80 protein-coding genes and 7 pseudogenes (1 of these 87 cut by a window edge) are annotated in these 102,501 nt (G+C 55.9%); 55 read left to right on the forward strand and 32 right to left on the reverse strand.

The genetic code is table 11. The features are described 5' to 3' along the window. From AU511_RS01030 to AU511_RS01050, 5 genes are all read left to right on the forward strand, one after another. On the forward strand, window positions 1-938 hold the 3' portion of the coding sequence (locus tag AU511_RS01030) for a hemin-degrading factor (protein ID WP_094108488.1). The gene continues 94 nt to the left of window position 1, outside the view; 938 of the gene's 1,032 nt are visible here — the last part of the coding sequence; the start codon falls outside the window, past its left edge; the stop codon is at window positions 936-938. Then, on the forward strand, window positions 935-1,765 hold the full coding sequence (locus tag AU511_RS01035) for a heme/hemin ABC transporter substrate-binding protein (protein WP_094108489.1): 831 nt from the start codon (window positions 935-937) through the stop codon (window positions 1,763-1,765). The genes AU511_RS01030 and AU511_RS01035 overlap by 4 nt, the downstream gene beginning before the upstream one ends. Window positions 1,766-1,779: 14 nt before the next feature. Next, window positions 1,780-2,751: a FecCD family ABC transporter permease gene (locus AU511_RS01040; protein WP_100059627.1), complete on the forward strand. Its 972-nt coding sequence runs from the start codon at window positions 1,780-1,782 to the stop codon at window positions 2,749-2,751. A 1-nt stretch (window position 2,752) separates the two neighbouring features. Continuing rightward, entirely contained in the window at window positions 2,753-3,535 is a 783-nt protein-coding gene (locus AU511_RS01045; protein ID WP_094108490.1) for a heme ABC transporter ATP-binding protein, read from the forward strand. A 246-nt stretch (window positions 3,536-3,781) separates the two neighbouring features. After that, complete coding sequence (locus AU511_RS01050) at window positions 3,782-6,127, forward strand: TonB-dependent receptor domain-containing protein (RefSeq protein ID WP_240503736.1); 2,346 nt, start codon at window positions 3,782-3,784, stop codon at window positions 6,125-6,127. A 229-nt stretch (window positions 6,128-6,356) separates the two neighbouring features. Here the strand turns inward: AU511_RS01050 and AU511_RS01055 are convergent. Further along, window positions 6,357-7,816 (reverse strand): annotated as a pseudogene (locus tag AU511_RS01055) (AMP nucleosidase). 286 nt (window positions 7,817-8,102) lie between these two features. Here AU511_RS01055 and AU511_RS01060 point away from each other — a divergent pair. Continuing rightward, on the forward strand, window positions 8,103-9,671 hold the full coding sequence (locus AU511_RS01060; RefSeq protein WP_094108492.1) for a sensor domain-containing diguanylate cyclase: 1,569 nt from the start codon (window positions 8,103-8,105) through the stop codon (window positions 9,669-9,671). 346 nt (window positions 9,672-10,017) lie between these two features. Next, window positions 10,018-11,615, forward strand: a pseudogene (locus AU511_RS01065) (methyl-accepting chemotaxis protein). Window positions 11,616-11,725: 110 nt separating this feature from the next. Here AU511_RS01065 and AU511_RS01070 read toward each other — a convergent pair. Next, window positions 11,726-12,664, reverse strand: coding sequence for a DMT family transporter (locus AU511_RS01070; protein WP_094108493.1), 939 nt, complete (start codon window positions 12,662-12,664; stop codon window positions 11,726-11,728). 269 nt (window positions 12,665-12,933) lie between these two features. Between AU511_RS01070 and AU511_RS01075 the strand changes: the two genes are divergently transcribed. After that, the gene (locus AU511_RS01075; protein ID WP_094108494.1) at window positions 12,934-13,434 is read left to right on the forward strand and encodes an Lrp/AsnC family transcriptional regulator; all 501 of its coding nucleotides are present in this window, start codon (window positions 12,934-12,936) and stop codon (window positions 13,432-13,434) included. Between the two features lie 59 nt (window positions 13,435-13,493). Here AU511_RS01075 and AU511_RS01080 read toward each other — a convergent pair whose 3' ends face one another. Continuing rightward, the gene (locus AU511_RS01080; protein WP_094101172.1) at window positions 13,494-14,273 is read right to left on the reverse strand and encodes an acetoin reductase; all 780 of its coding nucleotides are present in this window, start codon (window positions 14,271-14,273) and stop codon (window positions 13,494-13,496) included. Between the two features lie 724 nt (window positions 14,274-14,997). On the opposite strand from AU511_RS01080, the gene AU511_RS01085 reads away from it, so the two are divergent. From AU511_RS01085 to AU511_RS01095, 3 genes are all read left to right on the forward strand, one after another. Further along, entirely contained in the window at window positions 14,998-15,615 is a 618-nt protein-coding gene (locus AU511_RS01085; protein ID WP_094101171.1) for a TetR/AcrR family transcriptional regulator, read from the forward strand. A gap of 1,368 nt (window positions 15,616-16,983) precedes the next feature. Beyond that, window positions 16,984-17,574: a helix-turn-helix domain-containing protein gene (locus AU511_RS01090; protein WP_139823910.1), complete on the forward strand. Its 591-nt coding sequence runs from the start codon at window positions 16,984-16,986 to the stop codon at window positions 17,572-17,574. 829 nt (window positions 17,575-18,403) lie between these two features. Further along, the gene (locus AU511_RS01095; RefSeq protein ID WP_420843431.1) at window positions 18,404-19,174 is read left to right on the forward strand and encodes an ABC transporter substrate-binding protein; all 771 of its coding nucleotides are present in this window, start codon (window positions 18,404-18,406) and stop codon (window positions 19,172-19,174) included. A 66-nt stretch (window positions 19,175-19,240) separates the two neighbouring features. Here the strand turns inward: AU511_RS01095 and AU511_RS01100 are convergent, their stop codons facing one another. Continuing rightward, window positions 19,241-20,398: a methionine aminotransferase gene (locus tag AU511_RS01100; RefSeq protein WP_094108496.1), complete on the reverse strand. Its 1,158-nt coding sequence runs from the start codon at window positions 20,396-20,398 to the stop codon at window positions 19,241-19,243. A 127-nt stretch (window positions 20,399-20,525) separates the two neighbouring features. Between AU511_RS01100 and AU511_RS01105 the strand changes: the two genes are divergently transcribed. Beyond that, complete coding sequence (locus AU511_RS01105) at window positions 20,526-21,452, forward strand: LysR substrate-binding domain-containing protein (protein WP_094101167.1); 927 nt, start codon at window positions 20,526-20,528, stop codon at window positions 21,450-21,452. On the opposite strand, the gene AU511_RS01110 is transcribed toward AU511_RS01105, so the two are convergent. Next, window positions 21,449-23,401 carry a sigma-54-dependent Fis family transcriptional regulator gene (locus AU511_RS01110; RefSeq protein ID WP_094108497.1) on the reverse strand — a complete coding sequence of 651 codons (1,953 nt, stop codon included), beginning with the start codon at window positions 23,399-23,401 and terminating at the stop codon, window positions 21,449-21,451. The two genes, AU511_RS01105 and AU511_RS01110, sit on opposite strands and share 4 nt — an antisense overlap. Window positions 23,402-23,680: 279 nt before the next feature. On the opposite strand from AU511_RS01110, the gene ssuD reads away from it, so the two are divergent. The 9 genes and pseudogenes from ssuD (at window position 23,681) to AU511_RS01155 (ending at window position 34,340) form a co-directional block, all read left to right on the forward strand. Continuing rightward, window positions 23,681-24,853, forward strand: a complete 1,173-nt coding sequence (gene ssuD / locus AU511_RS01115) for an FMNH2-dependent alkanesulfonate monooxygenase (protein WP_094101165.1) — start codon at window positions 23,681-23,683, stop codon at window positions 24,851-24,853. A 15-nt stretch (window positions 24,854-24,868) separates the two neighbouring features. After that, window positions 24,869-25,972, forward strand: a complete 1,104-nt coding sequence (sfnG, locus tag AU511_RS01120; RefSeq protein WP_094101164.1) for a dimethylsulfone monooxygenase SfnG — start codon at window positions 24,869-24,871, stop codon at window positions 25,970-25,972. Beyond that, window positions 25,965-27,375, forward strand: a pseudogene (locus tag AU511_RS01125) (FAD/NAD(P)-binding protein). The gene sfnG and the pseudogene AU511_RS01125 overlap by 8 nt, the downstream one beginning before the upstream one ends. Window positions 27,376-27,461: 86 nt before the next feature. Continuing rightward, window positions 27,462-28,868, forward strand: a complete 1,407-nt coding sequence (locus AU511_RS01130; RefSeq protein ID WP_094108498.1) for an LLM class flavin-dependent oxidoreductase — start codon at window positions 27,462-27,464, stop codon at window positions 28,866-28,868. Continuing rightward, window positions 28,865-29,884: a methionine ABC transporter ATP-binding protein gene (locus AU511_RS01135; protein ID WP_094108499.1), complete on the forward strand. Its 1,020-nt coding sequence runs from the start codon at window positions 28,865-28,867 to the stop codon at window positions 29,882-29,884. Before AU511_RS01130 ends, AU511_RS01135 begins: the two co-directional genes overlap by 4 nt. Further along, window positions 29,881-30,594: a methionine ABC transporter permease gene (locus AU511_RS01140; protein ID WP_094108500.1), complete on the forward strand. Its 714-nt coding sequence runs from the start codon at window positions 29,881-29,883 to the stop codon at window positions 30,592-30,594. Before AU511_RS01135 ends, AU511_RS01140 begins: the two co-directional genes overlap by 4 nt. After that, window positions 30,591-31,466, forward strand: a complete 876-nt coding sequence (locus AU511_RS01145; protein WP_094101159.1) for a MetQ/NlpA family ABC transporter substrate-binding protein — start codon at window positions 30,591-30,593, stop codon at window positions 31,464-31,466. Before AU511_RS01140 ends, AU511_RS01145 begins: the two co-directional genes overlap by 4 nt. A 191-nt stretch (window positions 31,467-31,657) precedes the next feature. Then, window positions 31,658-33,136: an MFS transporter gene (locus tag AU511_RS01150; RefSeq protein ID WP_094108501.1), complete on the forward strand. Its 1,479-nt coding sequence runs from the start codon at window positions 31,658-31,660 to the stop codon at window positions 33,134-33,136. After that, entirely contained in the window at window positions 33,111-34,340 is a 1,230-nt protein-coding gene (locus AU511_RS01155; protein WP_094108502.1) for an acyl-CoA dehydrogenase family protein, read from the forward strand. Before AU511_RS01150 ends, AU511_RS01155 begins: the two co-directional genes overlap by 26 nt. Window positions 34,341-34,400: 60 nt before the next feature. Here AU511_RS01155 and AU511_RS01160 read toward each other — a convergent pair whose 3' ends face one another. Continuing rightward, window positions 34,401-35,348 (reverse strand): aliphatic sulfonate ABC transporter substrate-binding protein, encoded by a 948-nt coding sequence (locus AU511_RS01160; protein WP_094108503.1) that lies wholly within the window; start codon window positions 35,346-35,348, stop codon window positions 34,401-34,403. Window positions 35,349-35,549: 201 nt separating this feature from the next. On the opposite strand from AU511_RS01160, the gene AU511_RS01165 reads away from it, so the two are divergent. Further along, the gene (locus tag AU511_RS01165; protein WP_094101155.1) at window positions 35,550-36,278 is read left to right on the forward strand and encodes an IclR family transcriptional regulator; all 729 of its coding nucleotides are present in this window, start codon (window positions 35,550-35,552) and stop codon (window positions 36,276-36,278) included. Window positions 36,279-36,563: 285 nt separating this feature from the next. Here AU511_RS01165 and AU511_RS17365 read toward each other — a convergent pair whose 3' ends face one another. The 13 genes and pseudogenes from AU511_RS17365 to AU511_RS01225 form a co-directional block, all read right to left on the reverse strand. Then, window positions 36,564-36,725, reverse strand: a complete 162-nt coding sequence (locus AU511_RS17365) for a hypothetical protein (RefSeq protein WP_167371981.1) — start codon at window positions 36,723-36,725, stop codon at window positions 36,564-36,566. 132 nt (window positions 36,726-36,857) lie between these two features. Then, a complete protein-coding gene (locus AU511_RS01170) occupies window positions 36,858-37,538 on the reverse strand; it encodes a DUF3313 domain-containing protein (protein ID WP_094108504.1) in 681 nt (226 codons plus the stop codon). 477 nt (window positions 37,539-38,015) lie between these two features. Continuing rightward, window positions 38,016-38,804, reverse strand: coding sequence for a siderophore-interacting protein (locus tag AU511_RS01175; RefSeq protein ID WP_167371982.1), 789 nt, complete (start codon window positions 38,802-38,804; stop codon window positions 38,016-38,018). 90 nt (window positions 38,805-38,894) lie between these two features. Continuing rightward, window positions 38,895-40,298 (reverse strand): efflux transporter outer membrane subunit, encoded by a 1,404-nt coding sequence (locus AU511_RS01180; RefSeq protein ID WP_094108506.1) that lies wholly within the window; start codon window positions 40,296-40,298, stop codon window positions 38,895-38,897. 3 nt (window positions 40,299-40,301) lie between these two features. Then, a pseudogene (locus AU511_RS01185) lies at window positions 40,302-43,408 on the reverse strand (efflux RND transporter permease subunit). After that, window positions 43,408-44,529 carry an efflux RND transporter periplasmic adaptor subunit gene (locus AU511_RS01190; RefSeq protein ID WP_094108507.1) on the reverse strand — a complete coding sequence of 374 codons (1,122 nt, stop codon included), beginning with the start codon at window positions 44,527-44,529 and terminating at the stop codon, window positions 43,408-43,410. The pseudogene AU511_RS01185 and the gene AU511_RS01190 overlap by 1 nt, the downstream one beginning before the upstream one ends. 98 nt (window positions 44,530-44,627) lie before the next feature. Further along, the gene (locus AU511_RS01195; protein ID WP_094108508.1) at window positions 44,628-45,278 is read right to left on the reverse strand and encodes an O-methyltransferase; all 651 of its coding nucleotides are present in this window, start codon (window positions 45,276-45,278) and stop codon (window positions 44,628-44,630) included. 47 nt (window positions 45,279-45,325) lie between these two features. Continuing rightward, on the reverse strand, window positions 45,326-45,859 hold the full coding sequence (locus AU511_RS01200) for a PadR family transcriptional regulator (protein ID WP_094101149.1): 534 nt from the start codon (window positions 45,857-45,859) through the stop codon (window positions 45,326-45,328). Window positions 45,860-46,097: 238 nt separating this feature from the next. Then, complete coding sequence (gene idi / locus AU511_RS01205) at window positions 46,098-46,661, reverse strand: isopentenyl-diphosphate Delta-isomerase (protein WP_094108509.1); 564 nt, start codon at window positions 46,659-46,661, stop codon at window positions 46,098-46,100. A gap of 57 nt (window positions 46,662-46,718) precedes the next feature. After that, entirely contained in the window at window positions 46,719-47,150 is a 432-nt protein-coding gene (locus AU511_RS01210) for a pyridoxamine 5'-phosphate oxidase family protein (protein ID WP_094108510.1), read from the reverse strand. 56 nt (window positions 47,151-47,206) lie between these two features. Then, window positions 47,207-47,923: a DUF554 domain-containing protein gene (locus AU511_RS01215; protein ID WP_094108511.1), complete on the reverse strand. Its 717-nt coding sequence runs from the start codon at window positions 47,921-47,923 to the stop codon at window positions 47,207-47,209. 43 nt (window positions 47,924-47,966) lie between these two features. Next, the gene (locus AU511_RS01220; protein ID WP_094108512.1) at window positions 47,967-48,551 is read right to left on the reverse strand and encodes a UbiX family flavin prenyltransferase; all 585 of its coding nucleotides are present in this window, start codon (window positions 48,549-48,551) and stop codon (window positions 47,967-47,969) included. Between the two features lie 9 nt (window positions 48,552-48,560). Further along, window positions 48,561-50,057, reverse strand: coding sequence for a UbiD family decarboxylase (locus AU511_RS01225; protein WP_094101144.1), 1,497 nt, complete (start codon window positions 50,055-50,057; stop codon window positions 48,561-48,563). A 358-nt stretch (window positions 50,058-50,415) separates the two neighbouring features. On the opposite strand from AU511_RS01225, the gene AU511_RS01230 reads away from it, so the two are divergent. Further along, window positions 50,416-51,387 carry a LysR family transcriptional regulator gene (locus AU511_RS01230; protein WP_094108513.1) on the forward strand — a complete coding sequence of 324 codons (972 nt, stop codon included), beginning with the start codon at window positions 50,416-50,418 and terminating at the stop codon, window positions 51,385-51,387. Here AU511_RS01230 and yghX read toward each other — a convergent pair. Then, entirely contained in the window at window positions 51,375-52,262 is an 888-nt protein-coding gene (gene yghX / locus AU511_RS01235; RefSeq protein ID WP_094101142.1) for a YghX family hydrolase, read from the reverse strand. The genes AU511_RS01230 and yghX overlap by 13 nt on opposite strands. 322 nt (window positions 52,263-52,584) lie before the next feature. On the opposite strand from yghX, the gene AU511_RS01240 reads away from it, so the two are divergent. Then, window positions 52,585-53,400, forward strand: a complete 816-nt coding sequence (locus AU511_RS01240) for a Cof-type HAD-IIB family hydrolase (protein ID WP_094108514.1) — start codon at window positions 52,585-52,587, stop codon at window positions 53,398-53,400. A 23-nt stretch (window positions 53,401-53,423) separates the two neighbouring features. Here the strand turns inward: AU511_RS01240 and umuC are convergent, their stop codons facing one another. Together umuC and umuD are read right to left on the reverse strand one after the other, a co-directional pair. Then, window positions 53,424-54,692 (reverse strand): translesion error-prone DNA polymerase V subunit UmuC, encoded by a 1,269-nt coding sequence (umuC, locus tag AU511_RS01245; RefSeq protein WP_094108515.1) that lies wholly within the window; start codon window positions 54,690-54,692, stop codon window positions 53,424-53,426. A 2-nt stretch (window positions 54,693-54,694) separates the two neighbouring features. Then, entirely contained in the window at window positions 54,695-55,123 is a 429-nt protein-coding gene (umuD, locus tag AU511_RS01250; RefSeq protein ID WP_094101177.1) for a translesion error-prone DNA polymerase V autoproteolytic subunit, read from the reverse strand. An 873-nt stretch (window positions 55,124-55,996) separates the two neighbouring features. Here umuD and AU511_RS01255 point away from each other — a divergent pair. Continuing rightward, window positions 55,997-56,434, forward strand: a complete 438-nt coding sequence (locus AU511_RS01255) for a hypothetical protein (protein WP_094101138.1) — start codon at window positions 55,997-55,999, stop codon at window positions 56,432-56,434. A gap of 109 nt (window positions 56,435-56,543) precedes the next feature. Here AU511_RS01255 and AU511_RS01260 read toward each other — a convergent pair whose 3' ends face one another. Next, window positions 56,544-56,930, reverse strand: a complete 387-nt coding sequence (locus tag AU511_RS01260; RefSeq protein ID WP_094108516.1) for a winged helix-turn-helix transcriptional regulator — start codon at window positions 56,928-56,930, stop codon at window positions 56,544-56,546. Between the two features lie 158 nt (window positions 56,931-57,088). Here AU511_RS01260 and AU511_RS01265 point away from each other — a divergent pair, with 158 nt between their 5' ends. The 3 genes from AU511_RS01265 to AU511_RS17580 all read left to right on the forward strand — a co-directional run bounded on the left by AU511_RS01265 (window position 57,089) and on the right by AU511_RS17580 (window position 60,175). Further along, on the forward strand, window positions 57,089-57,946 hold the full coding sequence (locus tag AU511_RS01265; protein ID WP_094101136.1) for an SDR family oxidoreductase: 858 nt from the start codon (window positions 57,089-57,091) through the stop codon (window positions 57,944-57,946). Between the two features lie 1,228 nt (window positions 57,947-59,174). Then, a complete protein-coding gene (locus AU511_RS01270) occupies window positions 59,175-59,849 on the forward strand; it encodes an alcohol dehydrogenase catalytic domain-containing protein (protein WP_240503733.1) in 675 nt (224 codons plus the stop codon). A gap of 29 nt (window positions 59,850-59,878) precedes the next feature. Then, window positions 59,879-60,175, forward strand: coding sequence for an MDR/zinc-dependent alcohol dehydrogenase-like family protein (locus AU511_RS17580; RefSeq protein ID WP_240503734.1), 297 nt, complete (start codon window positions 59,879-59,881; stop codon window positions 60,173-60,175). 197 nt (window positions 60,176-60,372) lie between these two features. Here AU511_RS17580 and AU511_RS01275 read toward each other — a convergent pair whose 3' ends face one another. Continuing rightward, window positions 60,373-60,735, reverse strand: a complete 363-nt coding sequence (locus AU511_RS01275; RefSeq protein ID WP_094108517.1) for a VOC family protein — start codon at window positions 60,733-60,735, stop codon at window positions 60,373-60,375. 60 nt (window positions 60,736-60,795) lie between these two features. Here AU511_RS01275 and AU511_RS01280 point away from each other — a divergent pair, with 60 nt between their 5' ends. Both AU511_RS01280 and AU511_RS01285 read left to right on the forward strand, forming a co-directional pair. Then, complete coding sequence (locus AU511_RS01280; RefSeq protein ID WP_094108518.1) at window positions 60,796-61,509, forward strand: helix-turn-helix transcriptional regulator; 714 nt, start codon at window positions 60,796-60,798, stop codon at window positions 61,507-61,509. Between the two features lie 194 nt (window positions 61,510-61,703). Then, entirely contained in the window at window positions 61,704-62,336 is a 633-nt protein-coding gene (locus tag AU511_RS01285; RefSeq protein ID WP_094108519.1) for a Vat family streptogramin A O-acetyltransferase, read from the forward strand. Window positions 62,337-62,908: 572 nt separating this feature from the next. Here AU511_RS01285 and AU511_RS17370 read toward each other — a convergent pair. Further along, window positions 62,909-63,082 (reverse strand): hypothetical protein, encoded by a 174-nt coding sequence (locus tag AU511_RS17370; protein WP_162896351.1) that lies wholly within the window; start codon window positions 63,080-63,082, stop codon window positions 62,909-62,911. 347 nt (window positions 63,083-63,429) lie between these two features. Here AU511_RS17370 and AU511_RS01290 point away from each other — a divergent pair, with 347 nt between their 5' ends. The 17 genes and pseudogenes from AU511_RS01290 (at window position 63,430) to hisP (ending at window position 81,039) form a co-directional block, all read left to right on the forward strand. Continuing rightward, on the forward strand, window positions 63,430-64,398 hold the full coding sequence (locus tag AU511_RS01290) for a hypothetical protein (RefSeq protein ID WP_094108520.1): 969 nt from the start codon (window positions 63,430-63,432) through the stop codon (window positions 64,396-64,398). Between the two features lie 9 nt (window positions 64,399-64,407). Then, window positions 64,408-65,121 (forward strand): ABC transporter ATP-binding protein, encoded by a 714-nt coding sequence (locus AU511_RS01295; RefSeq protein WP_094108521.1) that lies wholly within the window; start codon window positions 64,408-64,410, stop codon window positions 65,119-65,121. Further along, window positions 65,108-66,358, forward strand: a complete 1,251-nt coding sequence (locus AU511_RS01300) for an ABC transporter permease (RefSeq protein WP_094108522.1) — start codon at window positions 65,108-65,110, stop codon at window positions 66,356-66,358. The genes AU511_RS01295 and AU511_RS01300 overlap by 14 nt, the downstream gene beginning before the upstream one ends. After that, on the forward strand, window positions 66,351-67,835 hold the full coding sequence (locus AU511_RS01305) for a TolC family protein (protein WP_094108523.1): 1,485 nt from the start codon (window positions 66,351-66,353) through the stop codon (window positions 67,833-67,835). Before AU511_RS01300 ends, AU511_RS01305 begins: the two co-directional genes overlap by 8 nt. After that, complete coding sequence (locus AU511_RS01310; protein WP_100053538.1) at window positions 67,828-69,108, forward strand: efflux RND transporter periplasmic adaptor subunit; 1,281 nt, start codon at window positions 67,828-67,830, stop codon at window positions 69,106-69,108. Before AU511_RS01305 ends, AU511_RS01310 begins: the two co-directional genes overlap by 8 nt. Beyond that, a pseudogene (locus AU511_RS01315) lies at window positions 69,090-69,323 on the forward strand (MOFRL family protein); the annotation flags it as partial. The gene AU511_RS01310 and the pseudogene AU511_RS01315, both read left to right, overlap by 19 nt. A 532-nt stretch (window positions 69,324-69,855) precedes the next feature. Then, the gene (cybB, locus tag AU511_RS01320) at window positions 69,856-70,410 is read left to right on the forward strand and encodes a cytochrome b561 (RefSeq protein ID WP_094101491.1); all 555 of its coding nucleotides are present in this window, start codon (window positions 69,856-69,858) and stop codon (window positions 70,408-70,410) included. Between the two features lie 104 nt (window positions 70,411-70,514). Next, window positions 70,515-71,455, forward strand: a pseudogene (gene cbpA, locus AU511_RS01325) (curved DNA-binding protein). Between the two features lie 4 nt (window positions 71,456-71,459). Then, window positions 71,460-71,765, forward strand: coding sequence for a chaperone modulator CbpM (locus AU511_RS01330; protein ID WP_094101492.1), 306 nt, complete (start codon window positions 71,460-71,462; stop codon window positions 71,763-71,765). 750 nt (window positions 71,766-72,515) lie between these two features. Then, complete coding sequence (locus AU511_RS01335) at window positions 72,516-73,730, forward strand: bifunctional succinylornithine transaminase/acetylornithine transaminase (RefSeq protein WP_094108524.1); 1,215 nt, start codon at window positions 72,516-72,518, stop codon at window positions 73,728-73,730. Window positions 73,731-73,769: 39 nt separating this feature from the next. Then, complete coding sequence (astA, locus tag AU511_RS01340; RefSeq protein WP_094108541.1) at window positions 73,770-74,801, forward strand: arginine N-succinyltransferase; 1,032 nt, start codon at window positions 73,770-73,772, stop codon at window positions 74,799-74,801. Beyond that, window positions 74,801-76,285: a succinylglutamate-semialdehyde dehydrogenase gene (gene astD, locus AU511_RS01345; protein ID WP_094108525.1), complete on the forward strand. Its 1,485-nt coding sequence runs from the start codon at window positions 74,801-74,803 to the stop codon at window positions 76,283-76,285. Before astA ends, astD begins: the two co-directional genes overlap by 1 nt. A gap of 74 nt (window positions 76,286-76,359) precedes the next feature. After that, a complete protein-coding gene (gene astB / locus AU511_RS01350) occupies window positions 76,360-77,700 on the forward strand; it encodes an N-succinylarginine dihydrolase (RefSeq protein WP_094108526.1) in 1,341 nt (446 codons plus the stop codon). A 12-nt stretch (window positions 77,701-77,712) separates the two neighbouring features. Continuing rightward, window positions 77,713-78,717, forward strand: coding sequence for a succinylglutamate desuccinylase (gene astE, locus AU511_RS01355; protein WP_094108527.1), 1,005 nt, complete (start codon window positions 77,713-77,715; stop codon window positions 78,715-78,717). A gap of 126 nt (window positions 78,718-78,843) precedes the next feature. After that, window positions 78,844-79,530: a histidine ABC transporter permease HisQ gene (gene hisQ / locus AU511_RS01360; RefSeq protein WP_094101497.1), complete on the forward strand. Its 687-nt coding sequence runs from the start codon at window positions 78,844-78,846 to the stop codon at window positions 79,528-79,530. Beyond that, a complete protein-coding gene (locus AU511_RS01365; protein ID WP_094108528.1) occupies window positions 79,527-80,231 on the forward strand; it encodes an ABC transporter permease in 705 nt (234 codons plus the stop codon). The genes hisQ and AU511_RS01365 overlap by 4 nt, the downstream gene beginning before the upstream one ends. Before the next feature lie 31 nt (window positions 80,232-80,262). Continuing rightward, on the forward strand, window positions 80,263-81,039 hold the full coding sequence (gene hisP, locus AU511_RS01370; protein WP_094108529.1) for a histidine ABC transporter ATP-binding protein HisP: 777 nt from the start codon (window positions 80,263-80,265) through the stop codon (window positions 81,037-81,039). Window positions 81,040-81,133: 94 nt separating this feature from the next. On the opposite strand, the gene AU511_RS01375 is transcribed toward hisP, so the two are convergent. The 5 genes and pseudogenes from AU511_RS01375 to AU511_RS01395 all read right to left on the reverse strand — a co-directional run bounded on the left by AU511_RS01375 (window position 81,134) and on the right by AU511_RS01395 (window position 88,147). Further along, complete coding sequence (locus AU511_RS01375; RefSeq protein WP_094108530.1) at window positions 81,134-83,155, reverse strand: CocE/NonD family hydrolase; 2,022 nt, start codon at window positions 83,153-83,155, stop codon at window positions 81,134-81,136. Next, window positions 83,155-84,776 (reverse strand): annotated as a pseudogene (locus tag AU511_RS01380) (ABC transporter ATP-binding protein). The gene AU511_RS01375 and the pseudogene AU511_RS01380 overlap by 1 nt, the downstream one beginning before the upstream one ends. After that, window positions 84,773-85,603, reverse strand: coding sequence for an ABC transporter permease (locus AU511_RS01385; RefSeq protein WP_094101502.1), 831 nt, complete (start codon window positions 85,601-85,603; stop codon window positions 84,773-84,775). Before AU511_RS01385 ends, AU511_RS01380 begins: the two are co-directional and overlap by 4 nt. A 7-nt stretch (window positions 85,604-85,610) precedes the next feature. Further along, on the reverse strand, window positions 85,611-86,558 hold the full coding sequence (locus AU511_RS01390; RefSeq protein WP_094108531.1) for an ABC transporter permease: 948 nt from the start codon (window positions 86,556-86,558) through the stop codon (window positions 85,611-85,613). Continuing rightward, window positions 86,558-88,147 carry an ABC transporter substrate-binding protein gene (locus AU511_RS01395; RefSeq protein ID WP_094101504.1) on the reverse strand — a complete coding sequence of 530 codons (1,590 nt, stop codon included), beginning with the start codon at window positions 88,145-88,147 and terminating at the stop codon, window positions 86,558-86,560. The genes AU511_RS01390 and AU511_RS01395 overlap by 1 nt, the downstream gene beginning before the upstream one ends. A gap of 1,228 nt (window positions 88,148-89,375) precedes the next feature. Between AU511_RS01395 and AU511_RS01400 the strand changes: the two genes are divergently transcribed. The 3 genes from AU511_RS01400 to AU511_RS17855 are packed head-to-tail and all read left to right on the forward strand — an operon-like array spanning window position 89,376 to window position 92,318. Beyond that, window positions 89,376-91,790 carry a heavy metal translocating P-type ATPase gene (locus AU511_RS01400; RefSeq protein WP_094108532.1) on the forward strand — a complete coding sequence of 805 codons (2,415 nt, stop codon included), beginning with the start codon at window positions 89,376-89,378 and terminating at the stop codon, window positions 91,788-91,790. 2 nt (window positions 91,791-91,792) lie between these two features. After that, window positions 91,793-92,005 carry a heavy-metal-associated domain-containing protein gene (locus AU511_RS01405; RefSeq protein WP_094101506.1) on the forward strand — a complete coding sequence of 71 codons (213 nt, stop codon included), beginning with the start codon at window positions 91,793-91,795 and terminating at the stop codon, window positions 92,003-92,005. Next, window positions 91,992-92,318, forward strand: a complete 327-nt coding sequence (locus tag AU511_RS17855; RefSeq protein ID WP_094101507.1) for a metal-sensitive transcriptional regulator — start codon at window positions 91,992-91,994, stop codon at window positions 92,316-92,318. The genes AU511_RS01405 and AU511_RS17855 overlap by 14 nt, the downstream gene beginning before the upstream one ends. A gap of 172 nt (window positions 92,319-92,490) precedes the next feature. On the opposite strand, the gene AU511_RS01415 is transcribed toward AU511_RS17855, so the two are convergent. Next, entirely contained in the window at window positions 92,491-93,714 is a 1,224-nt protein-coding gene (locus AU511_RS01415; protein ID WP_094108533.1) for an EAL and HDOD domain-containing protein, read from the reverse strand. Window positions 93,715-94,314: 600 nt separating this feature from the next. On the opposite strand from AU511_RS01415, the gene AU511_RS01420 reads away from it, so the two are divergent. After that, window positions 94,315-95,274 carry a chemotaxis protein gene (locus tag AU511_RS01420; protein ID WP_094101509.1) on the forward strand — a complete coding sequence of 320 codons (960 nt, stop codon included), beginning with the start codon at window positions 94,315-94,317 and terminating at the stop codon, window positions 95,272-95,274. 157 nt (window positions 95,275-95,431) lie between these two features. Here the strand turns inward: AU511_RS01420 and AU511_RS01425 are convergent, their stop codons facing one another. After that, a complete protein-coding gene (locus AU511_RS01425) occupies window positions 95,432-96,829 on the reverse strand; it encodes an MFS transporter (protein ID WP_167371983.1) in 1,398 nt (465 codons plus the stop codon). 1,298 nt (window positions 96,830-98,127) lie between these two features. Here AU511_RS01425 and lysM point away from each other — a divergent pair. From lysM to AU511_RS01450, 4 genes are all read left to right on the forward strand, one after another. Further along, window positions 98,128-98,577 carry a peptidoglycan-binding protein LysM gene (gene lysM, locus AU511_RS01430; protein ID WP_094108535.1) on the forward strand — a complete coding sequence of 150 codons (450 nt, stop codon included), beginning with the start codon at window positions 98,128-98,130 and terminating at the stop codon, window positions 98,575-98,577. A 44-nt stretch (window positions 98,578-98,621) separates the two neighbouring features. Then, window positions 98,622-99,017, forward strand: a complete 396-nt coding sequence (locus tag AU511_RS01435) for a YidB family protein (RefSeq protein ID WP_094101513.1) — start codon at window positions 98,622-98,624, stop codon at window positions 99,015-99,017. Between the two features lie 711 nt (window positions 99,018-99,728). Continuing rightward, window positions 99,729-101,375, forward strand: coding sequence for an AAA family ATPase (locus AU511_RS01445; RefSeq protein WP_094108536.1), 1,647 nt, complete (start codon window positions 99,729-99,731; stop codon window positions 101,373-101,375). Then, window positions 101,375-102,253 (forward strand): HNH endonuclease, encoded by an 879-nt coding sequence (locus AU511_RS01450; RefSeq protein WP_094108537.1) that lies wholly within the window; start codon window positions 101,375-101,377, stop codon window positions 102,251-102,253. Before AU511_RS01445 ends, AU511_RS01450 begins: the two co-directional genes overlap by 1 nt. The last annotated feature ends 248 nt before the right edge of the window (window positions 102,254-102,501 follow it).

Here is a 102,501-nt window from a genome sequence, read left to right on the forward strand (position 1 = left end):
CGGAGCTTTCTTACCTGCGTGTGGGTCACGAGGCGCGTCGACTGACTGACGATCCGCGTCAGATTTTGGCAGCACTTGAAAGCGTGGGGGAGACAAAATCCATCACGCGGAACGAATATGCTGTGCATGAGCAGGTCGGGTTCTATCACAATCAACGTATTGGCGGACACGCGGGAGTGGTGCTGAATCCACGTGGCCTGGACTTGCGCGTGTTCCCCGAGCAGTGGGCTAGCGTATTTTTCTTTATCGAACAGACCGTGCGTGGAGAGCGTCAGAGTATCCAATTCTATGACCGTCAGGGCGACGCGGTGCTGAAGGTCTACGGCACGGAGCACACCGACTGGACGGCATGGCAGGCAGTCGTCGAGCGTTTCACCGCCGCTGAAAATGTCCCGTTGGCACTCACACCTTATGCCGCCCCAGCATCCGACGTCGTGGTCGACGCCGCGCAGCTGGAACAAGCGTGGCGTGAGATGCAAGATGTGCATGAATTTTTCCCCCTGTTGAAACGGCACAATCTGACGCGGCAGCAGGCGTTCCGCCACGTGAGTGACGATTTGGCCTGCCTGGTGGACAACCAGGCCCTGGCCACGCTGCTGAATGCGGCTCATCACGACGGCAACGAAATCATGATCTTTGTCGGCAACCGGGGCTGCGTTCAGATCTTTACCGGCGTGATTGAGAAAGTGGTGCCGATGGACCACTGGCTGAATGTGTTCAACCAGACGTTCACGTTGCATCTCCAGGCCAATACCATTGCGGAAAGCTGGGTCACGCGTAAGCCTACGCGTGACGGTATCGTCACCAGTCTGGAACTGTTCGCCGCCGACGGTACGCAGATTGCGCAGCTGTTTGGTCAGCGTACGGAAGGGCAGCCGGAGCAGGCGCAGTGGCGTCAGCAGGTGTCATCGCTGGTGACGCCGGGAGCCGTCGCATGAAGAAAATCCTTCTGACGCTGACGCTGACGCTGGCGCTATGCCTGCCGTTCTCGCTACTGGCGGCGACGCGACTGGTGACGATTGGCGGCGACGTCACGCAAATCGTTTTCGCTCTGCACGCGGGCGGCGATGTGATCGCCCGCGACAGCACCAGCTTGCATCCGAAAGAAGCGTTGGCGTTGCCGGATGTCGGCTACATGCGACAGCTGAATGCGGAAGGCGTATTGGCGATGACGCCGACACTGGTGCTGGCCAGCGCGCTTTCCCAGCCTTCCGCCGCGATGGAGCAGATCGCGAAAAGCGGCGTAAAGGTCGTGACCGTGCCCGCCGGACAAGACGTGGCGAGCATCGCCGCCAAGATCTCGGTTATCGCCCAAGCGTTAGGGAAGGTGAAAGAAGGGCAAGCATTGGTGCAGCGGGTGAATCAGCAGCTCGCCGAGCTGCCGACGAACCCCCTGCCCGTCAAGGTCCTGTTCATTCTAAGCCATAGCGGCATGTCGGCGATGGGGGCTGGACAGAACACAGCGGCGGACGCCGCGATCCGCGCGGCAGGGTTGCAAAATGCCATGCAGGGATTCAACCGTTATCAGCCGTTATCCCAGGAAGGGGTGGTCGCTAGCCAGCCGGACTGGGTGGTCATCAGCAGTCAGGGGGTGAAAACCCTTGGCGGCGAAGCCCATATCTGGCAGTTGCCCGGTCTGGCGCTGACGCCGGCAGGCCAACACAAACGCCTGCTGGTGGTCGACGACATGGCGATGCTGGGCTTCGATCTGGATACGCCGGCGGCGCTGTTGCGTCTGCGTAACGCGGTGGAAGCGCAGCAGTGAGATGCAATCCATCAATGACGCTGCTCGTTATGGCGGCGTCCGCGGGGCTGCTAACGATTATCGCGGCGAACATCGGCGCTATGCCGATCACGCTGTCGGAACTGATGACATCATCGTCGGAGAGCTTACTGTGGCAGGTCTGGCTGAACATCCGTCTGCCGCGCGTGCTGTTGGCCGTGCTGGTCGGTGTCGCGCTGGCGCTTTCCGGCGCGGCGATGCAGGGGCTGTTTCGCAACCCGCTGGCGGATCCGGGACTGCTCGGCGTCAGCAGCGGCGCGGCGCTGGGCGTCGGTCTGTCCGTGGTCGTTCCGGTCGCGCTGCCGGCGGTCATTGCGTTGTACTGGCCGATGTTGGCGGCCTTCATCGGCGGCGTCGCGATCATGCTGTTGCTATTTTCGCTCAGTATCTCCGCCACCAGCCCGTTATCCCGCCTGCTGCTGGCGGGGATCGCCATCAACGCGCTGTGCGGCGCGGCGACTGGCGTGCTGTCGTGGATCAGCAACGATCAGCAACTGCGTCAGCTGTCGTTGTGGGGCATGGGGAGTCTGGGGCAGGCCCAGTGGTCGTCGGTGGCGGGCGTCGCCTCGTTGGTGTTGCCCTGCGCGTGGTGGCTGCAGCGTCTGGCGCGACAGCTTAACCTGCTCCAATTGGGCGACGAAGAGGCACACTATCTGGGCGTGGATGTTCGCCGGACGCGGCGCCAGGTGGTGATCCTTAGCGCCGTGCTGGTCGCGGCCGCCGTGGCGGTCAGCGGCATCATTGGTTTTGTCGGTCTGGTGATGCCCCATCTCATTAGGATCACGCTCGGGGCCGATCACCGCTGGTTGCTGCCCGGGTCGGCGCTGGGCGGCGCGCTCCTGCTGCTGCTAGCCGATACGCTGGCGCGGACGATGGTGGCCCCGGCGGAAATGCCGGTGGGGCTGTTAACCAGTTTGGTGGGCGGCCCGTGGTTTTTATGGCTGATTTTGAGACACAAAGAGGGCTGAGATGAGTGAACCGCGCTTGACCGCTCATAACCTCAGCTACCGCTTGGAAGGGCGGCAGCTACTGTCCGACGTGTCGCTGACGTTAACCCCTGGCGAACTGACGACGGTCATCGGTCCTAACGGCGCGGGCAAGTCGACGTTGCTACGCTTGTTGACGGGATTTTTCTCCCCCGAGCAGGGTGAGTGCAGACTCAACGGCCGCCCGCTGGCGGAATGGACGCCGAATGAGCTGGCCCGTCAGCGCGCGGTGATGCGTCAGGACAGCGTGCTGCAAGCCCAGTTTCGGGTGGAGGAGGTCGTCGCGATGGGGCGCTCGCCCTGGCCGTCAGACGCGAATGACCGTGTATTGGATGAGATTCTGGCGTTGACCGACTGCGAGACGCTGCGTGGCCGGCTGTATCCGCAGCTGTCCGGCGGCGAGCAGCAGAGGGTGCGGCTGGCTCGGTCGCTGGCGCAACTATGGCGGCCCGACGGCATTGCCGGATGGTTGTTTCTGGATGAGCCGACCTCGGCGCTGGACTTGTTTCACCAACAGCAGCTGCTTCGGCTGCTGAAAACGCTGACCTCGACGGGACAGCTGGCGGTGTGCTGCGTATTGCACGATCTGAATCTGGCCTCGTTATGGTCGGACAAGATCGTACTGCTGCACGACGGCAGGATCGTCGCGGAAGGCGTGCCGGAGGGCGTTATCACCCAGCCGGCGATTGAACGTTGGTATCAAGCCGACGTCGTTGTCAGTCCTCACCGTGAAACCGCAACGCCGCAGGTGTCGCTGCGGCGTTAAATCGGGGAAGGAATAGCGTTTGATGATGTTTAGATGCGATGTCGGTCAAGGCAGAAACGCTGAGCTGACCGCGTCGTAATAACTACAAAAATAATCAGTAAATACTGCAAAGCAATGACTGAGCAAGAATATAACAATTTCAACATTTGAGGTTTCGGTATGTTCTTGCATACAAAAGAAAAACATCTCTCAGGTCTCATCAGGATTATCCTGACGGGCGTATTGACCAGCACAGCGTGCAACGCGATGGCCGCGCTATCCGATAGCGATAAAGAAACGCAGGCAGCCAAGAAAGAGCAGACCACATCTGCCCCCCAGGCTGCGACGGCTATCGCCGCTAAGCAGGAGGACGACAATCCGGGCGAGCAGATGACGGTGATTTCGGCACCCATCGATACTAAAGCGGGAAGTCGCGTCACGTTGGACGCCAGTGAACTGCAAAAAAACGGCGGGAACGATTTCGGCACCATCATGCGCTATCAGCCGCTGGTCAGCGCCACCAGCGCCAGCTCGGGGTCGGGTAACGGCAAGAGCGGGTTCGACCGCTCCGGCTATACCGGTTATAACATTCGCGGCCTCGAAAGCAACCGCGTCGCCATCGACGTAGACGGTATCCCGTTGCCCAACGCGACCGCGCGCAGCTATGCCGGACGCGCCGGGTTAAATACGTTCGGGATCGGCCGTGACTACATCGATCCGTACATGTACGGTCTGGTGACCATCGATCAAGGGGCGACGAGCGTAGAGCGCGCCAACAACGCCATCGGCGGCGCGGTCTCCTTCCGACCCAAATCGCCGGACCAGTACCTGTCGCCGTCAAAACATACGTATTTCGGCTACCAGAGCGACTATGACTCGTCCAACCGCAGCTGGCACAACGGCATCACGGCGGCGGGCGGCGATGAGACGCTGCGCGGTATCGTCGTAATCAGCCGTCGCGACGGTCAGGAAACCCAGAACAACAGCGGCGTGTTGTCCGCATATCCGATGAACTGGCACTCCACGTCCGTGATGACCTCTGGGATCTGGCAGGCGGACGATCAGAACCGTTTCACCGGTACGCTGGAGTACTACACCAAGACGTCCCATTCGAATTATGATTCGTGGGACACCTCGGGGAATTCGATTATAGGCAACGCTCAGCAGGACAGCGATACCCGCCGTTGGAGCAGTAGCCTGCGTCATAACTGGACGGCGTCCTCGGTGGATTCATGGATAGACGCTATTGATTCGCGGATCTATTACCAGAACACCAAAACCCAGGACGAAACCTACATGCCGCTGACCGCCAGCAGTATGTATACGGTCAATTCGGACTACAACGTCGATACCTACGGCGCTGAAACCACCATGATGAAAACATGGGGCATGCATCAGTTCAGCTGGGGCTTCAACGTCCAGCAGTCCGATACCCAACGTCCGTTTAGCCAGGATCCGGCACAAACCACCTACTACGCCATCATGCAGCCGGAAGCCGACAGCCGCACGGATACGCTCGGCGGCTTCGTCCAGGATCGCATGGAGATGGATGTCGCCGGCAAAACGCTGTCGATCACGCCCGGAGTGCGCGTCGCGTACCAGCGGACCAAACCGCAGAATTTAAGCAGTCTGACCGCCAACAGCACAGCCATCACGACGGAAGATGTCGAGACGCTCTACGGCACCAACAGCGACACTCAGGTCTTGCCGTCGTTGAGCCTTGAGTATGCGCTGACGCCGCGTCTGACCAGCTATATTCAGTACAAGCGCGGCGCACAGTTCCCGGATGCCAGCCAGCTGTACGGTTCGTGGGGGCTGGGGTCGTCCTATGCGGGCGCGTCGCAATATGCGCTGATCGGCAACAACGAGCTGGATACGGAGACCAGCAACAACTTTGAACTGGGGTTAAAAGGGGAGATGACCGAAGGGGTGACCTTCCGCTCAGCGCTGTTCTACAACACGTATAAGAACTTTATCGCCTATACGCGTTATACCCGAGCGAATAACCCTGACAAGTTCTCCAATGTGCCGTCGAACATCAACATTGCTTACCAATCAGAAAACCGCGACAAAGCCTTTATCTACGGCGCGGAGTTCAGCGGTAAGGTGCAGTGGGGAACCTGGTTCGACGCGCTTCAGGGACTGAGCACCACGCTGGGGGTCGGTTATAGCGAAGGGCAGTCCAAGTCCAGCTATTCCGGCGACAAATATGTCGACCTTGATAGCGTCGCGCCGTTGAAAGCGGTCGTGGGATTGGGCTGGGATGCGCCGGATAACCTCTATGGCGCGGCGTTGACGGCGACGTTCCAGAAGGGCAAACAGGCGACGGCGACCAACCGTGAAACCTACACCAACACCGGCACGGCGATCACCGACTCCACCGCCGAGTATATGCGTGTCCCCGGCTATGGCTTGGTGGATCTGACCGCTTACTGGCGTGTGACGCCGACCGTTAAACTCAGCGGCGGCGTTTATAACCTGACCGACCGCAAATACTGGGATTATCTGAGCAGCCGCCAACTGACCAGCACTAATAACCAGGACGCGTATGACCAGCAGCTTGCGGTCATGCCGGGCAGAACCTTCCAACTGGGCATCAACGTGGACTTCTAAACCGTATTGAGCGGCAGGGTTTCCTGTCAGCGGATATAGACCGAAATGCGGTACTGACCCCGGCGAAAGCCGGGGTTTTTCTTTTATGCGATAACCGGGTGCGATCCGAGGCGAGAGTCAATGACATCGGCAGGAGGCGGGAGAAAAAAGCGTGTTCTTCAGGAGAGGTCCACAAGGAGCCGCCAGCGGCTCCTTGTGGGTTTTGATGGGGCAGGCACCGCCGCGCGGATTAGCGAAACGGCGGTTCGTCGAACGTGCGCAGTTTGCGGGAATGCAGTTGGTCGACTTCCGATCGCAGCAGATCGACGGCGCAGATGCCAATTTGCAGGTGCTCGGAAATCGCGCCTTCATAAAAGCGGTTGGCTTGACCGGGCAGTTTGATCTCGCCGTGCAGCGGCTTGTCGGATACGCAGAGCAGGGTGCCGTAAGGCACGCGGAAGCGATACCCCTGTGCGGCGATGGTCGCGCTTTCCATATCTACCGCGACGGCACGACTCAGGTTGAAGCGGCGGGCCGATACGGAGTAGCGCAGTTCCCAGTTACGGTCGTCCGTCGTGACGACGGTTCCGGTACGCAGGCGTTGTTTCACCTTCTCGCCGGGCATACCGCTGACGGTCTTGGTGGCGTCATACAGCGCCCGTTGCACTTCGGCGATGCTGGGGATCGGAATGTCCGGCGGCAGCACGGAGTCCAGCACATGGTCGTCGCGCAAATATGCGTGAGCCAGCACGTAATCGCCGATGGATTGGCTTTCGCGCAGACCGCCGCAGTGGCCGATCATCAGCCAGGCATGCGGACGTAACACGGCCAGATGATCGCAGATGGTTTTCGCGTTGGACGGTCCGACGCCGATATTCACCAGCGTAATCCCGCGTCCCTGGCGAGATAGCAGATGATAGGCGGGCATCTGGTGATTCTTCCAGGCCAGGTCGGTACCCGCCTGCTCGGGATTGCGTGTTTCCGCCGTGGTGTAGCTGCCGCCGGCGCAGGACAGCGCGTAGTAAGGGCTGTTTTCATCCGCAATTTGTTCGCAGGACCAGCGTACGAACTCATCCACATAGCGGGTGTAATTGGTGAACAAGACGAAAGGCTGGAAGTGCTCGACCGGCGTGCCAGTGTAGTGCCGGAGGCGCGCCAGCGAAAAGTCGGTTCTCAGCGCATCGAAGTGAGAAAGAGGAAAGTTTTCCTTGGACTGATGAAACAGGCCGTCTGCCGTTTCATCGCCGATCTGCGCTAGTTCGGTGGTGGGAAAATAGTGCGCCAGCCCGGCGCTCATGGAGCGGTTTAGCCCCAGGTTCGCGCCGTCGATAACATACGGATAGGGGATTTCCTGCTGCGAAGGCACGACGTCGATCACCGCGTCATAATCGTTTTCCAGAATTTCCAGCTGTTCGGACAGATAGCCGCGCAGGAGGGCTGGGCGGGTGATGGTGGTGCTGTAGCAGCCGCCGTGGGTCAGTCGACCATAGGCACGGGTTTTGTTCTCAGAGGCGCGCGCCCATCCCAGCTGACGCGCAGCTCGGGATAAACAAAAAGACCTTTGGCGCGCGCCGAGGCGTCCGGCAGCGTACCTTCATCGATAAAAGCGCTAATGGCGGCGCGCAGCGAGGCGACCGCTTCGTTATACAGGGTTTCCAGTTTGTCGAGCGCTTCGGTGGCCGTGAGGCCGGCAGCGGATGCTTTACTCATCTTTTCTCCTTGGTTTGCCGGGCGCAACGGCGTTCGGCGAAGTGCGGTGCTGTCAGCGTAACGGCAGGTCACGCGGCGCTATGTCATAAACTATGCTAATCCTGATGTAATGAGTCTACACGAGGATGAGCGTCTCTTGTATGCGCACCCGACTTAAGGCTTTGATTTACGACCCTCACCGCGGAATAGCGAGCCATCGTCGTGAGTTGGTACACAATAACGGTGCGATTTAGTAGGATGTGCCCGCATGAGCGCCCTGAGGCGATTCATGGTTTCAGGAAAACGTATGCCTTATAAATCTTTTGTTTCGTTCACACCCCGCGGATTGCGTCGTCTCTTAGGGAAAAACAATCCTTCTGCGCCGGGAAAAACCATGATTGGTTTCCTGGCGGTGAGTTTCATTGTGTTAGCCACGACTAACGGGTGGAACTTCTGGCAATCCTATCATCGGCAGGTTTCGGAAGTTGAGCAGGATGTCATCAACCTTTCGGTGATCTTGTCGCGTCAGGCTGAAGATACTTTCTTGCCGATAGAGCTGGCCATCATCGACACCATGCGTGAGATTCACGGTGATATTAATTCGCTGAATTCTGACAAGATCGCCTCCGTGCTCGAGTCTCACCGTGTATTGCTCCCGCAAATTATCGGCCTTTATATCTTCGACGAGAAAGGCAACCTGATTGCCTCAACCGGGCAGGGCTCCCGCTTTGTCTACAATGTGTCCAAGCGCAGCTACTTCATCTGGAACAAGAACAGTACCAGCGAGGAGCTGTTCATCGGTCAGCCGCGTGTCAGCGTGATCTCGGGGAGATCTGTCATTCCTGTATCCAAGCGACTCAACGGTAAAAACGGCGAGTTTAAAGGCATTTTCCTGGCCTCGGTCGACCCTGGTTATTTCGGGCGCTTCTATAGCTATTTCAGTCTGAATTATGACTCGATTCTGTCTTTGCTGAATATTGACGGCTCCCCACTGTACGTTTATCCGGATGAACAGAAAATGCTGGTCGAGAATTACTCACCGGGCGTGTTGGCGGAGAAGGCGTTGCAAAGCAAATCCGTTGGCGTGGGCACCTGGCATATGCCGTTTGACGGCCAGATGCGCGTCGTGGGGTACGTCAAACTCAAACGATATCCCCTCATCGCGGCGGCCAGCGTGAATAAAAGTGAGCTGCAGCGGCGCTGGATAGCGGACAATATCGCCGCGATCGCCGTCAACTTTTTAATCCTGGTTTCTCTGGTGCTATTGGGCACCATTGTCCTTAAACAGATCCGCATCACGGTGCGTAATAAAGAGATGCTCACCATGATGCATCAGGAAGTAGAAGACCAGAATCAGGTGCTACAGGAGTTGGCGCTGGTCGACCCACTGACCCAGTTGGCGAACCGTCGACGGTTTGATCTCTACCTGGAACAATGTTTGACCACGGCGGACGCTGAGGGCGGCGACGTAGCGCTCGCCATGATCGATGTCGACTTTTTCAAACGTTATAACGATACCTATGGCCACATAGAAGGCGACCGCTGCCTGGCTGAAATTGGCCTCATTCTTCGTTCGCTTCCGCTGCCGCCCGGCGCACAGCCCGCCCGATACGGTGGAGAAGAGTTTTCGATTATTTTGCCGGGAATTTCCGGCAGGGAGGCAGAGAGGGTGGGCAACGAGATGGTTGAGGCGATGAGAATGTGTGCAATCAAGCATTGCGGCTCTCAGCTGCCGCAAAAGATTGTCACGGTCAGTGTCGGCGTTTATTCCTACACGTCTAAACATCCTTGCGATGCACAGCGTCTTAAGGAAGGTGCGGATCAGGCCCTGTATCTGGCAAAGAAAAAAGGGCGAGATCAATGTATTCGACTTTAGCGTTACCCGACGCGGGGGATCTCTTTCGCGTGAAATGTAGACTATCGAATAACCTTGACTGAAAAAATCATTCTTGTTGGACGTTCAGTGACTGGGTTCAATCTGGTGCGGCACATATTTTGTCGCACTTTTTAATTGTTTCCTTAAATTTTCCTGATTCGATGATATCACTGCGCACCATAGGGTTTAGTGGTTCATTATCCCGATAATAGAGCAATGATTGGATTTATAATCTGTGGATTTGTGTTTTTGCGTGATAAGTATTTTTGTTTTAAGGGGTTGTTAAAGATTCAAATAACCTAGTCGATAGGGCCTAAGAATACTGAGAATAACCAAGGAAATTTAAATGTACGAACGAATTAAGATTCGGAACGGTCTTTATGCCGTTATCGCTATATTTTTTTTATTACTAACCACGCTATGTGTATTTAGTCTCTATTCTTCTATCCAGAGCAACAGTTCAATTCAAAAGGTGGATACCATTCAGGGCGACCAGGTTATCCCGCTGGCTTCTACCTACACGGATCTACTGAGCGCTCGCCTCCTGTCAATGAATGTTGCCCTCTCTCTTGATAAAAAAGAGAATGCAGATGTCGTGGCGACCTATTTAAAAAAACTCAGTGTATATGTCGACAAAGCCAAACTGACAATGACCGAACTGCGTAAAACCCGGGCGCTGACGCCAGAGGGGCGCAGACTGCGCGCGGACCTGGATACGGCATTCGATGACTACATCACTACCGCTATCGACCCGCTAGTGACTGCGTTGAATCAGGCAACGTCACTCTGTTTTACGGCCAGATTGAACCGCTGGCAGCCCAGAAAGGCGAGGTGTTCCGCCAGAAGCTGATGAACTTTATCGATTTCGCACAGAATGTGGGCAACGGGGAAATCAATCACGCGGAAAGCTTCTACAAAACCACCTTAACGATCCTTATCGCCGCATTTGTCGTGGTTCTGCTGCTAAGCATCTGCTCGATTCAGTTTATCCGTACGGTGGTGCTGTCTCCGGTAGAACGGGTTCGCCGCTACTTCGGTATGATGGAAGGCGGTTCTCTGGCGCTGGACATCCCGGCGCAGCACGACACTGAAATGGGTAATTTGCTCCAGTCGCTGAAAGATATGCAGGAAGCCTTCCGTCGGATCGTGGCTGATGTGCGTGACTCTTCGGCGGCCGTGGCCTCCGGCGCACAGCAGATTTCCGCGGCTAACCGCGATTTCTCTTCCCGTACAGAAGAGCAGGCGGCATCGGTTGAAGAGACCGCCGCGAGCATGGAACAGCTAACGTCATCTGTTCATGAAAACTCGGCGAACACGCAACGTGCTATGGCGTTGACCGCTACCGTCGCCGAACTGGCGGAAAAGAATGCCAGCAATTTCGGCAAGCTCATCGCGCGTATCGACGGTATCGCCACCAGCTCGAACAAGATTAACGACATCATCTCTATCATGGACGGAATCTCGTTCCAGACCAACATTCTGGCGTTGAACGCTGCTGTGGAAGCCGCGCGTGCAGGCGAAGCGGGTAAAGGTTTTGCCGTGGTAGCTGCCGAAGTGCGTAGCCTGGCGCAGCGCAGCGCCGGTTCAGCGCGAGAAATTAAAACGCTGATTGAAGAGACCTCCAACGAAGTTTCCCAGGGTTCTAAAGTCGCCTCCGACTCGTCCGCTGATATGAATCTGCTGGTCGGTGAGATTAGGAAGGTTAACGAGTTCATGCAGGAAATTTCCCTGGCGTCTTCCGAACAGGCGAAAGGCATTGAGCAGGTTAACGTGGCCATCACTCAGTTGGAGCAAGTCGCGCAGCAGAATGCGGCGTTGGTAGAAGAGTCCGCCTCCGCCAGTGCATCTCTAAACGATCAGGCGGTCAATCTGGATGAAACCATGGCGTTCTTCAAGCTGGAGCGTACTACGGCCGCGCTGGGTCATCACTCCTTGGATCGTTAAGTTCCGCTACTCGCCCCGGATCGAATGACGTAAAGGGGCGTTTTCGCTAGCGTTATCACCAAGCCCGCCGACACCGTCGGCGGGCTTTCTTGTTTTACAGTTCAATGGATTCAGTGCTCAATAGACCTGGCGGTGGGAAATTTGAGGTGGGGCATGGCGCGCATAGCGGTCAGCGCAACGCCTAGCAAGACAAGCGTGGTCGCTGCCAGATGATAGAGGTACAGCTGTTCCTGAAGGAGTACGGAGGAAAGGATAAACGCGTACACCGGCACCAGATACATGGACGTGCTGGCTCGCGCCGCGCCAAGCAGGCGCACGATGCGCGAATAGACACTGTAGGCGGCGACACCGGCGACCAGCGCCAGAAACAGCACGGCGTATAGCAGATGCGCTGAGAGTTTCGGTGTTGCGTGCGTCATTCGCCATTCCAGCGGCAGAAATGGCAGCAGAATGACTGAACTGCCGATAGCGATAATCCACAACAGCACAAAGGCGGACACGGCAATCGGGCGCTGACGCAGTAGCGCCGTATAACCGGCCCAAGCCGTCGACGCGATAAAAGCAATCATGTCGCCCTGGTTAAACTTCAGCTGTAGCAGGTGAGTGACATCCCCTTCGAAAACCACCACACAAATACCAAGGATGGCGATGCTCGCGCCGACGAAGAAGTTGGCATGCAGCGGAATGCGCCATACGACGCGTTCAATAACCGAAACCATGATCGGAGAGAGCGAAAACAAAAGAGCGATATGGCCCGCGCTGGTGTGATGCGCCGCGGCATATTGCGGCGCGACACTGAGAACGCCGCCCAGTAAGACGAGCAGCGCCACGTCTTTCCCGCGACGGCGGAGCGTCGGCGCGGCCCGGCGCAAGGGGAGCAGAATAAAGGGGAACAGTACGAAGGCCGCGATGAGCCATCTCGCGAAAGCCAGCGTCAGCGGAGGGAGCTCGGGGCTGATCCAGCGCGCGACCACCATATTGCTCGAGAACAGTAGCGGAGCCAACAGGAAGAGTCCTGGAACAAACAACAGCGATATTTTATTTATCATCCTTCCCTCTCATCACCAGCAAGCATCGATCTTGAATAGTCGGGGCGCGATATCCCGTCGTGACGTGAAATTCGCGCCTTAAGGCAACCTTGGGGTTTGCCGCGCGGGCCTGAAGAGAGTCAGCCAGTGGACGAGCCAACTGCTTTTTTCAGTATAGAGGGGCTTTTCGCTGAATTTTTCCTGATTTTTTCTTTATTTATGCACTAATTCGGTAAATATTGATGGCAATAATGAAAATTTCAGCATGACTATGCTGATGTGAGGAATCGATGGCGAACCAAGACAAAACGCTGGATATGACTGATAAGCGAATCTTATCGGCATTGCGACGTAACGGCCGCCTGACGGTGGCGGAATTGGCCGAAGAAGTTGGGCTTTCCTCGTCTCCCTGTTGGACGCGCCTCAAACGTCTGGAGTCGACGAAAGCGATTGAAGGATATGTGGCGGTCATTAATGCTAAGGCGGTAGGGGCCTCGGAGGTCTTTTTTATCGAAATCACGCTGGAGCATCATGATGACCGCATGCTGGAACAGTTCGGCCAGGCGCTGATGGACATGCCCGAAGTGCTGGAAGCGCATTTAGTGACGGGAGATTACGACTATCTGGTGAAAATTGTGGTGGCCGACGCCGAGCACTACGAGCGGTTTTTGCGCCAGAAGCTGTATCGCGTCAAAGGGATCCGCCACACCCGCTCGACGTTTGCACTACGCACGTTGAAAAGAGAGATATCCGTGGATCCTTTGCTACTGCCCTCGTCAACGTCGTCGTAGTCGGAACAGCCGTGAAAGGGCAGCGATATGGCCGCCCATTCCGGGTCGATGAGAACAGATTAGTTGAACAGCAGTCCGCCGTCGATCAGCGGTGCCTGCCCGGTCATGTAGTCGGAGTCAGGGCTTGCGAGGAAGGAAACAAACGCCGCTACATCCTCAGGTGTCTCCGCCCGGCCCAACGCGATGCCGTCGACATATTTCTTGTAGGTTGCGCCAATCGGCGCGCCGGTTTCTTCCGCCATGCGTTTGTCGATTTCGACCCACATATCTGTGCCCACGACGCCGGGGCAATAGGCGTTAACGGTGATGCCGAAGCTGGCTAACTCCTTGGCGGCAGCCTGGGTCAGCGCACGTACGCTGAATTTGGTCGCTGAATAGATGCCGAGCAGGGCGAATCCTTCGTGGCCGGCGATGGAAGAGGCATTGATAATTTTACCCTTCTGCTTACGCGCCTTAAATTTTGTTGCGGCTGCCTGAATTCCCCACAGCGTGCCTTGCACGTTGATCTGGAAAATTTTTTCCACATCTTCTTGGGTGACGCTGAGCAGATTTTTCGTCTGACTGATGCCTGCGTTATTGACGATGATATCGAAGCCGTTCAGCTCTTTCTCTGCGAAATCAACCGCGGCGAACACTTCCTCGCGCACGCTGATATCGGCCTTGAAGGTCGTGGCCTTACGGCCCAATGCGCGGATCTCCTCCGCAACGGATTTGATTTTGTCATCCTTGACATCGACCAAGGCGATATCCGCACCGTCTTTCGCCAAACGCAGCGCAATCCCGCGGCCAATACCTTGTCCGGCGCCGGTAACCAGTGCGACTTTTCCTGATAAAGACATAATCAACTCCTTCAGATGAAATAGTTCGGATGCTGTAAGTTTAGACGCATATCATCACGCTCGTTTTTTTTGTATTTCATTGTTTTTCGATGGTTTTTTTGGGATTCGTCTTTTTGCTGAAATTTCGTGCTGTCATGTGGGCGTCGGGCGTAATAATGCACTGGCATGATTTTATTTCAGGGTGAAATTGAGAATGTTTGAGGGAATTGTTCGCTCTTGGCAATGCGAACAAACAAAAAATGTGACAGGTCTTTCTGAATTTTTTGTTCGCTCACCGTTTGGGGTGCGTGGCCAGCGCTCGCTAGCGAGAGCGGGGAAGCGTGTCGCAAAGTCAGCGCATTACGATGGCTGGTCATCATAAGAAGCATCATGGTTTCGCCATCGCTCCGTAGTTTAAGCCAGGCAGCATATCCAGAAATCCCGACAGCGGGATGTCCGAGTCTCCGACATGATGATTTCAACCCTGCCGCGTCTACGAATTCGCCCCTAAATCTTCATGCTGAGGATCAATTCATGAGCACAGCGTTGAATTATATTCAACCGAGCGGTAACAGCGGGCCACGCCGACTCGATGACGGGATGCAGCCAGCCTTTACAAGGTCGGACCACCGCTGTACATTAATGATAATTAGCAAAAACAGACTGTACGGTTCAGTTTTGCACCGATTTTTTTTCGCTGTCAAGAACATGGCGACATACCAATGTCGTTATTGCAGGTGAGATAATGAAAGTACGGACTCAGGCCCGTCGTGAATCTATCATCAGCGCTGCGGCCCAACTCTTCCAGGAGATGGGCTATGAACGTGCGTCGATGAATGAACTGGCGAAGCGCCTAGGAGGCTCGAAAGCCACTCTCTACAGCTACTTCCCTTCGAAAGAAGCGCTGTTCATCGCGGTGGTGCGTGCTCATGCAACGATGCATCTGTCAGACGCCGTTGCCGAGTTGGCGGAGAGAATTGAAACGAACACCTCTTTTGATGACATTTTGATGCGATTCGGCGAACGCATGCTGGCGGTACTCACTAACGACAGCAGCGCGCTGGCCGTCTATCGCATGGTGGTGGCGGAAGCCGGGCGCTCGAACATCGGTATGTTGTTTTACGAATCCGGTCCCAGCGAGTGTCTGGATGTGCTGTCCACTGTGATGGCGGCTGCAATGGAACAAGGCGAATTGCATCAGGATGATCCCCATCTCCGAGCGCTACAGTTTCTAGCGTTAGTCACGGCTGAAACGGAGATACGCATTTTCCAATGTGACCCTGAACCGTTCAGCACCGAGGAAATTCGCCAACTGACTCGACGGGCGGTCGATATGTTTCTGATGGGGGCCGGTCCGCGCTAGCAGTCTTATTTGCAGATAACTCACTTTACTGCCGAGATTCATCATCACCTTGTTGAATCCCGGCAATTTTTATTGTTGCCTTCACCTACCATATTAATCACGAATGAAATATCTTGACGCTATTTAGTTTTCGATAAAACAGACCTGGCTATAAAGATATAGACCGTCCCGCCGTTATTCTATTTCTGTACCGGAATCGGCGTTAATGTAATCCATGAGTCTAGGCTCATAAACTCTCTCTTTGGCGATGGTATGTTAAGAAATGGTAGGAAGGTTATGGTAATATTATCCGCCGCGGTTTCGATATTGACGGTCATCACTTCGGTACAGGGGGAATCTCCCGATGCTTTAACGCTAACGGCACTAATGGCATTGTCTTTGTTTATATTTCTTCTTGTTGGGGATTAATGTAGAGAAGAGCTGTGCATCTGTTCATGTTATTTCTGTTTATCTAACCTGAGCCGTGCAATGAAATTAAAACAACCTATAGACCCTGAAAGTCGGACGTGAAATGGAGAGATGAACTCCGAAATGGTACTCAAACTATAAAGTATTTTTACCATTATTTTCCGATCCGCAAAATAAAAAAATTCGCATCGACGTGGTCAATGCGATACGGGCTTTTTTACCCTAAAGGAAAAAAGAGGAAAAAACAGAGGGGTTTACTCGGAATGATTAAATTTAAGTCGCGCTCTAGGGTGGTGCTATTGTTATTTTTGAAGAAAACTTAAGAATAAGCGTAAAGATAGACGGAGATTGGGAGTGTTTTACTCATGACTCTCTTATTTTGTTTTCAGGAATGAACTTCATTAATACAGGGTGCATATCTTAATTGTCATAAAATAACTACCGCAATGTTATTATAAATAGGCGCAATATAGAACAAAAGATAAGGCGCGCTAAATAAAAGTGAGGCCATATTTTCTAAATCCATAGAAACTGGATGGTCGTTTACAACTAATTAACAGGAATAGGAAAACGATAATTCGTTATCAGAATTAGTTCTGAATCTGAAAGGAATACCGACTGAAGGCCCTACGCCGGGTCAGCCTGATGTGCGGGGGAGTTACGATGAGGCACACAGACATGCACGCGTATATGAATGGCGCTGTAATCCAGTGTTGGCGGTACTTATGGGGTAATTGGAACGACAGGTTTGGGGTTTGAAATCGGTCTAAAAGAAGGAGGGGTAACATTCTGTATTGTTAAGAAAATTCTTGGTAAGGGGTAATTTCTTAAAAAATTCTGAAATAATGTGACTGATGTTCATTCTTTTTATTCGGTGTTATACTTCTTAAAAATCCTAAACGAGAGATATAAATCTATGGCATCGCCTGTTTTTATGCTAATGGCGATTTATGGCTAGTTGTGACTAAAGTTGGAGGTAATAAAGAAACAATGGATTATGTGTTTTTTCTCGAAGATGAAATAATAACTTATTCGCTTCAAAAAATAATTCGTAGTAAGATTATGACCACCGCCGACATGAGCTATGTCGCTACGGATGTGAGTGATTTGATGCGATATCCCAATAGAGATGTCAGTAAGGTTTTTTTTATCGGAACGTCAAATGAATGTCCGATAACGGCATCTCTTGTCGACGTGATAAAGTTTATCAATAAGGAAAATAGAATTATTCTCTTTAAAAACAACGCATCGTGCTATAACTTAAATTATCAGAAATGCGACTCGGTTATCGGACTGAAAAGTCCCATTGCTGAGATAGTCTCTTCGATAAAGAATGCCACTCAATCACCACTCTATTTTAACACTGAGCCTAAACCAAGGAGACTATCGCCCAGAGAAATGTTTGTTCTTGAGCAACTTGCTACAGGGAAATCGAATAAAGAAGTTTCCACTATGCTGTGCCTGAGTGAGAAAACTATCAGCAGTCATAAGAAAAATATTCTTAGAAAACTTAACGCAAAAAATATTATTGAAGCCGTAAATCGCATATAAACAAATCATCTTCATATCGTATACACACTCAGAACATTATTTCAAAATAGCTGTTTTATTTTTAATTTAAAAAACTTTTCATTATATTAAATGGTTTTCCCCGGTAACACTGGGTGAAATTCTTTTCTATACCCTGAAGGAAAAATTCTATTCACTGAGATAATATTTTGGCATCAACGCTATGAATTCATGCTGTTTTCGAATGCGATGAATATGTTAAAAATAATTAGTCAAAGAGAATACGGCTCGCACACTCCAGGCTTATTGTTACCAATTGTTTCTTTAAGTAAGTGATTGGCGGAGTGTTGTAATAACCCGTGATTGAGGTAAAAATACCGAGCATAGAGGGGGCTATGCTCTATCATGGTCGTCCGAAATTGCATTGCTTGGCAGCCGCATATCAATGCCTGTTCCTCTGTACGCCAAACAGGATGAAGTTTCTCGCCCAGCCCCGATATTTTCCTTTTGCCACTGCCGCCGTGAACTGAGCGATCTCTGCCTCGCCGACCTAACGAGGCTGACCTGAATCGGTATACCTATCCTGAAAGCGGAATGCGGGAAGACGCTGCGAAGTGGTGAGCGGTCTAAACTTTCCACCTGTAAAACAGGTGTGGCCCTCCGCGATAGAAGCGAATTATTTTCCGTAAGGGTGATGCCATTTTCATCCCCCAACATCGTCGACTATTCCGTGATTCGCGGTATGCTGAACACGGCGATGGCGTGCTCACGAATGAGGTACGCCAATGCCACGCACAACAGACAGACTGTAAAATCGTCAGCGCTATCCCCCTTATGAACGATAACAACGGAGACTGTAGCAGTGAAGAAAATGACCTCCCTACTTTTGGCAGGATGCCTGTTCACTCTGGGGTCCGCCTGGGCGGAACAGACCACGGTGCGTTTTGGGTTGGAAGCCTTGTATCCGCCGTTTGAATATAAAACGCCGGAAGGCGAACTGGCCGGTTTTGACGTGGATCTGGGCAATGCGGTCTGCGAAGCCGCCAAAGTTCAATGCACCTGGACCGAAGCCTCTTTCGACAGCCTGATACCGGCGCTGCAAGCGCGCAAATTCGACGTGATCAACTCGGCTATGAATGTGACCGAAAAACGACGTCAGGCGATTGATTTCACTGATGTGATTTATCACATTCCCAGCTTGCTGATCGCCCGTGCGGACAGCGGACTGTTGCCGACGGTCGAGTCGCTGCGCGGAAAACAGGTCGGGGTATTGCAGTCCTCCGTGCAGGAAAGTTATGCCAATGCGCACTGGGCGCCGAAAGGCGTGAACGTGGTCTCTTATCAGGACCAGGATCAGGTTTATCAGGATCTGGAGGCCGGTCGTCTGGATGCCACGCTGGTGATGGCGGCGGCAGGGCAGAGCGGTTTCTTATCACAGCCGATGGGTAAAGGCTTTGCCTTCGTGGGCAGCGCCGTGGAAGACGATAGCATTCTGGGTCGCGGCATCGCCTTCGGCCTGCGTAAAGGCGATGACGCTCTTCGTCAGCGTCTAAATACGGCGATTGCAGAAGTGAAAGCGAAGGGCACCATCAACGAATTGTCTAAAAAATACTTTGGTGGACTGGACGTCACCGCCAAGTAGCAGGCCCCTGAGGATCCGGGCGAGTGCGCCCGGATTCGATGCGTTGCAGACAACGCCTCCCGCGGACTACCGCACCTGACATAACCGCCGCGCGCCTTCGCGCAGCGTTTCATCATCTTTCGAAAAGCTCAATCGAATCAGTCCGGTGTCAGCGCCTTCGCTATAGAATGCCGATAGCGGAATAGTGGCAACCTTATAGTCGCGAATCAGCCTGAGAACGAAATCGTCATCGCTCAAATTGCTGAACCCTCGAAAACGTGCCAGCAGGAAGAAGCTGCCGCGACTCGGCAGCAGTTCGAACGGGGAAGATTGCAGCGCCTCCACCAGCAGGTCTCGCTTATGCTGATAGAATTCGGCCAATCCCAAATAGCTCTGGGGCTCCGCCATCATGGCGGCGAACGCATACTGCATCGGCGTATCCGCCGAAAACACCATAAACTGGTGCACCTTTCGAATTTCATCCATCAGCGCTTTCGGCGCCAGACAGTAACCCACGCGCCAGCCGGTGACGTGATAGGTTTTTCCGAACGATGAGACAATCACGCTGCGTTCCGCCAGTGCCGGATGCCGCGCCATACTGTGATGGATCCCCTTATCGAAGACCATGTGCTCATACACCTCATCAGATAGGATGGCGATAGGGGTGTCGCGGGTCAGCGCGGTTAGTCGTTCAATGTCGTGCTCGTCGAAGACCATCCCGGTGGGGTTATGCGGGCTATTGACGATAATCATTCGGGTGCGGGGATTGATGGCCGCCGCCACTTCGTCCCAGTCGATACGCAGATCGCTCAGAGACAGTTTAATGGGGATCGCCGTGGCGCCCTGCAGCCGTACAATCGGCGCATAGCTGTCAAACGCCGGTTCAAAATAGATTACCTCGTCGCCTGGATGCACCAGCGCGCTGATGGCGGAGTAAAGCCCTTCGCTGGCGCTGGCCATAATCGTAATCTCCGCATCGGCGTCATAATGGGTGCCGTAGAGTCGCTCGGTTTTCTCCGCCAGCGCGTGGCGCAACCCGTCCAGGCCCGTCATGGATGCGTATTGATTATGTCCTTCACGCATGGCTTGGGAAACGGCGTCAATCAACCGAGGCGCGCAGGCGAAGTTGGGCGCGCCCTGCGACAGATTCAGGGCATTATGCTCGGCGCTCAGTTGGCCGATCACGGTGAAAATGGTGGTGCCGACATCCGGCAGCTTGGAACGGGTGACGCATGCGCTCTGCATAGATAGCTCCTGTTTGTCATCGGGAATAGGGTCATTAAGTAATAGAAAACCCTGGGCAACAAGGGAAACTTTGTCATACTAGCCATGCACTCAGAACATGGCTTAACCGGCTGCGACGAGGAATCTTATGGCCCAGAACCGCCCTTCGCTGGACGTACTGCAAACTTTCGCGGTGGTGTCTCAGCATCTCAATTTCACCCGTGCGGCGCAGGCCCTCTGCCTGACGCAGGGCGCAGTCAGCCGCCAGATTCTAGGGCTAGAGCGTCAGCTGGGCTATCCACTGTTTAGACGTCATGCCCGCGGACTGATCCTTACGCCTCAGGGGGAACGCCTGCTGACGCCGGTGCGTGAGGCGTTGGCGACTATTGATCAAGCGTTGGCGCGGGCTGCCGCTCGTCCGGGAACGCTACGTATCAAATGCCCGACCTGCGCGATGCGCTGGGTGCTGCCACGGATCATTCGCCTGCAAAACGACATGCCGGACGTTCATATCGAGCTGACGTCATCGATTTCGCACGGTCTGGATTTTGATCACGAACATTTCGATGCGGCGGTGGTGTTCGGCCGTCCCTCGGGGCGCGGGCTGACGCTGCATCCGCTGTTTGATGAAGTGCTGACGCCGGTGTGCGCGCCCTCACTCCTTCCGGCGGGTCGGGCGATGACGCTGGAGGATCTGCCGCAATACACGCTCCTGCATCCCACGCGTGACCGCCGCGACTGGCTGCTATGGTTGCAGGCTGCGGGGCGCGATGCGTTGCCCTCCCGCAAGGCGCAGCATTTCGATACGCTCGATCTGGCGATGAGCGCCGCGCAGCAGGGGTTTGGTATCGCCATCGGCGATCTCTGCCTGTTGGAAGACGACGTCAGAACCCAACGGATCGTTGCGCCTTTCCCGCTCTGCGTGACGAGCGGTTCCGCTTATTATCTGGTGCACCCGGCGTCTGTAGAGATAACGCCGGCACTCAGCGCGTTGACGACTCGACTGATGGAAGAGGCGACGCTCAGCCGAGCGTATCTATCGACTCTAATGCCAGCGGAAAGCAGCACTTACTAGCGGGCGTTGGCGATCGTCGTCGGCCGGACGTTTCCCGGTAGCCAGACGGCCTCCCGCACGGTAATCGGACGGGGCAGCAGCCCCAGGGCATAAAAACGGTCGGCGATAATCTGTTGCTCGCGGATCACCGCAATATTCATAGAACGCGTTTGATGACTGCGCCGCCGAAGCGCGCGCTCCAGCGAGGCGGGGGACATACCAAGCTCAACGGAAAGCCTCCGGGCCGCCTCGCTGCGCTGGCTGTCGATGTAGTGGCCGGTCTGCGTCAGCAACTCCAGCAACGGCTCCAGCAAATCCTCATGACGAACGACGAAGTCGCGGCGCGCAAGATAAAACTGATGGTTAAGCACGCGTCTGCGCCCATCGGCGATGACCCGCAGAGCGCCGTCGCGCTCGGCATCGCTCAGTAGCGGGTCCCACATCATCCATGCATCTACGGCGTGGTAATCGCTGGGCGTCAGCGGGTATTTGGGCGGGGAATACACCACGCGGACGTCGTTCAGCGTCAGCCCTTGTTCATCCAGCATTTGCACCAGCAAGTAGTGTACGTTCGAGCCTTTATTGACAGAGATCCGCTTGCCGCGCAAATCCGCCAGCGTGTGGATAGCGCTGTCCCAGGCGACCAACATCGCCACGCTCTCCGGCGCGGGCGGCTCGTAGGCGACGTACACCAACGGCGTGCCGGCGGCCTGAGCGAAAATCGGCGGTACTTCCCCGGTGGTGCCGAAGTCGATTTCATCGTTGTGCAGCGCGTGCAGGAGCTGCGGCCCGGCGGGAAACTCGCTCCACAAAACGCTGACGCCCTGACGCGCAAACTGGGTTTCCAGGCTCTGCCGTGCTTTCAAGACGCCAAGAATGCCGAACTTCTGGTAGCCGATGCGCAGTTCCCGCTCCGCACGCCCAGAGGATGACGTGGCGGAGGGCGCGGATGGCACGGGCGTGCTTTTACGTCGGCCTTTGATTAGCCCCTGATTGGCCAGCAGCGTGCGCAGGGTATTTCGGCTGACGCCCAGCAGGGCGGCGGCCTGCGTTTGATTGCCGTTGCTCAGTTCAAAGGCGTTGCGGATGAGGGCATGCTGAAGTCGGTCGTACAACCGCTCCGCCTCGCTTTCCAACTGCTGGCGGATAAAGCGGTCGATCGCGTCGTCGCACGTCGGGACATTCAGTTCCGACAGCGTCAGGTTAAGCCGCAGCTGCGCCGGGCTAATATCGCCGTCCTTACTCAATAGCACGGCGTTATGCAGGGTATTTTCCAGTTCGCGCACGTTGCCGGGCCAACGGTAGGTCATCAGCGTGTCCAGCGCTTCCGGCGACAGCTGCCGGGTGGGGCGGCCCAGACGGCGGGCGTACAGCGACAGGAAATGCTGCGCCAGCACCGGGATATCGCCGGTGCGGTGACGCAGCGGCGGCAGGTCGACGACGGCGACGTTAAGGCGATAGTAAAGATCTTCTCGAAAGCGCCGCTCGCGGATTGCCTGCGCCAAATCAACATGGGTGGCGGCAATCACGCGCACGTTCATCTTCACCGGTTTGCGCGATCCCACACGGGTGATCTCCCGCTCCTGCAACACCCGCAGCAATTTAACCTGCAACGGTAAGCTCAGCTCGCCGATTTCATCCAACAGCAGCGTGCCGCCCTCCGCCGCTTCAAACCAGCCCTGATGGGTTTGGGTGGCGCCGGTGAACGCGCCTTTCTCATGCCCGAACAGCTCCGCCTCAGCCAGGCTTTCCGTCAGCGCGCCGCAGTTGACCGCCAGAAACGGCTGTTGCCACCGGGCGCTGTGATGGTGCAGATAGCGCGCCACCACTTCTTTTCCTGTTCCGGTTTCTCCCACGATCAGTACGGTCGCGTCAGTCGGCGCCAGCTTATCCAGCATGCTTTGGAAGGCGAGAGAGGCAGGGTCGATCAACACGGGCGTATCGGCGGCAAAGGGCTGAGGGTTTTTCATCGATGGCGTTCGCGGCAGTAAACGGGATGGCCTGAGCTTATCTCAGCGACCTAAGCGATACGAGAGGGCCATTTCAGCCCTTTGCTGCAAACGCAGCAGTGGGTGATGCCGATTTGCTGCAAATGCACCTTTTTCACTGCCGATCGACGGTGGTTAATTCACTGATTTTTATAAATAAAAAATCCCGTGCTTCATGGCACGGTTCCTGCTTTGATTTTTATAACCAAACTGAAACATTCTTTGTATAAATAATGAATATAGTTATATAGGAATCGAATAATGGCTGAATCTGATAACGGCAATATCAAGGTTTTCTGGTTCCTGCCCACGCATGGCGATGGGCGTTATCTGGGGACGTCTCACGGCGGCCGTCCCGTGGATCTGGCGTATTTGCAGCAGGTGGCGCTGGCGGCGGATAACCTGGGTTACTACGGCGTCCTCATTCCTACCGGCAAGAGTTGTGAAGACGCCTGGCTAGTGGCCTCGGCGCTAGCGCCCGTCACCCGCACGCTGCGCTATCTGGTCGCCGTGCGTCCAGGTCTGCAACCGCCGACGCTGGCGGCCCGCATGGCGGCCACGCTCGACCGGCTGTCTGCGGGGCGGCTGCTGATCAACGTCGTGACCGGCGGCGATCCGGTGGAAAACAAAGGCGACGGCATTTTTCTGACCCATGCCGAACGGTATGAGGTCACCGAAGAGTTCCTGCAGGTGTATACGCGGCTGTTGAAGGGCGAGAAAGTGGATTTCTCTGGGAAACATATTCGAGTGGAAGGTGCGGAGGTGCTGTTCCCGCCGGTACAGGAAAACGGTCCGCCGCTCTATTTCGGCGGATCTTCGCCGGAGGCCATCGACGTCGCGGCGGAACAGATTGATACCTATCTCACCTGGGGAGAGCCGCTGGCGCAGGTCGAGGAAAAACTGCGGATCGTGCGGGAACGCGCCGAAGCGAATGGACGCACGCTGAACTTCGGCATTCGCCTGCATGTCATCGTCCGCGAAACCGAGGAAGAGGCCTGGGCGGCGGCCGACCGACTGATCGCCCATCTGGACGAGGACACCATCGCGCAGGCGCAGAAAATTTTCGCCCGAATGGATTCGACCGGGCAGGCGCGCATGAGCGCACTGCATCGCGGCTCGCGCGATGATCTGCGGATTGGCCCCAATTTGTGGGCGGGCGTGGGGCTGGTGCGCGGCGGCGCGGGGACGGCGCTGGTGGGCAGTCCGCAGCAGGTGGCGGATCGCCTGCGGGAGTATCAGGCGCTGGGCATCGAAAACTTTATTCTGTCCGGCTACCCCCATCTGGAGGAGGCGCATCGCTTCGCTGAGCTGGTCATGCCGCTGCTGCCGTTGGCGCAGTCGTCCCGCCCGCCGTCTCGCGCCGTCAATACCGGCCCCTTCGGTGAAACCATCGGCGGCGACCGCCGACCGGTCAAACAGGTCAGCGCCAGCTAATCACGGGAGATCGCTATGTCACAGCACGAAACGCGCAGCCCCATCCAGTTCGCCTACTGGGTGCCTAATGTCTCCGGCGGACTGGTCGTCAGCAAAATACCTCAGCGCACGCAGTGGGATCACCTCTACAACCGTAAGTTGGCGCAGATCGCCGAGCGCGCCGGTTTCGACTATGCCTTGACGCAAATCCGTTTCACCGCGGGCTATGGCGCCGACAACCAGCACGAGTCCGTCACCTTTTCTCAGGATCTGCTGGCCGCCACGGAGCGCCTGAAGGTGATCGCCGCGCTGCTGCCTGGGCCGTGGAAACCCGCGCTGGCGGCGAAGCAGGTCGCCACCCTCAGCCAGATTTACGGTCCGCGCATCGCCGTCAACATCGTGAGCGGATGGTTCCGCGGCGAATTCAAAGCCATCGGCGAACCGTGGCTGGATCATGAAGAGCGCTACCTGCGTTCTGAAGAGTTTATCCGTTGCCTGCGGGGCATCTGGACCGAGCCCAGCTTTACCTTCGCGGGCGATTTTTACCGCTTCCGCGATTATGTATTGAAACCCAAACCGCGCGATCCACTGCCGGAAATTTTCCAGGGCGGCAGTTCGCGGGCGGCGCGCGACATGGCGGCGCAGGTGTCGGACTGGTACTTCACCAACGGCAATAGCGTGGAGGGGATCCGGCGGCAGGTGGAGGACATCCAGCAGAAAGCGCAGTCGCATCAACGCCGCGTAAAAATCGGCGTCAACGGCTTCGTAATTGCACGCGATACCGAGGCGGCGGCGCATCAGCAGCTACAGGATATTCTGGATCAGGCCGACCCGGCGGCGGTGAAAGGTTTTCATCATGAAGTGCAGAACGCGGGCAACGCCTCGCCGGAAAAAGAGGGCAACTGGGCGCAATCTACGCTGGACGATTTGGTGCAGTATAACGACGGCTTCAAGACCAACCTGATCGGCACGCCGCAGCAGATCGCGGAGCGCATTATCGACTACAAAAACGCGGGCGTGGATCTGATGCTGCTGGGTTTTTTGCATTTTCAGGAAGAGGTGGACTATTTCGGGCGGGAAATCATACCGCGGGTAAGAAAAATGGAGCAACGAACGGCAAAGGAGCTGAGCGATGACTAAACCCCACATTATCATTATCGGCGGCGGCGTGAGCGGCGCGGCGCTGGCGATCCATCTGGCCCGCATGGCTGTAAGCGCGCTGCGCGTCACAATCGTGGAACCCCGGGAGCGGCTAGGGCTTGGCGTCGCCTATTCCACCCCGGAGCCTGCGCACCGCATCAACGTCCCCGCCGCGCGGATGTCGCTGTTCAGCGAGGACAAAACTCACTTCGAACGCTGGCTGAATCGCCAACCCGAGTTCCGTAAAGACCGTGCGGCGCTGTGGCGTGATGGCAGCGCCTACCCGCAGCGCGGACTCTTCGGCCGCTACATGGAGGGCCTGTTCGCCGACGTCGCCAAATCTGGTCCGGCGCAGCTCCGCCACATCTGGGACCGGGCGATCGGCCTGCAGGATAATATCGTGACGACGGCGAGCGGCCTGGCGTTACGCGCTGATGTCGTGGTGTTGGCCGTCAGCCATCCCCCGCCGGCATTACCCGAGATGCTGCGTCCTTGGCAGACGCATCCGGCGTTGGTTGCCAATCCGTGGTTGCCGGGCGTATTGGACACGGTGGCGTCGACTCAACGCGTGGGCATTATGGGCACGGCGCTGACGATGGCCGACGTCGTCGCCTCGCTGCAAACGCGCGGCCACCGTGGGCCGATCGTCGCCTTTTCCCGGCACGGCCTGTTGTCCCGCAGTAATTTGAGCGTTGAGGCGCCGCCGCCGCCCTGGTCGCTGTCGTCACCCTGGCCGACGACGGCGCGCGGGGGCGCTGGCCCAGGCCCGACGGGAGGTGGCCGCCGCCGCTGAACAGGGCATTCCCTGGCAGGCGGTGATGGACGAGATCCGCGCCAACGGGCAGGTCTTGTGGCAGACGCTGGCGTTAAAGGAGCAGCAGCGTTTCCTGCGCCATCTCCGCAGCTGGTGGGATGTGCATCGTTATCGCACCGCGCCGCAGGTGGCTCAGGTTATCGCGGCGCGGCGCGAATCTGGCGACCTGCGCGTGCTGGCGGCGCGACTGTGTGGCGTGGGGGCCGACGAGACAACACTGACGCTGAGACTCCAGCCGCGTCAGGGGAAGGTTGAAACCACGACGGTCGACAAGCTGATTGTGACCACCGGCCCGGCGCATGCATCGCTCACCGAAAGTCAGCCGTTGCTGCATTCCTTGTCGCAACGCGGCGTGCTGCGGCCCGATCCGCTGGGACTCGGGATTCTGGTCAACGAGCGGTCGGAAACGCTCGACATCCTCGATCAGGCCAATCCTCGCCTGCTGGTCGTCGGACCCGCGGCACGCGGCCGTTTCGGCGAACTGATGGGACTGCCGCAGGTGTCGCAGCACGCGGAAAGCGTGGCGAAACACCTGATGACCTCGGTGATTACCGCGGCCGCCTCGGCGCGATGTCCCGTCTCTACCTGAATTTTCACGACTCACTGACCCAACCAAGAATAAATCGAGACTCCGGCCGAACGCCGTTCGGCTGCGGGAGCTCTATGGAGAGCGCTATGCCATCGCAACGTGAAATCCGCCTTAATGCGTTTGATATGAACTGTGTCGGACATCAGTCCCCGGGCCTGTGGGCGCATCCGCGCGATCGCTCCTGGCAGTATAAGGATTTGGAATACTGGGTCGATTTGGCGCGGCTGCTGGAGCGCGGCAAATTCGACGGTCTGTTTATTGCCGATGTGCTGGGCGTCTATGACGTACTGCATGGCAGTAGCGACGCCGCCATTCGTCAGGCGACCCAGGTGCCGGTGAACGACCCGCTGGCGCTCGTCACGCCGATGGCGTTGGTCACCGAGCATCTGGGATTTGGGCTGACGGCGTCGCTGTCGTTTGAACATCCTTACCCCTTCGCGCGCAGGCTGTCGACGTTGGATCACCTGACCAAAGGCCGCGTCGGCTGGAATATCGTCACCTCTTATCTGGAGAGCGGCGCCCGCAATATCGGGCAGAAGGCGCTGACCGATCATGACGCGCGCTACGACTACGCCGACGAATATCTGGAGGTGGTGTACAAGCTGCTGGAGGGGAGTTGGGAAGAGGGCGCGGTGCTGCGGGATCGCGAGCGGCGGATTTTCAGCGATCCGACCAAAATCCATCCCATCCATCACCACGGCGAGTTCTTCAATGTACCGGGGATTCATCTATGCGAGCCCTCACCTCAGCGGACGCCGGTACTTTATCAGGCGGGCGCATCGAGCCGCGGTAAACAGTTCGCCGCCCATCATGCCGAGTGCGTCTTCGTGGCGTCGCCCTCCAAGGCGCTGCTAAAGAAAACGGTAGCGGATATCCGACGCCGGGCGGCGGAGGCCGGGCGCGATCCGCGCAGCATCCTGATTTTTAACCTGCAAACGGTGATTGTCGGCGAGACCGATCGCGAGGCGCAGGCGAAGTGGCGGGAGTATGCCTCCTGGGTGAGCTACGAAGGGGCGCTGGCGCTCATCTCCGGCTGGACGGGGATCGACTTCGGTCAGTATCCGCCGGATCAGGTGCTGAAACACCTGCACACTAACGCCATCCAGTCGGCGGTGGAAACCTTCTCGACCGCCGATCCGAACCGGCAATGGACGGTGCAGGGGCTGGCGGACTGGGTCGGCATCGGCGGTTTCGGGCCGTTGCTGGTGGGCAGCGCGGAAACCGTCGCCGACGAGCTGCAAAGCTGGGTGGAAGAGACGGACGTCGACGGTTTCAATCTGGCCTATGCTCTGACGCACGAAACGTTCACCGATGTGGTCGAGCAGCTGATCCCCGAACTGCAAAAGCGCGGCGTCTTCAAACGCGACTATGCGGCGGGCACGCTGCGGGAAAAATTATTTCACGCCGGCCCGCGGCTGGCCGCCCCGCACCCGGCGGCGGGTTATCGGGATCTCGCTTCATCCGAAGCGCGCGTACGGGAGCGGGTGTCATGATTGAAATCGAACACCTGTACAAAACCTATTACGACAAGCAGGGCCGTCGGACGGATGTCCTGAAAGACATCTCGTTGCAGGTGCCGTCGAGCACCATCACGGCGGTCGTCGGGCCGAGCGGCGCGGGCAAATCCACGCTGGCGCGCTGCATCAGCCTGTTGGAAAAACCTGACCGCGGCACGCTGCGGGTTAACGGCAAGGATCTCTCGCTGCTGACCGGTGAGATGCTGCGCCGGGAGCGGCGGGCGATTGGCACGGTGTTTCAGTCGTCAGCGCTGCTTCAGCGTAAAACCGCCTGGGAGAACATCGCGTTGCCGCTGGCGTTTCTGGGCGTGGTGAAGCGCGACATACAGAAGCGCGTCGGCACGTTGCTGGACAGCGTGGGGCTGAGCCATAAGGCGGATAGCTACCCGGCTCAGCTCTCCGGCGGCCAGCGACAGCGTATCGGCATCGCACGGGCGCTGGCCTTGAATCCGACGGTGTTGCTGGCGGATGAGGCCACGTCCGGCCTAGACCCCGAGGCGACCGCCGCCGTGCTGCAACTGCTTAAACAGCTGCGGGACGACTTCGGTCTGGCCATCGTGTTGATCACCCATGAGATGGACGTGGTACGCACGGTCGCCGATGCGGTGGCGGAGATCCGCGACGGGGCAATCGTCCAGCAAGGCGATGTCCGGGGCCTGCTGGCGCAGCCGGACTCCTCACTCGGCGAACGACTTTTCCCGGTCACGGCGCAGCCGGGACGCGGCGACCTCTTGCTGCGGGTCAGCTACAGCGCGAGCAGGGCGGTAGCGACGGATTGGATCAGTCGGCTCTCAAGGCAGTTCGCGTTGCAGATCGATGTGCTGGGCGGCCACGTCGAGTGGGTCAACCAGCAGCTGGCGGGACGGCTGGAGATCGCGGTGCGTTTTCACGGCGAGCGGCTTTCTGCGGCCCAGACTATCGGGCTGCTTGACGCGCAGGGCGTCGTCGCGGAAGTCATGGCGATGGCTCCGGCGCTGAGGGAGGCGATATGACGACTGCAACGTCAACGGCGGTAATGAGTCAGGACACGCCCTGGCGCGAGATCCACACGCTGTTGCTGCCGGCTTACGGAGAAACCTGGCTCATGGTCGCCATCGTCATGCTGTTCGTGGTCAGCCTGGGCGGCGTGGTCGGCGTCGTGCTGTTCAATACCTCGCGTCGAGGGCTGTTTCCTCGCCCGGTCGTAAACCGAATGTTGAACTGGCTGGTGAACATGGGGCGTTCCCTGCCGTTTCTGGTGCTGATGGCGGCGATTATCCCGATGACTTTCTGGCTGACCGGCACCACCATCGGCATTCCGGCGGCGGTCGTCCCGATGGTCATCGCGGGCGTTCCGTTCTTCGCCCGGCTGGTGGAAAACGCGTTGCGGGAACTGCCGGAAGACGTGACGGCGGTCGGTCTGGTGTCCGGCGGGTCCGTCGGTCAGATCATCGTCTCGGCGCAGTTAAGCGAAGCGCTGCCGGCAATCGTCTCCGCCATCACGCTCAATCTGATCTCCATGATCGAATACTCGGCCATCGCCGGGACCATCGGCGCGGGCGGCATCGGCTACCTCGCCGTGGTTTACGGCTACCAGCGTTTCGATCATCACATCATGATCGCCACCATCGTGGTGCTGATCGTCACGATACAACTGATTCAATTCGCGGGTGACCGACTGGTCGCGGCATTGCGTCATTCACAGGGAGCCCAGTCAGCATGAGTACACCGCAGTTCGAGATTCGTCAGAAGCGGCGCTGGCCGTGGTGGGTCGGCGGCGTGGTGATTATCGCCGCGGCGGTCAGCGCGTGGTACTGGCAGACGCAGCGTCAGCAGACGGTGACGTTCGGCGCTACGCTGGACATCCATTTTGAACCGGCGATGGCGGGGGAAGAGCGGGTGATTCAGTACGTCGGCGAACACATCGCCCCCGACTACGGCCTGAAGTTGAGGGCCGTAGGCTTGCAGGATCCGGTCCAGGCGGACCGTGCGGTGGCGGACGGTGTCTATGCCGCGACGGTGTATCAGCATCAGTGGTGGTTAAAGCAGGTGGTGGATGCCAACGGCTTCAAGTTGACCCCGACGGTGCCGGTGTTCCAGTGGGCGTTCGGCATCTACTCGGACCGCTACCCCTCGGTCGACGCGCTGCCTGAGCAGGCGAGCATCGTCGTGCCGAACGACGGCGCCAATCAGGGACAGGCGTTGTGGCTGCTGCAACGTATCGGGCTTATCCGCCTGAATCCGGCGGTGGAGCCGCGCACGGCGAAGCTGAAGGATATTCAGGACAATCCCAAACGCCTTGTCTTTAAAGAGCTGGATCTGCTGACCATGCCGCGCGCGCTAAATTCGGTCGATGCCGCCATCGGCTACGTCTCCCAGTTCGATGCCGGCAAGATCCCGCGTGATAAGGGGATTCTCTTCCCGCCGGCCCCGGCCACCTTCGCCTCCCGGCTGGTGATCGGCACGCCCTATCTCAACGACGCGCCTATCGTCAAATTGCAACAGGCGTTTTCCGACCCGCGCTTGCAACGGTGGCTGAAGGAGACTGACGACCCGCTGGTCAAGGGCGTTCTGGTGCCGGTATCGGCCGAATAGTCGCCGCTCTCGTCCGTTTTAAGGTTGTGGTCGGGCCGCTGGAGTGCGGCTCGAGCTTGGTGGTTTATTGTGGTTATCTTATTGTTATTTAATGGATTTTAAAGACATAAATGTTGTTTGTGAACGCTAGATCTTCGACTTATAACCGTAGCTTCACCTGCACATAAAAGAATAGCGAGGATGCCGAAAGTATGAGTACGTTACCGATTGACACCGACATCAAAGGGCCTGCGTCAGGGTCCATTCCCATTGGTTCGGTGAGCGACGTGGCGAGGTTGATCAACACCCGCAGCGAGAAGAACAGCTATGCCAGAATGATCATTTTTCTGGCGCTGGGCGGTGTTTTTCTCGACGCCTACGATCTCACCACGCTGTCTTACGGCATTGATGATGTCGTCAGAGAGTTTCAACTCACGCCGGTGCTGACCGGGCTGGTGACGTCATCCATCATGATTGGCACCATCATCGGCAATCTGATCGGCGGCTGGCTGACGGACAAATATGGCCGCTACTCCGTCTTTATGGCGGATATGCTGTTTTTCGTCGTCTCAGCGATTGCCGCCGGGTTGGCGCCGAACGTATGGGTGCTGATTGGCGCGCGCTTCCTGATGGGGATCGGCGTCGGGATCGACCTGCCGGTGGCGATGTCCTATCTGGCCGAATTCTCCAAGTTCGCCGGCAAGGGCAACAAGGCGGCCCGCTTGGCGGCGTGGTGCCCGATGTGGTACGCGGCGTCGTCGGCCTGCTTCCTGATCATTTTCGGCCTCTACTTCCTGCTGCCTGAACAGCATCTCGACTGGTTGTGGCGCGCCTCGCTGCTGTTCGGCGCGGTGCCGGCCCTGCTGATTATCGCGGTCCGGCGCAAGTTTATGAATGAGTCTCCCCTGTGGGCGGCGAACCAGGGCGATCTCAAAGGCGCGGCGCGGATTTTGCGTGATTCCTACGGTATTGCCGCCCACGAAGCTGTCGATAAGACACCGCGCAAGACGTCTGATCAGCCGAAAGTCAGCTTCCGGGTGCTGTTCCAGAAACCGTACCGTGAACGCACCATCGTGGCGGGAGTGATGAACGTGTGTATCTCCTTCGAATACACCGCCATCGCCTTCTTCCTGCCGTCCATACTGGCGCGATTTCTGGGGGCCGGCGTGTTTGAAACTATCTCGGCCTCGCTGGGGCTAAATGCGTTGTTTGCCTTCACCGGCGGTCTGCTGGGGATGCGGCTGGCCTGGAAATATCCTTCACGTCATGTGGCGATTGCGGGCTTTGCCCTGCAGTTCATCGCGCTTATCGCACTGGCGCTGATTGGCCAGCCCCAGGCGACCATCGGCGTGGTCATCGCCATTCTGATGCTGGGCCTGTGGCTGTTCGCGGAGGGGTTCGGGCCGGGAGCGCAGTTAATGATCTATCCGGCGCTGTCCTACCCGACCTCTATCCGCGCGACCGGCGTCGGTTTTAGCCGCTCGCTATCCGGCATCGGCAGCGCGCTGGCGCTGTTTATTCTGCCGCTGTTGCAGGCGGCCTATGGCACCAACATGTTCTGGATAGTCTCGTTGAGCGCCATTATCCCCATTTTCTTCCTGCTCGCGGTTCGCCACGAACCAACCCGTCAGGACATTGACGATCATCACGATCAAGGAGCACATCATGACCTTACTGTCGACCGGGACTGATTACGACACGCTGGCGGCGCGGTTCCGCCCTATCTTCGCCCGTATCGCCGCTGGCGCCGCAGACCGTGAGCGGCGTAGGGAGCTGCCCCATGAGCCTATCCGCTGGCTAAAGGAAGCGGGATTGGGTGCCGTGCGTATTCCTAAGGAGAAGGGGGGGCAGAGTGCGTCGTTGCCTCAGCTGTTCCGCCTGCTGACGGAGCTGGCGGAGGCGGACTCTAACCTGCCGCAGGCCCTTCGGGCGCATTTCGCCTTCGTGGAAGATCGCCTCAACGCGCCGGACACGCCGGAACGCGACCGCTGGTTCCTGCGTTTTCTGGACGGTGAACTGGTCGGTAGCGGCTGGACCGAGATCGGCAACATCAAACTTGGCGATGTCATCACCCATGTCGAGCCAGCGGCGCAGGGGTGGACGCTGAACGGCGAAAAGTTTTACAGCACCGGCACGCTGTTCGCCGACTGGATTGATGTTTATGCGCGCCGCAGCGATAACGGGCGGGATGTCATTGCTATCGTCAGTACGCATCAGGACGGCGTATTGCGTGAGGACGACTGGGACGGCTTCGGTCAGCGGCTGACCGGCAGCGGCACGACGAGATTCACGCGGGCGCAGGTCGACGCCGAGCACGTGTACGATTTCGCGGACCGCTTCCTATATCAGACGGCGTTTTACCAGCACATGCTGCTAGCGACGCTCGCCGGCATCGGACGCGCGATTGCGCGCGATGCGGCCGAGGGGGTGCGACAGCGTAAGCGTATCTACAGCCACAGTAATGCCGCGCTGCCGAAAGAGGATGTGCAGGTATTGCAGGTCGTCGGTCAGGTATCCAGTTGGGCTTACGCCACGGAAGCGGCGGTGATTGCGGCCACGCATTCGCTGCAACAGGCGTATGAGGTCCATGTTTCGGACGACGACGCCCTCAAGTTGCGCATCAACAGCCTTGCGGAGGTGGAGGCGGCGCAGGCGCAGGTGGTCGCCAGCGAGCTAGTGCCGCGCGCGGCGACCGAGCTGTTCAACGCGCTCGGCGCTTCGGATACGCGCGTGAGCAAGGCGCTGGATCGCCACTGGCGCAACGCGCGCACGCTGGCGTCCCATAATCCGGTGATTTATAAGGCCCGCAATATCGGTGACTGGCTGGTTAACGGCAATGCGCCGACCTTTATCTGGCAGGTCGGCAATGGCGGGCAGGAACAGAAAACCGTTTAATCGTGTGGACATATCAAAAGGCGGGCCTGAGCGCCCGCCTTTTTGGGTCAGTGCGGCTCATCACTGTTTATCCAATGACCAGGTGGCGCGGGTCACGTTGACCTTCGTCGGCAGCAGGCCGATCTGCGTGAATTTGTCCGCCAGCGCCTGTTGCTGGCTGAAAACTTCCGGCGTCATCCGCTCGGCGCCGTAGGGCATTCTTGCCAGCGCTTTGCTCCAGATGGCGCGATCCAGGCCTGTCGACTGAGACAGGATGGCGGCGGCATCGGTCGGGTTAGCGTTGGCCCATTGGCTGAGCGACGCCAGTTCGTCGACGACCTGTTCCGCCGTCTGCGGCCAGGTTTCAGCGAACTTCCGGCTGGCGAGGTAAAAAGTGTAGTGCGGCACCAGCCCCTCTGCATTGCGAATTTGTCTGGCGCCCGCATTGCTCTCCACCTCGGCCAGGAACGGATCCCAGATGACCCAAGCGTCCACCGCACCGCGCTGAAACGCCGCGCGCGCATCGCTCGGCGTCAGATAGACCGGCGTAATATCGCGATAGCTTAAACCGGCATCTTCCAGCGCTTTCACCAGCAGGTAATTGACGTCCGAGCCCTTGTTCAACGCCACGCGCTTCCCTTTGAGCTCCGCCACCGTTTTGATGGGGGAGTCGCCCGGCACGACGATGGCTTCCGTTTTCGGATTGGCGGGCGAATGCGCCAGATAAATCAGATCGGCCTGCGCCGCTTGCGCAAAGGCGGGCGGCGTATCGCCAGTCGCCGCCAGATCGATACTGCCGACGTTCAATCCCTCCAGCATCTGCGGCCCGGCGGGAAACTCGATCCAGCGCACCTGAATGCCCTGCCGTTTAAATTTTTCATTCAGCGTTCCCCGGTATTTCAGCAGGGCGAAAATATTGGCTTTCTGATAACCAATGTTGATGGCTTCAGGTTGGGACGCGGCGACCGCAGAGGCGGACAGCCCCGCCAATAGCAGCGTGAGAGCAGTATGACGTAGGAAAGTTTTCATGGAGGTGTCGTCTCTTAAGGCAAATTAAGCAAAAACCTTATCAGAGAGAATTTATAACCTTAAAATAATGAAATATTTTTTAATATTCCTATTAGTTTTAACCGGTCGTCGTGTGTGCGACATCAATGATCTACGATGTTATCTTTCCAGACTCTATCTTCAAGTGACGGATTGCCGCAGTCGCGGTTTAAGAGGGAAAGGATGATCGACGATAACCGAAAGATCCAGTCTGTTGAGCGAGCAATGGCGTTACTCGAAGCGATTGCCGCGGCAGGGGGGGAATCCCGTCTCGTCGACCTGACGACACAGCTGGGATTGAATAAAAGTACGCTGCACGGCTTGCTAAACACGCTGGCGGCAATGGGCTATGTCACCCGTAACGGCACGCGTTATGCGCTGGGCTTGCGTCTGCGTGAACTGGCGCAGCCGCTGACCGACGAAGATACCGCATTGCGCGCCACATTCGGGCCGGTACTGCGGCGCTTCGCCGAGATCAGCGGCGAAACCTGTTACCTGGCCGTCCCGTGCGGGACCAGCGAGTATCTCTGTATCGATTCCGTCGAATGTGATGGCAGCTTACTGCGGGCGACCTGTCCCTGCGGGAATCGCGAGGATTTGACTACCTCCGCCATTGGTAAAATCCTTCTGGCCAACGATGTCGGATTGATGCGAAGTCTGCGGCGAGCGGGGAAAGTGTCCACGTCGCTGGGCGCGGAGCTGAAGACGATCGCCGCGCAGGGCTTTGCGCTCGATCTGGAACAGGTTGAGCCGGGCCTATGCTGCGTGGCCATACCGCTTTATAAGCAAGGACGCGTTGCCGCGGCCCTGGGGATGAGCGGTCCGGCCTGCCGGTGGTCGGCTTCCGCGCTGCAAGACCTTGTCCATCGCATGCTGCAGGAAAAGTTCGTCAACACGAAAAAATTAGACTAAACACCGTCGAGATAAGCCGCTTTCGCTTCTGGCATTGTCACTCTCTCTTAGAGAGACAATGACCAGAATTTTCTTCATGTTTGAATCCATTTTCCCGCCCATCAGACAACCCCTCCGACACGAATGTGAGAGCAGGGGGCGCTAACATCACTAGGGTCGACAATACCGTACCTTCCGCCGATTGTTCGGCTTAGATAAAAGGGTTCCCTCGGCGTGCGACAGGGTCAGTAAAAACAGCAAAGGTCACGCGGGCAGCCTGCTCAGCGCCGCCCGCGTTTGCCTGCGTTAGCGATAATCACGCCCGCGATGATGATCGCGAGCGTCATAGGAACGAGGGTCGTCATAGTGCGGACGCGCATGATGATCTCGCGAGTGACCGCCGACAACGATACACCCGTTCAGCAGGAGCATCGCGACGAGGCACATGAGGGAGCGTGATATTTTCATCGTTGGACTCCTGTCATTGACGTTATGAGGGGGTGAGCGTCGTGCAGAGGCAGCAGGCGAGCCGCTCGGTTTCGCCTGCTGCAATTACGTGACAGGGCTTTCTCCGCCGGACGGAACGCCGCCATCCGCGTCTTACTCCGTCGGCGCGGATGACTTCAGCATGTCGGCCAGTTCATCAGCCCCTTTATCGATGCCGACTTCCGCCGCGCTGAGAGAACCGATGGTGGCGCCCACGTTCATCGCATTCGGGTACTGCTTGGCGATGTAGGCGTTAAGCAGGCGATTGCTGACGGCATCGTAAATTTCCACCGTATAGTTGACGGACCCGGTGAGCATGCCTTCCTTACCACGAAGGGCTTGCACAATGTTGTAAGGGCCGCCCGCGAGATCGAATTTGGTTACCGTCCCCACCACCTGTGTGGTGGTTTCCGCTCCCGTCAGCGTCAGCTTGATTCTGATGGTCGCGGGCGTCGGCGTTTGGGTTTCGGTGAAACGAGATCTCAGGCTTTCACTGAAGCGATCCTGCATGTATTTCGCCAGTGTCTGGCGATCCGCCTGATCCATCTCGCCAAACTGGTTATCGCTGCCTTGGTAGAGGGTGACGGGGTCGATGATCACGTGCGTATATTTGTTCCAGTCGACCGGGGCTGCGTAACGGAAAGGAATACGGTCGGCTTTATCACCGGTGTTGGGCTGCAACTGAGGGGCGGAGTCGATATCCGCGTAACGAGCCGGTTGGGTGCCGGCGCAACCGGCTAAGGCCATGAAAACGAACAACAGTGCGGGGCGGTATACCTTGGTTAATGTGCTCATTCGTAAAACCTTCTAAAAGATCACCGATGTCGGTCGGAAGCGTCGTGCGAGAGACGCCGTTTTTACGCTAAGTCAGCAGCTTCGAGAGGTCGGGCCGTCGGCAAAAAGACATCCAGTCTGCCTCACTCAAAACAATACTGTACGGTTCAGTTTTGCATCGGGCGGATCATGTTGTCAATAAAATGCACCCATGTGTTCAGTTATGTTTTAGATCGTCTCACCCAACGATCGCAATCGTCGAAGATGTCCGAAATCGGGCGAGGTCAGCGCGGGCGGGGCTTCTGATGGGATCGCTGCTAGACGTGAAAAGTCAGGCGCGCGTGGAAAGGAAAAATCCTAAATGTCTGCTGACCTGACGCCAACGCCGGGAGACGCGAGGGAAAAGGCGTAATGAGGTCAATATGGGCAAGACATCGTGGCGAAGCGCGCCGTATTGCGCGCTTGTAGTCTGTCTATCGATGAAGCATGGACTTGAGGTTACTCGGCCGCCTGCTTCCAGTAGGCCACCGCGCGAACGAAGTCTTCGTTCAGTCCCAGAGCGCCGGTCAGATAGGTTTTAAGCGTGAATATCTTGTGGTTCTCGCCGGTTGCCCAGACGAAATAATCGTCGGTGGGAAAGGTCAGGCGATCCACGGCCGCAACAAATTTCTGGGCATCGTCATTGCCGTCCCGCGCGATCCATTCCAGCGTCATACCGCTTTTAACCGGAATGGTCGGACGTTCGTCCTCGCTTCCGCTTTCGATAACTATTACGCCGCGCGTGGTGTCCGGCAGTTCCTGAAGTCGGCGCAGCAGTGCGGGGATCCCGGTTTCATCACAGATCAACAACTGCCAGGCGTAATCCGCCGGGATCTGCATAGAGCCGCGCGGTCCGCCCATGCCGATGATGTCACCCGATTTGGCCGCGTTGGCCCAGTCGGAGGCGACGCCGTTGGCGTGCAGAAAGAAGTCGATGGTGAGTTCACGCGCCTGGTCATCGAAGTGGTACGGCGTGTAATCACGGTTAGCTGGACGCACATCGCCCCAGATCGGGCCGTCCGGACCATTTTGGGGGAGATGAAGTTCGCCGGTTTCGCGGTCGGGGAAAAACAGCTTCACATGGTCATCGAATCCCGGACTGCGAAAACCGTCGAGATCGTCGCCGGTGAAGACAATACGCTGGAATGGGCCGGGGAGGCGAGAGGTGGTTTTTACCGTTAAGGTACGAAATACCAGCGGCAGACGTATACGGGTGGGCTGCCTGGATTGAGTAGATTCAGTCGTCATGATGTACCCCGTGTTCAAGTCATTAAGAACAGGCCGGACAAGCTGCCCGGCCATGAACGGCTCCGGCGACAACCGCCGCCGCCGTGGGTGTTACTTCTCCGTCGTTGAGCTGACGCCGCCCCCCAGCGATTGCCAGAGGGTAATGCGATTATCAAAGTCGGTCTGACGCAGCGCGATCAGCTCCAGCTGGGATGACCAGAGCGTGCGCTGAGCCGTCAGGACATTGAGGTAATCGCCGACGCCGGATTGATAGCTGCGTTGAGCCAGCGTAAAGCTGCGCTGGGCTGCCGCCACATACTGCTGCTGAGCATCCAGCTGTTCCGCCAGGGTTTGACGGCGCGCCAACGCGTCGGCCACGTCTTTGAATGCGCTTTGAATGGCTTTCTCATACGAGGCGATCAACCCTTTTTTCTCCGCCTCAGCATACCGCAGTTGCGCCAGATTGCTGCCCCCGGTAAACAACGGCAGCGTCACGCTGGGCGCGAACGACCAGATATTGGCGCCGTGGCTGAACAGGTTGGACAGCGAGTTGCTGCCGACGCCCGCGCTGGCGGTCAGTGAGACCGTCGGGAAAAAGTTGGCGCGGGCGGCGCCGATATCCGCGTTGGCGCTCTTCAGGCTGTATTCCGCTTCCTGCACATCCGGGCGGCGCAGCAGGACCTCGGAGGAGACGCCGGCCGGCACCAGCGCGACCGCGCTGTCGCTAAGTTGGTCAAGCGGCGCGGGCTGTAGGTTCTCCGGCACCGTTTCCCCCACCAGCAGGTTCAGCGCGTTGATATCCTGCGCGACCAGCGTCTGGTAGCTGGCGACGCTGGCGCGCGCGGATTGATAGACGGTCATCGCATCGCTGACGTCGGTTGCCGCCGCGACGCCCGCCGCCATGCGGCGTTCCGTGATGTGCAGAGAGTTCCCCGCGCTCTCCATAGTCTCTTTGGCGAGCTGCAGATTGCTTTTGTCCGCCGCCAGCGTGATCCACGCCGTCGTGGTTTCACCGATCAGCGTCAGGCGGGTATTCTGCGCCGTGGCCTCACTGGCCAGCCAGGTTTCCCTGGCCGCCCGGGAGAGGCTGCGGTTACGACCGAACAGATCGATTTCGAAACTGCTGACCGCGCCCTGCGCTTCGCTGCTTCCGCTCACGCCGGCGTCGACTGTTCGACTTCGGGTATGACTCAGTTCTGCGTTCAGCGTCGGGAACAGGCTGGCGCGCTCTTCGCCATAAAGCGCTTTGGCGGCTTCAATATCGGCGATGGCTTTCTGCAGGTCGCGGTTGCTGGCCAGGGCGCGTTCCACCACGGTGTTGAGACGCGTGTCGTTCATGACGTGTTGCCAGTCGGTCAACACCGCGCCGCTCGACGCGGCGTTCTGGTCGCTCTGCGCCGCCGCGCCCGGCCAGGTCGTGGGCACCGGCGCCGCGGGGCGCTGATAGTCCGGGTCCAGAGAAATACAGCCGGTCAGCAGTAGCGACAGCGAGAGAAGCGTGATTCGAGAAAACATGTCTTACTCCTGAACGTCATGGCGACGGGTGAAATAATGTCTCACCAGCACGAAGAACAGCGGCACGAAGAAGATCGCCAGCAGCGTGGCCGTCAGCGTCCCGCCAATAATTCCGGTGCCAATAGCGATACGGCTGTTCGCGCCGGCCCCGGTGGCTATCGCCAGCGGAATAACCCCGGCGACGAACGCCATGGAGGTCATGATAATCGGCCGCAAACGCGTTTTGGCCGCCGACAGTACCGCGGCGCTGAGGGTGCTGCCTTGCCGCACCGCCAGCTCGGCAAACTCCACAATCAAGATGGCGTTCTTCGACGACAGCCCGATGGTGGTCAATAGCGCCACCTGGAAGTAAACGTCGTTGCTTAAGCCGCGCAGCAGGGCGGCCAACGCGGCGCCGCAAATCCCGAGCGGGATGATCAGGATGACGGAGAACGGCACCGACCAGCTTTCATACAGCGCCGCCAGGCACAGGAACACCACCATGATGGAGATGGCATAGAGTCCCAGCGCCTGACCGCTCGCCATTTTTTCTTGCAGGGAGAGTCCGCTCCACGCCCAGGTCGAGCCTGAGGGCAACTGAGAGGCGATGGCTTCGATTTTATTCATCGCATCGCCGGAACTGACGCCGTCGGCGTTTTCCCCGGTGATTTCGAACGAGGCGGAACCGTTATACCGGGTCAGGGTTTCCGGGCCGTAGGTCCAACTCGTCGAGGCGAAGGCGGAAAATGGCGCCATGCTGTCGTCGCTGCCGCGGACATACCACTGATTCAAATCCGACGGCTTGGAGCGGAATGGGCTGTCGGCCTGAATATAGACTTTCTTGACCCGACCCCGGTCGATAAAGTCGTTGACGTAAGTCCCGCCCCACGCGCTGCTCAGCGTGTCCGTCACGTCGCTTAGCGACAAGCCCAGCGCCACGGCTTTGTTGTTGTCGATATCGACCTGAAGCTGCGGCATCTGCGGCAGATCGTTGGCGCGGACCGACTGCAGTTCCGGGCTGGCACCCGCCTGTTTCAGCAGTTGGCTGCGTAGTTCCATCAGTTTTGCGCGTTCCGTGCTGCCGTCGGCCAACAGCTCAAACGTAAAGCCGTTGGTCTGACCCATCCCCTGCACCGACGGCGGCGTGGAGGCGAAGATGCGGGCGTCGCGTTCGGTGGACAGCGCTTTCATCGCCCGGTTGGCGATTGCCTGCGCGGTATTTTTCGAACCGGGGCGTTCGTCCCAGTTTTTCAGCGCGACGAACGCCATCCCGGCGTTTTGCCCGCTACCGCTGAAGTTAAAGCCGGTGATGGTATAGATGACGCTGATGTTGTCCTTTTCCTCTGTGAGGAACCAGTCCGTGATGCGCTTGTTGACGGCGTTGGTCCGGTTCACCGTCGCCCCCGCCGGCAGGGTGTACTGCACCATGATCTCTCCCTGATCCTCGTTCGGCAGGAAGCTGCTGGGCAGCCGCCACAGGAACAGGATCATCAGCGCGACGATGGCGGCGAACGCGATCAACATTACCAGCGGGCGACGCAGTGCGGCGACCACACGATGGCTGTAGCCTTTTTGCGTGCGGGCGTAAAACCGGTTGAAGCCGCCAAAGAAGCCTTTCTTGTGGGGTTTACTGTGTTTCAGCAACAGCCCGCACAGGGCGGGCGTCAGCGTTAGCGCGACCACCACGGACAGCGCCATGGCGGAGATGATGGTGACGGAGAACTGACGGTAGATTACGCCGGTAGAACCGCCGAAGAAGGTCATCGGCAGGAAGACGGCGGAGAGCACCAGTGCGATGGCAACCAGCGCGCCGGAGATCTCGCCCATCGATTTTTCGGTGGCCGCGCGGGCGGGTAGACCCTCGTCGCGCATGATACGTTCGACGTTTTCCACCACCACGATGGCGTCATCCACCAGCAGCCCGATAGCAAGCACCATGGCGAACAGCGTCAGGGTGTTGATCGAGTAGCCGAACAGCGCCAAAACGCCGAAGGTTCCCAGCAGGACGACCGGCACGGCGAGGGCGGGGATCAGCGTTGCCCGTAGATTCTGTAAGAACAGATACATGACGATGATGACCAGCACGATGGCTTCGATCAGCGTTTTGACCACATCCTCGACGGAGATCTTGATGAAGTCGGTGCTGTCTTTCGGATAAGCGACCGCGTAGCCGTCCGGCATGCTGTGGCTGTATTCGTTGATCTTGGCCTTGACCAGCTCCGCGGTATCCAGCGCGTTGGCGCCCGGCGCCAGCATGACCGCAATCCCGGCGGACGGATGCCCGTTGAGGCGTGAGGACGACGTGTAGTCTTCGCTGCCCATTTCGACGCGGGCGACGTCGCCAATATGCACCACGCGCCGGTGGATTCGCTTTTCACGATGATATTGCGGAACTGTTCAGGCGTTTGCAGGCGCGACTGGGCGCGTACCGTCGCCGTCAATTGCTGGTCGGCGGAGGAGGGTTCCGCACCGATTTTCCCGGCGGACAGCTGGATATTCTGCGCCTCTATCGCCGACTCAACGTCGGAAGGCATCAGGCTGTAGGACGCCAGTTTATTGGGGTCCATCCAGATGCGAATGGCGTATTCGGAACCGAACACCCGCAGGCTGCCGACGCCGCTGACACGCGCCAGCGGATCCTGCATGTTGCTGACCAGCCAGTCGGCAATATCCGAACTGGTAGCTTTGTCGGTCTTGTCATACAGCGCCATGATCAGCAGGAAGTTGGACTGGGATTTAGTGACGGTGATCCCGGCGGACTGCACCTCGGAGGGCAGCCTCGACTCTGCCTGCTGCACTTTGTTCTGAACCTGTACCTGCGCGGTATCGGCGTTGGTGCCCTGAGCGAAGGTCACTTGAATGTCGACTTCGCCGTCCGAGCTACTGGTGGAGGTGAAGTACAGCAGGTTATCCAGCCCGGTCAGCTGCTGTTCGATAATTTGGGTGACGCTGTTTTCCAGCGTTTGCGCGGAAGCCCCGGTGTAGGTGGCCTTGATGCGCACGGAAGGCGGCGCGACGTCCGGATACTGCGCGACCGGCAACGTGCGGATCGACATCAGCCCCGCCATCATGATGAGTATCGCGATCACCCAGGCGAATACCGGGCGTCGCACAAAGAAACGGGAGAACATCAGTTAGCGCCTCCCGTCAGCTGAACTTCGACGGGGTTAACGGTATTGCCTACCGCGACCTTGTCGCTGCCTTCGACCAGAAGCCGATCGCCGCTCTGTAAGCCGCTTGCGATCAACCAGTTGCTGCCGGTGGCTTCCGCCGTGACGACGCTGCGGCGTTCCACTTTGTTGTCGCTCGTCACCACCAGTGCGGTGGCGTTGCCTTTCACGTCGCGCGTAATGCCCTGCTGCGGCGCCAGTATCGCGTTCTGCATCACGCCCTCATCGACTTTGGCGCGGACAAACATACCGGGGAGCAACACATGGTCGGGGTTGGGGAACACGGAACGCAGCGTGACGGATCCGGTGGATTCGTTAACGGCGACCTCCGTCAATTCCAAGCGGCCTTTATGCGGATAAACCGTACCGTCTTCCAGCGTCAGCGTGACGTTTAGCGTGTCGCTATTGGTCGCCAGCGCCTGCTTGCGTAAGCGCAGCAGGTCGCCGCTGGAGCGAGTCAGATCGAGATACATGTTGTCCAGCGTGCGGATCGTCGTAAGCGCGGTAGATTGTTGGGCGGTGACCAGCGCCCCCGGCGTCACGCTGGAAATCCCGATGCGCCCGGCGATGGGGGCCGTCACGGTCGTCCATTGCAAATTGATACGGGCGCTTTCCAGCGCGGCGTTTTTCTCCAGCACGCTGGCCTTGTCCTGCTCACAGGTGGAACGCGCATCGTCCGCATCCTGCTGCGACACGCCTTGTTCTTTCACCAGTCCCGCGTAGCGCTTGGCTTTCAGGCAGTCGGACAGCACCAGCGCCTTGGCGCTTTGCAGCGCGGCGGCGGCTTGATCGTAGGTAGCTTTGTAGCTGGAAGGGTCTATCTGATACAGCGGCTGACCGGCTTTCACTTCATCGCCTTCGGTAAACAGGCGCTTCTGAATAATACCGCCGACCTGAGGAATGACGTCAGACGTCAGCGTTGCGGCAGTGCGGCCGGTCAATTCGCTTTCCATCGTAAAGGTCGTGGGTTTTAGCGTCACGACGCCGACCTCGGTCGGCCCGGCGTCTTCCGTCTTCGCGCTTTGCTCGTCGCAACCGCTAAGACCAATCAATGTTAAAAAACATAGCATGCGTAACTGCATAACATTTCCCCGTATTCGGCGAGATAAAGTCGGTGACTGGTTAAGTCGTGACAAGAGAAGCCTTTTTCAGTGTTGGCGCGGTGCCGGCGCCGTGGTCGTCAACGCACTTTCAGCGCCAGCTCCGTGTTGCCCTTGATTGGCAGGCTGACGGAGATAAAACCGTTTTCCGGCGCGCGGATGTAGTCGAGAAAATCCGGCTCGGCGTTGTCGTTAAGCACCATGCCGCCAATTCGCAGCTGCGGCGCGACGAGGGCGATGACGTCGCGCGCCAACGACGTACCGCTTTTAGAAGGCCACCCATCGATCAGCGCGAAATCGACTTCTCCGCCCAAGTCTTGCAGCGTTTCTCTGGCGTCGCCGACGCGGATATCCGCGTAGTCGGCCAGTCCGGCTTCGGTCAGATTCCGTCGGGCGATGGCCGCTTTTTCCGGCACCAGCTCCGAACCGATGACTTTGCCGCCGCCGTTATCTTTGAGCGCCGCCGCGAAGTAGAGCGCGGACATCCCGACGGAGGTGGCGAAGTCGACCACCCGCGTCGCACGTAGAGAGCGGCAGAGGAGATAGATCAACTCGCCTTGTGTGGGATGGATGGAAAACCCACACTCGATGAAATCCGTGGGGTGGTCGGCCAGGGTTTCGGGCGAGGTTCCTTTAGCGGGAAATCGCCGTTCGCGGTTCAGTTTGTCAATGACGGCAAGGATTTTGGTATCACTGATCGTATTGATGGGGTTGGTCGGTTCCGATGTCATACGTATAAGCCTGTATCAGTTATTGAGTGAAAAGCGGCACGGTGACCTCAAAGTGCGTCAATCGCCCGTGCCGCGGCATCAATGGCATCCCTTACGTGTTTAATTTGTTCTGAATTCAGGTTCCCACGATGGAGTTTTTTTCTTATACAAGCCTTCAAATTTTCTATCGCATCATCAATATCCGGAACCCGCCGGGGATTATGAGTTAAAACCAGCGCTTTCAACTTGGCGAGTGTTGTCAGTAAATGATCATTTTGCTTATCAAGATATTTCCTGCCTCGCAGCGTGATAGCGAACTGCTTCTTACCGTTCTCTTCATGCCCTGCCGCCAGCCCTTCGGACTCCAGCGTTGATAACAAGGGATAAATGACCCCCGGACTGGGGATGTAAGCTCCCTGTGAATAGTCCTCTACCGAACGGATAATTTCGTAGCCGTGTGTCGGGTTAATGCGGGTCAAATATAAAATTAGCAGAAACAGTTCATGCCGATTGAAGACCTTCGCGCGTCGCGAAGCGCGCTGTGGAGGTTGGGTGCCGATCTCTTCGGGCTGGGCATCGGCGTGAGACAGTGACTTTTTCATGGTCGTTAGGCGTGAAAATCATTCCGTTTCTGCTGTCTGTCTAAGATATATCTTGGCGAAAATAGCCGTCAACGCGGTCCGTGGCAGAAGGGCGTAATGAAGTGATAGCGGCGCGTCTTTTTCTATTTCAGATTATGACCATACGCCGACAGGGGCTCGGCACTAGCGGGATGTGATGTGCGTTTAACTCGCCGGCGAAGGTCGCTTGAGACCCCGCCTGACCGTCGCCGAGCGAGTTTTAGCGTACGGTCAGCGCGGCGGCAAACGACCTGAGCCGACGTTGTAACGCGGGAATGGCGAGCTGTTGCACCATCCACGGGCTGAATGCCCACGGGGTTTTGGCGGCGGCATCGATGAGGTCGGGAAGATCGACCCAGTGATAGTCGAGCACTTCGTCGTCACGCGGCGACAAGTCGCTGGTGATCACCGCCATAAACACCGGGCAATATTCGTTTTCCACAATGCCGGAGGCGCTGGTGACGCAGTAGCTGAATTCGTCGTCCGCCAGCGTGATCCGATCGACGTCCGCGCCCAGCTCAAAGCGGCAGCGGCGACGGACTGCCTCCTCCATTTTTTCATCCAATTGGGGATGACCGCAGACCGAATTCGTCCAGACGCCCGGCCAGGCTTTCTTGCACAACGCGCGGCGCGTGGTCAGAAACTGGCCTGCGGGTGAGAATAAATAGCTGGAAAAAGCCAAATGCAGGGGCGTTTTATCGGTATGTACCACGCTTTTGTCCATCGTACCGATGGGATTTCTGTCGGCATCCAGCAATACGACGTGTTCCAGTGGGGTAGTCATGGGGGTCCTCAATGCTTATGAATTACCGCGTTCAGCGACCAAACGCCGGCGGTGTCGTTACTCTCGCGACCAATGTTCCTTCGCGCCGAACAGGGTAGCATTGTCGGTAAATTTTATCGTCTGCAGCGTCAGCCGCCACACTTCCGTGAGGGGGTTCAGGCGCGCAATGGGGTGGCGGGCGACGTAAAGGCTGAGCGCCTCCCGGCGTTCGGCCCCGTCCAGCTTACTGACGGTCGCCAAATATTGAATGCCGCGGATGTCGCGAATTTTCTCGGGCTGACCGCTGATGGTGCCGCTGATCCGGCTCCCGGCCGCCATGGCGCCGCCGTGCCGCGTGCTACTGCTGGAAAGAAGGATCAAACCGGCATTGGCGGCGTCGAAGGCATAGAAACAGCTGGCGCTCCACAGTCCGTCTTCGTCCAGCGTGGTCAGCGATAGCACGTGGTGGCTTGCGATAAAGTCGGCGGCGGGAGCCGGTAATGGTTGCATCTTTTGCCTCTTAGTGTGTGGACCCGGTTATCGGCACCGGGTCCGCGTGCCTGACATCAGGCGACGTAGGTTGACCACAAATGGGAGAGCGGCATCACCAGAAACAGCCCCGGCAGCATGTTGGCGACGGGAAATGGCTTGATACCGCAAATTCTTAACCCGGTGGCCAGCATGATCAGCCCGCCCGCGGCGGAGAAATCCGCCATCATGTCGGGGGTCGTCAGCGGCAGGATCATGGCCGCCAGCATCGCCAATCCCAGTTGGATGAGCAGCTGCGGAACGGCGATGGTGATGACAGCATACCCCAACAGCGTCGCGAAGATCGCCGAGGTAAACAGATCCAGCGCCGTTTTGATATACAGGATCGACGGGTCGCCGGTCATGCCCTCGTGCATCGCGCCGAAAATCCCGGTGCCGCTGGCGCAGAACAGGACCAGGATCGCCACGAATTTATCCGTAAACTCGGTATGCGAGACGCCCTCTACCGCCGGGAAGACGCGGTCGATAAGCCCGCGAGTGGTGCCGGCCGCCTTACCGATACCCTTTTCGATGTACAGCAGCTCGCCGAGAATGGCGCCGAGGATCATGGCCAGCACGACGGCCGGCATGAACTTTACCTTGATGATAAGCATGATCCCAAGGCCCATGGAGCAGAGGCCGAACGTCAGGGGCAGTGCGGTTCTGACCCGCACTGGAAGCCGCGTACTTATCAGCGCGCCCAACAGGCCGCCTATCACGATGGCCGCTCCGTTCACATAAGGTCCGATGAGCATTTTATTATCCTTGTTATGGTTTTTTGCGAGTTCCGTAGTTTGCCTACGGTCTGGTGTTGGCTGAGCTTTCCCCCCAGCGGGGCAATGTTTTGACCTCAATCCCCAACAAATCGAGCGCGCGTCCCACGCTGTGGGTGATGATGTCATCCGGCGTCTTGGGGCGCTGATATAGCGCGGGCACGGGTGGGAAGATAATGCCGCCCATTTCCGTCACCTGCTGCATGTTGCGAAGATGTCCCAGGTTCAGGGGCGTTTCTCGCGCCATCAGCACCAGCCGGCGGCGCTCTTTCAGTACGACGTCTGCGGCGCGCGTCAGCAGGTTATCCGTCAGACTGTGGGCAATGGCGGCCAGCGAGCGCATGGAGCAAGGCGCGACCAGCATACCCAGTGTCTTGAAAGATCCGCTGGCTATCGAGGCGCCCAGATTTTGACATTCGTGCACCACGTCCGCCAGCGCGACGACCTCCTCCATCCTGCAGTCGGTTTCCAGGGCGCAGGTTTTCTCTGCGCCAGCGGATACCACCAGATGGACTTCCAGATCGTGCCCTTGCAGTAGTTCGAGGGCTTTGACGCCATACTGAAAGCCCGAGGCGCCGCTAATGCCTACGATAATCCGTCGGGTGGACATGTTTCCCCCTTATTCGAAGTCTGGCAGGAAGCGTTTAACGTCGACCTCTTTGAACGTCGAGCGCTCGAAGTGCGCTTTGAGGGTGAACGGTACGGTACAGTCGAAAATGGTTTTACAGGACATGCCTTCCTGCAAGATCGACGGGCTGTATTCGGGAACCTGCGACGGATCCAGCGGATGGCAGCGTACGCCGGGAATGAAAACGGTGTCGACGTCGCCCTGATAGCGGGTTTGCATCGCCCACATGACATCGTCGCTGTCGAAAATGTCGACGTCTTCGTCGACCAGAATGACATGTTTCAGTTCCGGGAACGCCGAGAAAGCCAGCAGCGCTGCCTGACGTTGACGCCCTTCGTCCACCGGCGCGGATTTCTTGAACTGCATCACGGCCAGCAGCTTGCCGCCGCCCGCAGAGTGGGCGAACACATTGAGCAGTTTGCCCGGCATCGCCCGGTTGACCATATCCAGAATGCTGGCTTCGGTCGGGATGCCCGCCATATTGACGTGCTCCTCGCCGGGACCGATGGTGGTCCGCCAGATCGGGCGATGACGATGGGTAACGGCCTTCACTTTAATCACCGGCAGCGCGGGTTTGGCTCCCCCGGTATAGCCTGGGAATTCCGGCATGGCTTTGCCGGTGTTGGTATTCTGATCTTCACGTACGCGGACATCGGGCAGCAGCTCGCCTTCAATGACGATTTCAGCGTGTCCGATGGCATATTCGTCGATGGTCTTGCATTTTACCAGCTCGACGGCATGGCCGCGCAGCGCGCCGGCGACGCTCAGTTCGTCAAAGCCGAGCGGGGTTGTCGGCGGTTCAAAACAGGCCGCGATCTCGATGGCCGGGTCCACGCCGATGCTGATGGAGATGGGTAACGGTTTTCCCGCCGCCTCCGCTTTCTGGCGGAAAGCGTCGATATGACGGCCCGGCGTCAGCCACATGGACAGCTCGTCGCGGCTCTGTACGCAGAGGCGATGGATCGTGATGTCGGACTCACCGGTATCGGGATCGGAGGCGTAGCACAGGCCCATCGTGATGTAAGGACCGGCATCTTCGGCGGTGTTGGTCGGTGCGGGCAGCAGCGCGCGCAGGTCAAAACCGGCGTCGCTCGCCAGATGCACCACCTCCTGACAAACGGCTTTGTCGGTAGCGGTTTTGACCGGCGGAATAGGATGCTGGACGGAGTCTTTCAGCAGGTGTCCCAGGCGTTCCGGCTCGCAGCCCAAGAAATGGCCGACGCGTTGGCGAGAGCCATTCAGGCCGATGGCGACGCTGATATCGTCGAATCCCTTAACGTTGTTGAAAATCATGACCGGACCGTTTTTGCGTGTCGGGCGCCTGCAGGTGCCGCCCGCGCCGACGTAACGGTAGACGCCGGAGAGTTCCGCCTGGGGATCGACTTCGACATCGGTCGAGACCAACTCGCCCGGCAGCGTGTTTAGCAACGCCAGCGCGGAGCGCAGATCGCACACTTGATTATCCGGTTTATTATTAATGTTAGACATAATGAAGCTCCTTATAGAAAGGTAATCTATTCGCTGAGGAAAAATATATGGCTGCATTACCGTCCCGACAAATACCATTTAAGTCGTAGCGCTCATACCAAAGCGATCTATGTCGCCGTTGTCTTTATTATTTCGTTCAAATAAGTGATCTGATTCAAATGCCTGCGAGATTCTCGGCATGAAAAATAAATCGACTTAATATTTTGCAACATGAGCGCAACAATTATTCGTACTTGACCTCATACGGACGAAATAGGCGTGATAACTGCGACGCGGCGACGCATTCGAACGTTTGCCTGCATGGTAGACTGAATTCGCTGACAGCATTTTTTCATTCTGTCCGTATAAAGAGGCTGGTATGGATCTGAAAAGATTGAAGTATTTTTGTAAGGTGGTAGAAGAGGGCTCCATCAGCCAAGCCGCCCGGCAGCTGAATATGGCGCAGCCGCCGTTGAGCAAGCGCATTCATGAACTCGAAGCGGAATTAAATGTTTCCCTTTTTGTACGGACGGCAAAAAGAATCGAACCCACGGAGGCGGGCTATTATCTTTATAAAAAAGCCTGCGAGATATTTCGTCTGATTAATGACACCTCGCGAGAGACGATCTCAATCGCCAATAAAGAAAATAAAGTATTAAACATTGGGCTGTCGCACCTATTTCAATGTTATTTCAAACCGCTGTTTCTCGAATTACACCGACGTCACCCCGACGTCATATTAAATATTTCCGTTTCGGATTCCAGTCATTTGGAACAGTCGCTTAACGATGGGCTGATCGATATTGCGCTGATTCAGAAGCCTTATCATCGCAAAGGCTTCGACTGTTTGGCATTCAACCCGGTGAGGCTGGTGGCGGTCGTCAACCAGGCGTTGCTGCCGGAAAAACCGGAGGGGCCTTTCCCTTATCTGGATGTGGGACGCTGGCCGCTGCTGTTATTACATCGGGCGCGCGATCCCGGTACCTATGAGAGCCTGCTGGATCATTTTCGCAAAGGCGGCGTCGATCCAGACGTCATCATGCATGTGACTCAGCCCGGCGTCATTATGGATTTGCTGGAGTCCGGCCTGGAGGCCGCGACGCTGCTGCCCTCGTCGGAAGTTGACGGCGACCGGCTGCAGCACTGTCACATCATCGATGTTTTCCCTTCGCCGCAGGTCTTTTTCCCCGCGATGGTCAAGATGTCCGCGACGCCTTATATGCAGGAACAGCTTGAGATTATTCAGGATGGCTATCCGCTTACGCCCAGCGAGCCGCCGGGCGAGGAAATCGGTTGGGAAGGGTGCGCCGACGCCGTATTGCCGACGTCGGCGGAAAATCAGACCAGATAGCGGCGGAACCAAGTGAGGGTTCTCTCCCAGGCCAGGTCGGCCGCCGCCTTGTCGTAACGCGGCGTGGAGTCGTTATGGAAACCATGATTGACGCCAGGGTAGATGTAGCCCTCATAGGTTTTGTTATTTGCCTTGAGCGCCGCTTCATAGGCAGGCCAGCCCGCGTTGATGCGCGTATCCAGCTCGGCATAGTGGATCAGCAGCGGCGCTTTGATACGAGGGACGTCCTCCACTTTCGGCTGACGACCGTAGAAAGGGACGGCCGCGGCCAGCTCCGGATAAGCCACGGCGGCGGCATTGGCCACGCCTCCCCCGTAGCAGAAGCCGGTGATCCCCACCTTGCCGGTCGTGCGCTCGTCCTGTAGCAGGAATTCGACGGCGGCGAAGAAGTCGTTCATCAGCTTGGTCGGGTCGACCTGCTGCTGGAGTTCGCGTCCTTTATCGTCGTTACCGGGATAACCGCCGACGGAGCTGAGTCCGTCCGGAGCCAGCGCGATAAAACCTGCCTTGGCGACGCGCCGTGCCACGTCTTCGATATAAGGATTCAGCCCCCGGTTTTCATGCGCGACCACCACCGCCGGCAGCTTGCCTTTCGCTCCCGCCGGAACCACCAGATAGGCGCGCACGCTGCCGTGGCCATTGGGCGATGGGTAGGTGATGTAGGACGGAACGATCGTCGGGTCGGTGAACTCCACCTGCTGCGCCAGCGCGTAGTTGGGGCTCATCAAACCGAGCAACGCCACCGCTGTCAGACCGCCGACGGCATATTTTGCGGCTTTTTCGAGGAACTGACGCTTGGTGATTTTGCCATGCGCATAATAGTCATAGAGTTCAAGCAACTCCGGGGGGAAATCTTTTGCGGTAAGACGGGCCATACGCTTGCTCCTATTGTCCCTATTTTGATCTTTAATTTAACAGAAGGTTAACCGATGTCGAGCATGCCGACAGCGGTCGATGGGTGGGGGAGACTGGCCTGAGAACCCGCCACCTGCGGGGCTGTCAGCAGCGGCGGAGCGAGGCGGACCCCGGTTAACAAGGTGTAAAGATTTGCAAAGCTTGTTCATCAAACGGTAGCGTGAATTTTGCGCGTCATAGGCCGTCGCGTCCCGTTCCGCCATGTGTCTGGCTGATTGCTTGTAGAGGGCTTTTGTATAGACTAAACCCGCAGTAATACCTTTTTATCCGGGGACGAGATGTATGATCAAAATGATTGCAGTTGATATGGACGGTACGTTTCTTAATCACGACAAGCAGTTCAATCAGGCCCGATTTTTCAAACAGTACGCACAGCTGAAACAGGCAGGTATTCAGTTCGTGGTCGCCAGTGGTAATCAGTACTACCAGCTCCTCTCTTTCTTTCCAGACATGAGTCATGAAATCGCTTTTGTGGCGGAAAACGGCGCCTATGTCGTCACTGCCGGGGAGCCGATCTTTTGCGGCGAGCTTGCTCCTGCGGATGTGCGCAAGGTGATTGAGGTGCTGTCCGCCATCCCCTACATCCAGTTCGTGGTGTGCGGTAAAGACAGCGCCTATGTTTACGCATCGTCCACCGACGACTTCCTTCAGCTGATTGCCAAACACTATTACCGCATCGAGCAGTGCGACGATTTTGACGGGCTGACGGACACGATCTTTAAATTCTCGCTGAGCGTACCCGACGACCAGATACCGGACCTGATGGCGCATATCGGCCATGCGCTCGACGGCATCGTCAAACCGGTGTCCAGCGGATTCGGCTTTGTCGATCTGATCATCCCCGGCGTGCACAAGGCTCACGGGATTGCGCTGCTACAAAAACGGTGGCAGATCGACAACGACGAGGTGGTGGCGATAGGCGACAGCGGCAACGATGAAGAAATGCTCAGGCAGGCGGGCTTCGGCGTGGCAATGGCGAATGCTCAGCCAAAAATCCGTGAAATGGCGAAATATCATACCGAAAGCAACGATCAGGAAGGGGCGCTTAACGTCATCGATCGGGTCTTAACCCGCAGCGCGCCGTTCGATCTACGCTAATCACTTCCTTGTGAAGAGGCCCGTCAGGCGATTTTGGCGACGGGCAGTTCATTCCAGCGCGTTGTATAGGCGGGCGACAGCATCTCTCTTTTCATCTGCCATGTCGGGGAGATGCCCTGACCGGCAAACCAGACTTTGCTCGATCCTTCGTGGTTAATTTTATCAATAACGTTCATCAGCGCCGTGCTGTTGGGCCGGGGCGGATTGTCATCAAAGAGATGCAACTGGGTGCGGTGCAGCGGCGAAAAATCGTTGAGCATGACGCCCGCCTTCATGTAGCGCGGCCCTTCCTTCCAGATTCTTTCCAGACCGCGCACGGCGGCGGCCATGATATCCCGCGTATCTTGCGTGCCCGACAGCAGCTGTTCGCTGGCGCTGTTGGCGTAGTAAATTTCATTATGCGCGTGGGGTGACGAACGGATGAAGATAGCGACCTGACGGCAGAGCTGCTTCTCTGCGCGCAGCTTTTCCGCGGCGCGTTCCGCATAGCGGCAAACGGCCTGATGCATATCCTCCAACCGGGTGATGCGAACGCCGAAAGAGCGGCTGCAGACGATCTGCTCCTTCGTCGGCGCCTCCTCCTCAAATTCGATGCAGGGGTCGCCGCGCAGTTCGCGGACGGTGCGCTCCATCACCACGCTGAAGTGCTTGCGGATAAACGACGTCGGCGCGCGCGCCAGATCGAGCGCGGTGGTGATACCCAGCGTGTGCAGCCTGCGGGTCGTTCTTCTGCCGACGCCCCAGACATCCTCCACGGGGGTGAGCGACATAAGCTTTTGCAGCCGGATCGGGTGGGTGAGCGCCACGATGCCGCCGGTCGCCGGATAGCGCTTGGCGGCGTGGTTGCACAGCTTGGCTAGCGTTTTGGTTTTCGCCATTCCCACGCCGACGGTCAGGCCCGTGGCGGCATAAACCGCTTCTCTGACCTGCCGCCCGAACTGTTCAAACGACAAGGCGACATCAATGCCCGTGATGTCCATCCACGCTTCATCGATGCTGTAGATCTCGACGCGCGGTGCCAGCGCTTCCAGCGTGGCCATGACTCTGGCGCTGAGATCGGCGTAGAGCGCATAGTTTGAGGTGAAGACGGACACCTGCTGTTCCTGTAGCCACTGCCGCATCTTAAAATAGGGCATCGCCATCGGAATCCCCAGCCGCTTGGCTTCCGCGTTACGCGCGATCACGCAGCCGTCGTTATTGGATAGCACCACCACCGGCTTGCCCTTCAGGTCAGGGCGAAACACGGTTTCGCACGAGGCGTAAAACGAATTGACGTCGGCCAGCGCAAACATAATTACCTCTGCAAACTATGAATGATGTGGGCCACTACGCCGAAGATCTCCAGCGCGTTGGGGTCGGGATAGAGCGGGGCGTAGGCCGGGTTCATGGGCAGCAGCGCCAGCCGGGGTTTCAGCGCCAGCGTCTTCACGGTGAACTCACCGTCGATCGCCGCGATGATCACATCCCCATGAGAGGCCTTGATTGACCGGTCGACGACCAGCAGATCGCCGTCATGGATGCCGATATCAACCATAGATTCGCCGCTGGCGCGCACAAAATAGGTTGCGCTGGGGTGTTTGATCAGGAGTTCGTTCAAATCCAGCGATTTTTCGACGTAGTCCTGTGCCGGAGAAGGAAAGCCGGCTGCGCAATGGTCGCTGAATAGGGGAAGAACGATTTTAGGGGAATCCAACCGCGGAAGGAGCAAACGGTATGAACGCATGAAAGCCTCTTTAACTGGTTTTTTATACAGTATAATCACACCTCATACGGCTTGTGTAGATATTCCTTTTTCTTTAATCGACGTCGAGTTGATGCCGTGCTGATTTAAAAAGACTTTTTTATTTCAATGGCGGACGAGGAGTCAGGTATATCATCACCGGCGGTGTATTAACCAACAGGTTATATGATCCTGCTAAGTGGATGGCGAAGCGGAGGCGTTGTTTTATTGTCGCTCTATAAGCGCGATAAATAAGTTTGTTCATTGTTTTTTAATCAAACCGCGGCGACCGCTGGCGATGAAAACAAAACCAATCCGCTTATTCTATTAGCAATAGATTAATGACGATATTGCCGTTTTGGTGTGTTGTCCTTAGCGTGTTAGAGGGGCTGTATCGCGGTTTTTATCGATTTTTGGCGGTGATTTTCACCATTTTTGAATGTTTTCCCTTGGGGTTTTCCGAGGTTTTTCCCGGTCTCATCAATAAAGACATCAAGACCAGATCGTTAATTGATGTGCATCTTTAACATGAGCCTCCTATGTATTATTCCTTGAGACTATGCAGCGTAATTAACTATTACAGTGAGTTGATTGTCTCTTATGTGAATGACTAGGCTGTTAAAAAGGTCTTTTTATTGCTTTTCTCTCCTTAAATAAAAACGGCATCCTGTCTTTCAATCTGGATACAGAGACGTTCGCTTGGTTTAAGGCGCAAGAAATTAAGGGGGCAGCGAATATCATGGGTATTAGATGAGAGAGTGAAATATCGCAGACTTATTATTCGTTTCCCCGCGTTGCGTCATTGAACATCCCACTGATAAATGGAACAATCCCGCGCACCAAGGCAGGCGTACGCCGCTAAATAGAGGAAAAAACATGAGAAAAATACAGTGGATAGCGTTGATTCTGGGATTTTTTATGACGACGGCGGTGAGTGCCGCCACGGAGGCTCCGCGTCCGCCGGTCGGCGATCAAGTGGTGGCTTACAGCGGCCAACAGGGCGTTAAGGTGTGGACGCTGCGCTATGGCGAACGTGCCGCCAATCAGGCGTTGGTGCAGATCGATGGCATCGATCACGACTGGAAAATGCGTATCCAGAAGATGGACGTTGAGAAAACCAGCAAAGATACGCGTTACTCGACGCAGGTCGACGGGAAAAAATTCGTCGCACTGATTATTCGCAGCGGTTATGGGGAACTGTACCTGCCGGGCGAAGCGCAGGAGATTGGGGTCGGCTATGACGAGACGCTGTCACAGTCCGGCAATGCGCAGTACTTCCTGACGGATTATCTGCAGCAGGGCGCGGCGCAGTAATCTCTGAACGGCGCTACCGGCGGACCGGGGGTAGCGCCTTCGCTGTTTTTCCTTCCCTTTACCTTTTTGGCGGCGTCCCCATCTGACGAGAAGCCGTCGCGGTGAAGCGCTACTGCCCGGTCTGCATGATTTTTGGCAAGTTCAGCTCAATCCAATCCGCCAAGTGAATAACGCGCTCGTAGACCTCGCGCCCGAGCGGCGTGAGCGAGTACTCCGTATGCGGCGGAACGACGGGCAGCATGTTACGGTGCACGAATCCATCCTGCTCAAACATCTGCAGCGTCTGAGCCAGCATCTTTTCGCTAATCCCGCTAATTTTCCTGCGCAGCTCGCTGAATCGCAGTGTTTCTTCGTCCAAGGCGATCAGCACCAGAATGCCCCAGCGGCTGGCAATATGTTGCAACACATCCCGCGAAGGGCAGTTGGCGTCCAGCAAGTTTCCGTAGCGAATTTCTTGATGATTGGCGCCGGGGTCAGGGATTCTTTGGGGGTACATCACGTTTCCTGCTAAAAGTTTAAACTTACCAAAGGTAAGTACTTACCAAAAGAGAGTGTGTCCATTATAGTCCTCCTGGTCTACGAAGTGCATGTCAATTCTATGCTGTGTAGGCATGGCGGGAATCCCGCGTGGCTACACCTTAAACGGAGGTCATGATGATTGCAGTCACAGGTGCAACAGGTCAGTTAGGTCGTCTTGTCATTGAAGCCTTGCTGAAAAGAGTTCCGGCGGATCAGATTGTCGCGGCGGTTCGCAACCCATCGAAAGCGCAGGACCTGGCCGATCGCGGCGTGCTTGTGCGCCAGGCGGATTACAATCAGCCGTCCACGCTGGCCACGGCATTTCAGGGCGTGGACAAACTGCTGCTGATCTCCTCCAGTGAAGTGGGCCTGCGTACTGCTCAGCATCGTGCGGTGATTGACGCCGCCAAAGTTGCGGAAGTTGGACTGATTGCCTATACCAGCCTGCTACGTGCGGATACCTCGCCGCTGATGCTGGGTGAAGAGCACCGCCAGACGGAAGCTGTGCTGAAGGCATCCGGCATGCCTTTCGTCTTGCTGCGCAACGGCTGGTATACCGAAAACCATGCCGCCAGCATTGCCCCGGCTTTGGCGCATGACGCCTACATCGGCTCGGCAGGAGAAGGACGCATTGCATCGGCGACGCGTGCGGATTACGCACAGGCGGCGGCGGTCGTGTTGCTGAGCGACGATCAGGCGGGAAAAGTCTATGAACTGGCTGGCGACGACAGCTATACGCTGGCGGAGTTTGCGGCGGAAATTTCAAGTCAGTCTGGAAAAACGATGGGTTATGTCAATCTGCCGGTCGCCGATTTTGCGAACGCGCTTAAGGGCGCAGGCTTACCGGAAGGTTTGGCCGATGTGCTGGCTGACTCCGACGCGGGTGCCGCCAAAGGCGCGCTGTTTGATGACAGCAAAACGCTGAGCCGACTGTTAGGACGCCCGACGACGTCGTACCAAAAAGTGATCGCCGACACGCTGGCGTCGTTGTAATAAAAATGACCCCGCCTTCCCGTGGAGAAGCGCGGGGTCGCATCAATCACTACGGCACTCGCCGCGGCGCATGACCTCACTCAATCTGGGTGTCATTAAATGTGGGTGCCGAGCGCAATACAGCCCGTCAGCATCAACACGGCAGCCGTGCCGCTCAACCAGAAAAGACCTTTCATCGAATCTCCAGTGCGTTTAGTCAACGTGGATGGGAACGAACGCAGCAGCACGTTCGCTTAAAATAGCGAGACACAGCCGGTCAACATCAATACCGACGCGATGCAGCTTAATAGCATGACCCCTTTCATAAACTCTCCTTCATTAAATGAATGCCTTAATGTGAGTGCGCGCATAAATATACCGTACAGTACGGTATATTTATGCGCTGACACAGCGCCACTGTCAAGCCACAGTGAGGAGGCTTTGCCACGTTTCGCTTAAGGTCGGGGGGCGAGTTTGCCGCTTTTCCCTGACGTTCAGGGCGCGGGGAGGGTGAGCCAGAATCGCGGGGGCGATAATATCTGACTGAATAAATTGAATAAAAAATAAAGACTCAGATCGGTATTGCTATGTCGGCGGCTATTGTCCGGTAAAAGGGTGATCTGAGTCATGAAAATCAGGATGGCACAGACGTAATATAAATGTCTATATAGCTATATATATCAAAAGGATAGAAAATGTTCTCGAGCGCCGTATCCTACCCGCAATAGATCCTCGCGTTTCCCTCGGTTCACACCCTTAATCAAGTCGCTATCGACTGTCAATCGGCCAGACCACTAACGACGAGCGCCTCCCCCCAGCGGCCAGACCCCTATTGTGAACAGAAACGAACAGCCTTATGTGTGGTCGCGGAGGCACGGAGAACGCCGCCGCCCGGTTTTGCGGTGCCGCGCAGGATAGGCTAGAGGGCTAACGCAACGTCTGTGGAATTTCGCTGTCTCATAGCCAACTAACGTTATCACTTTGTTCATTGGTGGTGGATATGCATAGGAGCATTACAGATGGGCTGGACGAGGAGGCGAGTCAATGTCGTCCCCCTTTGAACAACGGATATTGCGCAGTAATGTGCACAGCGTTGATGCGCCTGAGTGTGGCCGTCGCCGCAGAAGACGTCGGGGGCGACGCAGTGAGCGGCGCTGGCAATAAATGAAACTGACATCTCATCGTTATTGAATTGGGGAGGGCATTGACCCCTCGGCTACGACAAGACCTTATATCATGGAAAAGAAAGATGACGGATAAACAGCGCGAAGTGCTTCCTGAAACCTACCGGGCATGGACCTGGCATCACGGCACGGATCCCCACGATCTGAAACTTGAACACATTCCCTTGCCGCCGCCGGCCGCCGACCAGGTGTTGGTGCGCAACATCGTGATTGGCCTGAACCCGGTGGACTGGAAGGTGTTGGGGGCGGACAGTCTGCGTTGGCAGCCCGGAAAAGTGCCGGGTGTCGACGGTGCGGGCGTGGTGGTGGCGGTGGGCGAGGACGTCTCCGAGCGTTGGCTGGGCCAGCGTGTCGCCTATCACCAGAATTTGCAGTCTCCCGGCAGCTTTGCCGAGTACGCGCCCGTTGATATGCGCGCACTGCTGCGCCTGCCGAAGCTTTTAGATTTCGCCATTGCGGCCAGCGTGCCATGTCCGGCGCTCACCGCATGGCTGGCGCTGGATAAACTGCCGCCGCAGGCGGGTCAGCGGGTATTGATTAGCGGCGCGGGCGGAGCCGTCGGGCACTATCTGGTGCAGTTGGCCGCCGCCTATGGATTCAACGTGACCGCCATGAGCCATGCCCGCCACTGGGAACGGCTGCGGACGCTGGGCGCGCAGGATTGCGTCGCAAGCGAGCTGGCGGACGATCCCGACTGGACGAGTGAGAATGCGGCTTCTTTGCCATCATCGACAGCGTAAGCGCCGACCATGCCGAGCGCTTGTCCCCGATGCTGCAAGCGAACGGTCATCTGGTCTGCATTCAGGATCGCGTTGCGAACTGGCCATGCGCCCCGTTTGGGCGGGCAATCTCCCTGCATGAGGTGGCGCTGGGCGCGCTGCATCAATTCGGTGACGAAGCGGCCTGGGCGCGGCTGACGGCCGCGGGCGAACTGCTGTTGATCGACCTGGCGGAAGAACGATTGCAGCCGGAAGCCCGAGTGGTCCGCGATTTCTCCGAACTGCCGCTGTTGCTGGACGAACTGCGCCACCGCGCATTTTCCGGCAAGCCGCTGGTGCGGGTATGATCCTGTACTGAGGAAAAGATAGACCTAGTCAGCCATTGTGTTGAGTTCAGTGAACATCGACGGCATGACCGATTCCCCCCCTGAGCGTCAGCAACAGATCGCTGACGCTGAATCTCTCAAATCACGCGCTTTACGTTGTAAGTGGGGTAAAGCGCGCTGTTCGGCGCAAAGGGGGAGATCTGAGCCTCTTCATCTTATCAATCTGGAATACAGACTCTGAGGCGATGCCCGTCGGGGTCAAGTGCCACAAATGTTTTACCGAATACCGCCTGTTTGGGTTCCTGTTCAATTTGAACGCCTAAGGTCATCCATCGCTGGTATAGCTCATCGACCACCTGGATGTTTTCAACCATAAAACTGATTTCCGTTCGGTTACCCTCTCCACATGATGCAAAATCATGCGCGTTTGTTGACCACAATCCCAGGTTAAGGCCATTGTCGAAAGAGAAAGCAGCCCAGGAGGGAAGCACCACGTCTGGCTCTTTATCAAATAATTTTTGATAAAACTTGCTGCTTATCGGCGGGTTAGAAACATAAAGAATAAACAAATTAGGTATCATTGCGAGTACGTCTCCTTAATCTCACAGAGACATCACTATGGCAGGGAGCAATGACAATTTATGTCAGTATCCGGACCCAAGCGCGCCGAGCGCCTATTGAGTCTCTTGCAAATTCTGCATCGACATCGCTATCCAGTCAGTGGCAGCAGACTAGCTGAAGAACTTTCAGTCAGCCTTCGCACACTTTATCGTGATATTGCATCGCTACGTTCGCAGGGAGCCGATATTCAAGGGGAAGCGGGCACAGGATATATCCTCTCTTCGGGTTACCTTTTACCACCCATGATGTTCACGCCTGAGCAACTGGATGCGCTGGCGTTAGGCCTGCGCTGGGTCTCTGTTTATGGTGATGCGGATATTGCAAACGCTGCCTCGGAGGTTGCCGGGAAAGTCATACAAAGCATACCGCCGCAACTGCACGCTATATTCGAAAACTCGACGTTGCTGGTTGGAAAGGCCGAATCCATTAAAAAAGGCCATCAGAATATGATTCCGCTGCGAAGTGCTATCAGGAGAAGATTAAAAGTCCAAGCGCGCTATAAAGACCGTTTGGGTAATGATACTGAAAGAATTCTATGGCCTTTTGCATTGGGTTACTTTTCAGGCGAAGTTATCCTCGCAGCCTGGTGTGAAATGCGTGATGATTTTCGTCATTTCAATGTGGAACAATTACGTTCTTTTAAACTTCTTGATGCGGGTTATCCTTATTCTCGGCAAAAGTTACTCAGCATGTGGCGTATCGCAAAGCGAGATATTCTTGATGAAATGGGCTGAGCTGAGGTGCAACTCCAAACGACAGAACGTTTATCTGACTTAAACAGAAAGTCTATTTTTGATCATGGTAGCCTTTGGGAACTATTTTTAGGGAGAAGATCAGATGTCACTGGGGATGCTGAAAAATCGCATAGAGTGGTCTGATTAGCTGACCTTAATCAGAAGCCAGTTAAACAATTTGAGTCGGAGGGCGAGTGCAAGGACCAGATCCAACAAATAAGCATCCCATGCAGGGATTTCCGCAGGTTTGTTTCATCAAAAATACGGTGACCAATCCAAATATTATTATTGGTGATTTCACCTATTACGATGATCCAGAAGACTCCGAGGATTTTGAACGCAATGTTCTCTACCACTTTCCTTTCATCGGCGACAAGCTGATTATCGGTAAGTTTTGCGCAATCGCAAAAGGCGTTCAATTCATCATGAATGGTGCAAATCACAAATTATCGGGTTTCTCTTCCTTCCCGTTTTATATTTTTGGGAATGGTTGGGAAAAGGCTACGCCACAGCCTGAAGATTTACCGTACAAAGGCGATACGATTATCGGGAACGATGTCTGGATAGGGTACAAAGCGCTTATCATGCCGGGTGTGAAGATTGGCGATGGCGCTATTATTTCCTCTATGGCTGTTGTCACTACAGACGTGCCCGCATATACCATTGTTGGTGGTAATCCTGCAAAAGTGATTAAGAAACGATTTTCAGATGAAATAGTCGCTGAGCTGGAGCAATTAGCGTGGTGGGACTGGTCTGTAGAAAAGATCACTAGGCACCTCACGGCAATAATGTCTAATGACATTAAAGCGCTTCGTACGTCCGAGTAATCTGAGCTGGCATGAGCGAGAGAATAACGTCGGCTCCTTTTGAAGTTCACCATGTGCCCTTTATTTTGGCTGCTATGTGCCAGGAGCGGACATTGCTGACTATGGAGAGCACAATCGACTGAACTGCTCCCTCCTTCGCCACCAGGCATCTCATTCGCTGAAGTGTCACTGACCATACGGCATCTACAAGTCATCACTAATCACTCGAACGATAAGCCCTAATGTACGGTGGTATAGGTAACAAGCCCCTGTAGAGGAACAAAAATACTGGACATAGCGCTTTAAATACAGTACCCGAAGCCTGCCTTTCTTCTCAGATAAGACATCATCCTTTCAACTTAACGTAAGTTATCTTTGCCTTTACATCATTTTTTCTAAAGATTTCGAAACTGATACCGTTAATTATATCTTACGTGTTGGATCTGCTGTGAGTTGGCAAAACTGCCTAAGCACAGTTGGCACTCCATACGCTCAGCTGTGAAGCGACTGGGTAATGCAGGCGGTGTGCCGCAAAGGAGTGACCACCACAAGTCCGTTCTTTAATGACTAAAGAGCTCTTCATTTCAGGAGATTTAAATGAACAAGCAGTTAGCTTCTCTTTCCCTACTGGTTGCAGCAATGCTAGCTTCACTTCCGGCTTTAGCCGCCACAAACTCTATCGTGAAAACAGAGACCGCAAGATAGATCACTGTTCTCTCTGATGGAAGCGGCTTGCCAGCAGCCACTGCATTTGGTCTGGTTTCCATAGATTTTCCGTCGGGTGCTCTTACAAAAACCAAAACCCTAACCAGCATCGCATACACTATCGCGGCATACCCTGCTGCAACGACTGATACTGTTGAGCTGTGCTATTACCGCCCGTATGCAACAACTCCATCACTGTGTAAAGCGGTAACCAGTGGGTCAACGGCGACCACCACAGATTTTAATAGCTTCCCGTTCGGTAACGGAGCTAGATTACGTATTAACCACACCACGACTGGTGCACGAGGTGCATCGCTTAAGCCTTCGCGCCAGGAAAGTGTCACTTATACCTACAGCTATTAATTACTAAACACCCATAACTTCTATCCAGGCTGGAGAGAATCAAACTATGAACGTCAACACCTCAACCAATGTTTATAGCTATGTACAGGATACATCTGGTAACGCGTCTAAAAAGACCAGCTCCCAGCCTGCCACTGGAAGCAGCACCACGACAGCTCAATCAAACTCATCAGCACAGTCTACGATAAGTGGACTGGGACTGATGATGACCCGCCTGTATGGAAACACAAACGCTCTCCCTGTAGTACAAACCCAGTTAACCACTGAAACACAGGACATGGATGCAGTAAACTTCCTGACCCTAGATGATCGCAATGTATTATCAGACCTTTATGCGCAGGCAAAGGATCAGGGAACTGATTTGCTCTATGTTGATGATTTAGCACGTGACTTAGGTAAGTACAGAAAGTTCGGTAGCGTATCCGGTAATTACAATACGGGGAATACATACGATGTGAGCGGGCGTAAGCAAACTATTGATTTCACTGCTAAGGATTCCGAGACTGCCTCCCGTATCCTGAACAGTGGTAATCTTTCCAGCTCCGTTCTTGATCCCGGATTCCTGAAGTTTGAGCTCAACTCCGGCTATTCGTTTGACCATGTCGCAAATTTTGATTATCTGGAATCGGTAGTTAACAATTCTGCGAGTAAGACAACTTCTAATGGACTGGGCCGGACCCCTGATTTCACCACTTATGTTAGTCAGGGACAGAATAACTACGTTGTGAATACCGCCAGCGAAGTGACGTTTAAAACTGATGAACCGGATGTTGTCAGTAAAGATGGCGTTTTTTATGTTACAGAGACCGGTAAAAAGCACGGTTTTCGTCTAGAAGGTAACAATGTTTTGCAGGATGAAGGATTATCCATTAGTGATATTCAGTCTCAGACCGTCACAACGTTGCTGGACTATTATTTAAATGCAAACGAATCTGAGAACGTGAGCACTGATAAACCGACCACATTGTTCGACTATCTGTTCTCATCCAATATAGATAAAAAAATTCAGGAGTAAGAGCTCCTGATGCGTCTTCCTGAGCAACAGCTTCAAGATTTTATTTGTTTGTCGGGCATAACCCAAGTTTATCCTACAGGCACTTCATCACAGGTTGTGCTGCAAAACCTTTCGTTATCCATCCCGGTGGGACAGAGTTGTTCCATTACCGGACCATCAGGGTCCGGAAAAAGCACGCTTTTGAACATTATCGGATTACTGGATAAACCATTATCAGGCAAGGTCCTACTTGCCGGGGAAGACGTCTCCACCGCCTCAGATGATGTGCGGGCAAGAGCTCGTAATCAAATTATTGGTTTTGTTTTTCAGGGGTTCAATCTGTTATCTCGTCTAAACGCACTGGATAATGTCGCATTGCCACTGCTCTACAGAGGACTGCCAAAATCCATTGCCCGAGAGCAGGCTCAGCTACAACTCGATCGGGTGGGACTGGCTGAGAGACTTTATTATCGTCCTGCTGATTTATCGGGTGGGCAGCGCCAGCGTGTTGCTATTGCCCGCGCTCTGGTTGGCGAGCCGGCATTGTTGCTTGCCGATGAACCGACTGGAAATCTCGATCAAGACACAGCCAATGAGATCGTAGCGTTGCTCTTATCCCTGAATGAAACTGCTGGTACAACGCTTGTTATGGTTACGCATGACGAAAAGATGGCAGAACGGATGGAACGTCGTATCAGGATCGGCAATGGTCATATCGTTGAGGACACATATGCCGCACGATAGCACAGACGTGACAACTCCCCGTGATCTTCGTGGACGCTATGGTCCCTCCTGGTCTCACCTTTTTACAGAACCACTCGATAATCTACGTCTCTTAGGACGCCGGGCAGTGCTGGCATTGTCAGGTATTGCTGTTGGATGTATGGCGGTAGTGGCATTGCTGAATATCGGCTACAACGCCAGAGTTCAGGCGATGAGCGTCTTCAAAGGAATGGGCAGTGACTTACTGGTTTGCACTATACAGCCTCCTCCCGGAAGCTATGGTAATCCCCTTCAGATTTTTTCCACAATAGATACGGTTCAGCTACATCAGAACCTGCCAGAAATTTCATCAGCTTCTCCGCTACTTCCTGTAAATATGGACGTTCGTCTGGAGGCTCGCACATTAAATCTCAACGTTCTTGGTACCAATGCTGAACTCCCCGATGTTCTCGGTCTCAGCATCAGTAAAGGTCGGTTCCTGAGCAGATATGATACACACAGTACTTACGCGGTTTTGGGGGCAAAAACACAGGCAGCGTGGAAAAATGTCGGCATCAATGCCGATGTTGGAGACAAGGTTGAAATTGGTAATTATCTTTTTGAAATAATAGGTGTTTTAAATGAAAAAGGTCCTAATGCGCTTATTCCCACGTCTCCGGACGAAGCAATTCTGCTGCCGGTAGAAAGCATGAAGCGTATTGTACCTAATCCACAAATCTCTGCTGTCGTTGCGCGCAATCCTGATAGTCGTACGCTAAATGAAGGGGGCTTACATCTTCAACAATGGCTGAGTGGACAGATTAAAGGATATGACATTAGTGTCCAAATACCTCACCAGTTGATTGACGGGATGGCTCAGCAGTCACGCATGTTTTCCTGGATGCTATCAGGACTTGGCGGTATTGCGTTACTGGTTGGAGGTATCGGCGTAATGAATGTGATGGTGATGAACATATCGGAACGGCGCCGGGAAATAGGTGTCCGCATGGCACTTGGGGCTCGACCTAAGGACATTGCCCGACTTTTCCTGATTGAAGCCATTATTCTGGCGACTCTTGGGGCATTCACCGGTGCTGCACTGGGCTTGGCTGCATCCTGGATATTCGTCCATTACTCAGGCTGGCAAAATTTTACAATGTCCCCAGCCTCTCTTCCACTGGGTATAGGAAGCGCTATAGCTACGGGGCTTTTTTTTGGTCTATCACCGGCGATTGCAGCATCGCGGTTGTCCCCAATAAAGGCCCTTCGCGATGAATAAATGCAGTTTACTGTTGTTAGCCGCTTTGTTTACCCCCTTATTTTCATATGCATGGTCTGACGTTGAATTACATCCTTCTCATGCATCACGACCGGGACAGCCGTCATCAGCTAATCCTATAATTTCCCTGAATACTCAGACGATAGATCTTACCCTTAGCGACGCTATCTATTTGGGCCTACGGGACAACCGGTCAATTCGCAGCATCTATTTTGATCGTATCTCTCAGAAATTTAATCTGCGTGTTGCTGAAGATCGCTTTACACCAAAGTTAGTTCTCAGCGCCAGTTATCAGTCCGACAGGAATCAGGATGATCGTTCTCACCAGGGAAATATGTCGCCTGTAGCGACCTTACTCACCCCATACGGTTCTCGATTCAGCCTAGGGTGGACCGGGAGTCAGACTAGAGCAAGAAATTCGGGACTTTCCAGCAATGATGGCGCGAATATTACTGTTATTCAGCCACTTCTTCGCGGTGCGGGCAGGGACGTTGCCACGGCACCCGTTAGACTTGCTCAGCTTAATGAACAGAGCAACCGGCTCTCGTTAAAACTGACGATCATGCAGACCGTGACAAAAATTATCATGTCCTACCGTGAGCTGCTTCAGTCACAGGAGCAGGTTAATATTGCACGGGACTCCCTTGAACGTTCCAGGCAGTTAGCTGACGTCAATCGGGCAATGATCTCCGCGGGTCGTATGGCAGAGTTCGAAATTGTGCAGACTGAAGCCGATGTAGCCTCTCAAGAGTTGGCTCTGGAGGATGCGCGTAATCAGCAGGAGTCTTCAAGGCTGGCGCTTTTGCAACTTTTGGCTCTGGATCTGAATACCTCAATATTCGCCAGCGATGCCTTACAGGCGCGACGTGTGGACATAAACATCCAGCAAGCGCTGTCAGAAGCTGAGAGATCTCAACCAGAGTGGCTTGCCCAGCTTATTGCGGATGAGCAGGCCGGAATTAACCTTGTCGTAGCACGCAATAACAGGCTTTGGGACGTTTCACTGGTGGGAGGAGCAAGCCAGGTCCGCGACCGTAGCGATAAAAATGGCTCGTCACAAACATGGGACAACTATGTTGGCCTGAAGGTAGAAATACCTGTAGGTGATATGAGAGCACATCAGGAAGAGGTTCAGGCACAGGTAGATCTACGAACTCAGGCGCTTCGCGTACAGGAGGCTCATCAGCAGCTGGAGCGCGAAGTGATCAATGCTGTCAGGAACATTGGTACCCGATGGCGTCAATACGAAATTTCTGTTCGTATCAGCGATCTCTCCCGACGGAAGTTGGACATTGAACGTGAGAAGCTCACTGCTGGTCGTTCCAGCAACTTTCAGGTGCTGCGTTTTGAGAGCGATCTCCGGAATGCTGACAGCGCAAAGCTCAATGCGCTTATCAGCTATCTGAATTCTCAGGCCCTGCTGGATCAGACTCTGGGCACAGCCCTGCAAAGCTGGGACATATCAATCAATGATTAAAAAATTTTTGCAGGCAATCCTCAATATTTTCCACAGGCGTATTCCAGTGACCGTCATGGTTCTGTCTGCCATCCTGGTGACTACATGGTTGTTTATGAGTAAATACAATAATAAACCAACACCAAAACAACAGGCTGAATGGATGTTAGTTCAGCCGCAGGCAATCGAGCAGCAGCTTGGGCTGGTTGGCCGAATCCAGGCCGAAAGACAGATAATACTTTCCGCTCCTTTTGAAGGGCTCATTCGTGATGTTCGGGTACGGGAAGGGGAGTTCATCAAAGCTGGCCGGACATTAGTCCAGCTTGACCCCGGATTGCTTGGAATACAACTGCGGCAGGCAGAAGCTGAACTGATCAAATCTAAGCGGGAGGTGCATCAGTTGGATAAATGGAGCAGCAGTCCTGATGTCTCGCGCGCCAGAAGAGCCGAGCTGTCAGCCCGTTCTGCGTTAACCGCAACGCAGGCAAACCTGCGTGATACCCGGGCTTTGTTCAAAAGAGGAATTGTCCCCCGAATGGAGGTTGATGCGCTCGTCCAGCAGGAACTGACACAGCAGCAGGATCTGCTCAGTGCTCAGGATGACTTACGGGATGTTAAGGCCCGTGGGACGGGGGAGGAACGGAAAATTGCTGAAATGGGATTGCTGAATGCTCAGGTCCGTTATCAGACACTCGAAGAGCAAAGCAAAAAACAAACGATTAATGCACCCTTTGACGGTATTGCTGTTCGTCCTGATGTTACTGAAGGAGGTAAGGCAGTTTTTGCTCAACAGGGCATGCAGGTTAGCCAGGGAACCCCCTTAATAACGGTCATCGGCCTGGACCGCCTTCAGGTTTTGACCCAGGTTAACGAGTCCGATCTCTATCTACTTCGTGAGGGAATGCTAGTAAAAATCACCGGGGATGGGTTTACCGGGCAGATACTTGACGGTCATATTTCTGCTATTTCCGTACAAAGCGACTCGCCAGACGGTGGCGGGACCTCCGCCCGTTACAATGTAGTCGCTTCCATTGATAGCCTTAAGTCACATTCAGCTCAACAAATTCGTCTGGGGATGAGTGCCCGGGTTGCCGTTATCCTCTACAGAAATGAGAAGGCGATTATTGTCCCCCCCGATGCGATTCATGAAGAAGGCGATTCCGCCTGGGTTTGGTACAGGACATCTCCGGATGCTGAAGTTTCTAAGCACATAATTGTGCGGGGCAAGACAGTTACACAGGGGATCGAAATTCATGGAGTTGAGGGGGGCTATGTAATGGTATCAGGGCAGTAGCTGGCGACAGTGATGGTATTGACGGCACCGAAGATGCAGCGGGCACGATGGTCTTTCCGGACACGCTGGCACACGGCAAAATGAGTGGCCTTAATGCGGTTAATTATCTCGATGGACATGACAGTTACAGCTATTTTCACGCGCTTGATGATTTGCTGATAACCGGCCCGACTTTAACCAACGTAAATCACATCCGGGCAATATTGATTGCCTGAGCCTGTTGCTCTCCTGCGGCCCGGGAGAGCAATATTTGTGCTTAGCGTTGTTTAGCCTAAGCCAGTTTGTCACAGTTCTACCGACTTCCCCTGATGCTCTATCCTGGAAAGCTACAGCCTGTCGCGTCCAGTCTACGCGGTTTAAATCCATTCTTCCTATTGAAGCCAGTCAAGCTCCTGGATTTAGTCCGCTCTTCGCTCACAGCGGACTCATCCCCCCGATAGCCCATCGCCAAATCATAAGAACACAATCCCCAAACACGCCTTTGATTAATACTTCCAGTCGTTAACGAAGATTCGCTGATATTAATTTCAGCCTACGCCAACTTTGCCGGTAAGAAGATCAGGGCTGAAATCGAGTCATCCCATCGGCCCGTAAGGGCGCGGTTTCTATGGGGAACATCGGTTTTCTTGTCTCGGTGGAGAGACTGGCGCGAAGCGCTCCACGAGTTAAAATAAATGTAAAAGTTTCGTTCGATTGAGAAAAACATCGGTTATGGTGTGGGTAAATCACCGTCAAAAGGATGTCGTCATGCAGAACCAAGGGCGTTTTTCGAATGTGCAAATAGCATTGCACTGGGCCGTCTTTCTTCTTCTTATTGTTACCTATGCCACCGTCGAGCTGCGGGGACTGGCGCCGAGAGGGACGCTCACGCGCCAGTTGGTGATGGCAACGCACTTCAGCTGCGGCGTCACCGTGCTGGTGCTGATGGTGGCGCGCATTTACTTTCGCATTAAATACGCTTCTCCGCCGATTGTCCCGCCAGCGCCCAAGTGGCAGCACTTTCTGGCGAACCTGACGCACATTCTAATTTACGCGTTGTTTGTCGCATTGCCGGTGCTGGCCGTCAGCTCACGTTATTTGCGTGGACAGGACTGGGCGCTGTTCGGCATCGCTATGCCGGTCGCGGCCACGCCGAATCCCGATCTGGCGGTGTCGTTGATTCAGCTGCACGAAACGTTGGCGCCTCTCGGCTACTGGCTGATCGGGCTGCATGCGGCGGCCGCGTTGTTTCACTACTACTTCATGCGCGACAACACCATGCTGCGTATGATGCCCTCAAAGAAGGATCGTACCTCTGCCTAATCACCTCTCAGGCGGCTGATGTAACGAATGCAGTGAAAACCGTTTATTCAGCCGCCGATAGGACTATCCTCTATTTATGCATGGCAAAATGAGGATGTGGGCCGATGGAATTCAAAGATTATTATGCCTTGCTGGGGGTTGAGCCCTCAGACGATATCAAGGCCATAAAAGCGGCGTATCGGAAACTGGCGCGGAAATATCATCCCGACGTCAGCACCGAGCCGGATGCGGCGGAAAAGTTCAAGAGCGTGGCGGAAGCTACGAAGTCCTTAAAGACAGTGAACGCCGCGCGGAATACGACCAAATCAGATTGCACCGTCACGATCCCCACTTCAACGACTCGCCCTTTTCTCAATCTCGAACCGCCGGCGCAGGCAGCCAGGAATGGCACAACAGCGGCGACTTCTCCGACTTTTTCGAATCTGTTTTCGGTCATCAGGCACAGTCGCGCACCGCCGGTCGGGCGTCTCATGGGCAGCGTGGGCAGGATGTCGAAATGGAGCTGCCGCTCTTCCTGGAAGAAACGCTGAAAGCGCAAAGCCGCACCATCTCCTATCAGCTGCCAGTTCACGATGCGTTTGGTCGCGTGGTGGATGAGGTCACGAAAAAACTGAACGTGAAAATCCCGGCGGGCGTGGGCGACGGCGAGCGGATTCGCCTCAAACATCAGGGGGTGGCGGGGATTAACGGCGGGGCGAACGGCGATCTCTACCTGATCATCCGTCTGGCGCCGCATTCGCTGTTTGATATCGACGGCCAGAATCTGCAAATCGTCGTCCCGCTGGCGCCCTGGGAAGCGGCGTTGGGCGCCAACATCGAAATGCCGACGCTGTCGGGGCGCATTACCCTCACCGTCCCGGCAGGCAGTCAGACCGGCCAGCGCCTGCGTATTAAAGGCAAAGGGCTGGTCAGCAAAAAAGGCGCGGGCGACCTCTATGCCGTGCTGAAAGTTGTGATGCCGCCAAAACCGGATGAATCCACGGCTGCGATTTGGACCTCGTTGGCTGAGAAGGCGGCTTTTAATCCTCGGACAGTATGGGAGTAATGCTATGGATGATATCGACGTCACCTTCACCGTGATCGAGGTGTGCCAGATCGTCGGGCTCTCCAGAGATGAACTCAGCGAAGTGGTTGCGCTGGGCGTCATCGCACCTCAGGAAGAGAGCCACCTGCAGTGGCGCTTTGATGCCTATGCGCTGAGCCAACTACGGCGAGCGCGACGGTTGCGCTACGAGCTGGATATTGACTGGCCGGGCATCGCCATGACGCTGACGCTGTTGGATAAACTGGAGCGCCTCACTCAGGAAAATCAGCGGCTGCGCCGACAGCTGGAGCGTTTTATGCCGAGCCATTAAGGCTTTGGCGCTCAGGCTGCGCGTCTCGAATCAGGCCGCGCGGCCATGTCTGACAAAACGGTCCGTTCTCCCGATGTTTATCCTGCCCCCCACCATTTTCCGTCCTGACACAGACGTGATCCAAAGATGCCGATGTTTTGCGGGCGTGCCCCCATGCCACTTCCTTTCAATCGCCGCGTTCCTCGACCAAAGTCGTGAGTCCGATCTCCCAATAAACGTGCCGCGCCTCAATTTGGTGCAATCCATGTTCTGACATGGTGCGCGACGGCGGGCTGGATCGATTTTCATGCTCGCTATCAGTGCAGCCGGGCGGAGGGAATGAGGCGTAAAATTAAAAAATCGCTTTTCTCTTTTTTTGAATAAATTTGCCGCCAAGCGGGGATTTTACGAAGAATTCTTTTTGACTTTACGTTTGAATTCAAGATAATTGCATAAATATGCAATTATAATTCCTTGTTTTTAAGTAAAAAAATTCACTTATGCATCGTTTATTCATTTTTGGCACGATGCCTGCTCTACCTCCTATCATTGATATCTGTGTCGCGGTTGATCCGACGCGACAATCATCGCGACGCGCAACTGGTTTTCGTTCATTTATTTGAAAAATAATATTTTTTTATTTTTTTTCTACCGAATTCAGGTAATGAGAAAGCGCGTCTTTTTATCATTATTTTCTCTTTCACGCTCTCTGAGATCGAAACGGTTAATGAGAGCCGACATCGGCGAGCCGCCGAGCGAGATGAGGCCACTATGGAACATTCAGCAAAAATAACGCGTGAGGATTTTAATGAACGCATGGTGCCGGTGTATGCCCCTGACGAGTTCATTCTGGAGCGGGGAGAAGGCTCGCGCCTGTGGGACAACCAGGGCAAAGAGTATGTCGATTTTGCTGGCGGCATTGCCGTCAATGCCTTGGGCCACTGCCATCCGGTCGCGGTAGAAGCGCTGACGAAGCAGGCTTCGAAACTTTGGCATATCGGCAATGGCTATACCCATGAACCGGTGCTGCAACTGGCGGGTCAGCTTATCGACGCGACATTCGCTGACAAAGTGTTCTTCTGTAACTCCGGCGCGGAAGCCAACGAGGCAGCACTAAAGCTGGCGCGTAAATATGGACACGACCAAGGTACGCCGGATAAAAATCGCATCATCGCCTTCAACAATGCCTTTCATGGCCGCACGCTGTTTACTGTCAGCGCAGGCGGGCAGCCCAAATATTCGAAAGATTTTGCCCCGTTGCCGGGCGCGATTGAACATCTGCCTTTCAACGATCTGGCGGCGGCGGAAGCGAGTATTGATGCGCAGACCTGCGCCGTTATCGTCGAGCCCATACAGGGTGAAGGCGGCATTATCCCGGCGGATCCGGCCTTTCTGCGCGGTCTGCGCGAACTGTGCGATCGCCACGGCGCGCTGCTGATTTTCGACGAGGTGCAGACCGGCGTCGGCCGTACCGGTTCGCTGTACGCCTACATGCAGTATGACGTCGTGCCGGACGTGCTGACCACCGCCAAGGCGTTGGGCGGCGGCTTCCCGATTGCCGCCATGCTGACTACAGATGCGCTGGCCGGCACGCTGTCCGTCGGTACGCACGGCACCACTTACGGCGGAAACCCGCTGGCGACGGCCGTGGCCAGCGCGGTATTCCGCACCATCAATACGCCGGAGGTCTTGGAGGGCGTCCAGCGTCGCCACGCACTTTTCGTTGAACGTCTGCGGCAGATCAACGCCCGGCACGGCATTTTCTCGGATATCCGTGGACACGGCCTGTTGCTGGGGTGCCAGCTCAACGCCGACTACGCGGGCAAAGCCAAAGCGCTGACCCAACGGGCGGCGGAAGAGGGGCTGATCGCGTTGATCGCCGGTCCGGACGTGGTGCGTTTCGCCCCGTCGCTGGTCATTCCTGAACCTGATATTGAGGAAGGATTACAGCGCCTTGAGCGCGCTATCGCGCGTTTTCGGGGATGAATACGGCGTAAGGACAGAGAACGAGAGGTTGATATGACAATGGTGATTCGTCCCGTCGCGCACCGCGACCTGCCTGACCTGATGGCGCTGGCGCAAAAGTCCGGCGTCGGACTGACCACGCTGCCGCATAACGAAGAGATCTTATCCGCCCGCATCTCGCGGGCGCAGAAAACCTGGCAGGGCGAGCTGCCGAAAAGCGAACAGGGATACCTGTTTGTGCTGGAAGACGTTTCCTGTGGTCGGGTGGTGGGCGTCAGCGCGCTGGAAGTCGCGGTCGGACTGACGGAGCCTTGGTACAACTTTCGCCTCGGCACGCTGGTGCATGCGTCAAAAGCGTTGAATGTCTACAAGGCAATGCCGACGCTGTCGTTAAGCCACGACCATACCGGTTGCAGCGAGTTGTGTACGCTGTTTTTGGACCCGGACTATCGTCACAGTCAGAACGGCAAACTGCTGTCCAAAATGCGCTTCCTGTTTATGGCCGCGTTTCGCGAACATTTCTCCGAGCGGGTCATCGCAGAAATGCGCGGCTACTCCGATGAAAACGGTCGTTCGCCGTTCTGGGAGGGGGTTGGCAGCCACTTCTTCTCAATTGATTTTGCTCAGGCCGACTATCTCAGCGGCATCGGTCAAAAAGAGTTCATCGCCGAGCTGATGCCGAAACATCCGCTGTACGTGGACTTTCTGGATAAAGCCGCCCGCGACGCCATCGGCCGCGTGCATCCGCATACCGCGCCTGCGCGCCGACTGCTGGAAGCCGAAGGGCTGAGCTATCGCGGCTATGTCGACATTTTTGACGGCGGGTCGACGTTGGAAGCGAATATCGACGAGCTGCGGGCGGTGAAAGACAGTCAGTTAAAAGCCGTGGAGTTTGACGATCGCGCAGTGGACGGCAACGCGACGGTGTGTCTGGTGGCCAACGATAACTATCGTCACTACCGCGCTATGCGGGTTCTGGCCGATCTGTCTCAGGCGTCGCTCAAACTGGACGCCGCGACGGCCGATGCCCTATGCCTCAAAAAGGGCGATCTGGCCCGCGTCATACCGCTTAACGTAGAGGAGAAACACTGATGTCGCATCCTGCACTGTTTATCAACGGCGCCTGGCGTCAAGGGCGCGGCGCGTCATTCGAGAAAACCGATCCGCTCGATGGTCGGTCGCTCTGGCAGGGGGCTGCCGCCGATGCGACGGACGTCGACGATGCCTGCGCGGCGGCACGCGCGGCTTTTCCGGCCTGGGCCGGGCTGACGCTGGCTCAGCGTATCCAGATTGTTCAGCGCTTCGCTCAGTTGCTGGAGACGCATAAACCGCTTCTGGCGGCGGTCATCAGTCGTGAAACCAGCAAGCCGCGCTGGGAAACCCTCACCGAAGTTCAGGCGATGATTGGCAAGGTCGCGATCTCGCAGCGCGCCTATGAACAACGTACCGGCGAAAGCGTCACCCCGATGGCGGACGGCGCCGCCTCGCTGCGCCATCGTCCGCACGGCGTGCTGGCGGTCTTCGGCCCCTATAACTTCCCCGGTCACTTGCCGAACGGACATATTGTCCCGGCGCTGCTGGCGGGCAACTGCGTGGTGTTTAAGCCCAGCGAACTGACGCCGCAGACGGCGGAAAAGACGATGAAATTGTGGCACGAGGCCGGTCTGCCGGCGGGCGTTCTCAATCTGGTGCAGGGCGGTCGCGCCACCGGCGAAGCGTTAGCCGGTCATCCGCAGACGGACGGATTGCTGTTCACGGGCAGCGCCCACACCGGTTATCTCCTGCATCGCCAACTGGCGGGCCACCCCGAGAAGATCCTTGCGCTGGAAATGGGCGGCAACAACGCCCTGATTGTGGAGGACTTTGTGGATCGCGATGCGGCGGTGAATCTCGCGATCCAGTCCGCGTTTATCTCGGCCGGGCAGCGCTGTACCTGCGCGCGTCGTCTGCTGGTCAAACGGGGCGCCGAGGGCGATGCGTTCCTGCAGCGGTTCATTCGTGTCGCACGGTCGCTGCGTATCGGACGCTGGGATGCGGAGCCGCAGCCGTTTATGGGCGGCGTCATCTCCGCGGCGGCGGCGGATGCTCTGATGACAGCGCAACAGACCCTGCTGGCCGCCGGCGCTGAAGCGCTGTTGCCGATGACCCGTCCTGAAACGGATAACGCGCTGCTGACGCCGGGCATCCTGGATATCACTCAGGCAACCGACATTCCTGATGAAGAGCACTTTGGGCCGCTGGTCTGCGTCATTCGCTATGACGAGTTCGATGAAGCGCTGCGTATCGCCAATGCAACGCGCTATGGATTGGCGACGGGGCTGGTATCGACGCGCCGCGCCTTGTTCGACCGCCTGCTGCTGGAAGCGCGAGCGGGCATCGTCAACTGGAACAAACCGCTGACCGGTGCCTCCAGCGCGGCGCCGTTCGGCGGCGTCGGCGCGTCGGGCAATCACCGCGCCAGCGCGTTTTACGCCGCAGACTACTGTGCGTGGCCGATGGCTTCGCTGGAAAGCGATGCGCTGTCTCTACCCGCGGCGCTGTCGCCGGGCGTCTCGTTTAATGAAACCGATGCCTAATCGGCCAAACCGTTCCCGGCTCGTCATGAGCGAAGACGAGACTGCACCGCCACTTACTGTTTTCCGGAGTCAACATGCGTGGATATGAAATCAATTTCGATGGGTTGGTGGGGCTGACGCACCACTATGCGGGGCTGTCATTCGGCAACGAGGCCTCGACGCAGCATCAAAATAGCCTCTCTAACCCGAAGCTGGCGGCCAAGCAGGGGCTGCTGAAAATGAAAACGCTGGCGGATCTCGGCTATCCGCAGGCGGTCTTGCCGCCGCAGGAACGGCCGCATATCCCGACGTTGCGCCGCCTCGGCTTCAGCGGCAGCGATGAAAGCGTGCTGGCGCAGGCCATGCGTGAGGCGCCGCGCCTGCTGTCTTCGCTTAGCTCCGCCTCATCTATGTGGACGGCGAACGCCGCCACGGTATCGCCCTCGGCGGACAGCGCGGACGGCCGCGTCCACTTCACCGCCGCCAACCTGAACAACAAATTCCACCGGGCGATTGAAGCGCCGACGACATCTGCCCTCCTGCGCGCCATTTTTCGCGACGAGGCGCACTTCGTGCATCACGACGCGTTGCCACAGGTGGCTTTGCTGGGCGACGAGGGCGCGGCCAACCATAACCGCTTGGGCGGCGACTATGCCAGCCGCGGCGTGCAGGTGTTCGTCTATGGGCAGCACCATTACGGGACTGAGCCGGGACCGCAGCGCTATCCGGCGCGCCAGACGCGCGAAGCCAGCGAGGCCGTCGCGCGGTTGCATCAGCTTGACCCGCAGTCCACGGCGTTCGTACAGCAGAACCCGGCGGTTATCGACCAAGGCGTGTTCCATAACGACGTGATCGCCGTCAGCAATCAGCAGGTGTTGTTTCATCATCAGCAAGCGTTTCTGCATCAGGCGCAGGCGCTGGACGAGATCCGCCGCAAGATGGCGCACATCGAGCAAGAGCTGATTTCGATCGAAGTGCCGGAAAAGCGGGTGTCGGTGGAAGACGCGGTGGCGACCTACCTGTTCAACAGCCAAATCCTGACCCGTGAAAATGGCCGTATGACGATAGTGGTGCCGGAAGAGTCGCGTAGCCACCGCGGCGTATGGAGCTATCTGAGCGAAATGGCGGCGTCCGGCGGCCCAATCGACGACATCAAGGTGTTTGATCTGCGCGAAAGCATGCGTAACGGCGGCGGGCCGGCGTGTCTGCGGCTGCGCGTGGCGCTGACCGAGGAAGAGCGTCAGGCGGTCAATCCGCAGGTGATGATGACCGATGCGCTGTTTGACACGCTGAATCAGTGGGTCGACCGGTACTACCGCGATCGGCTGAGCGCAGGCGATCTGGCCGATCCGCAGCTGCTGCGTGAAGGGCGGGAAGCGCTGGACGTGTTGACGTCTATCCTCGGTCTGGGCGCCGTCTATGAATTCCAACGGTAAGGAGTGGGGCGTATGACCGATTTTTTAGCGCAGACGCTGCGCGGTGAGTTACCGCCGACAACCGCAGGCGAGACCGCCGCACTGCACTGGCGCTGGCGGGACGAAGGCGTACTGGAACTGACTCCGCGCGCGGGTTACGGCCGTGCGGTGGTGCTCTCGGCGGGCGTCCACGGCAACGAAACGGCGCCGATTGAACTGCTCGATGCGCTGGTGGGCGATTTGTTGGCGGGGCGCTTGAATTTGGGCGTGCGGCTGCTGGCGGTCTTAGGCAATCCGGCGGCGATACGGATGGGGGAACGCTATCTGCACAGCGACATGAACCGCATGTTTGGCGGGCGTCATGCCCGGTTTGCGCCGGGAGAAGACTCGGCCCGCGCGCGCCGTCTGGAGCCGCTGCTGGCCGCTTTCTTCGACGCCGATGCGCCGAAGCAGGGGATCGAGCGACATCATTATGATCTGCATACGGCTATTCGTGAGTCGCTGTTGCCGCGTTTCGGTCTGCTGCCTTACCAACCGCGGCCATACAGCCCTGCGCTATTGGCGGCGCTGGCGGGGGCGGAGTTGGACGCGCTGGTGGTGCATAGCGAACCGGGCGGCACCTTCAGCCACTTCAGCAGCGAGCAGTGTCAGGCAGAGAGCTGCACGTTGGAGCTGGGGAAAGCGCGGCCGTTCGGCCATAACGATCTCGGGCAGTTTTCCGCGATCGATCGCGTGCTGCGCGCGCTGGTAAGCGCAGAGGCCGTTCCGACACGCGTAAGTGCGCCGCTGCGGGTGTTCGGCGTGGACCGCTCGCTGATCAAGCGCAGCGACGACTTTCAGCTGTTTCTGGCGGACGACACGCCGAACTTCACCCGCTTTGATCGTGGCACGCGGCTGTGTGAGCAGGCGGGTGAAAACGACCGGGTCAAACATCGCCATGAGTGGATTTTGTTTCCCAATCCAAACGTGGCGCTGGGCCTGCGGGCGGGACTTGTCCTGACCGAACGCGAGGGAGACAGCTTAAGCAAGCCGTCCTGATCGCGCTACGTCCTTACGCTGTGCTGCGCGACGCTTGAGTCACCGGGAGATCGTCGATAGATCCCGCTCACTCTCGCGCCTAGTTCGCGGCAACAGCCACACATCCAATAACAGAGAGGACGACGAATGTTGCAGGGATACAATAAATTAATCTTCGAAGGCACGCTGGTGACGATAGAGCTGGCGCTAAGCTCGGTGCTGCTGGCCGTGATCATCGGCCTCCTCGGCGCGAGCGGCAAGCTTTCGCGCATCCGCCCGCTCGCCGCGGCGCTCAACGCCTACACCACGCTGATTCGTGGGGTGCCGGATTTGGTGCTGATGCTGCTGATTTTCTACGGGCTGCAAATCACGCTCAACCATGTGACGGAGTTTCTGGGCATGAGCCAGATCGATATCGACCCGCTCTCGGCGGGCGTGATCACGCTGGCCTTCATCTACGGGGCTTACTTCACCGAGACGTTTCGCGGCGCGTTTATGGCCGTTCCGCGCGGACAGATTGAGGCGGCGCAGGCGTATGGATTCAGCGGAATGCAGGTCTTCCGCCGGGTGCTGTTCCCCGCCATGATGCGTTTCGCGTTGCCCAGCATCGGCAACAACTGGATGATTATTCTGAAAGCGACGGCGCTGGTGTCCATTCTGGGACTGCACGATGTGGTCAAAGCGACACAGTTGGCCGGTAAAGGCACCTGGCAGCCCTTCTTCTATACCCTGATGGCCGGGGCCATCTATCTGCTGCTGACCACCGTCTCCAACGGCGTCTTGCTGTGGCTGGAACGGCGTTATTCTCTGGGCGTGAAGAGGGCCGAACTATGATCGAGATCCTGCAACAATATTGGCAGCCGCTGCTGTGGAGCGACGGCTATCGGATCACCGGCCTGGCGATCACGCTGTGGCTGCTGATTATCTCCGTGCTGTTGGGCGGATTGCTGGCGTTGCCGCTGGCGATGGCCCGCGTTTCCTCATCGCGTTGGCTGAGTTTTCCCGCGTGGCTTTATAGCTACATCTTTCGCGGTACGCCGCTCTATGTGCAGTTGCTGGTGATCTACACCGGCATGTACAGCCTGGAAGTCGTGCGCGGCACCGAGGTACTCAACGCTTTTTTCCGCAGCGGGATGAACTGTACGATCCTGGCGCTGGTGTTGAACACCTGTGCGTACAGTTCGGAAATTTTCGCCGGCGGGATTCGCGCGGTGCCGCACGGCGAGGTGGAGGCAGCCAAGGCCTATGGCTTCTCGCGCGCCAAGATGTATCGCTGCATCATCCTGCCGTCGGCGTTGCGAATCGCCTTACCTGCCTACGGCAACGAGGTCATTATGATGCTGCACTCCACCGCGTTGGCGTTTACCGCCACGGTGCCGGATCTGCTGAAAGTAGCGCGTGATATCAACGCCGCCACCTATCAACCTTTCTATGCGTTCGGCCTTGCCGCCGTGCTTTACCTGGTCGTTTCCTACGGTCTGATTCGCCTGTTCCGCAAAGCGGAAAAACGCTGGCTGGTCCATCTGAAACCTTAATCATCCGCGCTGGATAGCAGGAGAATGTGCTATGTCTGAGAAGAAAAAATTAGTCGTGACCGAATTGCACAAATATTACGGCGAACACGAGGTGCTGAAAGGCGTTTCGCTGTCCGCCAGCGCCGGCGACGTGATTTCCATCATCGGCTCCTCCGGTTCTGGTAAAAGTACGCTGCTGCGCTGCATCAACTTTCTCGAAAAGCCGACGGAGGGCTCGCTGTGGGTCAATGAGAAAGAGATCCGACTGGTGCGGGATAAAGACGGCCAGTTGAAAGTGTTTGACAAGAAACAACTACAGCTGCTGCGCACGCGACTGACCATGGTGTTTCAACACTTCAACCTGTGGAGTCACATGACGGTGTTAGAAAATGTGATGGAGGCGCCGATGCAGGTACTGAGCATCAGCCGGGCCGAAGCCCGCGAGCGCGCTATTCGCTATCTGGACAAAGTCGGCATCGACGAACGGGCGCGCGCAAAATATCCCTCAAGCCTGTCCGGCGGGCAGCAGCAGCGTGTCTCCATTGCGCGCGCGCTGGCGATGGAGCCGGAGGTGCTGCTGTTCGATGAACCGACCTCGGCGTTGGACCCGGAGTTGGTGGGGGAAGTGCTGAAAATCATGCAGCAGCTGGCGGAAGAGGGTAAAACCATGATTGTGGTGACGCATGAAATGGAATTCGCCCGTCATGTCTCCACGCAGGTGGTTTTCCTGCATCAGGGCGTGATTGAAGAGCAGGGCGCGCCGGAGGCGGTGTTCAACAATCCTCAAAGTTCCCGTTTGCAGCAGTTCTTGTCCGGCGCGTTGAAGTAAGCGCAATAAAAAAACCGCCCGGAAATCGGGCGGTTTGTAGGATGAGTGCGCATCGCACGGCGTTTCGTCTGTCATTCGCCGCGCTGCGACAACATCAACGCGGGATGCGGCGATCCCACTGGCGGTTGAATACCTCCTGACCGTTATGCTGGATGCGCATGTCCGCCGTCACGATGAAGTGGGTAAGATCGCCGCGCAGCTCCAGCGTGATCTCCGCCTCGGTCCACCAGCCTTCACGTCCCATTTTCATTGACTGCGTCAACAGATAGCGGGCCGACAGCGGGTCCTGACTGTTGATAGTCAATTGACGACGCAGGCTGTGGTCGACGGTGGTATCGATATCGTCGAAGCGGTAAACCCCCTCGCCGAAGACGCCGCCGACGCCTTCAGTGACGTAGGTCCAGGTGTCGGTAACGATGTCGTATGACGCATGGCGGTCGACGTGTCCCGGCGACAGCACGGTCAGCGGGGTGTCCGGCGCGGTCTTGGGATGCGGATTGGGGCCTGGAATAGGCTGTACCGATTCGCAGACCGGCAGGCGCAGCTGCGCGCTCGCCAGATCGACGCTAAGCGTCGCCGCTTCGGCCATCGGCCAGACCATCGGCCAGTAGGTCGTCGCCAGCGAGACGCGCAGACGATGCCCGGCGGGGAAGCGCCAGGCGATGCTGTCCAACTGAACGTTGACCTGCACGGTTTCCCCCGGCGTCAGCGGGGTATGACGGTCCTGCCCCTGCAAATGGCTTAGATTCACCCAGCCGTGCGAGACGCGAGTCACCGCGCCGTCTTCCGCAACGTCCGACAGGCGCACATACAGCATGGCGGCGGGCTTATCGCTTTTCAGCGCGACGCTGAACTGCGGCAGGCCGTAGATCGTCAGCATCTCCGGCAGCGGTTCGCTTTCATAAAACGTTGCCAGACCGTCGTCGATGCGCTGATCGCTCGGGCTTTCGCCCAACACGCCTGCGCCCATCCATTCTCCGCCCATGACGCCGTGGCTCTGCGGCGAACACACATTCTGCCAGCCAGCATGCTCATCCGGCTGGTCGTTCAACTGACCGCGCTGCAGCCAAAAGGTGCGCGGGGTCGTGGCAGCGGCGGTGTCGCCGTCAATGCCGATCCATTCGCCCGGCGCTGTCGGCCGCTGCGAGCTGGGGCGCTGGCTGTCGTTCATCCAGGCCTGCACGCGCGGACCGTCCAATACGTCGTTGTCTTCGCCTTTCAGCCAGTGATCCCACCAGCGCACGGCCTCTTGCAGGAAACCGATAGCCGGTTCCGGCGTCCCGTCCTGCGGATAGATGTGCGCCCACGGGCCGATGATGGCCTTGCGTGGGACCTCAAGGTTATCCATCAGACGGAAAACCGCATTGGTGTAGGAGTCGGCCCAGCCGCCGATCGCCATCACGGGACACTGAATGTCCGACCAGTTTTCGCCCACAGAGCCGTGGCGCCAGTAGGCGTCGCGCAGCGGATGCTCCATCCATTGGGCGGGGAAGAACGGCATGTTATCCAGCCGGTGCATCCAGTCCTGATACCAACGTTCGCCGACCAGCGCCGGATCCTGCGGACGGCTCTGGTACGCCATCATAATGCCGCCCCACCACAGGTTGTCGTTCAGCAGACAGCCGCCTTTGTAGTGGATGTCGTCGTTGTAGCGATCGTCGGTCGAGCAGACGGTGATGATCGCCTTGAGTGCCGGCGGACGGCGCGCGGCGAGCTGAAGGCAGTTGAAGCCGCCCCAGGATTTGCCCATCATGCCGACCGCGCCGCTGCACCACGCCTGACGGCTGATCCAGTCGATCACTTCCAGCGCGTCTTCCTGCTCTTGCAGCAGGTATTCATCGGCCATGAGGCCGTCAGATTCGCCGCTGCCGCGCATGTCCACGCGCAGGACGGCGTAGCCGTGACCGGCAAACCAGCCGTGCATCGGCTCATCGCGCGTACGGGTTCCGTCGCGCTTGCGGTAGGGAATGTATTCCAGAATGGCCGGAACCGGCGTTTGATGCGCCTGCTCAGGCAGCCACATCCGCGCGGCCAGACGGGTGCCGTCGGCCAGCGTGATCCAGAAATGTTCGGTAACGACGACGTTGTGCGGAAAGTGGGTTACGGTTTCTTTCATCATAATCCTGTCGAAATTTCATTGCTGCGCGTCTCCAGAACTTCGTCGAGCCAGGAGCTGCGCATTTCAGGGACGGAGGTCAGCAGTTTTTCGGTGTAAGGGTGCATCGGGGCGCTAAAGACTTTGCCCGTCGGCCCTTGCGCGACGATGTTGCCCTGATACATGACTGCCACTTGCTGAGCGACACGTTTTACCGTGCCGAGATCGTGCGTGATGAATAGGTAGGAAAGCCCGAGCTGCTCTTGCAACCGTTTGAGCAGATTCAGCACGCCTTCGGCGACCAGCGGGTCAAGCGCGGAGGTCGCTTCGTCGCAGATAATCAGATCCGGATTGGCGGCCAACGCTCGCGCGATGCAGACGCGCTGCTTCTGACCGCCGGAGAGTTCGCCGGGATAGCGGTCGGCCAGCGACGTCGGCAACTCGGTCAGTTGGAGCAGCTCTTCGACGCGCGCGCGCACCTGTTGGCGATGGTGGCCGAAATAAAAGGCGATAGGGCGGCCGATGGCTTCCAGAATCGTCTGCCGCGGATTCAGCGCGACGTCCGGTAACTGGTAGATCATCTGGATGCGACGCAGCGTCTCTTTATCGCGTTGCTGATAGCGGTGCGCCAGTGTGACGCCGTCAAAAATCGCGTCGCCCTCGGTATCGTTCAACAGACCGCACAGCGCTCGGGCCAGCGTGCTCTTACCGCTGCCGGATTCACCGATGATCGCCAGCGTTTGCCCTTTGGGCAGCGCCAGCGAAACATCGTGCACCACCCGTTTACCGCTGTAGCCGGTACTAAGACGATCCAGCGTCAGCAGCGCGGAAGCGCCCGACTGCGTTTCTTCGCCCGGCGTCAGCGCGTGCGTCCGCTCGGAAACCAGCTGCTGCGTGTAGGTTTCCTTCGGGTTTGCAAAATGACGTCGGTGGCGCCGCATTCCACGGCGCGTCCCTGCCGCAGCACCAAAATGCGGTCTGCGATCTGGGACACGACGGCCAGATCGTGCGTGATGTACAGCGCGGCGGTGTTGAATTCCCGCACCAGCTTGCGCAGCATCACCAGCACTTCGATCTGCGTGGTGACATCCAATGCGGTCGTGGGTTCATCCATGATCAGCAGATCGGGTTTGCAGGACATCGCCATCGCCGCCATCGCGCGTTGTAGCTGTCCGCCGGAAAGCTGATGCGGATAGCGTTTGCCGATGTTTTCCGGGTCGGGCAGATCCAGCGCGGTAAACAGCGTTGTAGCCCATGCGTTCGCCTCGCTACGGCTCATCAGACCGTGTCGCAACGGGCCTTCACACACCTGTTTGCCGATAGTCAGCGCCGGGTTGAACGCGGCGGCGGCGCTCTGCGCCACGTAAGCGACGCGACGGCCGCGGATCGCCTGCTTCTGCGCGTTGGACAGCGGCACAATATCTTGCTCGTCGATGCGGACTTCGCCCGCGCTAATGCGGCAGCCCGGACGGGTATAGCCCATCGCGGCCAGCCCGATGGTGGACTTGCCCGCGCCGGACTCGCCGATAAGGCCAAGGACTTCGCCCCGTTGCAGGGTGAGCGAAATATCCTGCACCAGCGGGCGTCCCGTGTCCTCGGTTTCAATGCGCAGGTTGCGGATGTCGAGTACAGGTTGATTCATGCTTCATCCCCCAGTGACAGGTTATTGCGCAGCAGTAGCCAGTCCACCACCAGATTGACGCCGATGGTCAGCAGCGCGATGGCCGCCGCCGGATAGAGCGGCGCCAGCAGCCCGAAGTTGATGGCCTGCGCGTTGTCGCGCACCATGCTTCCCCAGTCGGCGTACGGCGGTTGAATGCCGAGACCCAGGAAGCTGAGGCCGGCGATGAACAGGAACGTGAAGCAGAAACGCATGCCGAATTCGGCCAGCAGCGGCGGGATGGCGTTGGGCAGGATTTCCCGCGTCAGGATCCAGCGCAGGCCTTCGCCCCGGAGTCGGGCCAGTTCCACATACTCCTGACACACGATGTCCTGCGCGACCAGACGTGCGAGTCGGAAGACGCGGGTGGCGTCCAGCAGCGCGATAGTGCCGACCAGCACCGGAATCGACGTGCCCAGCACGGAGAGGACGATCAGCGCCAGAATCAGGACCGGAATCGACATCAGCGTATCCACGATACGCGTCAGCACGACGTCCACCCAGCGGCCGTAAATCGCGGCGGTGAAGCCGGTTATGATCCCAATGACAAAGGAGCTGAAGGTGATCACCAGCGCAATGGCGATGGTGGTGCGGGCGCCAAACAGAATACGGGACAGCATATCGCGCCCCAGACTGTCGGTGCCGAGCAGCGCGTCAGCCGACGGCGGTATCCAGATGTCGCCGACCTGCGCCGTTTCGCTGTGCGGAGCCAGCCACGGCGCGAACAGCGCGCCAATTAAATTGGCGGCGATAATCAATAAACCGATCCACGCGGAGAGCGGCACTCCGCGCATTTTAGTGATGTTCATGCCTTGCTTACCTCGTATGTCGCAGACGGGGGTTACACCAGATAGCCAGCAGGTCGGCGACGGTATTCAGCAGAATATAGGTGCCGCCGAACAGCAGTCCGCACGCCTGCACCACCGGCAGGTCGCGTTTACTGACCGCATCGACCATCAACTGCCCAATACCCGGATAGACGAAGACGACTTCGACCAGGATCACGCCGACGACCAGATACGCAAGATTAAAGGCCACCACGTTGATGATAGGCGCCAGCGCGTTGGGCAGTGCGTGGCCCAGCACGATGCGCCAGCGCGGCACGCCCTTCAGCAGGGCGGTTTCGATATAGCTGGCGGACATGACCGAGCCCACGGAGGCGCGCGTCATGCGTAGCATATGCGCCAGCACCACCAGCACCAGCGTGAGCATCGGCAGCGTTGCGTTATAGAGCCGCTGCGTCAGCGAGTCGTCCGGGCTGACCATCGCCAGACTGGGGAACCAAGCGAAGTGGATAGCGAAGAAGATCACCAGCAGGTAGCCGACGAAGAACTCCGGGACGGAGATGCTCAACAGCGTCAACGAGTTGGCGAGCCGGTCGAACAACGATCCGCGCCAGATGGCGCAGGCAATGCCGAGCGCGACCGCCAGCGGAATGGCGATCAGCGCGGCATAGGCGGCCAGGAACAGCGTGTTCTCCAATCTCGGCAGCAATTCTTCGCTGATAGGACGCCCGTTAGCCAGCGAGGTGCCGAGATCGCCATGCAGTACGCCGGTCAGCCAGTGCAGATAACGGCCGATAGCAGGCTGGTCCAGCCCCAGTTGGGTGCGCAGCGCGGCGATGGTTTCCGGGGTGCCGTTTTGGCCGAGCAGCGCGCTGGCGATATCGCCGGGCAGCAGCTCCGTGCCGAGAAAGATCAGCATGGAAACCAGCCAGAGCGTGAATAGCCCCAGCAGTAGACGATGAAGGATATGCTTTTTCATTACGACTCCAGCCAGACGCGTTCCGCCAGACGTCCCCCCATGAAGTTGAATAACGGATGGGGCGTGACGCCGCCCAGTTTTTTGCTGGTTGCATCGAGATAGTCGCCGAACAGCGGAATCATCGCGCCGCCGTCATCGCGTGCGATGCTTTGCAGTTCGCCGTAGATGTCAGCGCGCGCTTTTTCGTCCAGCATGGAACGGGCCTGCAACAACAGCGCATCGAAGCGGTCGTTTTTCCAGTGGGAATCGTTCCACTTGGCGGTGGACTGCCAGGCGGTGGAGAACATCTGGTCGGCGGTTGGTCGTCCCCCCCAATAGCCCATACTGAACGGGGCTTTCATCCACACGTTTTCCCAATAGCTGTCGGCGGGCTGGCGTTTGATGGTCACCTGAAGCCCCGACTGGCTGGCCTGTCCCTGGAACAGCGCGGCCGCGTCCAGCGCGCCTGCGAAAGCGGCGTCGGAGGAGGAGAGCTCCAGCGGCAGCGTAGTCAGCCCGGCCTTTTTCAGGTGGAACTTGGCTTTGTCGGGATCCCAGGCGCGCTGCGGCAGCTCGTGGTTGAAAAAGCGGTCGGTTTTCGGAATCGGGTGGTCGTTGCCGAGGCTGCCATAGCCCCGCAGCACGGTAGCCAGAATTTTTTCGCGGTCGATGCCGTATTTGATCGCCAGGCGCACGTCGTTGTTGTTAAACGGCGCGGCGCGGCAGTCCATCAGGAAGGTGAAGTGCTGGCCCCCGGACGATCGCACGATATTCAGCATCGGGCTGCGCTTGAGGAAGTCGACGGTTTTAAAATCGACGCGGTTGATGGCATGCACCTGACCGGAGATCAGCGCATTGGTGCGGGCCGTCGGATCGTTGATGACCAGCACTTCCACGGCGTCGACGAACGCACGGTCCGGCTTCCAGTAATTGGGGTTGCGTTTGAAACGGGAGCGCACGCCCGGCTGGTAGTAGTCAAACGTAAATCCGCCGGTGCCGATAGGGTGCGACCAGTCGGTGAAGCCGTTCGGCACGACCAGCAGGTGATAATCCGCCAGGAGATACGGCAGATCGGCGTTGCCGCTGTCGAGTGTGATGGCGATTTCATCAGGAGCGGTGCGGGAGAGTTTGGTGATGCTGGCTAGCTGAGAGCGAATAGCGCTGCGCGAGTTTTCGCCGCGGTGCAGGTTGATGGAGTAGATGATGTCATCCGCATCCAGCGTTTTGCCGTTATGGAAAGTCACGCCCTGACGCACCTTGAAGCGCCACTCTTTGGCGCCTGGTTCGACCTGCCAGCTCTCCAGCAGCTCTGGCGTCGCCTGATTGTTTTCGTCGATTTCGACCAGACCGTTCATCAGCATGTAGGCCTGATTGAGCGGCACCCAGTCGCTGAACAGCGTGGGGTCGAGCGTATCGCTGGTATTACCGCCGGACATACCCAGTTTAAGCGTGCCGCCCTTCTTGGGCACGGCTTGTGCGGCAGAACTGCTCAAAGGAAATGAAGAAAGTACACTACTCGCTCCAAGGAGTGCGGCAGTATTGAGAAACGACCGGCGGCTGAACTGAGCCTGCCCGAGCCATTCCTGTAAGTCCGAATGCTCTTTTTTCATTTATTTCTCTCCATGGTGTTGGTTTCATCTGCGTATTGACCACTCGTCGAGGAGTGAAATAAGTACGTGTCCCGTCATCTTACTGATGTTTTATATTTTCTGTTTTCTCTATCCAATAATGGCAAAACGCGGCTCAGGATACTGCAAAAAGGCCCGTTTTTCTAATCGACCACGCCAGAAGAGAAATTTTGACGAGGAAATTCAGCAGGCGATATCGTGAAGTTGGCTCGATCGAAAGGGCTATTTTCCCGAGGGAGGCTGCACAGATGTAAGGCGTTGTTGGCGCCACCTCTTTTTTGCGTTAGAGCGATTTTGGCTGGTTATCGAACGGGTAAAAAATAGCAGATTGGGATAGCGATGTGCCGTCTGTAGTTATTACCAGGGCGCCAGTCGATGTCGAAAAAATAATGAATCGGAAAACGCCTCTTGACGTCGATAAATAACGCTGTTTCAAACTACGCAAACAGCGGAGGAAAAGTCTACGCCGCCAGGCTGATTTACAAAAAAAGTCCAATTGGTCTTATTTGTCTGTTAATAAATGGTTTTATCTTATTGTGGGTGTGAGGAGTTGACGGCGATGATATGAGCAGAGATTTATCTTCCGCTGTTATTATTTTAAGGGTCACCCGGCACGCATTGAAACACGGGAAATTACCTACTGTTTCCCCTTTTTGGTCGTCGAAATAGCGCTATCACCATAATGAGATGAGAAAGGAATTTTTTATTTTTATTCCGGCTATAGGTCCGCTCCCCGCATTATTCCTGCGCTAGTGAATATATCAGTTAACAATCATTTTAAATCCCTCGTCGTTAGCCGGGCTGGGAGAGCGATTTCAAGGTCGATGCACGGCGAAATCGGCATGAGTCAACGGCGATATATTCCCGTTGAAGACGATCATCACGAAAACTTATATTTAAAGCCGATTGTAGCGTGGCCGTTTTCCAGTGTGGCATTTATCGCTGAAGTGAGGGCGTAAATAGGTGTTTTCGATCGGGAAAATACGTTGTCGGTAAGGTCTTTCACTGGGTCAAGCGTGCGAGAAGGAGAGCACTGTCAAGGAAAATACCCTTGGGGGGTATGATAAACCGGCTTCAAGGCGTATGTTGGTAGGCAGGTTTCAACCATTGAGCGTCGACATCCCCCCACGGTTTCACGTTATTTTTCGCGGCGCGACGGCCGTCGGCGCAATGACACCCTTGTCTGCAAACAGATCAGGACAGACCCAACATGAGCCAATCCCAGCCTCTGCATCTTGCCGTCACCGGCATGTCCTGCGCCGCGTGCGCCAGCCGTATCGAACGTGTCCTCAACCGCCTGGATGGCGTCTCCGCCAGCGTGAACTTCGCCAGCGAGAAAGCGGTGGTGCGTCTCGATGATGCGCGCAGTTCGTCCAGCGACGTGATCGCCGCTATCCGCAAAGCCGGGTTCGACGTGGCGGACCAGCGGGTATCGCTGTTCGTAGACGGCATGAGCTGCGTAGCCTGTGCGGCGCGGATCGAAAAAGTATTGAACAAGGTGGACGGGGTGAGGGCGACGGTCAATTTTGCCGCCGGACGGGCGCAGGTCAGCGTCACCCCCGGCAGCGCCACGCCGGAATCGCTCATTGCGCGCATTGAACGCGCCGGGTTTACGGCACGTCAGGCGACGGTCGCGGATCGGGAGGCCGAACGTCAACGGCGCGCGCAGTCATGGAAGAAAGATCGTCATGCGTGCGTGGTGGCGGCCGTACTGTCGTTTCCGTTGCTGTTTGAAATGACCGCTATGTTTTTCGGACAGGCGCACTGGCTGCCGGGATGGTTCCAGTGGCTGTTGGCGACGCCGGTGCAGTTCTGGTGCGGCCGTCACTTTTATCGTCGGGCCTGGAGCGCGCTGCGCAGCGGAACGGCCAATATGGATGTGCTGGTCACGCTGGGCACCAGTGTCGCCTACCTATCGAGTCTGGTGACGTTGTTGATGTCGGAGCACGGCGATCTCTACTTCGAGGCCAGCGCCGCCATTATCACGCTGGTCCTGCTGGGTAAGTTGCTGGAAGGCCGTGCCAAAGCCAAAACCGGCGACGCCATCGAGGGCCTTTTGCGTCTGCAGCCGCAAATAGCACACGTCGACGTGGACGGCGAGTGGCAGGACCGTGACGTCGCATCGCTGCGGTGTGGCGAGGTCTTTCTGGTCAGACCGGGGGAGAGCGTACCCGTAGACGGCGTGGTGATTGACGGGTTGTCCGAGGTGAATGAGGCGATGCTGACGGGCGAAAGTCAGCCCGTGATGAAACAGGCGGAGGCGCAGGTATATGCGGCAACGCAGAATCATAGCGGCGCGCTACGTGTGCGGGCGACCGGCGTCGGCAGCGATACCACGTTGTCGCGTATCGTACGGCTGGTGGAAGAGGCGCAGGGCTCCAAGGCCAGCGTGCAGCGGCTCACCGACCGGGTTTCCGCCATCTTCGTTCCCGTCGTCATTGCCATCGCCGTGTTGACGTTTGCCGCCAACTGGCTGGTTACAGGGCAGTGGGACGCCAGTCTGGTCAACGCCGTCGCTGTGCTGGTGATAGCCTGTCCGTGCGCGCTGGGGCTGGCGACGCCGACCGCGATGATGGTCGGGACCGGTCAGGGCGCGCGCGCCGGGATCCTGTTTCGCAATGCGAGCGCGCTGGAAAACGCCCGGCGGTTGCAGGTGCTGGTGATGGATAAGACTGGGACACTCACCGAAGGGCGACCTTCTGTGGTCAACGTTCTCCCCGCTGACGGCGTCTCGGAGGACGAATTGCTCAGTCTGGCGATGGGGTTGGAGCAGCATTCCGAACATCCGCTGGGCCAGGCGCTGGTGAAATATGCTCAGCAGGTTGGGACGAGCGCGGCGGAGGTTCACGGCTTTAGCGCTATCGTGGGGCGCGGAATTAGCGCGCAAGCGGGCGACAGCGCGGTGATACTCGGTTCCCCCACGTTTCTTACGTCGCGCGGCGTGGTGTTCGATGCCGCGACGCCCGCCGAGCAGGAGCAACAGGGGCGGACGGTAGTGGGGCTGGCTCGCGACGGGAAACTGCTTGGCTATATCTGTTTCGACGATCGGCTGCGCGAAGATGCGGCGGAAACCGTGGAGGCGCTGCATCGGCAGGGGATCCGCGTCGTCATGCTAACCGGCGATAACGCCCGTGCCGCGGCGCGGGTGGCCGAGCGGGCCGGGATCCGTCAGTGTATCGCCGAAGTTTTGCCGGAACAGAAAGCGGAGCAGATTGCTCGCCTGCAGGCGCAAGGGCACTGCGTGGGGATGGTTGGCGACGGCATCAACGATGCGCCCGCGCTGGCGATCGCCGACGTCGGATTCGCCGTCGGCGCCGGAACGAATATCGCGCTGGATACGGCGGATGTGGTGCTGATGCAAAACCGTCTCGGTGGGCTGCCCGATGCTATCAGCCTGTCGCGCGCGACGATCAATAAAGTCAGGCAGAACTTATTCTTCGCCTTCTTTTATAACGTACTGGGGATCCCGCTGGCCGCCTTCGGCCTACTCAGTCCGGTTATCGCCGGTAGCGCGATGGCCTTGAGTTCCGTCTCCGTCTTGAGTAATTCACTGTGGTTGCGCCGCTGGAAACCGCGGGGCAACAGTAATAATGGTTTAACCAACGTTCGAAACAGAGGAGTGTGACGATGTCTCATGCATCATTAGCGGTTATGGGGATGGTTTGCGGCGGATGCGCCAGCAAGGTGACAGACGCGTTGCAGGCTTTGGATGGCGTCACTCAGGTTGATGTGTCGCTGGAGAAGGGGCTGGTCGACGTGGAGTACGCTGAAACAGCGGCTGCCAACCCCGGCGCATTCCGCGACGCCATTGAAGAGATCGGCTTCGATGTCGCGGGTTAAGTGCGACGCGTGCCTTGACGCCAGCGCGGGCGAGGCTGACGCGAAGCAGGTGGTGCAGCCGCGCAAAAAAGCCTTGTTGAACCGCTTAAAGCGGATCAACGGGCAGGTTAACGGCATCACGCAGATGGTGGAGCAGGATCGGTATTGCGTGGATATTCTCAATCAGATCTCCGCCGTGCGCTCAGCGTTGAGCGCCGTCGCCAACCAGATGCTGGCCGACCATGCTAACGGCTGCGTCCGTAAAGCCGTGCTGACCGACGGCGGCGAGGATGCCATTGCGGAGCTGTTGCAGGTGATTCAGCGCATGCGCTGACGACGTGTTGCGATGCGGATGACGCTGCACCGCGGACCGCCGCGTCTGGCGCACTAAACCCTCGCCCTTAACTGGGCGTGCGGTACCGCGCTCGCTGAAAAACCCGAGCGAAGGGGAGATTTGAATGGGGTGACGGCGGGGGTATCGACAGGACAGTCAACGCAAAGAATAATTATAAATCCAACAGTTCGTCGGCCCAGAGGGTCGCTTCGGTGATGAGTTTTAGCATCTGGTCTTCATTGACCCCCATCATTTCCATGTAGGTGTTTACCTGCTCCCAATTTTGCTTTTCATAATAAGAGATGAGGCTTAAGTAGCAGGCCAACTCCCCGGCGTTGTCCATCAGCGCGCGCTTGATATGCGATGACACAGGAATTTGCTCCAGCAAAAGATCCATCGGAGAATCCAGAATGGCGTCCAGCATGGAAAAGAGACCGCATAAAAAGGCCTCGAAGGGATCTTCGCGGCCGTGCAGACGGATCGATAGCAATTCACAAAATTTACCGCGGATCAGACTCATACGATACAGCTCGCAGGATTTGTCCTTACTCCCCATCGTGATGCTGATCAGCGAAATAAATCGCCGGAGTTCCCGTTGTCCCAGAAATATGGCGATGCTGCGAAACGACATGGATGTCGTGATGACGGAAAGGTTAGCCTTGTAGCGGAAATTGTTGAAATACCGCATTAGCTTGTAGGCCAGAGATAAATCGCTGTTGATCAGCCGTTCAATGCGGTCGTAGTTCAGCTCTCGTTCGTTGGCTTCTTTGAGCAGTTGAATGGCGTTCTTGTGATCGTTGGAAAGCCGTTTGGCTTTGAACATCTGTGGATGGCTGAAGAAATAGCCTTGGAACAGCGTAAATCCCATCGCTTTGACGCGCAGGAACTGTTCGTTGGTCTCGACCTTTTCCGCCAGATAGCTGAGGTGCTTGTGGCGGAGGGTGCTGATGTAGCGTCCAATCTCTTCAAAGGTTGACTGCTGTAAGTCGAACTTGATGATATCCACATAGGGCAAAAAGCGGTCCCAAATGGGGTCCATGCTGAAATCATCCAGCGCCAGGGTGAATCCTTTTCTCTTTAGCCGTTTAACGGCCGCGAACAGCTCCTCATCCGGTGTAGAGTTTTCGAGAATTTCTATCACGACTTTATCCGCCGGCAAGATCTCCGCCTGGCCGTCGATGAGAAGCTGATAAGGAAAGTTAATATAGCTGGGGTGGTCATTGGTCAGTTTATTCAATGGGGTGGTTAGAAATTGCTCTGCTATTAGCTGGGCGGTGGCATATTCCGGGCTGACGTCAGGAAATTTATTGGTAATGCCTTGGCGAAACAAAAGCTCATAAGCTACGGGTTGTAAGTGCTGGTCTAAAATGGGTTGCCGTGCAACGAATGAATACATAAGAAACCTCCAGACTGAAAAAGGTAAAAAGAGGTAACTGGATCCTTATTAACGAATTATTCCGTGTAATATTATTTTGTCCCTATATAGCCGGAGGGGCAGTACCATCTTCCTTCAACAATTCTAACAGTCTTTTGATTTTTTTCTGGCGGATGTCCCTGTTTTCAATCGGCTATGTCTGACGACGACTGACATGAATAGGCCGTCAATGTGGTTGCAGGCCCGGTTAGGCAGGAAGGTGCTACGCTAGCGGATTGATTTCGTTAGAATTTAAAACAATCGATGCTTTTTTGGGCAGGGAGTGGTCAGGTGTCTTCAGGTTATCTCTGTGGGTGTGATTGACGATGACATTATTCAACGCTCACGAAAGCCCGTTATCGAGTACTTTTCCCTCAATAATAATTATTGTCAGATGAATAAGAAAAGACAGCTATTGTTAGCATATAGTTTTCATTTCTTTAGCCGATAACAGGCGAGAGTAACTTGAATAAAATGACTGAGTGCACGCGGCTTTGGCCGGACGTCGTTGATTAAGCACTTATTCGCATGTTACGACGCCTGGCCGGACATTAATGAAGTATTTGTATTATTGAGGACTGCATGGATAATTTTCAGAAAGATATCGATGAGAGGACCAACCTCACATCCGCCAACAAGTTTGAACTCTTATTGTTCAGATTGGGAGGCTCCGAGCTGCAAGGAGGCAAATCCGAACTGTTCGGCATCAACGTCTTCAAGCTGCGTGAAATTGTTCCCATGCCGTCATTGACCAAAGCCGTGGGTATGAAGCCGCCGATGATGGGCATGGTGAATATACGCGGACAAGTGATTCCCGTGATTGATCTGCCCGCAGTGGCCGGATGTAAGCCGGAAACCGGGCTGAATATTTTGCTGGTGACGGAGTACGCGCGCAGCACGCAGGCCTTTGCCGTTGAATCCGTCGACGATATCGTTCGTCTGGATTGGAGCCAGGTGTTGACCGCCGAAGCGGGCGTCGGCAGCAGCTACATCACCAGTATTGCACGATTGGGTAGCGATAAAGAGAGTAACAATTTGGCGCTGGTGCTGGACGTCGAGCAGATCCTGCACGACATGATCCCGGTCGATCGCGATATTCAGATCGACGATATGGAAAACAAAGCATTCCCTATCAAGCCGGGATCGGTCGCAATTGTCGCCGAAGACTCCAAGGTCGCACGCTCGCTGCTGGAACAGGGCCTGGAACTGATGCAGATCCCCGGTCAAATGCACATTACCGGGCAGGAGGCGTGGAACAAGATCCAACTGATGGCGGAACAAGCCAAGGCGGAAAACGTGCCTATCTCCGATAAGATTGCCTTCGTGCTGACCGATCTGGAAATGCCGGAGATGGACGGCTTTACGTTGACACGCCACATCAAGGGCGACCCCTACCTGAAGCACATTCCGGTGATTATCCACTCCTCGCTGTCTGGCAGCGCCAACGAAGATCATGTACGTAAAGTTGGCGCCGACGCCTATGTGGCGAAGTTTGAGATCAACGAGCTGGCGGCCGCGGTTCAAAGCGTGCTGGTGAAATAAACGCGGGCTAGACTCGCGCAACTCCGTCCACATCGCGCGCTCGATGCGGGCGGAGAAATCCCCTTCCCAACGCTTTTCCTGACGACTCGGCTATTCGCGTAGCTTCGCGGCAATCTCTCGACTTTCATCGGGCGTTCGCGGGTTTTTCTTAACGCGTTTATTGATCTTCCTGCGGGCCGGGACGAAATAACTGACGACGTCTCAAATTCAGCATTAGCGCAATCAGGCTGAAACCCATTGATGCCGACAGCGCCACATAAGCGCCTTCGCCGGCGGACAGAGAGAAACACAATCCTGCCAGGGCGGCGCCCCACGTTTGGCCATTGACTCTAGCTGCGGCCTGCATCCCTCCCGCAGCGCCGCTGCGGCTGCGCGGTGGGGCAGAGAGCATGTCGCGACTGTTCGGCGACTGGAAAAAACCAAATCCGACCCCCGCTAAAAATAGCCCGCAAAGCAGCCAGAGATCGGTGGTGCCATGTGGCAACGCCACGATCAGCACCAGTCCGATAATCTGTAGACCAGCGCCGATGGCGCACAGGCTACCGGCCTGAACCCGGTCAACGAAGGAAGACAGGCCGAGATTCGCCAGCGACGAACCGACTGGCCACGCTGTCATCAATAGCCCCGTCTGCACGATAGTGCGTCCGAGGGCGTGTTGCATATAAAAGGGCAGGGCGACGAAAGCGCACATTTGCGCCGCAAACATGCAAAACGAGGCGGCGATCGCCCAGCGAAAGCGCGGAATTTTGAACAGATCGAGCGGCAGCAAGGGCGACTCGTCGCCGAGGCAGCGTTTCACCAACAGCCACAGGCATAGCGCCGCGGACAGAATCAGCGTCAAGGCTAGCGCGGGGGATTCATTAAGCTCATTGAGACCAATTACGCCGAGGCTCATACCCAATGCATTGAGCACGATGGCCCCAAGGTCGAATTTGCGCGGCTGACGCGGCGTTATGGGCAGTGCACGGGCGCAGATCAGCGCCAAAATCCCGATGGGAAAGTTAATAACGAATAGCCACTCCCAAGGGGCGACGGAGAGCACCGCGGCACAAATTGAAGGCCCCGCGGCAGAGGAGGCGGTCACGACAAAGGCATTGCGCGCGAGTCCTCGCCCGAACGTTTTCGCCGGGTAAGTATGGCGCAACAGCGCGGACGTACAACACATGACGGCGGCGGCCCCCACGCCCTGAATGACGCGTGCGGCGATGAGGCCGGGCATGGAGTCGGCCAGCGCGCAGCCCAATGATGACAGCGTAAAAACCACCACGCCCGCGCTGAAAACTTTACGGTAGCTGATGAACTCGCCCAGCGCAGCCATCGGCAGCAGCGTGGCGATGATGGCCAGCTGATAGCCGTTGACCACCCATACCGAGGCTTGCGCGCTGGCATTTAAGGAATGCGCGATGGTGGGGAGTGCAACATTCGCCAGCGTGCCATCAAGTACGCTGAGCACGACAGCCAGCGAGACGGACAGGACAGCCCACACGCGCCGCGAGCCGGGCAGGCCCTCTTCCTGAGAGGGGAGGGAAGTCTGTGCAGTTGACGAAGGTTTCATCGTTACGAACATCTCCAGACCGTCGTCGTGATAGCGAGAGCGGCACTTTTTATTAGCGGACCGAATGCGTTGAGAGGGGATTGAGTACAAATAAAAGGGAAGCCGTAAGCTCCCCTGTGGACTCATTATGGTATCTCTTTTCAACAGAGATCAACCCGACGGCGTCTTCTCTCAGGTTCCAAAAGGCATTGAGTGAACTGGTGGGTGAGACCGAAGGGGGTGAGAGGGCGGTTGGGATGACAACCCGACAGGGTTAGACAATGCCGGCGAAGCGAAACCCGACGGTGCAGGGCTTCGCCCCTTAGATACCTATTTTGCACTTGATCCATACGTGTATGCACAGAGAGCAAGAGTGCCGATTGGTGAAACCGCGCAAAATCTGGCTGTTTACAAGGCTACGGATGTACGTTGTCAGTGGCAAACTTCGCATCCAGACTAGGTTGGCCTATCCATCGTGATGTGAAATACATGCATAGGCGATTTGGGTCCGTGATGACCCCCGAACCGATAAGTTACCTCGAACAATATCTCGGTTTTTTCGTTGTTTATAAGTCAATGGTACTGATATTGGGAAGCCGTTTCTTTATGGCGCCGATAGTATGCAGCGAGAGAATTAATGAATATAAATCTTTATTCAAAACGGCTGGTAATGTTTTATTTTTACGGTGTTGTGGCTTGTCATCAGTCACGCATAAAAATTGCTTCATTCATTATAATAATTGATGGCCTGACGGTTTTACTTACTTCCAATAACGGATTAATGCTTCTCCAATGGCGATAGCATTTGATTGATGGTGAAGCCTTATCTAGCACCTAACGATGTAGCATGGGTATCTCTATATTTGTCTCGCGCTTCCTCAGCAGAGCTGGGATCGGGTTATACGTACCCTCATCCACTGCGATAAATAATCCCAATTGACGACAGCGTTCTGGAATTTTTTCGTTGGTAGATTGATTTTCGGGTTCTCTTACCCTCACTCCTTAAATGCTCCTCTTGCTTAATAAACAATTCTGCGAGTGATGCCATCATTTTGCACCCTAAACGCCAGGGCGAGTGAGTGTGTTTCTGCTTACAGCGGCCCCAAATCTTGTGAGGGAGTGTCGTGTCCTTTCCGAGCGTCAACTTATTGTTGTTATGGTTGCGGCACGAAACAGACGACGTTGATATTTATCTTTTTTGATGTTGCGGCGATGACAAGGTATCGAGATGCATACCCGGCGCGTTTAAGAATATTGGTATATGGTTATTGGGTCTGATGAAAATTTTCATTGTGTAACAGTAACGGAGGTATGGAACGATGGGGTTATTAAGTTTTGTGAAAGACGCGGGCGAGAAAATCTGGGATGCCGTATCCGGCGGCAGCAAGGAAGATCAGGCCGAGAAACTGAAAAAACATATTGATAGCCTTAACCTGCCTGGTGCCGAAAAGGTCAATATTGACGTCGCGGAAGATGGTACCGCAACAGTGACGGGCGATGTCGGTTCACAGGAAGATAAAGAAAAAATTCTTGTGGCGGTAGGTAACGTTACCGGGGTTAGCCAAGTCAGCGATAGCGTTAATGTAACGCAAAGCGGGGCGGAGAGCCGTTATTATACGGTGAAATCCGGCGACACCCTGAGCGCAATCTCCAAAGAAATGTATGGCTCCGCCAATGACTATCAGCGCATCTTCGAAGCCAATAAACCGATGCTGACGCATCCTGACAAGATCTATCCGGGTCAGGTACTGATTATTCCGACGAAGTAAGTCGTAAATCGGAACGTTATAGCAATGATTGTAGGGAGTCTGTCATGGGATTATTAGATCAAATTGGCGGCATGCTCGGCGGGCAGGCCGGTAAGACTGAACAACTACAGGCGATCATGACCTGGGTTGAACAGCAGGGTGGTATTCAGGGCATTATGGAAAAATTTCGCAACGGCGGCTTAGGCGAAATTTTTGAGTCGTGGCTCAGTCAGCACAGCAATATGTCGGTAAACAGTGAACAGATCACTTCGGTGTTTGGTTCACCTGCATTGCAGGACCTCGGCGCGAAACTGGGCGTTGATTTGCAAACCGCCTCGACGCTGATTGCCGAATACCTGCCAAAAATCGTGGATGGTCTGTCACCGCAGGGCGAAACACCGGCCCATGGCGACCTGGTCTCTGCGGGGCTTAATCTGCTGAAAGGTAAGCTGCTCAGTTAGGGTTACGTCATATGCGTATTGACTCGTAGCAGAGACATTTGGGGTCAGGCCGTCATCGAACCAATCTGGACCCAAACCTAACCACCAAATTCTCACGATACGGAGGGTAAACGAAAAGGCAGCAGAACGCCTTTTCGTTGCTTAGTCCTGTCAAAACGCGTCAAGACCTTGCACAGGTACATGTAAAAGCAAAAAGCCCGCTTCAGTTTTCTGAAGCGGGCTTTTCTAAATATGGCTCCTCTGACTGGGATCGCCTTAGCCAGTAACTGGCTAATAAACAATCTAAACCTGAATTCCCTTTCTGTCCAGACCACCAGAGTGACCACCAATCAAAGCTAGTTGCATAAAACTGATTTGAGCGGTCTCGTGCATTTGGTGCTCATTACTATGGTCATATCTACAAGTAAAGTATTGATCATGTCCCCCTAGTGGAATTGTGTCCGAGGAACTCTGACAGTCTGCTCTGTGCCAAGAGTAAACATTGGAGACTTCACGATACATCGAAAATGTAAAGGTGGGTACATTTTCGAACATACCTGGTAATTATAAGGTAACTATCTGATAAATTTATAATTAGGAGCTTACAAATTAATAATGTTTTGTTATATTCTCTTTTACGAAGCAAAGCTAATTTTTGAGGGCGGTAGCATTTCGCTATAATAACCACTGGTTACTATTTACCAAGCATTTATTCAAGTAAAGGAGTTTATAATGAATTATTATTACTCAGAAACATTACTCATCGATAAATATCCCGGAATTCATTTGCTTCAGGATCATATAGGTACAAACTATAGCGTTCCGTGGGATGATTTTGGTTATATTATCACATTCAAAATATATTACGTTAGAGAGAATGATAAAATTAAAATTGGTAATATAAAAATGCTTTCAAAAGGGATTGAAAACACATCGATTTACTTTAAGGAACATGGAAAAGAAATCGAACCAAAAATTATAGACATTGAACAGTTATTATCTGAAGAAAAGTTAGTTTCGATTGGTGAAGATATAGATTATTATAAGAAGATTAATTCACTTTTCGAACCAGAAGAAATAGACTCTATTCTAGATTCTTTATGCGATGCTGGATATTTCCACCAAAACTATGATCAATATTCGCAATGGGATGGATATTCAGGAAGTTTAATGCGGGGGAGTTCTTCTGCTGCAATTTTGAAAAAAGGATATCAGATAGCAGTAGGGAGGTATAGTCCTACAACAAAATTTGACCTAATTATCGAAAGTCTTGGCGATAGTTTTGATCCGATAAATTTTAAGTTCAATATGGATAGAACGGTAGGGAAATCAAATATCTGTCTATTGATTGGTAAAAATGGCGTCGGCAAAACACATATTTTGAAGAAAATTAGCGAGGTTATAACAGGTGTTACGGATGGTGAAGAACATCCCCCATACTTTCACAAGTTGATAGTAATTGCGTATTCGCCATTTGAAGATTTTTATACGGAGGATGAAATATTCAATAAACTAACAGCGAAATACTCAAGAAATAGGGCCTCAATCAATAAAAAAAGCACAATTCGAAAGCGTTTACATGTAAATGAATATTCGTATATAGGGTTCAGGAACCACAAGGGAACTTTTGAACCAGAATATCCGATTATAAAAAGTGTTCAATCGATTATAAAAATACTGAAATATGATGAAGATAATGGTTGGTGGACTGAAAAAACAAGGTTTCAACTTCTGAAAGAAACATTATCCATATCAATAGACTTTGACTCAATATCAATATTAGATAATGAAGGTAATGATTTTGTTTTAAATGAAATGATTAAACTTAATGACTTGAAGGACAATATAAATCTTAAAAAAGGATTGATTTTTAAAAAAGACGAAAAAATAATACCTCTTAGCTCGGGACAAAAAATCTACACATATATGCTTCCCGCAATAATTTCTGAACTTGAAGAAGAAAGTTTGTTAATTATCGATGAACCTGAACTATATTTGCATCCAGAGTTAGAAGTTGGATTGATAAATATGCTCAAGAACATTTTGAATGAAACAAAATCCTTTTCTATAATTGCAACACATTCATCAATCTTGACAAGAGAAGTTGAGCGGGATGCGGTAACTATATTAAGAAAAATCGAAGGGAATACCAAAGTGTTTCGGTCCTCTATAGAAACATATGGTGAATCAATTGATATGATAATATCAGAAGTCTTCGATGATGAATATATTTTCAAGCCTTTCCAAAAAGAGATTGATAAATTCTTTTTAAAGAATGGCCCATCTATTTCTGACATTAAGGAGTACATTGGGAATGATGCATTAGCTTATGCGATTTCAAAATCGGATGATGAAAAAATATCAATCGAGGGTGAGTAATGAAATATTTAGGTGAGTTCATAAATAAGCTACCTTGTTCATGGCTTGAAGTTGCAATAGACAGTCGGAAAGAGAATGCCCAACAACTTAATTTTATTGCTGAAAAAATATCTGAAAATTATAATTTATATGAAAACATGATAAATTCATATGATGTAAAATTACCTGATAGTTCGCTCTTAGAATATTCAAAATCATTAATTGAATATTACGAAAAAGCACCTAGTAAATTAAATAAACTGTTGCTCAAAAGAAGAAATGAACACGAGTTATCTTATTGTCCTTACTGTGGTAACCCAATGACTCCAGATACTTTAGACCATTTTATTCCTAAGGGAAATTGGCCTGAGTTCTCGATTTTTCCAAATAATTTAGTACCTCAATGTAGAGGGTGTGCTCCTGTAAAAGGCGAGCATTACTTTTGCGATGAAAATAATTCCGCTATATTCGTTCATCCTATCTACTTTGATTTTTTGGAAAATTTTCGTTTTTCACTGCTCGTATCATTAAATGCGGAAGGCAATGATATATCTATATCTGTAAAGTTAAGAAGGGTCAAGAACACTCAGGAATGCGATCAAAATAGAGTTATTCTTCATGTAGAGAAACTAAAAATAAAAAGCCGTATTATTAATTATTGCCTTAAAGATTTTAGACAGTGGAAGCGAAGATTATCCAATGTAAACTTCGATGTCAGAACGGCTTTAGAACAACGTTTAATAGAAATTCCACAATCAGATATTGGTAAAGATTGGCAGAGTGCCTTTTATTATGCTTTATTACAAAACCAAAGTGTTATCAATTACATGAATTCCCATTGCCCTAAGCTAAACTTGCACCAACAAGCAAAGATTGAGGAGGAGTTAGATTTTGAATAGTTGTTAGTTTATATTTAGTAAGGCTGCTAATTATTATATTTATTGATATATCTTTTAGAAATTATACCCAGACTTCACTCTTGTAGGATAATCATAGTTAAATATCTCATATCTGGCGGTATTCGACACGAGCTTGAAGGAAAAATGCTCGTTTGGGTTCTATTCAGCATGGGTCTGGACAGTAGGCTTCGGAGCAGGGATCTCGTCTAACTGAAAGTGTTGGATATTGCGTATGCTTGTTCAGTTTC

It is taken from the genome of Lonsdalea iberica, from assembly GCF_002111585.1.
In the GTDB taxonomy this organism is placed as follows: domain Bacteria; phylum Pseudomonadota; class Gammaproteobacteria; order Enterobacterales; family Enterobacteriaceae; genus Lonsdalea; species Lonsdalea iberica.

What these genes read in the sequence shown, in the direction of transcription:
- AU511_RS01035 (WP_094108489.1), top strand. Translation starts at nt 935, where the DNA reads ATGAAGAAAATCCTTCTGACGCTGACGCTGACGCTGGCGCTATGCCTG.
- AU511_RS01040 (WP_100059627.1), top strand. Translation starts at nt 1,780, where the DNA reads ATGACGCTGCTCGTTATGGCGGCGTCCGCGGGGCTGCTAACGATTATC.
- AU511_RS01045 (WP_094108490.1), top strand. Translation starts at nt 2,753, where the DNA reads ATGAGTGAACCGCGCTTGACCGCTCATAACCTCAGCTACCGCTTGGAA.
- AU511_RS01050 (WP_240503736.1), top strand. Translation starts at nt 3,782, where the DNA reads ATGGCCGCGCTATCCGATAGCGATAAAGAAACGCAGGCAGCCAAGAAA.
- AU511_RS01060 (WP_094108492.1), top strand. Translation starts at nt 8,103, where the DNA reads ATGCCTTATAAATCTTTTGTTTCGTTCACACCCCGCGGATTGCGTCGT.
- AU511_RS01070 (WP_094108493.1), bottom strand. Translation starts at nt 12,664, where the DNA reads ATGATAAATAAAATATCGCTGTTGTTTGTTCCAGGACTCTTCCTGTTG.
- AU511_RS01075 (WP_094108494.1), top strand. Translation starts at nt 12,934, where the DNA reads ATGGCGAACCAAGACAAAACGCTGGATATGACTGATAAGCGAATCTTA.
- AU511_RS01080 (WP_094101172.1), bottom strand. Translation starts at nt 14,273, where the DNA reads ATGTCTTTATCAGGAAAAGTCGCACTGGTTACCGGCGCCGGACAAGGT.
- AU511_RS01085 (WP_094101171.1), top strand. Translation starts at nt 14,998, where the DNA reads ATGAAAGTACGGACTCAGGCCCGTCGTGAATCTATCATCAGCGCTGCG.
- AU511_RS01095 (WP_420843431.1), top strand. Translation starts at nt 18,404, where the DNA reads ATGACCTCCCTACTTTTGGCAGGATGCCTGTTCACTCTGGGGTCCGCC.
- AU511_RS01100 (WP_094108496.1), bottom strand. Translation starts at nt 20,398, where the DNA reads ATGCAGAGCGCATGCGTCACCCGTTCCAAGCTGCCGGATGTCGGCACC.
- AU511_RS01105 (WP_094101167.1), top strand. Translation starts at nt 20,526, where the DNA reads ATGGCCCAGAACCGCCCTTCGCTGGACGTACTGCAAACTTTCGCGGTG.
- AU511_RS01110 (WP_094108497.1), bottom strand. Translation starts at nt 23,401, where the DNA reads ATGAAAAACCCTCAGCCCTTTGCCGCCGATACGCCCGTGTTGATCGAC.
- ssuD (WP_094101165.1), top strand. Translation starts at nt 23,681, where the DNA reads ATGGCTGAATCTGATAACGGCAATATCAAGGTTTTCTGGTTCCTGCCC.
- sfnG (WP_094101164.1), top strand. Translation starts at nt 24,869, where the DNA reads ATGTCACAGCACGAAACGCGCAGCCCCATCCAGTTCGCCTACTGGGTG.
- AU511_RS01130 (WP_094108498.1), top strand. Translation starts at nt 27,462, where the DNA reads ATGCCATCGCAACGTGAAATCCGCCTTAATGCGTTTGATATGAACTGT.
- AU511_RS01135 (WP_094108499.1), top strand. Translation starts at nt 28,865, where the DNA reads ATGATTGAAATCGAACACCTGTACAAAACCTATTACGACAAGCAGGGC.
- AU511_RS01140 (WP_094108500.1), top strand. Translation starts at nt 29,881, where the DNA reads ATGACGACTGCAACGTCAACGGCGGTAATGAGTCAGGACACGCCCTGG.
- AU511_RS01145 (WP_094101159.1), top strand. Translation starts at nt 30,591, where the DNA reads ATGAGTACACCGCAGTTCGAGATTCGTCAGAAGCGGCGCTGGCCGTGG.
- AU511_RS01150 (WP_094108501.1), top strand. Translation starts at nt 31,658, where the DNA reads ATGAGTACGTTACCGATTGACACCGACATCAAAGGGCCTGCGTCAGGG.
- AU511_RS01155 (WP_094108502.1), top strand. Translation starts at nt 33,111, where the DNA reads ATGACCTTACTGTCGACCGGGACTGATTACGACACGCTGGCGGCGCGG.
- AU511_RS01160 (WP_094108503.1), bottom strand. Translation starts at nt 35,348, where the DNA reads ATGAAAACTTTCCTACGTCATACTGCTCTCACGCTGCTATTGGCGGGG.
- AU511_RS01165 (WP_094101155.1), top strand. Translation starts at nt 35,550, where the DNA reads ATGATCGACGATAACCGAAAGATCCAGTCTGTTGAGCGAGCAATGGCG.
- AU511_RS17365 (WP_167371981.1), bottom strand. Translation starts at nt 36,725, where the DNA reads ATGAAAATATCACGCTCCCTCATGTGCCTCGTCGCGATGCTCCTGCTG.
- AU511_RS01170 (WP_094108504.1), bottom strand. Translation starts at nt 37,538, where the DNA reads ATGAGCACATTAACCAAGGTATACCGCCCCGCACTGTTGTTCGTTTTC.
- AU511_RS01175 (WP_167371982.1), bottom strand. Translation starts at nt 38,804, where the DNA reads ATGACGACTGAATCTACTCAATCCAGGCAGCCCACCCGTATACGTCTG.
- AU511_RS01180 (WP_094108506.1), bottom strand. Translation starts at nt 40,298, where the DNA reads ATGTTTTCTCGAATCACGCTTCTCTCGCTGTCGCTACTGCTGACCGGC.
- AU511_RS01190 (WP_094108507.1), bottom strand. Translation starts at nt 44,529, where the DNA reads ATGCAGTTACGCATGCTATGTTTTTTAACATTGATTGGTCTTAGCGGT.
- AU511_RS01195 (WP_094108508.1), bottom strand. Translation starts at nt 45,278, where the DNA reads ATGACATCGGAACCGACCAACCCCATCAATACGATCAGTGATACCAAA.
- AU511_RS01200 (WP_094101149.1), bottom strand. Translation starts at nt 45,859, where the DNA reads ATGAAAAAGTCACTGTCTCACGCCGATGCCCAGCCCGAAGAGATCGGC.
- idi (WP_094108509.1), bottom strand. Translation starts at nt 46,661, where the DNA reads ATGACTACCCCACTGGAACACGTCGTATTGCTGGATGCCGACAGAAAT.
- AU511_RS01210 (WP_094108510.1), bottom strand. Translation starts at nt 47,150, where the DNA reads ATGCAACCATTACCGGCTCCCGCCGCCGACTTTATCGCAAGCCACCAC.
- AU511_RS01215 (WP_094108511.1), bottom strand. Translation starts at nt 47,923, where the DNA reads ATGCTCATCGGACCTTATGTGAACGGAGCGGCCATCGTGATAGGCGGC.
- AU511_RS01220 (WP_094108512.1), bottom strand. Translation starts at nt 48,551, where the DNA reads ATGTCCACCCGACGGATTATCGTAGGCATTAGCGGCGCCTCGGGCTTT.
- AU511_RS01225 (WP_094101144.1), bottom strand. Translation starts at nt 50,057, where the DNA reads ATGTCTAACATTAATAATAAACCGGATAATCAAGTGTGCGATCTGCGC.
- AU511_RS01230 (WP_094108513.1), top strand. Translation starts at nt 50,416, where the DNA reads ATGGATCTGAAAAGATTGAAGTATTTTTGTAAGGTGGTAGAAGAGGGC.
- yghX (WP_094101142.1), bottom strand. Translation starts at nt 52,262, where the DNA reads ATGGCCCGTCTTACCGCAAAAGATTTCCCCCCGGAGTTGCTTGAACTC.
- AU511_RS01240 (WP_094108514.1), top strand. Translation starts at nt 52,585, where the DNA reads ATGATCAAAATGATTGCAGTTGATATGGACGGTACGTTTCTTAATCAC.
- umuC (WP_094108515.1), bottom strand. Translation starts at nt 54,692, where the DNA reads ATGTTTGCGCTGGCCGACGTCAATTCGTTTTACGCCTCGTGCGAAACC.
- umuD (WP_094101177.1), bottom strand. Translation starts at nt 55,123, where the DNA reads ATGCGTTCATACCGTTTGCTCCTTCCGCGGTTGGATTCCCCTAAAATC.
- AU511_RS01255 (WP_094101138.1), top strand. Translation starts at nt 55,997, where the DNA reads ATGAGAAAAATACAGTGGATAGCGTTGATTCTGGGATTTTTTATGACG.
- AU511_RS01260 (WP_094108516.1), bottom strand. Translation starts at nt 56,930, where the DNA reads ATGTACCCCCAAAGAATCCCTGACCCCGGCGCCAATCATCAAGAAATT.
- AU511_RS01265 (WP_094101136.1), top strand. Translation starts at nt 57,089, where the DNA reads ATGATTGCAGTCACAGGTGCAACAGGTCAGTTAGGTCGTCTTGTCATT.
- AU511_RS01270 (WP_240503733.1), top strand. Translation starts at nt 59,175, where the DNA reads ATGACGGATAAACAGCGCGAAGTGCTTCCTGAAACCTACCGGGCATGG.
- AU511_RS17580 (WP_240503734.1), top strand. Translation starts at nt 59,879, where the DNA reads ATGCTGCAAGCGAACGGTCATCTGGTCTGCATTCAGGATCGCGTTGCG.
- AU511_RS01275 (WP_094108517.1), bottom strand. Translation starts at nt 60,735, where the DNA reads ATGATACCTAATTTGTTTATTCTTTATGTTTCTAACCCGCCGATAAGC.
- AU511_RS01280 (WP_094108518.1), top strand. Translation starts at nt 60,796, where the DNA reads ATGTCAGTATCCGGACCCAAGCGCGCCGAGCGCCTATTGAGTCTCTTG.
- AU511_RS17370 (WP_162896351.1), bottom strand. Translation starts at nt 63,082, where the DNA reads ATGGAAACCAGACCAAATGCAGTGGCTGCTGGCAAGCCGCTTCCATCA.
- AU511_RS01290 (WP_094108520.1), top strand. Translation starts at nt 63,430, where the DNA reads ATGAACGTCAACACCTCAACCAATGTTTATAGCTATGTACAGGATACA.
- AU511_RS01295 (WP_094108521.1), top strand. Translation starts at nt 64,408, where the DNA reads ATGCGTCTTCCTGAGCAACAGCTTCAAGATTTTATTTGTTTGTCGGGC.
- AU511_RS01300 (WP_094108522.1), top strand. Translation starts at nt 65,108, where the DNA reads ATGCCGCACGATAGCACAGACGTGACAACTCCCCGTGATCTTCGTGGA.
- AU511_RS01305 (WP_094108523.1), top strand. Translation starts at nt 66,351, where the DNA reads ATGAATAAATGCAGTTTACTGTTGTTAGCCGCTTTGTTTACCCCCTTA.
- AU511_RS01310 (WP_100053538.1), top strand. Translation starts at nt 67,828, where the DNA reads ATGATTAAAAAATTTTTGCAGGCAATCCTCAATATTTTCCACAGGCGT.
- cybB (WP_094101491.1), top strand. Translation starts at nt 69,856, where the DNA reads ATGCAGAACCAAGGGCGTTTTTCGAATGTGCAAATAGCATTGCACTGG.
- AU511_RS01330 (WP_094101492.1), top strand. Translation starts at nt 71,460, where the DNA reads ATGGATGATATCGACGTCACCTTCACCGTGATCGAGGTGTGCCAGATC.
- AU511_RS01335 (WP_094108524.1), top strand. Translation starts at nt 72,516, where the DNA reads ATGGAACATTCAGCAAAAATAACGCGTGAGGATTTTAATGAACGCATG.
- astA (WP_094108541.1), top strand. Translation starts at nt 73,770, where the DNA reads ATGGTGATTCGTCCCGTCGCGCACCGCGACCTGCCTGACCTGATGGCG.
- astD (WP_094108525.1), top strand. Translation starts at nt 74,801, where the DNA reads ATGTCGCATCCTGCACTGTTTATCAACGGCGCCTGGCGTCAAGGGCGC.
- astB (WP_094108526.1), top strand. Translation starts at nt 76,360, where the DNA reads ATGCGTGGATATGAAATCAATTTCGATGGGTTGGTGGGGCTGACGCAC.
- astE (WP_094108527.1), top strand. Translation starts at nt 77,713, where the DNA reads ATGACCGATTTTTTAGCGCAGACGCTGCGCGGTGAGTTACCGCCGACA.
- hisQ (WP_094101497.1), top strand. Translation starts at nt 78,844, where the DNA reads ATGTTGCAGGGATACAATAAATTAATCTTCGAAGGCACGCTGGTGACG.
- AU511_RS01365 (WP_094108528.1), top strand. Translation starts at nt 79,527, where the DNA reads ATGATCGAGATCCTGCAACAATATTGGCAGCCGCTGCTGTGGAGCGAC.
- hisP (WP_094108529.1), top strand. Translation starts at nt 80,263, where the DNA reads ATGTCTGAGAAGAAAAAATTAGTCGTGACCGAATTGCACAAATATTAC.
- AU511_RS01375 (WP_094108530.1), bottom strand. Translation starts at nt 83,155, where the DNA reads ATGAAAGAAACCGTAACCCACTTTCCGCACAACGTCGTCGTTACCGAA.
- AU511_RS01385 (WP_094101502.1), bottom strand. Translation starts at nt 85,603, where the DNA reads ATGAACATCACTAAAATGCGCGGAGTGCCGCTCTCCGCGTGGATCGGT.
- AU511_RS01390 (WP_094108531.1), bottom strand. Translation starts at nt 86,558, where the DNA reads ATGAAAAAGCATATCCTTCATCGTCTACTGCTGGGGCTATTCACGCTC.
- AU511_RS01395 (WP_094101504.1), bottom strand. Translation starts at nt 88,147, where the DNA reads ATGAAAAAAGAGCATTCGGACTTACAGGAATGGCTCGGGCAGGCTCAG.
- AU511_RS01400 (WP_094108532.1), top strand. Translation starts at nt 89,376, where the DNA reads ATGAGCCAATCCCAGCCTCTGCATCTTGCCGTCACCGGCATGTCCTGC.
- AU511_RS01405 (WP_094101506.1), top strand. Translation starts at nt 91,793, where the DNA reads ATGTCTCATGCATCATTAGCGGTTATGGGGATGGTTTGCGGCGGATGC.
- AU511_RS17855 (WP_094101507.1), top strand. Translation starts at nt 91,992, where the DNA reads ATGTCGCGGGTTAAGTGCGACGCGTGCCTTGACGCCAGCGCGGGCGAG.
- AU511_RS01415 (WP_094108533.1), bottom strand. Translation starts at nt 93,714, where the DNA reads ATGTATTCATTCGTTGCACGGCAACCCATTTTAGACCAGCACTTACAA.
- AU511_RS01420 (WP_094101509.1), top strand. Translation starts at nt 94,315, where the DNA reads ATGGATAATTTTCAGAAAGATATCGATGAGAGGACCAACCTCACATCC.
- AU511_RS01425 (WP_167371983.1), bottom strand. Translation starts at nt 96,829, where the DNA reads ATGAAACCTTCGTCAACTGCACAGACTTCCCTCCCCTCTCAGGAAGAG.
- lysM (WP_094108535.1), top strand. Translation starts at nt 98,128, where the DNA reads ATGGGGTTATTAAGTTTTGTGAAAGACGCGGGCGAGAAAATCTGGGAT.
- AU511_RS01435 (WP_094101513.1), top strand. Translation starts at nt 98,622, where the DNA reads ATGGGATTATTAGATCAAATTGGCGGCATGCTCGGCGGGCAGGCCGGT.
- AU511_RS01445 (WP_094108536.1), top strand. Translation starts at nt 99,729, where the DNA reads ATGAATTATTATTACTCAGAAACATTACTCATCGATAAATATCCCGGA.
- AU511_RS01450 (WP_094108537.1), top strand. Translation starts at nt 101,375, where the DNA reads ATGAAATATTTAGGTGAGTTCATAAATAAGCTACCTTGTTCATGGCTT.